The following is a 113,468-nucleotide window of genomic DNA, read 5'->3' as shown; positions in this document are numbered from 1 at the left end:
CTTCGAGATGCTGCTCTGCAGCGACACCTTCTGCTTGTCCGGGGTGTCGAAGGGCCCGATCCAGTAGTTGCTTTCGTAGCCGGGGCCGCCGGGGAGGGCGATCAGCACGGGGAAGCCGCTCTTCGCGAACTTCGGGTCGTCGGTGTACTCCTTGGGCGCCCAGACCCACACCTTGCCCTTGAACCCGGACTTCTTGCCGTCCAGCGTGACCACGCTGATCTTCGTGCCGTCGCTCTTCGTACCGGCATTGCGGAAGTCGGCGTCCGGGCCCGTGGGCATCAGGGTCCCGGAGTCGGCGGGCTTCCCGCCGTTCGCGCCGTCGGCCCGGCCGTAGCTGACGGGATCACCCTTGTCGGTGAACGGCGGGATCTCGTAGTAGCTCATCACCGGCCAGGCGATCAGCCCGAGCGCGGCGACGGACGCCACGACGACGAGCCAGCGCCGGGCACGGGACGCACGGCGGCGGCCCCGGGACCGGTAGACCCCGGTGGGTGAATTCGACATCCTGCTGCTCCTGCTCCGAAAGGCGGCGAGACGGTCAGTTCCGTCCTTCTGGATGAGCGCGCTGGTACGAGAGGTTCCGGAATCGTCCCGTGAGTCCATCTTTGTCACGGAACCCTCATACAAGGCAGCTGCGGGACGAATTCTTCGCCCGCCTCTTCGATCAGGTGGCGGCAGGGCGCCCCATGCGATAGGCAAGTCTTCACTGGCCTGCCGTATGGGCCACCCTGTCGTATGGGCCACAGAGAGCGATCGTGACCCGATGGCTCAGGCCCGAAGCACCGGAGGGCACGCCCATGAGGATTCATCTGTCCAGCGTCTTCGTCGACGACCAGGCCAAGGCCCTGGGCTTCTACACCGACGTCCTGGGTTTCGTGAAGAAGCACGACGTCCCGCTGGGCGAGGCCCGGTGGCTGACCGTGGTCTCGCCGGAAGACCCCGACGGGACCGAACTGCTGCTGGAGCCCTCCGGCCACCCCGCGGTGCAGCCGTACAAGACGGCGCTGGTCCGGGACGGCATCCCGGCCGCGTCCTTCGCCGTGGACGACGTGCGAGCGGAGTACGGCCGGCTGCGCGGGCTCGGGGTGCGCTTCACCCAGGAGCCGCTGGAGATGGGCCCGGTCACCACTGCGGTTCTGGACGACACCTGCGGCAACCTGATCCAGATCGTGCACAGCAAGTAAGGGGCCGACCCGGGCGCCCCTCGCGATTTGCCTTCCACGCTCACGCCGTCCGGGGTGCGACGGGGTGGCCCCGGACGTCCCGCCGCGCACTTCCTTCGTCGACGATCGACAACGTCGATTCCGCCCGCTGAGCGGGTGGCCGTCCGCCCAGGGGCTGCCTGCGCACAGCGAGGGGCTGGAGGGGCTGTTGCAGCCACTGGAGTCGACAACTCCCTTTATTCGCAGTCGGATTCGGCTGTCACCGGAGTGAAATCCCTAGGCTGACGGCCCGGCTGTGACTACCCTCGATCCACCGTGAAACTCTTCCCGCGGGTGCTGCCGGGGCGGCCGGGACGCCGTGGCGGCCGGGGGCCGGACATGCCGGGGGGTACGCATGTACGGGCGTGACGCTCTGCTCACGGGGCTCGTGCCCCGGCTCGTCGGGCTGACGCCGGAGCACCGGCGCGCCCGCCTGGAGTACGGCGACGACCTGCCCGTGGTGCTCCTCACCGGCGCCCGCGGGACCGGCAAGACCGCCGTGCTCGAACAGCTGCGGAACACCTACCGGGGGCACCTCCCCGTCGCCCTGATCGACTGCGAGTCGCCGGAGTTCGCCGGCCCGCCGCACGGGAGCCGTGCGCCGTGGACACCGGTGACCGAGGCGCTCTACGCCCTGGGCGAGCAGCTCGTGCCCAAGGTGCGCGGCGCCGGCGAGGTGCGCTTCCCCCGGCTGGCCGCCGGGCTGCTGGCGGCGGCCAGCAGCGGCTGGGCGCCGGACGAGGACGAGCGGATCCGGGCCGAGGCCGTGAGGCTCGGGCTGCTCCTCGCGCCCGACTCCTGGTGGGACAACCAGGGCCGCACCTGGCTGAACAAGGTGGTCACCAAGCTGAGCACCCTGGCCACCACCGGCATACCCGCCGTCGACATCGTCGTCGAGGCGACCGTGGAATCGCTCCTGGAGGAGCTGTTCAACCGCGGCCAGCGCAAGGCCGCCGACTGGTACGGGAGTTACCCCAACGCGGGCGGGAACACCGCGCGCGGGCTGGTCCTCCTCGGCCGGCACTTCCACCGGGGCGACGGACACCGGGCCGTCGCCGAACGCCATCTGGCCGGCGCCCTGCGCGCCGACCTTGCCGCGGCCTACGCCGGCGTGGGCCGCCTGCGCAGGATCGGACGCCCGCTGGTCCTGCTCGACAACGCACAGGCCGAACCCGGCCGCCGGATCCTGGAGTCCGTGCTGCACGACCGGCACGAGGGCGGCCGCGACGGGACCGTGGTGATCGCCGCGCGGCGCGGCGCGGCCACCGCGGCACCCGAGCACGCGGTGCGCCTGCGCTTCGCGGAGCTCGCCCGCCCGGGCCGCTGGGGGCGCGGCCCGGAGCCCGGATCCGGGGTCCTGGCCGCGCCGATTCCGGCGCTGGAGGCCGAGGACGTGCGCCGCATCTTCGACCGGGTGGAGGCCGCGCCCGGCGGCGGGCCCGCCGGCCTGTACCGCGCCGTGCACTGCCTCACCGGCGGCCGCCCGCTCGCCGTCCGCCTGCTGGCCGAGGCGGTGGACCGGCTGCCGGACGGCCGGGAGGCCACCCCGGGGGCCCTCCTGGACGCGCCCGCCCAGGGCACCGGGCGGACCACCGGCGCGGAACTGCTCCACCGGCTGGTGCCGGCGGACTGCCTGGAGGGCCTGGTGATCCTCGCCGCCGCCCGCGACCCCGGCTCCGCCGAGGCCCTCGCCGCGGTCCGGCTGCAGTCCCGGGGCGGCGTCAACGGCATGCACCGGGCCAAGGACCTGCTGCGCAGGGAGGGCTGGGACGAGGACCCGGACCTCTTCGTCGCCGACCTCCTGCTGCGGTCCGCGCTCCTGCACCGGCTGTACCGCCAGGACCCGGACTCCGCGAGCTGGCGGGCCGTCCACCACACCCTGCGCGACTACCACGCGAGCGGCGAGTGGCGCGGCCGCCCGCACATCCCGTCCCTGCCCCTCCGGCTGCACCACGAACTCGCCCTCGGCCGGGCCGAGTCCGCGGTGGTCCACCTCCGGGACGCCTTCCGGCGGCCCGAGGTGCCGGCCCGGCAGTGGCTCGACGAACTCCTCGCGATCACCTCGGCACCGTACTTCGCCGTCCCGGACCACCGGGGGGCCGTCGCCCTGGGGGCCACGGACCCCCGGCAGCCGCCCCCGGACCACGACGACGACCCCGTCCTCCACTTCCGGATCCAGCGGCTGCTGCACGCCGTGTGGCTGGTCCGGGACCCGCTGGCGCTCCACGACGCCAGGGTCGTCGAGAGGATGTCCCACGAACTCGCGCGCCTCTCCGACCTGCACCGGACCGGCAGTGACGTCCTGTGGCAGGCATCGAGGGAGTGGGCGCTCGGCGCCGGGCAACGGTGCACCTTCTGAAACCGGTTTCCCCGTCCGCTTCCTTCCCCGTCCGCTTCTGCATCCGGAGAGCGCTTGATGAACAGACTGGTGGACGCCTTCCGCGACCTGTTCGCCCCCAACCTCCTCACCCGGATCGTCGCCGTGACCGCCGCCGTGGCCGTCCTCGGCGGCGCGGCCTGGTTCGCCTGGGGCTTCTTCCACCCCGACACCTCCTGTGCCGACGGGGTCGGGAAGACGGGCCCGGAGCAGGAGTGCGTCGGGGTGTCCGGGGACGGATTCGTCTTCGGCAACAAGGAGTTGGGGAAGGTCGGGGAGGCCATCGCGCGCGAGAACGCCGCTCTGGAGCCGGGCACGTACGCGACCGTCGCCGTGATGATGCCGTTCCTCTCGGACGACCCCACCCGCCGCTCGACGATCCTGCACGCGGTGCAGGGGGCGTTCCTCCAGCAGTACCGGGCCAACCACGAGTCCAACGGGGAACGGCCGGCGATCCGCCTGGTCCTGGCCAACACCGGCAAGGACAGCGCCCATTGGCGGCCGGTCGTGGACCGGCTGATCGCCATGACCGAAGGGCCCGACCGGCTGCGGGCCGTGACCGGCATCGCCACCAGCGACCAGGCGACGAAGGACGCCGTGACCGCGCTGACCAGGAAGCACGTTCCCGTGGTCGGGACGACCATCACGGCCGACGACATCACCAACAACGACCGGCAGGAGCCCTTCCCGGGCCTCGCCCGCGTCGTCCCCACCAACCGCGACGAGGCACGCGCCCTGACCCACTTCGGCCGGACGGACCCCAGGAAGTCGCTGCTCGTCCACGACCGGAACCCCGACGACCGCTACGCCCGCACCCTGCGCGACGTGTTCGACCGGCTCCTGGCCGACTCCCCGTACCAGCCGCAGCCCATCGACTCCACCGACACCGGCAGCACGGCGAGCACCGCCCGGCAGATCGCGCTGTTCGTCTGCGGGGCGAAGGACGCGGAGAACGTCTTCTTCGCGGGCCGGCACGCCCAGCTCCGCGAGTTCATCAACGCGCTGAGCGCGCGCCCCTGCCAGGACCGGCCGGTGACCGTCCTGACCGGTGACGAGGGTTCGTACCTCGGCAGCGACACCGAGCTGGACAGGAACGCCGTCAAGCACAAGGTCACCGTCCGCTACACGGCCCTCGCCCACCCCGACGCCTGGCGCGACGCCTCGGCGCCCGCCGCCGGCGGCTCCCGGAGCACCTACGACACCTTCGCCCGGCTGGCCGCCAGGGGAGTGGACCTGGGGATCGGGACCCTCAAGTACGGCGACCTCACGGACGGCCAGGCCATCGTCGCCTACGACGCGATGGCCACCGCCGTGCAGGGCATCCGCACGCCGGACCCGGGCCACGTGCCCGGGCTGGTCACCGTGGCCAACGAGTGGCCCCGGCTGATGGGACCCCAGCGGGTGGAGGGCGCCGGCGGGTGGATCTGCCTGGACGTGCACGGGAACCCGTACAACAAGGCGGTGCCCGTCATGGAACTGTCCGCGGACGGCAGCCCCCGGTTCGTGAAGATCTCCTGGCCCGAGGGAAGGCCGCCCACCGACTGCATTCCGCCGAGGTGAACGGCCGGTCGTCCATGGTCGTGACGGAAGGCCGCGGTCGCCGGGGCGAGCAGGCCGGGCGCGGTGGCGGGCAGGGGGAGCCGCGGCGGCGCGGCGAACTCCCGCACCGCGCCGGGAGATCCACGAGGGCCCGCAGGCCGTGGAGAACCGGGACTCCGCGAACCGCGACCTGTTCCCTGCCCGACGGCCACGACCGCGAGGCCGCAGGGGACGACGAGTCGTACGAATGGGCCCGGCAGCCCGTTCCGGGTGCCCGGCGGCGTACGGCCGTGCCGGCGGCCGGGGCCCGCAGTCCTTCCCGCCCGCGCCATGACCGCCGCGAACGGGATATTCAGTGGCCGGCCGGGCGCCCGGCCGGCAGGCTTTACCCATGACCTCCCGGCCCAACGACATGCCGGGCCATGCCTGGCTCGGTGCCCCGATCGACGCCCGGCCCCTGTTCGTCGCCGAGCACGCGGCGCTGATGGCCGCACTGCGCGGCCTGGCGCCCGCCGACTGGGGCAAGGAGGCGGTCCCGGGCTGGACCGTGCGCGATCTGGCCGCGCACCTCCTCGGTGACTTCTACGGGCGTCTCGCCCGGGACCGTGACGGCCACCGGGAGGGTCCCGGGTTCGCGCCGGGGGAAACGCTGGAGGCGTTCATCCACCGGATCAACCAGGAATGGGTGGACGCCCACGCCCGGGTGAGTCCGGCCGCGCTCACCGACACCCTGGACCTGGTCGGCGGGCAGACCGCCCGGTTCTTCGAGACCACCGACCCCGACGCCCCTTCGCTGGGCGTGTCCTGGGCCGGTGCCGACCCGTCCCCGATGTGGCTCGACAGCGCCCGGGACTTCACCGAGTTCTGGACCCACCGCCAGCAGATCCGCCACGCGACCGGCCGGGGCACGGATCCCGACCCGCGCTTCCTGTCCGTCGTCCTGGACACCTTCATGCGGGCCCTGCCCCACACCCTGCGCGACACCACGGCGCCCGTCGGCACGCAGATCCAGTTGGTTGTCGACGGCCCGGCCGGCGGCACCTGGACCGTCACCGCCACCGGGTCCCGCTGGTCCCTGGCCGAGCCGGACGGCGGGCGGCCCGCCGCCCGGGTGTGCCTGGACGCGGAGACCGCGTGGCGCCTGTGCACGCGGGGCGTCCGGCCGGACGCCGCGTCGGCCCGGGCCCGCATCGACGGTGACCGTCGGCTGGCGGAGGCGGCCTGCCGGATCGTCTCCATCGTCCACTGACCCCACCACCCCCTTGTGCGACACCTCTCATCCCAAGGACTTCCGCTGTGAACCCATCCCCCGTGTCCGGGCCTTTGTGCACGCGTGACTCTTTGGCCGCCGATCTGCGCGCGGCCGGGGCCGGACCCGGCCGGACCCTGTTGGTGCATTCCTCCCTCGCATCGCTGGGCTGGGTGGCCGGCGGTCCGGTGGCCGTCGTCCGGGCGTTCCTCGACGTGCTCGGGCCGGAGGGAACGCTCGTCGTTCCGACGATGACGGGGGACAACTCCGATCCCGCCGAGTGGGGCAACCCGCCCGTTCCGGAGCAGTGGTGGCCGGCCATCCGCGACGTGATACCCGCTTACGACCCGCGGGTCAGCCGGTCCTTCGGCATGGGGGTGATCGCGGAGACGGTCAGGTGCTGGCCCGGGGCGGTACGCAGCGCGCATCCGCAGGCGTCCTTCGCCGCGCTCGGCCCCCGGGCCCGGGAGGTCTCCGACGGCCACGCGCCCGACAGTCTCTTCGGTGAGTCCAGCCCGCTGGCCCGCCTGGAGGAGGCCGGTGCCCACGTCCTGCTGCTCGGCGTCGGCTTCGACGTGTGCTCCTGCTTCCACCTCGCCGAGTACCGCGTCCCGCACCCGCTGGAAGACGTCTCCTTCGCCGCCCGCACCGAGGCGGGCCGAACCTGGACGACCGTACGTGTCCCGGCCACCGACGCGGACGACTTCCCCGCCCTGGGAGCCGCGTTCGAAGCCGACCGGCCCGCCGCGGTACGGCACGGCATGGTCGGTGCGGCAGTCACACGGCTGTTCCCGCTCGCGGAAGCCGTCGCCTACGCCGAGCAATGGCTGCCCGCCCACCGAACCACCCCGCACCCTCACCCGGCGTGAACCACGGCGACCGGCCATCCCCTCTGTACCGGTCCCGCCTGTACCGGCGCGGTGGACACGCACCCCCGACGAGCATCCGACGAGCCCGGACTTCCGCCCGGGCGGAGATCCGCATCGCCGCGGCCCTGCCCGAACACGCGCCCGCGCGGAGGCCGCCGCGCTGCGGCCGTCGTCGCCACCGGCTCCGTCAGCGGCGAGGGCCTGGACGTCCTGACCGCGACCGTCACCGGCACCACGGTGCTGCCCGGCCCGTCCGGCGCGGGCAAGTCCACCCCGGCCAACGCCCTGCCGGGCGAGGACCGGATGGACACCGCCCCCGTACGAGCGGCCGACGGCAAGGGCCGGCACACCACCGTCCACCGCGAACCGCCGCCCATGCCCCACGGCGACGTCCTCATCGACACCCCGGGCCTGCGCGGCACCGCCCGGCCCACCGGCGAACGCTCCGGGTTCCGCAGAACCGTCACCGGCCACCGGCGGGCCATGCGCCGCTTCGAGGGTCGGCAGCAGTAGCCGGTGCCCATGGCGTCCCGGGCCCGGGGCCCGCCGCCCCGGCTCACCCACCACCACGTCCGGCGATCCGCACCGCAGAGCACGCGGACGCCACCACGACCACAAGAACTCGTCACGAAACGGAACGTGATCTCACCATGAGCACCCGTACCCACCACTGGCACACCCGCGCCGAGACCGAGGCCGACATCCCGGCCGTCCGCGCCGTCAACCTCGCCGCCTTCGACACCCCGCTCGAGGCCGACCTCGTCGACGCCCTGCGCGCCGACCCGTCCTGGATCGACGGCCTGTCAGTCGTCACCACCACCGAAGACGACAAGGTCGTCGGACACGCGCTGCTGACCCGCTGCCACATCGACGACACCCCGGCCCTGTGCCTCGCCCCCGTCGCCGTACTCCCCGAGTACCAGAAGACCGGCGCCGGTTCCGCCGCCATCCGTCACGCACTCGACGCGGCCAAGGGCATGGGCGAACACGCCGTCACCGTCCTCGGACACCCCGCCTACTACCCGCGGTTCGGCTTCACCCGCGCCTCGACACACGGCATCGGCCTGACCATCGAGGTACCGGACGAGGCCATGATGGCCATGGGCCTGGACGAGCGCCCCCTGCCCTCCGGCACCGTCCGCTACGCCGCCCCGTTCGGCATCTGAGCCCGGCCCCCCATCCGGCGGACCTGTCGGGGCGCGGGCGCGCCCCGACAGGTCCGGCCCCCGGATCCCCTCACGAGACCGGAGCCACCGCCATGAACAACGGCACCATCACCCACACCACCTACATCAACACCACGCCCGAGCGGGTCTGGCAGGGCCTGACCGACCCCGAACTCACCAGCCAGTACTGGGGCGTACGCTTCGACACCGACTGGAAGGCCGGCTCGCCGATGACCTGGGACGAGCTCGGCGGCCACACCGCCGACCCGGAGCAGATCGTCCTGGACAGCACCCCGCACCGGCGCCTCGCCTACACCTGGCACACCTTCACACCGCAGTGGGCCGAGGCCGTCGGCGTGAGCGAAGGCCTGCGTGCCGAACTCGCCGCAGAGCCCCGCACCAAGGTCGCCTTCGACATCGAGCCGACCGGGGCCATGACCCGCCTGACCATGGCCCACGAAGGCTTCGACCCGGACGGCGTCATGATCGGCATGTGCAGCGGGGCCTGGCCCCTGATCCTGTCCAGCCTCAAGACCCTGCTGGAGACCGGCACCCCGCTCCCCGACCCCGACGCGCACGCGCACGAGGGCTGAGCCGGTCAGGGGCAGGCCGCCACCTGGCCTGCCCCGCGTGCGGCAACGCGAGGCGAAGCGGGGACGGTGTGACGTCGGCGCAGTCCCGTGCCGGGTTCTGCGGAGCCGTACCGCGCCGGTCATCGCCTGTGCCGCGGCGCCGGCCCCGGTCGCCCTCGGCGCCGTCGCAGACGGCGGGCTCGCGCCGGGCGCGCGGCTGGGCGAGGACGCCGGCGGCGGTGGTCCGTCCCGAGTCGCGGGTGCGGCTCAGTGCGGCGGCTAAGTCCCGGGCGCAGGTGGCGGGTTGGCGCAGGATGCGAGTCGCGCGGCGGGGCAAGAAGCGGATCCTCGGCGTCCGGTGGCGTCCCGCCGGCCCGGGCGTCGGGCCGGGCGAAGAGGCCGGTGAGCCGCCACCGCCGGCGAGCTCCTCATCCGCCCCGGCGGGCCGGAAGATCTTCTTGCCAAACCTCCCGGCTGCGGGCAGGCTGACGCTGTCTTCGCACGGCCCGATCGGGTCGCACCGGAATGAGAAGGCCGCGATATGACCGAGCAGGCGCAGAACGCGCTGTCCGACGTCCTGCCCCGCACCGAACGCACCCGGCACCGTCGTCTGCGCGAACAGGGCAGCGACAGCCGGGCCGACCTCGACGCCGTCCTCGCGGACGGATTCCTCTGCCACCTCGGCGTGATGGTGGACGGCGTCCCCATGGTGGTGCCCACTGTCTACGGGGCCACCCCCGACACCCTGTACTTCCACGGGTCGGTCGCCAGCCGCAGCCTGGTCGCCTCGCCAAAGGCCCCGGTCTGTCTGACCGTCACCCACGTCGAGGGCCTGGTGCTGGCCCGCTCCGTCTTCGAGCACGGCGTCAACTACCGCAGCGCCATGGTCTACGGCGTGCCCCGGCTCGTCACCGACCCGGACGAGAAGCTCGCCGGTCTGCGCTGCCTCACCGAGCACATCACCCCCGGCCAGTGGGACTACGTCCGCCGGCCCAGCGGCAAGGAGCTCGTCGCGACCTCCCTGCTCGCGCTGTCGCTGGCGGAGGCGTCGGTGAAGATCCGCACCGGGCCGCCGGACGACGGTGACGGCCCCGACGCCGAACTCGGCCTCTGGGCCGGAGTCCTGCCGCTCCACCAGCACTGGGGCGCCCTGGAACCCGACCCGGCGCTGCCCGACGGCATCGACCCGCCGGCCCACCTCGCCGACCAGGCCCACCGGCCCCTGTTCTAGGGGCCCGTCAGCCGTCTGTCCGCACACTCGGTTCCCCACCCCCGCTCAGTGGGCCAGGAGTCGTCGCGAAGGCCCTCGACACCGGCACCCCCCCCTCGACACCGGTGACGCCTTCCCGCACCGCCGGCGCGACCGCGGGTCCGCCGCGCGGACCGTAGCTGTGCCGGGACCGGACCCCGCACAGCTGGACGAGCGGCCGCTCCTGCCCCAGTGCCGGCAGCCACTCCCGCGCGGACGGCCGGGCCGAGGGATCCACCACCCCCGGCCCGAAGGCCCGGTGCGCCGGCGCCAGCAGCGGGGGAGGGGGGACCGCCGGGTCGACGACCCCCTGCGGCACGACGACGCGGTCCGGCTGGACGACATAGGAGCAGCCGGCGGCGATGTTGTCCTTGACCGTCGACTGGGAGTCGCTGTCGTGCGGCACCCGCCGAAGGGGTCGTTGCCGCCCGTCAGCATCAGGTACACCAGCACGGCCAGCGCGAAGTCGTCGCCCGCCCGGGTGGCCGGACCGCCGGTCTGGCGCTCGGGCGCGGCGTGGTCCGCGGTCTGCACCGGGCAGTCCCGTCCGGGCAGCGCTCCAGCATCAGCGGCCGGCCGCGCAGGTGCGGCAGCATGCGCCGGGCGACGGTGCGGTAGTACTCGGCGAGGTCGGCCTTGGTGAGGCCATCGCCGCCCGGGCCTGCGCCGGGGAAGAGCACCTTGTCGGGGCGGCTGATGCCGACGGTGCGGTGGCCGGTGCGGATTTTCATGGCATCGCCGCTCATGGCCGGTCCGCCTTCGCCTCTTGGCGTGCGACCTGTCGCAGGGTGCGCCCGGTGCGGGCCGAGCAGGCCCGGGCGGGGTCGGGTGTGCCGTGGGCGGAGGCGTGCCGGTCCTGCCGTTTGACCAGCAGCCACGCCTCGTCATGGCCCTCGCGCATCCTGGTGAGCGCGTAACCGCCGTGCAGTTTGTGCCCGTCCAGCCGGAACGAGACGTGCCCGCGCCGCAGCGCCTCGGCCATCGGGACCCCGCGGCCGCCGCGGCCGGTGGTCTCGTTGCGGAAGGTGCCTTCGTCCCGGACGATGACCGGGCCCGCGCCGTACTCGCCCTCCGCGATCACGCCTTCGAAGCCGAGGTAGGATAGCGGGTGGTCCTCGGTCGGCATGGCCAGCCGCTTGTCCTGGGGATCCCGGGACGGTCCTTTGGGGACGGCCCAGGACTTCAGGACGCCGTCCGCCTCCAGCCGGAAGTCGAAGTGCGTCGTGCTCGCTTCGTGGATCTGGACGACGAAGGCCGGCCGTTCCCCGTGGCCGTCCGGCTCGTCCGTCCCGCCCGGTTCGGCGGTTCGGGAGAAGTCGCGCTTGCGGCGGTAATCGGCGAGCCCGTCCGCCGGTGCCCGTGCCTTGCGGGAGGCCATGTCGTCGCTCCCTTCTTCCGGTCACCGCGTCGCTCGCCTGCCCTGGATTCCGGTGCCGGGGGCATCCGCCCGCACGGACGGCCTTCGGGGCGGGAGGGGCACCATCCACTTCTCGCGGATCCTGATTGCGCGGTGCACGGCTCGGAGCCGCTTCCCCGCGTCCTTCCGGGCGTCCCTCCCGTCACCTCCATCACACCACTCCTCGGGGTGACCCACCAGGGCCGGTCAGTCCCGTTCGGTCCGGCACGGCACCTGCGGCGGGGCACCGGGGACCAGGGGTGAGCATCCCGACACGGCGAGTGGCCGGCCGTTGCCGTCCGCAGGGAGAGCATCTCCCGCGGTGGTGCCGGAGCCCGGCGGAGCGCAGCACGTCCGGGCGGCACCGGCGCGTCCGTACACGCCATCACGCCCCCGGCGGGGTGACGGGCCCCGCGAACCCCGCCGGCATCTGTTCTCCTGAACAGGAGGACGGAAGCGAGGCCGCGAACCATGCCGGAGTGGATCTGGGAGTACACGGGCTACGACCCCGCCGCCGAGGGACTGCGCGAAGCGCTCTGCACGCTCGGCAACGGGTACTTCGCCACCCGGGGCGCGGCCCCCGAGAGCAGCGCCGGCCACGGGCACTACCCGGGTACGTACGCGGCCGGCTGCTACGACCGCCTGGTGTCGACCGTGGGCGGCCGCGAGGTCGAGAACGAGGACATCGTCAACCTCCCGAACTGGCTGCCCCTGCGCTTCCGGCCGCTGCCCGCCACCGGCCCGCCCGGGCCCTGGGCCGTCATGGACGACGGAGGGTTCCTCGACCACCGGCTCGTCCTCGGGCTGCGGAACGGGACGCTCACCCGGACCTTCCGCCACCGGGCCGCCGACGGCCGGGTGCTGGACGTCGAACAGTGCCGCCTGGTCCACATGGGCGACCCGCACCTCGGCGTCCTGCGCACCGTCTTCACCGCCCGCGGCTGGACCGGCCGGATCCAGGTCGAATCGGCCCTCGACGGAAACGTCGTCAACGACAACGTGCCCCGCTACCGGGCCCTGGACGGCCGCCACCTCACGGCGTTCCGCGCCGGCTCCACCGGCCCGGACACGGTCTGGCTGCGCTGCCGCACGAGGACCTCCGACATCGGCGTCGCACTGGCCCAGCGCACCACCGTGACCGGGGGCGCGCCGGTCTCCGCGTACCGGGAGACGACCGGCCGCCACGCCGCCCACCGCTTCGAACTCGCCGTGTCCGACGGCCGTTCCGTCACCGTGGACAAGACGGTCGCGCTGCACACCTCCCACGACCGGGCGATCAGCGACCCCTTCACCGCCGCCGTCGAACGGGTGGCGGCGGCCGCGGACTTCCCCGGGCTCCTGCGGTCGCACACCGTCGCCTGGGAACAGCTGTGGCGGCGCGCGGACGTCTGGGTGCCGGGCGACGCCGGGCGCGTCCTGCGCCTGCACGTCTTCCACCTGCTGCAGACGCTCTCCCCGCACACGACCGACCTGGACGTGGGAGTGCCCGCGCGGGGGCTGCACGGCGAGGCCTACCGGGGCCACGTCTTCTGGGACGAGCTGTTCGTCCTGCCCTATCTGAACCTGCACTTCCCGGAGGTGTCCCGGGCATTGCTGAACTACCGCCACCGCCGCCTCCCCAGGGCTCTCCGGGCCGCGCGGCAGGAGGGGCGGGCCGGTGCGCGGTACCCCTGGCAGAGCGGCAGCGACGGACGCGACGAGACCCAGACGCTGCACCTCAACCCCCGCTCCGGCCACTGGGTGCCGGACCGCTCACGGCTCCAGCATCACGTCGGCTCGGCCGTCGCGTACAACGTGTGGCAGTACTGCCAGGCGACCGGCGACGTGAAGTACCTGCACACCAAGGGCGCGGACATGCTGCTGCAGATCGCCCGCTTCTGGGCCGGCCGGGCCGTCCTCGACCCCGCGAGCGGCCGGTACCGCGTCCGCGGGGTCGTCGGTCCCGACGAGTACCACGACGCCTACCCGGAAGCCGAGCGGCCCGGCATCGACGACAACGCGTACACCAACGTCACCGCCGCCTGGGTCCTCACCCGCGCGCTGGAGCTGGTCCGGTCCCTGCCCGACCGGCGCCGCCAGGAGCTGCTCGAACGCGGCACCCTCGACGCCGGGGAACTCCCGCTGTGGGAGGAGGTCTCCCGCCGCCTGTACGTGCCCTTCCACCGCGGCGTCATCAGCCAGTTCGACGGCTACGGGGAACTGGCCGAGCTCGACTGGGACCTCTACGGCGAACGGTACGGCGACATCAGGCGGCTGGACCGCATCCTGGAGGCCGAGGGCGACTCGGTCAACCGGTACCAGGCGTCGAAGCAGGCGGATGTGCTCATGCTCGGCTACCTCTTCTCGCCGGACGAACTGTCGGCCCAGTTCCGGCGGCTGGGGTACGGACTCACCGACGAGACGTGGCACCGCACCGTCGACCACTACCTGCGGCGCACCAGCCACGGCTCCACCCTCAGCGGCCTGGTCCACGGCTGGGTGCTGGCCCGCGCCCGCCGCGCCGACGCCTGGCGGTACTGCCGGGAGGCCCTCGAGGAGGACGCCGCCGACGTCCAGGGCGGCACCACGGCCGAGGGCATCCACCTCGGCGCGATGGCCGGCACCCTGGACCTGGTGCAGCGCGGCCTCACCGGCCTGGAGACCCGGGAGGACGCCCTCTGGCTCGACCCGGTGGAACTCCCTGAGCTCTCCGAGTTCGGATTCACCGTCCGCTACCGGGGGCACTGGGGGATCGGGGTGCGCCTGAGCGACGGCCAACTGACCGTCAGCGTCCCGGAGTCGGAGGAATCGGCGCTCAGGATCGTGCTCAGGGGGCGTACGCTCACCGTTCCGCCGGGGGAGACGCGGACGCTGACGCTGACCCCGGGTCATGGCGGCCGCTGACCCGGCGGTCACCGCAACGGCCGCCGGAAGGTACCCCCGGGGGCCCGTACCCGCCCCCGCCCGGGGTCTCCACCACCAGCACGTCACCGGGCAGCACCTCGACCGACTCGCAGCCGGCCATCGGCACGGTGCTCCCGTCGGCCCGCTCCACGCGGTTCGATCCCAGGGCGCCCGGCCGGCCGCCGGCCATGCCGTAGGGCGGGACCCGCCGGTGACCGGACAGGGTGCTCACCGTCATCGGCGCACGGAAGAGCAACCGCCGCACGGCACCGTCACCGCCGCGCCAGCGTCCCTCGCCCCCGCTGCCGGTGCGCACCGCGAACTCCTGGAGCAGGACGGGCAGTCGCCACTCGAGCACCTCGGGGTCGGTGAGGCGGGAGTTGGTCATGTGGGTCTGGACGGCGGACGTGCCGTCGAAGCCCGGACCGGCGCCCGACCCTGACGCGACCGTCTCGTAGTACTGGTGGCGGTCGTCGCCGAAGGTGACGTTGTTCATCGTGCCGGACCCCTCCGCCTGGGCCCCGAGCGCCGCGTAGAGCGCGCCGACGACGGCCTGGGACGTCTCGACGTTGCCGGCGACGATGGCGGCGGGATACTCGGGGGCGAGCATCGAGCCGGGCGGGACGACGATGCGCAGGGGGCGCAGACACCCGTCGTTGAGCGGGATGTCCTCGTCGATGAGCGTCCGGAAGACGTACAGCACCGCCGCGTTCACCACGGCGGTGGGGGCGTTGAAGTTCGTCCCCAGCTGGGCGGAGGTGCCGGTGAAGTCGATGGTCGCCGACCGCTGCCGGCGGTCGGTCCGCACGCTCACGGCGATGACCGCGCCGGAGTCGGTCTCGTAGCGGTACGCGCCGTCCGAGAGGCGGCCGACCGCCCGGCGGACGGCCTCCTCCGCGTTGTCCTGGACGTGGCGCATGTAGGCATGCACCATGTCGGGACCGAAGTGGTCGATCATCCTGCCGACCTCCTCGACGCCCTTGCGGTTGGCGGCGATCTGGGCCCGGAGGTCGGCCAGGTTGGTGTCGGGACTGCGGGACGGATAGCGGGCGGACGTCAGGAGGTCCAGGGTCTCGGCCTCCCGGAACCTGCCGTCCTCGACGAGCAGCCAGGTGTCGAACAGCACGCCTTCCTCGTCGATCTCGCGGCTGTTCGCCGGCATGGAGCCGGGCGTCAGTCCGCCGATCTCCGCGTGGTGCCCCCGGGACGCGACATAGAAGAGGACCGCCGGGCCGGCCGTTCCGTTCCGCTCGTCGAAGACGGGGGTCACCACCGTGATGTCGGGAAGGTGGGTGCCGCCGTGATAGGGGTCGTTGACGGCGTAGGCGTCGCCGGGCCGCATCCTCCCGGACCGCCGGCGGAGCACCTCCCTGACGGCGGTTCCCATGGAGCCCAGGTGCACCGGGATGTGCGGGGCGTTGGCCACGAGATGGCCCTCGGGGTCGAACAACGCGCAGGAGAAGTCCAGCCGTTCCTTGATGTTGACGGACTGCGCCGTCGCCTCCAGCCGCGCCCCCATCTGCTCGGCGACGGACACGAAGAAGCTGTTGAAGATCTCCAGCAGGACCGGGTCGGCCCGGGTCTCCACCTCGGCTCCGGCCGGCGGGGCCGTGCGCTCGACGAGCAGATGGCCGGCCTCCGTCACGGCGGCCCGCCAGCCGGGCTCCACCACCGTGGTCGCGTCGGCCTCGGTGATGACGGCGGGGCCGGACACCACGGCACCGGGGCGCAGGTGTTCGCGTTCCCACAGGGGCACCTCGCGCCACGCCCCGTCCGTGTGCAACGGGACCGTACCGGTGTCGTCCGGGCCGTCTGCCGCCACCGGCCGGGCCGGGGCCAGGTCGCCGGGCCCGGGCTGCGGGGTGAGCCCGGTGGCCTCGACGGAGAGCGCCTCGACGATGACCGGCCGCTCCAGGAGGAACGAGTACATCGCCCGGTGGTTCGCCTCGAACTCCTCCGCCATGGCCCGGCGTTCGCCGAGTGCCACCGTCACGGCCGTGTCCGTGCCGTCGTAGCGCAGCCGGGCGCGGCCGGTGACCCGGACGCGCCCGGCGGGGACGTCCTGGTCCCGGAGGGCGGCGCGGGCCGCGGTCTCCAGCTCCTCGGCCACGGCGCGGATCCGCTCCATGCTCCCTTCTTCGAGGGGGAGTTCCACCGACCGCTCCAGCAGGGTGGTGGTGTCGGCCAGACCCATGCCCAGCGCGGAGAGCACCCCGGCCATGGGAGGTACGAGGACCGTGCGGATGCCGAGGGAATCGGCCACGGCGCAGGCGTGCTGGCCCCCGGCACCGCCGAACGTGGTCAGCGCGTACTCGGTGACGTCGCGGCCCTTCTGCACCGAGATGCGCTTGACGGCGGCGGCCATGTTCGCCACCGCCACCCGCAGGAACCCCTCGGCGACCTGCTCCGGGGTGCGCCGGTCGCCGGTGGCGGCGTGGATCCCGTCCGCGAGCTCGGTGAAGCGGCGGCGCACGACGCCGGGGTCCAAGGGCTGGTCGCCGTCCGGCCCGAACACCCTGGGGAAGTGTGCCGGCTGGACGCGGCCGAGCATCACATTGGCGTCGGTGACGGTCAGCGGTCCGCCGGCGCGGTAGCAGGCGGGCCCCGGACGGGCGCCCGCGGAGTCGGGGCCGACACGGTAACGGCTGCCGTCGAAGTGCAGGACGGAGCCGCCTCCGGCGGCGACGGTGTGGATGTCCAGCATGGGCGCCTGCAGCCGGACGCCCGCCACCTGGGAGGTCACCACCCGCTCGAAGGCGTCCGCGAAGTGCGACACGTCCGTCGAGGTGCCGCCCATGTCGAAACCGATGACCTTCCGGAAGCCCGCCAGCCGCGACATGCGGGCCATGCCGACGATGCCGCCCGCCGGCCCCGACAGGATGGCGTCCTTGCCCCGGAAGTGACCGGCCTCGGCGAGACCCCCGCTGGACTGCATGAACATCAGACGGACACCGGGCAGCCGGTGCGCCACCTGCTGGACGTAGCGGCGCAGAACGGGCGAGAGGTAGGCGTCGACCACGGCCGTGTCACCGCGCGGCACCAGCTTCATCAGGCGGCTGACCTCGCTCGACAGCGAGACCTGCGGGAATCCGATCCGCTCCGCCAGCCTCCCGATCGCCTCCTCGTGCGCCGGATGCAGATGACTGTGCACGCACACCACCGCCACGGCCCGGATGCCGTCGTCGTAGGCCCGGCGCAGGCCGGTGGACAGGCCGTCGAGGTCGGGCGGCACCAGGACCTCGCCGTCGGCCGTGACGCGCTCGGACACCTCGACGACCCGCTCGTACAGCACTTCCGGCAGGACGATCCGCCGGTCGAAGAGACCGGGGCGGTTCTGGTAGCCGATGCGCAGGGCGTCCCGGAACCCCTCGGTGATCACCAGCACCGTTCGCTCGCCCGTGCGCTCCAGCAGGGCGTTGGTGGCCACGGTCGTGCCCATCCGCACGACCTCGACCGTACCGGGCCGGATCTCCTGCTCCTCGCGCAGGCCGAGCAGCCGGCGGATCCCCTCGACCGCCGCGTCGTCGTAGCGGTCCGGGTCCTCCGAGAGGAGTTTGCGGGTCAGCAGCCGCCCGTCCGGGCCGCGGGCGACGATATCGGTGAAGGTGCCACCCCGGTCGACCCAGAATTGCCAGCCCTGACCGACACCGGACGCCATGTCGCCCCTTCCTCCGCCGCCCACCGCTCCTCCGCCGCCCACCACCGGCCGACGCGGGTCCTTCAGCATGGCCCGGCCGTCACGGTTTCGCGGTGCAACGCACCCGGAGCGAGATCCATACTGGGAGGCGGGACGCCTTCGAACGGAGGTCGGCCGCCGATGACGGGCCTGACGGTGGGCGTGTACAAGGAGACCGTGCCGGGCGAGCGGCGGGTGGCGCTCGTGCCGGAGTCGGTCCGGCCCCTGCAGGCCCTGGGCCTGGCCGTGGCGGTGGAATCGGGCGCCGGGGCACCGAGCCGGCGGCCCGACGACCTCTACCGGCGGGCCGGCGCCGACACGGTCACCCTCGACCGGCTCCTCGACCGCTCGGACGTCCTCGTGGGCGTACGGCCGCCCAACCTGCCGGCCGGCCGAGGGCTCCGCCGCAGACAGACGCTGATCGCCCTCCTGGACCCGCTGCGCATCCCGTTCCGCGTCCGGGACTGGGCGGACGGCGGCGTGACCTCGATCGGGCTGGACCTGGCGCCACAGGACTCGGTCCTGGCACGGCCGATGGACGCCGTCGCCTCACAGGGCCGGCTCGCCGGCTACAAGGCGGCTCTCCTGGCGGCCGACCGCCTGGACCGTCCGCTGCACGGCACCGCCGACGCCGCGCCGGAGCCCGCCCGGGCCCTGGTCCTCGGCGTGGACCCCGCCGCGGCGGAAGCGGCCGCGACCCTGCGCCGCCTCGGAGCGGAGGTGCGCGTCCATGACCGGCTCGCCGGCTCGCCGGCCGGCGTCGACGTGCTCGTCACCACGCTCCGGCCGCGCCGGGGGCGGCCGCCGCCCCGCCTGGTGGCGGCCCGGGACCTGGCGGACATGAGGGCGGGATCCGTTGTCGTCGACCTGACCGCCGGGCCCGGAGGGGGCAACGTCGACGGCGTACGCCCGGACCACACGGACGTCGTCGGGCCCGGCGTGACGCTGATCGGCGCGGGGCGGCTCGCGGAGGACATTCCGGGGGCGGCTTCCACGGCGTACGCCCGCAACGTTCAGGCACTGCTCGAGTACGTCGTGCGCGACGGCGGGCTGTGGACCGACCCGGACGATCCCGTACTGCGGGCCATGCTGGTGACCCATGACAGGCTGGTGCGCGACCCGGACGTGTGGCAGCTGATCCTCGGTCAGACGGCGGTGGCCGGGCTGCCGTGACGCGCGTCCTTCAGCCCCGCGGCGCGGTCCTCCGCAGCAGGGCGACGTGCGCGGCCACGGCGGCGGCGCGCTGGGCGCACTCGGCGTAGCAGCGGCCCAGCACCGCCACGTCCACCGCGTCCATGACACCGAGCGCGGCGCTTCCGGAGAGCAAGGTGTGGCACAGGCGTTCCTGCCGGTCCTCGACGTCCGCCAGCTGGGCATCGGTGACCGCGCCGCGGGCCGGGGAGGCGACGGAGTCGTGAGCCCGGTCGATCAGGCCCAGACAGGCTTCACCCATGTCCCGCAGGGGATCCCCGACGGACGCGGGAAGCGGTGGCTTCGACCGGCGGGCCCAGGCGATGTCACCCACCTGGCGCGCCAGCACGGCCATGCGCCCCACGTCCTCACCGACGTACATGCCGGTGATGACGGTGCGCACGTCGGCCTCCGGGGCGACGCCCGCGGCCGGGCCCGTCGAGGCGAGATCCTCCGCCGTCTCCCAGAGCTCCCCGAGGGCCCTGTCGACGGCGGCCATCCCCTTCTCGCCGCCCGCCGCGGAGCGGGCCAGGACGGCGGTGGCACCGCTCAGAGCGGTACGGGCCAGACGGAGCAGGTCGGCCGACCGCCGGGCGCCGTAATCCGTCCGATCCGGGCCCTGCTCCTGCACGTCGAGCTCCTTGCCCTGATGGGTGGCCTGTTCTCACGACTGCAGAAGCATGCCAAAGGAGCTTCGGCGGAGAAGGCCCGGCGCGCCGCCGTCCCGTAGTGGCCGAGCAGCCGGGGCTTGATGCGCTCGGGGCGCAACGGCTGCCTCGGCAGCGGGTTCGCCATCAGGTGGATCTGCCCGACGGCCAGGTAGTTCGCGGCGCGCCAGTGGGCGTCCAGGGCGCGGAGCTCCTCGTCTGTGAGACCTATGGCCGGCGTCGTGGTGACGTTCCGCATGACTGGCTCCGAAGGGGGACGGGGCCTGCCTGCATCGTCTTCCCGGACCGGCCCGCACGCGGAGGCGTCGCCAGGGCCGGTCGGGAGGGCGCCGGGGGCCGTCCGGCCCCTGAGGGCGGACGGTATCCGTGGGGTGAGCCGCGTCTCACCCACCCGGCCCCCCTTGCCTATGAAACGAGTTGCATAGAGGATCCGACGCATGGCGCTCGAGCACGCGATCCTCGTCTCCCTGCTGGAGAAGCCGGGCTCCGGCTATGAGCTCGCCCGGCGGTTCGACCGGTCCATCGGCTACTTCTGGACCGCGACCCACCAGCAGATCTACCGCGTCCTCAAGCGGATGGAGGGCGACGGCTGGGTCGCGGCGCGCGAGGTGGCGCAGCAGGGCAGGCCGGACAAGAAGCACTACTCGGTCGCGGCCGCCGGCCGAAAGGTCCTCTCCGCGTGGCTGCACGAGCCGATCGAGCCCGAGAGCGTCCGGCACGACCTCGCCGTGAAGATCCGCGGCGCGGCCTTCGACGACCCGTCCGCCCTCATGCGCGAGGTCGAGCGGTACCGCGCGGTGCACTCCGAGCGCCTCGCGCACTACCTCGCGGGGGAGATCCGCGACTTCACCGGGCCCGAGGCACCCGGAACGCCGGACGCCGGACGGGAGTTGCAGCACGTCGTGCTGCGCGGCGGCATCGCCTACGAGCGGATGACGCTCGCCTGGCTCGACGACGTGCTCGCCACCCTCCACCGGATCCGTGAGCGTCCGGGGCACTGACCCCATCCCGACCCATCGACTTCCAGCCGGAAAGGCGACCCTCCATGGCCGACCCGCTCCTCCTCAACCCGCGCACCTACGACCCGGCGCACTTCGACCCCGAGACCCGCAGGCTGCTGCGCGCGACCGTCGACTGGTTCGAGACCCGCGGCAAGCGCAGGCTGATCGAGGACTACCGCTCCCGCGCCTGGCTGGCGGACTTCCTCGAATTCTCCGCGAAGGAGGGCCTGTTCGCGACGTTCCTCACCCCCTCCGCGGATGCCTCCGGCCACCCGGACAAGCGGTGGGACACCGCCCGCATCGCCGCCCTCAACGAGATATTCGGCTTCTACGGCCTCGACTACTGGTACGCCTGGCAGGTCACCATCCTCGGCCTCGGCCCGGTCTGGCAGAGCGGCAACGCCGCCGCCCGCGCCCGCGCCGCCGAACTCCTCGACCAGGGTGAGGTGTTCGCCTTCGGCCTGTCCGAGAAGACCCACGGCGCCGACATCTACTCGACCGACATGCTGCTGGAGCCCGACGGCGAGGGCGGCTTCCGGGCCACCGGCTCCAAGTACTACATCGGCAACGGCAACGCGGCCGGCCTCGTCTCCGTCTTCGGCCGCCGCACCGACGTCGAAGGCCCCGACGGCTATGTCTTCTTCGCCGCCGACAGCCGCCACGAGGCGTACCACCTGGTCAAGAACGTGGTCGATTCGTCGAAGTACGTGAGCGAGTTCCGGCTGGAGGACTACCCGGTCGCTCCCGAGGACGTCCTGCACACCGGGCGCGCCGCGTTCGACGCCGCGCTGAACACCGTCAACGTCGGCAAGTTCAACCTGTGCACCGCCTCCATCGGCATCTGCGAGCACGCGATGTACGAGGCCGTCACCCACGCGCACAACCGCGTCCTCTACGGCCGCCCCGTCACCGCCTTCCCGCACGTGCGCCGCGAGTTGACCGACGCGTACGTCCGGCTCGCCGGCATGAAGCTCTTCAGCGACCGCGCCGTCGACTACTTCCGCACCGCCGGCCCCGACGACCGCCGTTACCTGCTCTTCAACCCCATGACGAAGATGAAGGTGACGACCGAGGGCGAGAAGGTCATCGACCTCATGTGGGACGTCATCGCGGCCAAGGGCTTCGAGAAGGACACCTACTTCGCCCAGGCCGCCTCCGAGATCCGCGGCCTGCCGAAGCTGGAGGGCACGGTCCACGTCAACCTCGCGCTCATCCTGAAGTTCCTGCGCAACCACCTGCTGGCGCCCGCCGACTACCCGTCCGTGCCGACGCGGCTGGACGCGGCCGACGACACGTTCCTCTTCGAGCAGGGCCCGGCCCGCGGCCTGGGCTCGGTGCGCTTCCACGACTGGCGGCCCGCCTACGACGCGTACGCCCACCTGCCGAACGTCGCCCGCTTCCGCGAACAGGCCGACGCGCTCTGCGAGTTCGTCACCACCGCGGCCCCCGACGAGGAGCAGAGCCGCGACCTGGACCTCCTCCTGGCCGTCGGCCAGCTCTTCGCCCTGGTCGTGCACGGCCAGCTGATCCTGGAGCAGGCGGCGTTGACGACCGGGGCCGGGGAGGACGTCCTCGACGAGCTGTTCGCCGTGCTCGTCCGCGACTTCTCCGCCCACGCCGTCGAGCTGCACGGCAAGGACTCGGCCACCGAGGAGCAGCAGACCTGGGCGCTCGGCGCAGTACGCCGCCCGGTCGTCGACGCGGCCCGCTCGGCGCGGGTGTGGGAGTGGGTCGAGGCGCTGGCGGGGGCGTACGAGATGACGCCGTAAGCGGCGCCGGAGAGCGGGCGTGTCTTTTCCGATCTTCGGAGGTTAGTGCAAGCGGACCGCGCCGGGCGGTCCGCGTCCGAAGGGACGCACCACGAGGAAGAGGGCGTTCGCATGGTTCGTGGCTCCAGGATCCTGGCTGCGCTGGCACTGTCGGCGATCACCGTGTGCGGCGGCGCGGGTGCGGCCTCCGCGAGCGGGGGCGAGGACATCACGGGCGGTGTCCTCTCCGTGCTGAGCAGTAGCAGCAGCACGGGACACGCCGATCAGTGCGGAGCGCCCATCGGCAGCGTCGGCGTGAAGGCGACCTGCCGGGTCAAGCACATCCACGGGGACGGGGAGCGGTCGGGCGGCGAGCGCGTGGACGGCGGGCTGCTGTCCCATGTCGCTTCCTGGAACGCCACGGGGCACAGCAACAACTGCGGGAACCCCAACGTCGCGGTGTTCAGCGAGACGACCTGTGTCACCGAGCATGTGCACCATGGGCGTTGAGGTCACCTGACGATACGTCAGCAAGGGGCGGCCGGCGGGGCGTGCGCGCTCCCCGGCCCGCCCGTGCGCCAACCGGTCCGGGGACGCGTGTCATCGGCCGGTCGAGGGCCTCGGCGTTTGGGAGGATCCCAGTGTCGGCGGTGGGCCGGGGGTGACCGGGGAGGGTGAGTCGTGAGTCGGATGGCCGGGTGGGTGCGGAGGTGGGGGAGCGTCGTCGTGGCGCTGGGGCTGACGGTGGCGGGGGCCACCGGAGCATCGGCACACGCGCGCGAGGAGAAGGCGGCGGTCAGCTGTGCAGGGAGCAACACGATTGACTTCTCGCCCGGGTTGAGCCTGGCGCCGCGGAAGACGCGGATCGGCGGGGAGGGCGCCTACCGCTGCACGTCCACCGTTCCCGGACTCACCTCGGCGAAGTCCGTGATCAGCGGCGGCGGGACGAACGGCTGCTTCACCTCCGAGGCCACCACGGTGGAGGAGATCACCTGGAGCACCGGCGAGAAGAGCGCGGTGACCTACCCCCTGGGGAATGTGCGGCAAATCGTCGGCCAGGCCGTGGTGTTGGTCATGGGGAAGGTGGTGTCGGGGAAGTTCGCCGGCCGGGCGGTCTTCTCGCCCGGTGTCCAGCTCACCCTCGACGTCCCGGCGTGCGCCATGGAGCGCGGGGTGCGGCGGATCACCGGCCCGTCGGTGCTGCTGATTCCCTGACCTTGTGCCTGACTGCCGCGATGGGGTCAGGGGCGCGCCAACGACGCCCCGTGGCAGACCGCTTGGTCGAGGACGTACGCGACATCGTCCCGGGTGCTGGTGGGGTTGACGGTGCACATCCGGAGCACCGTGGCGCCGTGCACCCGGGTGGTGAGCAGCAGGGCCTCGCTCTGTGCGCAGACGGCCCGGCTGATGTGTTCCTGCGCGCGGTCGGCGTCCCAGCCGGGCGGCACGTCCGCCGGGTGGTAGCGGAAGGTGAGGACGGCGAGGCCGGGCGGGGTGACCAGGCTCAGCTCGGGGTGGGCCGCGATCAGGGCGGCCGCGTGCTCCGCCAGGTCCATGCCGTGGTCGATCGCCTGCCGGAAGGCCCGCGCGCCGAAGGTCTTCAGTGACAGCCACAGCTTCAACGCGCGCAGTCCACGGCTCTGTTGGGGGCCGTGGTCGGAGAGGTTCACCTCCGCTCCCCGGGGAACGGTGGGGCCGAGGTAGTCGCTGTCCAGGGCGTGGCGGGTCAAGTCGAAGGTGGCGCGCAGCAGTTCGGGGCGGCGCAGCAGCACGCACCCGATCTCGTAGGGCTGGAAGAGCCACTTGTGCGGGTCGACGGTGAGGGAGTCGGCGCGGCGCAGCGCGGGACGCAGGCCGTGGCCCCGCGCGGTGGCGGCGGCCGCCGCGCCGTGGGCGCCGTCGACATGGAACCAGAGCCCCTCCCGGGCGCAGAGGTCGGCCAGGGCGTCGAGGGGATCGACAGCGCCGGTCCCGGTGGTGCCGAGGGTGCCGACCACGGCGAACGGCCGCAGGCCGGCGGCCCGGTCGTGGGCAATGCGCCGGGCGAGGTTCACCGGGTCCAGACGGAGGGCGTCGTCGGTCGGCACGACGGAGAGCTGGTCGCGGGTGAGGCCGACGAGGTGGGCCGCGCGGGCGACCGACGGGTGGGCCTGGGCGGAGCAGTAGAGGCGGGCACCGGTCCGGTCGTCGCCGAGCAGGTGGTCGCGGGCGACGGCCAGGGCGGTGAGGTTGGCCACGGAGCCGCCGCTGACGAAGAGGCCACCGGTCTCCCCGGGGAGTCCGAGGAGCGTCTTGAGCCAGTCCAGGGTGGTGAGTTCGAGCTGGGTGGGTCCGGCCCCGACGAGCCACGCTCCCGGTACCGACAGGTGGGCCGAGGCGAGGGCGTCGGCGAGCACGGCGGGGAAGTTGCCGGTGGCGGGGGTGAAGGCGAAGCTGCGGGGGTGGTCGAGACGGGTGGCCTCGCCGAGGGCGTCCCGGGTGACGCGGTCGAGGACGGCGCACAGGTCGTCGGTGCCGTCCTCGGGCAGGGGTTCGTCCAGGGCGGCCCGCAGGGCGTCGGGCGGGGGGACGCGCAGGGGCGGGCGGTCGCGCGCGCCCGTGAACCGGGCGACGACGAGGTCGATCGCGTGCCGGCCCGCCTCGCGCATGGGTTCCTCGGCCAGGCGGAGCGGGGGCGGAGCCGGCTCCTCGGCCCCGGTCGCGGTCCGTTCGCGGAAGGCGGCGGTCCAGACCCGGGCGCCGAGGGGGAGGCGGGGCCGGGGTTCGAGGCCGGCCACGGGGTGCGCGAACTGGAGCAGGGCGAGCTCCTGGCCGGCGGCGACCGGGCCCGGGCGGGCGATGACCCACCACAGGGACTCGTCGTCGCCGAGCCCGGCGAGGTCGGGAGGCGCGGGGAGCGGGCCGGTCGCCGTCCGGCTGTCGTGGCGGTAGCGCCCGGCCGGCGGGAGAGCGCGCACCGTGGTGTCCTCGGCGGCGTGGACGACCAGTTGGCTCGGGCGGCGGCGGCCCGGCGGCAGCGCCCGTGACGCGGACGGGGGCAGCGCGGGCAGGAGGAAGGAGAGGATGTGCAGCCCCAGGGACGGCAGCAGTCCCGCGGCGCGCTCGGCGGCCTGGACGAGTGAGACGACCGTCTGGAAGCGGGGGTTGACCTCGATGGCGAGGAGCCGTCCGCCGTCCTCGACGAGGTCCAGGCCGAAAACGCCCCGGAAACCGTGGGCGCGCAGCACCTCGCCCACGCGGCGGGCCGCGTCGCGCGCCTGCGCGTACAGCCCCTCGGGAAGGTCGCCGGGGTGCACGAGCCGGTTGCCGCAGTGCTGTCCCCAGGAGGCGGCGAGCTCCGGCAGTCCCACCAGCTGGTGGGAGACGGCCGAGACGACGGTCCTGTCCGGCCCGGCGCACGCGCTGACGGTCAGGGAGATCCCGGAGGCCCGACGGCTCAGCCGCAGGGGCTCGTCCGGCCAGGCGGACAGGCAACGGTCCAGTTCGGCGGGGGAGTTGACGGATACAGTGCCCCGGCCGATGAGATTGTTCTCCCGGCGCTGGACCACCGCCCCGGGCCACCGGTCGTCCCAGTACGCCCGCGCCGGTGCCCGCCCGGCCGCCGGGACGAGCACAAAGGACGGGGCGGGCACGCCCGCCGCCGAGAACAGCTCCAGCACACGGATCTTGTCCGCGGCCCGGGCGGTGACCCCGGGCTCCGGGGCGAGCAGCAGATAGCCGTGCGCACGGGCCCAGTCGTGGACGTTCGTGCCGTGCTCGGGCGCGAACGAGACGCAGACGCGGCGCGGGCCCGGAACGCCCGGCCGTGCGCGGGGAGTTGGCGCGGGCACGGGGTGCCAGGCGGAGACCGGTTCATGGCGGAGCCAGGGCGGTGCCGGGCCGAACGACGCGCTGACGAACGCGCAGTGGTCCAGCCACACGGCCTCGTCGAGCAACTCGTCCAGGAGCCGCAGGCCCGTCCGGGCGTCGATGCCGTCGATCTCGTCGACGGCCGGGGTGGTGACATCGTCCAGATGGTCGCTCAGCCGGTGTCGCACGCCGGATCCTCCCGGGCGAAGTGGAGTCGCAGCAGCGACGCGCCGCCCGGCACGCACCGCCGGCAGATCCGCGCATGATGACGGCGGTTGCGGCACTGGGCACCTTGCAGGGCGGCCGCTCCCCGGTGGACGGCCGCGAGGGCCGGGACGTCCGGGGGCAGGGTCCGCATGGCGCGTTCGAGGCCGCGCAGGCGACGGACCATGACGCGATGGTCCCGGTTGAATGCCCCGGAGAACCCCGGAGGCACATGGGGAGGCGTCATGGTGGGGCGGACCCCGTCCCGGTAGGCGACGGCGGGGAAATCCGCGGCGTACTCCATGGCCGCGGTGGCGGCGTCGTACAACAGGCGCAGCTGCTCCATGTCGTGGAGCAGCGACGGCCACGCGGCGGTCCGCGCGGCGGCCAGGGCGTCGTCCAGGCCGGAGTTCATGGCCGTGAGCAGCAGATGGAACACCTGGTGGCCGAGCTTCCAGCGGCGCAGCGGGCCCGGGAGGCCGTCGACGGGCTCCGCGTCGAACGGCGCGCGGGGGTGCGCGGCGGCGACGACGCGGGAGGCGAGGTGCATCCCTTCGGCGAGGACGGTGCGCTCGTCCTCGGTGAGGCCCGTGCGCGGCAGGTCGCCGATCACGGCCGCGACCACGGGCGCGGTGCGGAGCCGCCCCGGTGACTTGAGCAGGCCGAAGTACCGGTCGTACGCGGCCTCGTGGACGGTCACCGGGCCGCCTCCGCGAGCTCCTCCACGCGGTGGTGCAGGCGGTCCACGTACGGTTCGCTCTCCGGTTTCATCAGGACGCTGCGCAGGATGCGGGTGTGGCCGACGTCCGCGACGACGGAGGGGTGGCGGCCGGTGAACGCGTCGGCGCCGACGCGGGCGACGCTGAGGAAGACCGGGTTCTTCGCGTCCTCCATCCCCCGCCGCATGACCTCCTGGGACGCCGCGTCGATGCGGGACAGGGCGGCGGGCTCCGTGCGCGGCCAGTACGTCACGATGTCGAGCTCGGGGGGCTGGTAGAGCCCCAACAGGGCGGAGCCGCCGATCAGTTCGGTCCAGCGCAGGGCGGCCCGGCGCCCGGCGGCGAGCACGCCGCCCAGGCCCCGCCGGGTGAGCGGCAGGAGCCGCAGGGTCAGCCACAGGGCGGCCGCGGCCGCTCCGGAGCGGGAGCATTCGAGGCTGATCTCGCCCAGGTGCGGCCGGTCCGAGGTGAAGTAGGTGTAGGGGGAGTCGTGCCGGTGGAACCGGGCCGTGCCGGGATCGGCGAACAACACCGCGCCGCAGCCGTAGGGTTGGAGGCCGTGCTTGTGCGGGTCGATCACCACGGAGTCGCAGTCCGCGACGGCCCGCAGCGCCCGGCCCGTGGCATCGTCCATGAGCGGGTCGTCGGCGAGGAGCGTGAAGAAGCCGCCGTACGCGGCGTCCACGTGGACGCGGGCGCCGTGGCGCCGCGCCAGGGGGACGATGTCGTGCACGGGGTCGACGGCGCCCAGCGCGGTGGTCCCGGTGGTGGCGACCACCGTTCCCACGTCACCCGTGGCCAGCAGGGTCTCCAGCGCGGAGACGGCCATGCGCCCCCGGTCGTCCACCGGTACGCGGTGCACTCGGACGCCCAAGAGGTGGCACATCCGGGCGTGGGTGTAGTGGCCTTCGGCGCTGACGGCGACGGAACGGCCGGGACGGCTCTCCCGGGCGACGAACAGCGCCTCCAGGTTGGCCGTCGTGCCGCTGCTGGTGAGGTGCCCCAGATGGCCCTCCAGGCCGACCATGGCGGCGAGTTGGCACACCGCCTCCTCCTCCATCACGGAGGTGGCGGGGCCCCCGTCCAAGGCGTGGTTGTTGGAGTTCACGAGCATCGCGGCGAGGTATCCGGCGACGGCGGCGGGATGCGGCGGCTTGAGCATCTGCCCCGCGTAACACGGGTGGAAGAAGGGGTAGCTGCCGTGCAGCCGGGCGGTCAGCTCGTCGAACGCGGCGGCGCAGGCGTCCTCGTCGACCGCCATGGACGGATGGGCCGCGTACTCCTCGTACGAATCCGCCCACGCCTCGAAAGCGTCGACTCCGCGTTCCAGCCAGCGTTTCAGCTCCATGCCCGCCCCCGGCATCACGGCGCATCCGACCGCTCGACCGTAGCCGGGGCTCCTCGCCGTGTCCCGGGATCGGTTGCTTCCTCACCCGAACGGGACGCTCCATGACGAAGTCGGCGGAAACGGCGTTCGTGTGGTCCATTGCGCGTGTCGCGTCCCCACCAGGGTGGCGTTCACGAGCGGCGAACCAAGTGACAAGTAGCTCAGCGTGACATCCCCAGGGGTTGCTGAGGCTGGGAGTGAGCTCATCTGGCCGGTCTTTGGCGCTCGGCCGTGGTGTGTCCGTGCTGCCGGTTGGCGTGCTCGTCTGCGTGCCTGCGACGAGAGGACGGCCAGTGCCCGAACTCCCCATCCCCACACGATTGACGCCGATACGCGATGACCATCTGTGGTCGTTCCCGGATATCAACGGATACCGCATCCATGTGCGGCTGCGCGTGTGGCCGACGAAGGACGGCGGGCACCTGGTGGTCGCCACCGATCTGGAGCTGGGCGCCGGGCTGATCAACGCGGCAGAGAGCCTGGTGCGGGTCTGCGTGCGGGGGTTCGGCCCGCCGGTGACCGTGGTGCGGCACTTCACGCCGTACACGATGAGCGCGTTCGAGCGCGACACTTTCGACGCGCTGCCGCTGGACGAGAGGGGCGTCGCTCGGCCGAAGCGGTGCACCGAGGAGATCTTGAAGCTGCTCGGTGCGGGTGTGGTCGGCTTCCCTGGTGACGCCCCGCCCGGTTCGGCTGTCGCCGGCGCCCCGGTGGTGGCACCGGAGAGCGTCCATCCGGCCCGGCTGGTGGCCGCCGCGCTGCGGCTGACCCAGACCCGGGTCACCGAGCGGCGCCCAATGGCTACCCGGTCAAGGAAGGCCCGGTGGCCGAGCGCGGCCGCAGCCCCAGGACCTGATCAACGTGGTCGGCGAGCTCCGCGAGCGCGGCATCGGCTTCACCTCGCTGCACGAGAACCTGGACACCACCACGCCCGGCGGTCGGCTCGTCTTCCACGTCTTCGCCGCCCTGGCGGAGTTCATCCGCGAGCTGATCGTCATCGGCACCAACGAGGGCCTGGCCGCCGCCCGCGCCCGCGGCCGGGTCGGCGGACGCCCCACCGTCGCCACCGAGGAGGTCGTCCGCGGTGATCCCCGGCCTGCACCGGATGAAGGGCGGCAGCCAGTTGCTGGGCGCGGGCACGCCGGAGGAGACGGGCCCGTTCCGCCCGTAGGCGATGATGGCCCGTCCTGCACGGCGAGCGAGCCGTCAGGCGAGGACACCAACACGGGCGGCCAGCCCGCGTAGCTCGGTGGTCGTGCGCCCGGAGACCAGCAGTCCGGAGACCAGCGACTTCACCGCCGGGCGAGCGTGGGTTTCCTCGGGAGCGTGGTGCTCAGCGGCCAGGAGTGCGCGGATGCAGTCGTCCCGGTGGTTCCACCGGGCGAAGGCGGTGGCGACGTCGGTGTAGTAGCGAGCCCGGCGCTCGGTGCTCGGCAGGCTCCCGGGCGCCACCGCCTTGGCCGCCGCGAGTGCGGCGGAGGGGTCGCCGACGGAGTTCTCGGCGGAGACCAAATGGAGCTGGACGGTGGTGGGGCTGAACCCGCCGCCGTGGTCCCGCAGCACGGCGGCCGGGCCGAGCTCCCGGGCGACGGCGGCAGCCTCGCCGGTCAGCTCCCGCATCCCTGCCGCGTCGCCGGCGCGGGCGGCGGTGTAGGCGGCGGACTGGATCAGCAGACCCCGCTGGGCCGCCAGTGCCGGCTCCCCGCCGCGGAGGGCGGGGTGGTCGGCGGCCGCCAGGGCGATGGACAGTGCCTGCTCGTGCCAGTCGGCCTTACGGGCCAGAACCGCGAGCTGCCGCGCGGCCTCCGCGACCAGCAGGGGCTCGTCGGCGGCTTCGGCTGCCTGGCGGGCGCGGTCGGCGGCCATCCAGCCGAGCTGCTGCTCGTCCAGCTTGATCAGCATACGCGTGGCCAGCAGATAGCTGTGGGCCAGCAGCCCGTCTTCCTCGGCGCCCTCACCGGCGGCCCGGGCGTGGGCCGCGCAGATCAGCCGGGGCAGCCGTACGGACAGGCTCCCGTAAGCGCAGGCGTGGAAGTCGGTGAAGGCGCGGGCCAGGTCGGTGCGCAGGACCGCAGTCGGCGGCACGGCGATATCCGCGTGCAGGCCGAGCACGGCGTCCCGCACCCGCGCGACCAGGACCTCCCCAACGGCGGCATCCTCGCCAGGGGCCTTGCCCGTGGGCAGGAGGGGGGCGCCGACGGCTGCGGCGGCCGTGACCGCGAGATTCGCGAGCAACTTCCTGCGCCGCACCGGGTCCTCCCCGTCTCCTCGACGAGCCGTCTCCGCCACCCTAGGACGTGGCAGCCGCGGGTAGGCGGCGGTTGGCCCGATCATCCGCCCGTGGCGGACCTCGGGCGGGGCGGCCAGACCCAGGGCCTGCGACGGGATGCCCAGGGCGTCGGCGAAGCGCCGCAGCACGGTGACGTCGGTCAGTGGTGAGACGCCGCGCTCGTATCGGGAGACCTGGGCCGCGGAGTAGCCGGTCAGCTCTCCGAGCCGGGCCAGGGTCAGGCTCTGCTTCTTGCGCGCTTGCCGGACCAGTTCCCCGGGGCTGCCGTCCACCGCCGGTGCCGACTGTGATCTGACCGCGTCCATACCCGTCCCCCGCTCGCCGGGAGTGCGCCGCCGCACACCGTACTCGCACGCGCCGGGCCCCAACAGGGGCTTTGCACGGGATGCAAACGGCTTTGCGGCCCACGGCAACGCCCCTGCCACCGGCGACAGGGCCGCGGTGTCCTCGAAGGGCAGGCGGGCCCGGACGGCGGGCCGCCGCGCATCCGAGAGGGGATGTGAGCGATGAACGTGCCCAAGAGGGCCGCGATGGTGGGGCTCGGCGGCCAGGCCACCAACGACCACCTGCCTGGCCTCGCCCAGTGCCACCTCGCCGAGCTCGCCGGGGTCTGCGACGTCGACGCCGACCGGGTCGCCGCCGCGGCCGACGCGCACCAGGTGCCCGGCTTCACCAGCGTCGAGCGCCTGCTCCAGGAGGTCCGGCCGGACTTCGTCATCGCCGCGGTGCCGCACCACGCCGGGCAGCAGATCGTCGCCGCGTGCGCCGAGGCTGGAGTGCACGTGCTCAAGGAGAAGCCGTTCGCCACCGACCCCCATGAGGCGGCCGAGCTGGCCGGGCTGTGCGACAAGAGCGGGATCGAGCTGATGGTCACCGTCCAGCGCCGCTTCCACCCCGTCTACGCCGTCGGTCTCCAACTGCTGGAACGGATCGGCGCCCCGTATCTGGTCGAGGGCCGGTATACCTTCCACTGCCCGGACCCGGCCGCCGGGTGGCGTGGCCGCGCGAAGCTCGCCGGTGGCGGGTGCCTGGCGGACATGGGCTATCACCTGATCGACCTGCTCCTTTGGTATCTCGGGCTGCCCGACCGCGTCCTCGCGGACACCTCGACCGCCGCGGCGTCGGGCGCCGAGTACGACGCGGAGGACACCGCCCTGGTCCACCTCGCCTACGACCGCGGCCTGTACGGCTCGCTGCTGGTCTCCCGCTCCGCCGGTCCCAAGAGCGAGCGCCTGGCCATCACCGGTCCGCATGGCACGCTCACCGTCGAGCGCGGCACCGTCCGCCTCCTCGACCCCGGTGGGCAGGTGGTCGAGTCGCTGCTGCGCGAGCCGCAGCGACCCTGCTCACCCGCCGTGCAGATCGACCGCTTCTGCCGTGTCCTGGACGGCACCGCCCCCAACCCGTCCGGCCCGGCCGCGCACCTGCCGCATGCCGCGTTCCTGGCCGCCGCCTACGCCTCCGCCACCACCAACCGCCCCGCCGACCCCAAGGAGTTCCTCGTATGAATGACTCCCCGCTCGCCCTGCTCGGCGGCCGGCCCGTCGTGACGGCACCGGGCCCGCACTTCGTGTGGCCGCCGATCGAGGACGCCGACCGGCGCGCGGTCGCCGAGCAGTTGGAGACGGCCGTCTCGATCCCCGACCGCTCCGGCGTCGTCGCGGACCTGGAGGACGCGCTCGCCTCCTGCCTCGGGGTCCGGCACGTGGTGACCACCTGCACGGGAACGGCCGCGCTGCATTCGATGTACGTGGCCGCCGGGATCGGCCCCGGCGACGAGGTCATCGTCCCGGCCCTGACCTTCCACGCCACCGCCACCCCGCTCTTCCACCTCGGCGCCCACCCCGTTCTCGCCGACGTCGACGACCGCGGCCGGCTCGACCTGGAGGACACCGCCCGCCGGCTGACCGCCCGGACGAAGGCCGCCGTCGCGGTGCACCTGTGGGGGCTGCCCGAGGACAGGGACGCGCTGGTGTCCTTCGCCGACGAGCACGAGCTGATGCTGCTGGAAGACGGCTCCCACGCCCACGGCGCCACCTGGAACCACCAGATGGTCGGCACGTTCGGCACCGCCTCCGCGTTCAGCCTCAACGGCCCCAAGCCGCTCTCGGCCGGCGAGGGCGGGTTCGTCGCCACCGACGACACCGAGCTGTACTACCGGCTCCTGCTGCACGGCCAGTACAACAAGCGGTGCCGCCGCGAGATCCCCTCCGACCACCCGCTCGCGCGCTTCGCGGTGACCGGCATGGGCCTCAAACTGCGTATCCACCCCCTCGCGGCCGCGCTCGCCCGCGCCCAGCTCGCCCGTCTGGACGGCTACCTCGCCAGGCGACAAGCCATCGCGGCCCGCATGTGCGCTGCCCTGGACGGTGTGCCGGGCATCCAGGTGCCACACGTGCCGGTCTCCGCCCGGCCGTCCTGGTACGCGCTGCCGCTGCGGTACGAGCCGGCCGAGCTCGGTGGGCTGCCGCTTCACCGGTTCCTCGACGCCGTCCGCGCCGAAGGCGCCACCGAGACAGACCAGCCGGGCTCGACCTGCCCCCTGGGCACTCATCCGCTGTTCCAGGCCCCCGGGGCCCTGCTGCCTGGCTACGCTGACCGCCGGGGCCCCGCCGCCGGCGACTTCCCGGCGGCCGAGCACGTGCACGCCACCACCTTCAAGCTGCCGGTCTGGCACCCGTGAGGAGGACATCCGCCTCGCCGACGCCTACACCGCGGCCCTCGCCAAAGTCGCCTCTCATACGAAGGACTTGCTGTGAGCCCGTCTCCACCCGACACCGCTCTGCTCGACGACCTTGCCCGCGCCGCCGAGCGCGACGGCATCATCAAGACCGTCGTCGGTGCCGTCATCGCCGACGCCGACGGCAGGGTCTTGCTGCTGCACCGGCCGGCCGACGACTACCTCGGCGGGCTGTGGGAACTGCCCTCCGGCGGCGTCGACAACAGCGAGACCCTCGTCGAGGCCCTGCGGCGGGAGGTCACCGAGGAGACCGGGCTGACGGTCACCGCCATCGGGCGCTACCTCGGGCACTTCGATTACCGCTCCGGCCGCGGACGCGCCACCCGCCAGTTCAACTTCACCGCCACCGTCACGGGCGAGACGGTCACACTCACTGAGCACGACGCGCACCTGTGGGCCGACCGCACTCAGCAGAACCAGGTCTCCAGCGCCGTCCAGGCCGTTCTCGACACCTGGCGCGACCAGGCAGTCTGACCGGCTCCCGAGCCCGACCGGGCCCCGGTCGCCCTCTCCCGGAGGGGGCGACCGGGGCCCGCGGCTGTACGGGGCCGGCGCCGTGCCCGGGGCGCTGAAGCCATGGCCGGTCGAGTGCGCCGGTGCCGGGAACCGATCCGGGCGGCTGTCCGCTCGGACGCCCTCTACTGCGGCCCGGCCTGTGCGGCCAAGGCGGACGCGGCCGGTGCCGTTACGGCGACGGCGCCGCCATCGGCCTCTACATGATCCTCAACGGGCCGAACGCGATCGCCGTACGCTGCCCCGCCTGCGGCCGCCGCTTCCTCCCGGGCCGAGGACACCGCCGCGACGCCTCGTTCTGCCGGCCTGCCTGTCGCGTCGCCTCTCACCGTGCTCGCCGGGCCGGGAAGCCCCTCCGCGAAGGTGTTACATCGAACTCGCTGGTACATACCGCTCTTGGCCCGCTGACCGCACGAACGCGCTCGGGGTAGTCCTGGACGGAGGGCGCGCCACGACCAGCACCGGCGTCGACTTCCGTTCCGTCGTCGTCGACAGCACGGCACGGCTGGTCCCGCCCGAAGAGCGTTGTCATGCCTTCGAAGTCCTGGTCGACCACGTCATACCGGGCCGCTGGCACGACACTCGCAGGCCCAATCAAAAAGAGTTGGCCGGCGTCCAGGTGGTCAGCGTCGGACTCGGCGCCCCTGCCACGGTGACGGCCAAATCCCGTGTCGGTGACCAATCCGACGACAAGGACGCCGAACTCGACTACTGGGCAGGGATCGTGCCCGTCCGCCTGGCGCGGCAGGCCCCTGACCAGCCATGAAGTCATCGTCCAGAGCATCGCCGCAACCACCACCCGCACTGGCTTGACCGCTGCACGCCGAGCTCGACACCAGCCAGTACCCCACCGGCATCCATATCAGCGACCAGGTCATCGCCGCCTTGCCGATCACACGCCACCGCTTCCACGGTGACTGGAACTACACCCTTTACCCCCAATCACCCCTGAACACGGCCCCGGCCAGCCCAGCAGACCGGGCGCCTGCGAGCACACCACCTCGCCTGACGCCGGATTCACTGCAGGACCCGGAACTGACCGGAATGGCCCGCCAACAGCTCGGCGAGCTGATCGACACCCTGATCCCGCAGCTGGAACTACAGCGCGAGCGAACACTTCGCGCCCGCCGGGGTCACGAACGGCTGGTGGCCCCCGGCACAGGCGCCAAAGCCAAGCTCGCTCCAGCCGACCGGATCCTGGCCACCGTGCTCCACCAGCGCAAGCTCGCCACCATGGACCTCCTCGGCCAACTCTTCGGCGTCACTGCCATGACCATCAGCCGCGCAAACCAGGAAGTCCGCCCCCCTCCTGGAAGCGCACGGCCATCGCATCAACGCCGCCACAGCTCGCTTCCGCACACCCGCCGACATCGCGACGTTCCTGGACTCCAACCCCACCCAAAGCAAGATCAAATCGGCATGTTGATTCTCTGCGAGCCCGAGGGGCCACCAGGGTGTGGGCGCGTCTTGCCCGGAGCTGACGGAACCCGGGCCCGTCAGCCAAGGCGGAGCGCCTGTGCACTGACCTCCGTTGAGGGCGCGGCGGCCATCTCGTGCGGTCCGGCGGGGCTTGGGCTTGGGCCGGACTCGCCGTCCGGACCGCTGTACCGTGCGGGTGGTGCCTGATTGGCAGTTCGCGCGCCGGGTAGGGGACCGTCGGCGTCGGCCCGACGGGGTCCGTCGGCCGGGCGTCCGGTGAGAGGCGGGAGGTCGAACACAATGGTGGATGACGGTGGTTCAGGCGCTCTTCCTCCGGTGACGGTGTTCTGTGAGCCCTTACGGCCACACGGCATGCCCTGTCTTCAGGGGATGGCTCGCACGTTGGCCGTCAAGCTCGCTTCCGCCCTCACGGCCGTGCCCGCGTTCGGTACGGTCCAGGCGCGGACGGCGGCACTCCGGGCGGCAGCCTGCGCTGCCCATGCTCTGACCAGCGCTCTTCCCGCCACCGGTACCGTGACCGCTGCGGAGTCGCTTCCCGCCAAGTCGGCCGTTCAGAGCTACTTCCGGGTGCGCACTGCGGAACTCGGGGCCGGGCAGGCGGCTCACCAGGCGGCCGGGGTGATTCACCGAGGGCTTGTGGACTTGTGCGACGCCCCGCTGGCCGGCAGCGACATCGCCCGTGAGACCGCCGCGATGCGCCAGGTGGCGCTGGACCTCCTGGGGCAGGAAACGTTCCCGGAGGAGGCCACGAATGCCGCAGCGGAGCCCGGGACCGGGCCGGGAGAGGACCCGGTGGACGGGATCCGGCGGCCGGAGGACATGTGGCTGGCCCGCTGGATCACCGGTCATCACATCCACGTCCTGTTCAATGTCTACGCAACGTTCGCCCTGCGTGAGGCAGTACGGCGACTGCGCGAGGGACAGTGGCCCCAGTCCACCGCGCTGCTCCACCGGGCGACCGTGTACGTGCAGGGTTTTCCCGCCGCCCGTGCGCACGCGTCCGCGCTGCCTGCCGACCACTACGCGACCGCCGTACGTCCCACGATGGTCCCGACCGTAGTCCCGGTCCCGCTGAGCGGCGCCATGCACGTGGAGTACCGCGCGTACCGGGATGCCGTCGGTGAACTGATCGCCGCGCTGCCCGAGCCTGTCGAGACGCTGGCCCTGCGCGCACCGGAGCTCGCCTTCGCGCGGGAGGCCCTCCTCGAATCCGACCTGGTCGAGGCGGAACGCCATGTCTGCCTCGTCGAGCCCGTGGTGGGCAGCGCACGTTCTCTGGTCCAGCCGCCGGCGACCACGGACAACGCGGTCTCCGTGCTGCGGGCGATGCGGCACCAGCGTGCCGTCGCCATTGCGCCGTACGTCCGCTTCAAGGACAGCCTGGCCAGTGCCTTCCTCACCCGGGAACCCTCGGACACGCCCTGAGCGGGTTCGGGCCCTTGTCCGGCCTACGGTCTGGGGCATGAGCGAGACCCGCACCGAGCCCGTCGCCTCGCGGTGGCGTTGCTGGCTCCACAGGGTGGTCATGATCCTGGCGTTCGTCTTCGGCGGCTGGCTCGCGGGGGAGGTCATCGGCTGGCTCACCGGCTCCGGACGGGACCCGCTGCCGCCTCCGGGCAACCGTGTCGTCAACGTCTGCGCGGCCGTCTTCTGGTCCGGTCTGCTCTGGGCTGACTGGCGCCAGTGGCACAGGGAACGCGCCCGGTGCGGCCATGAGTGACACCGGAAGCCGCCTGCGGGCGGCGGGCAGCAGCTTCCTCGCCGTGCTCGTCACCTGGGCCGTACTGGATGTCCTCGCGTGGGTCTTCGACCTCACGCGCCTGCCCCTCCTGATCAGTATCGGGATGGGTGTGGTGTGGTCCCTTGGGTGCGCGGCGTTCGTGTGGGACCGGGCGGTCCGCCGCGAGGGCTGACCTCGGACGACGGTCAAAGGGCTCGTTCTCATGCACCCACCCGGCCGAGATCACTCGGCAAAGGGCCCTGTTCGATCAGAGCCGCCCTCGTGATCGACAGGAATACGGCTTCTCAACGAACTACCGCTACTCCAACCTGTGCCCTGCACCACCGATCCCTCAGAGCCCGGAGTTGACCCCAGTGAGAAGGGTCGAAACCCCCTGCCCCAGCGCTCCGCCGACGAGCCCGTTGCCTGTGGCCTCCTGCGGCTCCGATCCCGTGAGCCCGTAGTTGACCCCATCGAGAAAGGTCGAGACTCCCTGCCCCAGCACTCCGCCGATGAACCCGTCCTGGGCCTGCGCGGGTGCAGCCAGCACAGTTCCCCCAAAAGTGAGGAGGATGCTTGCTCCTGCGACAGCGGAGGCGCGACGGACATGAGGCATTGGCCAACTCCCAGGCTACTGAACCGGAATGTGCGTGATCGCAGATCTCTCAAGGGCAGAATCCCCCGCGTGCGGTTCGGCATCCACCCATTCACCCATGCTGGGGCAAGTGAGGAAATATGTACGATTCAAGGTGCGGGTAGGCGTCGCCAGGCACCTCCAACCAGGCTGGCGCCGGCAGCGCGTCACGGACCACGCCTACTGCGCGGCCGTCGTGTCCGACGGGTACTCCGACCCCTCTCCGGCTGATCGGCCAGGTTCCCGAACCGGTGCGCGAGGCAGTCGCTCGCCGACGGCGCCGAGTCGAACCCGAAGGACGAAACCGCGCACCACAGCACCAACAGGACCTCCAGGCACATGAGTTGGCTTAAGTAACCCTCGTGCTGCACCGGAGGCCCTGCCTTCATGCACCCACCCGACCAAAATCACCCGACCCGGCGCCCTGTTCGAAACGACTGTCCTCGTGATCGATAGAGATACGACTCCTTACGGCACCTGTTGGACAACGTCGCTCCTCTGCCGTGACCGTCCCTGGGGACCGCCGGGTGCCCGTGGTCAGTGAACGTCTTCATCCTGTGCTGTGGGGATGAACAGGTAGGTCAGCCGGTCGGTGACGCGGCAGGGCCCCTCGTCGTTGGCGTGGTGATTCCACTCATCACACCGGCGTCCGAGGGGCCCTGTTGGTTCCGTATCCTTCCAATACGGGGTGTCAGCCCGAACTGGAAGCCCTGAGAAGGCCTCCTCGGAAGGCCGGCTGTTCGATCGAGCGCAGTGGCCGTGGGACTTCGGTGGATGCTTCGTATCCTTCCGGCTCAGCGAGGCCTCAAGCATGGACTGGCACCTCTCGGTGGTCTGCGGCTGCTGCCCTCGCTCGGGTGTGGTGGGTCCGTGGGTGCCGGGTGGACGCTTCGACTACTTCCGGCTCGTGAAGCCCCTTGTAGGGACCGGCGCCTCCCGGTGCCCTCGGATCTGTCATCACCCGAACGGGTGCGTTCTCGTTGGTGCTTGTGATGCGAGCCCGCTGCACGGTGACCTCTCGAAGCTTTCGGCGCCAGACGCCTCAAGACGGACCGAGGCCCGCGCGGTGCGCTGGTGCCACGAACGGCCAGTGAGAGGGAGGGCCAGGCCTGCGGATGCGTGGGGAGAGCCCCGGTATTGGAGCGCCGCGTGGCCCGCTTGGGCTCCTGAACAGCGCAGACGAGAGGAAAGGGGGGGCAGTTGACCATCTACTGCGGGATCGACTGGGCGGAAGGGCACCACGACGTGGCCCTGGCGGACGACAGCGGGAAGCTGGCGGCCAAGCTCCGGATCGATGACACCCTGGCCGGCTACCAGCAGCTTCTTCGTCTGCTTGGAGTTCAAGGCGCCTTGCTGGGCTGACCTGCGCGGAGCACGCTGTGCCGCCGGTGACCTGGAGCAGTGGTCCGCGAATGGCCCGGATCTTGCTCTGCGGAGGAGCTGGTTTCCGTCACCCGCTGCCTCGTTGATGGCCCAGCGGGAGCGGCTCGTGGTGGTGCCAGACCAAGTACCTGTCCTCGCTCCGGAGCTCTGCCTCCCCCCACTCCAGACGGATCACACCGCGTTCCATGGAGCACGCGTACGCGAGGAGGATCAACCTGGTGCCCGGAGGGAGCCGGGTGAGATTACGGTGGACCTCTGGTTCCGGCACTTCATCCCACTCAAGATCCAGCTCTCCTTGCAGCGGCTCGGGACCGTTTAGTGCCGGATGAGGTCTGCCCGTAGGCCGGTGGCCCGGCGTAGCCGGGCTTCTGTGACGGGGACGTCGGTCTTCGCGTAGCGGAGGGGATAGAGCATGTGATCGCCGACCATCATCACGGTCCGAGACCCCAACCGCACAGGCTGAGCGGTGGGTAAGTCCTGCAGGCCGGCGAGCAGCTCCTCGTACTGCACGGCGTACAGGCCGTGGCCATACGCTTCCAAGGTCTGCGTGTGAACGCCTTGGTGGCCCTCCCTGGCCCGCTCGTGTGCACGTACCAGGCACTCTGGTATGGCCTGGGCCAGTGGGTCGACCAGCTCGCCGAAGACACGGCGTGCCCACGCTGAGTCCGGGTTTGGTCCCCTCATGAACGTCTACCTCCCCCTCTACGGCTGCTGAAGTGCAGTCCTGGCATGACCGTGAAGGAGGGCAGGTGCGTTCACAAGGGTGCATTTCGCGCATTGGCGAGTGCGCTCCTGGCCGAATCGGGCTCTTGGGCCGGAACGGGGTCTCATACGCTTGCCGGGACATCCGACGAGGGGAGTCCTGTGCCCGAACGAAGCCAGCGCGGTACCTACACACGGATCGCCGATGCACTGCGGCTCCGGCTGACCGAGGAGCCTGACCAGTCCGTGCTTCCTTCGGAAGCGGCGCTGATGCGCGAGTACGGGGTCGCTCGGACGACTGTCCGGCGGGCGCTCCGGGCTTTGGCTGCTCAGGGACTGGTCGAGGCCGTGCCGGGCGTTGGTTGGCGAGTGCGGACCGGTGGGGACACTCCGTCGCCGTTGGTGGACCGGGTGCGGTCCCTCCTTGTGGGTGAAGGCTTCGCCGTCGGGGACGCGTTCTACTCGGAGGCTGCGTTGTGCGGGCGTTATGACATCTCGCGGACGACAGTCCGGCGGGCCCTGGCGCAGCTTGAGGGTGAAGGTCTCCTAGAGGCCGTACACGGGAAAGGGCGGATCGTGAAGGCCCTCCCGCCCGAGGCCGGCACCCCGTAGGGTCCCTGCACATGGAACTCATCGCTTGGGCGCACGAACTTGCCGAGTCCCTGCTGGCCGAGCCGCTTCCGCGGCGGTGGGCGCACTCCTGCGGCGTCCAGGCGCGGGCCCGGGGGCTGGCCCCGGTCCTGGGCGACGACGCCGAGCTGCTCGAAGCGGCCGCCGTGCTCCACGACATCGGGTACTCGCCGCGACTCCGGGATACCGGCTTTCATCCCCTCGACGGTGCCCGGTTCCTGCGCGGCGTTGAGCATGCCGACGAGCGCGTCGTCCGGCTCGTCGCTCACCACACATGCGCGCTTCTGGAGGCCGAGGAGCGCGGGCTACGGGAGCAGATTGAGGATGAGTTCGCGTTGGAGCAGCCGCACCTGGTGGACGCCTTGCTGTACTGCGATATGACCACCACACCCGACGGCGATCCGACCAACCCGACCGACCGCGTCGCCGAGATCGTCGGCCGGTACGGTGCGGACAGCGTCGTCGGGCGCTTCATCCGACGGGCCGAGCCGGAGATCCTCGCGGCGAGCGAGCGCGTCAGCCGCAGGCTTGCCGCCGTCGGTGTGCCTCAGCCGATGTAGGGCTGCTCCTGCCGGCCGTCGAGGCCGTGCTCGATGCGGAGGCGCATGGACCGGTGGATGTCCAAGCCGTCCAGGTCCGTCGGCGGAACCCAGCGAACTTCCTTGGATTCGCTGCTCGTCCGCAGCTCTCCGCCGACCGGGCGGGCGCGGAAGCAGATCGAGAACTGCTGGCGGACCTCGCCGTCGTCGTAGGCCATGACGTGGCCGGGGTCGGTGTAGAGGCCGCTCACGTCCAGGACCTCGACGCGGATGCCGGTCTCCTCCTCGACCTCGCGCACCACCGTGTCCGCGATGGACTCGCCGATCTCGTGGCCGCCGCCGGGCAAGGCCCAAAGGTCATTGTCGGTCTTGTGGATCAGCAGGATGTCCCCGGCCTCGTTCCGTACGACCGCGGTGACCGACGGGACGACGGAGTTGGCCGCCGGCGCCTCGGGGTCGTGGAAATAGTCGGTCCGACTCATGCCGCCGCTCCCAGCTCGTGGGGGCTGTTGATCGTGCGGGCCCCCTGCCAAACACGTTCGATGCTCTCAGCGTACGAGTCGAAGAGTTCGCCGCCCGGCACCCGGGTCAGGTGGAGCACCGGGGCGAGGTAGGCACCCACGCCGTAGATGTGCCCGTTGGCCAGCATCTCGTCGTCGGCCCGGTAGAGCGAGTTGTACAGCGTCGTGGAGTGCAGGCGGAACTCGACGCCCGGCAACCCGAACAGCCCCGCGTAGTTCACCAACGCGTTGCGAATCTTGCCCGCCATGCCGGTGCCGATGCCCTCGTCCTCCCCGCGCTGGGCCACCGCGAGACAGCCGGGATCGCCGAGCATGAAGCGGACGGGGACGCCGTCGGCCGACTTCTCCTTCACCACCTTGAAGAACGCGGGGTCCTCGCTCAGCCAGAAGCCCGAATACACCAGGACGTCAAAGGCGCGGGTGGCCTTCGCGTAGAGGTCGGGCCAGAACTCCCTTGGTGCGACCGCACGGTGAGGGTAGAGCCGTACCAGCTCCGCCTGGCCGGCTGCGCGTACCTCGCCCGCCGTCCGCTCTTCGGGCCAGAGGTATGAGACGTCCCTCCGGAGCAGGTTCGCCAGGGCGTACTGCGACCGCCTATAGGGCTTCCTCTTCTCGTCGTTGATCCAACGCTCGACCGTCTTGGGATCGACACCGATGCGTGCAGCTACCTGATCCATGGTCATGTCGCTGGCCACGATGGCGCTGCGGAGCCGTTCGTTCGCCATGCCACGCTCCCTCAGCGGGGGACGTCCTGGGACGACTTGAACGGTACTGAGATGTCCTCCAACTCGTCCATCGCATCGGTAACTTGTCTCGATCCCGCAGGCGATGCTCGTGCCCAAGCAGACGGCAACTCTGCGGAGTTGATACCGGCGAAGGGCTTGACGGCCACGTCCGTCGCATCCACAGTGAGATACATGTAATACATGTCTCGCTCGCTGGGAGGCATGAGAAAACCCCGCCGTATCGGTCCCGGAGGTGCGGTCACACCATCCGGCCCCCGGCGGGGCTCCCCACATCAGTCCTGGCAAAGGAGCACTGATGCACAACCAGCGTACGCCCCTGCCCATTCGCGAGTCCGAGCCCGTGCCGCCGGCCTGGCGGCTCGCGGCGGTCCTGCGGAAGGTGGCGGAGTTCCTGGAGTCGCTTCCCGGTCTGCCGGCGCCGTCGGTGACGGTGGATGTCCACGGCTTCACCTTGCAGTTCGCGTACTTGCCCTCCGGCGAGGCGTTCCCGGCCGTGGCCCGGCTGGGCCAGATGCTCGGCGCCGAGCCGGAGTTCCAGCCGTTGGGCATCGACAACTGGTACTTCCAGGCGCGCGGGCGTCTGGGGGAGCTGAACGTGACGGCGTTCGCGTCCACGAGGCTGATCACCGACCCGGTCTATGTCGAGACGCGGTGGCGTTGAGATGGCCTCGCTTCGTTCCCACAACCTGCGCGGCATGCGACGGGCGTTGCTGGTGGCGGTGCAGTCGTACCCGGTCTCCGTCGTGTCCTCCGGGTCGCGTGATGATCTGTCGTGGCTGGACCTGGCGGCCTGCCGTGGTGAGGACCCGGAGATCTTCTTCGAGGCCCTCCCGGGGTTCGTGGACTCCGCCAAGCAGGTCTGCGGGCGGTGCCAGGTGGTCGAGCTCTGCCTGGAGCGGGCGATGGCCAACGGGGAGAGGTTCGGGATCTTCGGCGGGCTGACCGCCGAGGAGCGCCGGGCCCTGCGGAGGAAGGAGCTCGCGGCATGAGCACCCCGACTCCGCACGAGCCGCAGGTCACGCCGGTCTTCGACGCCTACGGGCGGCAGCTCTTCCCGCCCCCGGCCCCCGTCCAGCGTTCGGCCGGCCACCACTGCGCGGCGTGCCACTGCGACCGCTCCGGCTCCGCCGAGCGCGGTGCGGTGCGGTGGTCGCCGGGCACGGCCCTCGCGGTCGGGGCGGCCGGCGCCCTGGGCGTCGGCGTCGTCCTCGTGGCGCTGGTGCTGTCCGTCGCCGTGGTCGCGATTTCGGCCGCTGTGACCGCGCTCGCCATCGCCGTCGTCGCCGTGGTGCTGCGGTCGCTGCTCAGCGAGGGGCAGTCCGGGCGCCGCCACGGCCGCTGACCCACCCGTTCCTTTCCGTTCCTTGGCTGTCGGGCCTGGCCGGCCTGCCGTGGCTGCGTGCTGCCTGCGCGGGCCCGACAGCCCCTCCGACAGAGGAGGTTGATCCCTCTCATGTCCTATCCGAAGAAATGCCCCCCGGGGCCGGTGCGCGTCTCGGTCCCGCGTCAGAACGCGCGGCTTCGCCGCGAACTCGCCGCCGTGCAGCGGAAGTACGCGGTGCTCCTGGCCGCCGCCGTCGCGGTGGTGACCGCGTCCTGGGGCGGGGACCCGTACCCGGAGGCGGTCCTGGTGGACGCGCTCGACGAGCTCGGCGTGCTGCCGGAGTTCGCCCCGCAGCTCACCGACCAGGCCCTGGCCGTGCTCGGCCCGGCCGGCGCCCCGGTCGTGGGGAGGCGGGTCGGATGAGTGCCCTGCCCCGCTGCCGGGTGTGCGGCTGGCACCGCTCCTTCCGCAACAAGCACGCTGCCCGCCGCGCCGTCCGCACCCACACCTGCTTCCCCCGGCGCGCGGACGGAGGCATCCGGTGACCACCACCTCGTGGCCGGACGGCCGTCTGATCGCTTTCGACACCGAGACCACCGGCACCGACTGGGCGACGGACCGCATCGTCGCGGCCTGCGTCGCCCTCGTCGGCGCCGGGCGGGAACCCGAGATCGCGACGTGGCTCGTGAACCCCGGCGTGGAGATCCCGCAGGCGGCGACGGCCGTGCACGGCATCACCACCGACCAGGCCCGCGCCGACGGCCGGGACCCGGCCACCGTCCTCGGTGAGATCACCGACTGGCTCGGGCTGCAGATGGACGGGGGATGGCCGCTGGTCGTCTTCAATGCCCGCTTCGACCTGACCCTGCTGGACCGCGAGTGCCGCCGGTATGACTTGCCAACGCTCCCGGACCGGCTTCTGTCGCGGGAGTTGGCGCCGGTCATCGACCCGCTGGTCCTCGACAAGCAGGTCCAGCCCTACCGCCGCGGCTCCCGCCAGCTCCCGGATCTGTGCGCGCACTGGCAGGTCCGGCACGACAAGCAGCACGACCCGAACGCCGACGCTTTCGCCGCCGCACGCCTGGCCTGGCGCATCGGCCGCACCTACCCGCACCTCGGTGCCATGGAGCTGGACGCCCTGCACGCCCTGCAGGTCGAACGGGCCGCGCAGCAGGCGGCGAGCCTGCAGGCCTACCGGCGCCGCACCGACCCCACCGCCCACATCGAGGGCCGCTGGCCCTACGTGCCCCAGACCATCAACTCCCCGGAGGGGAAGCAATCATGACCACCCTCGACACCCCGGCCGAGCTGCTGGCCGTTCTCCTCGCCCTGGCTGCCGAGCACCAGGCGGCGGTGGACGCTGCGGACGAGCGGCTGCGCCAGGAGCGCGAGGACCGCGAGCGGCGCGAGGCCGTCATGTCGGCCCGCGACGCCGTTGGCCGCCAGTTCCGGAACACCCTGGCCAAGGTCCTGGCCCCGGAAGCCTGGCGCGGCTACCCGTCCGGCGGGGAGGGCCAGCCGCCCATGGCCGTCGCCCACCTCGGCAACGGCATCTTCCTGATCTGCGAGGTCTCCAGGCCGGTATCCGACCCCTGGGGCGGATACCACGACCGCTTGATCCTCCTGTACTCCTGCCCCTGCGGGAGCCACACGGAAGTCGAGCTCCGTGACGAGTACGTCCTGGGCTTCGAGCTGGAGACGGCCCTGAGCCCCCGCTGCGTGGGCGAGTGCACCCGTCCGTGTCCGGACGAGGAGTGAGCGCGATGACCACTCCGTTCCCGCTCGACGTCGTCGTCCTGGACCCGGTCATCCGTGCTGGCCGCTACCTGGCCGTCGGCGTGCAGACCGCTGGCTACTTCATCGCCCAGTGGCACGTGTGGGACGCCGACGGCGAGTACGCCGGCTACGCCACGGCCCCCGAGCTCGTTCCGTTGGTCATCGCCCAGCACGAGCGTCTCACCGACGACCAGTAGCCCCTGCTCCTCAGCCGCCCGCCCGGCATGCACCCGCGATTGCCGGGCGGGCCCCCACCACCGACCTCCGCCGAAAGGAGGCCCCGCGATGCGTCACGCCCTGCCCGCCGCCTGGCGGCACCGCCTCTACCGCCACCTGCGCCCCCGCGCCTACCGCCAGGGACAACTGGCCGAACAGCGCCACCAGTTCCTCGACCTCGACACGCCCCTCGCCCGCGAGGACTACCCGATCAGGATCGGGGGCGACCGGTGAACACCTGGCACCTCAACTCCGACAAGCCCGTCTACACCCGCCACCCCGAACCGCAGCGCTGGAACAGCACCTACGCGGTCCTGGACTTCCCCGACCCGGTACTGCGCCGGTTCATCGCGGTCCATGAGGCCGGCCACGCCGTGCTGTACCTCGCTTTCGGCATTCCTGTGGGCGAGGTGCACCTCTGCGACGACCTCGGCAAGGGACCCGGCGAGGGCGGCGCTGCGTGGGTGAAGGCCGGCGGCAACTTCTCCGTCCCCTATGCCCAGTTCATCGCGATGTGCGCGGCCGGGGAACGTGCCCAGAACCGATGGCTGCGTGAGCAGGGCCTGTGGACGCCTGATCGCGCCTGGGTGGTCGAGCGCCTCGCCGCCGACGACCGCGACAAGGTCACCGAGGCCCTGCGGTTCTGCAACCGCGGAGACCTCGGGTACGGGCACAGCCCTGCCGCTGGCCTGGACCTCGCCGTCGTCCACCGGGCGGCCGACGCGGCCCTGTCCCACCTGTGGGACCGCGTCCCGCGCCTGGCCGGAGCGATCGACGATCACGGACACCTCACCGGCGAGCAGGCCGCCCACTACGCCGACTTGACCCACATCGCCCTTCCCCGCGACGAGTCCATGGGAGCCGCGGCATGAACGAGCACATGGCCTTCTGGCACGAGCAGCGCCGCCAGGACCGTCTGTCCGAGCGCGAGCAGGACCGCGTGGACCGTGCCGAGCGCGCCGCCCAGCAACGGGAGGCCCGGCGCCTGGAGCGTGAGCAGGACCGCGACGACCGGGCCGCGGCCCGCGCCGAGAAGCGGCAGGACCGGGCCGATCGCCGTACCCGCCAGCGTGAGCGGCGGGCCTGGGCGGTCGACAACGGCGCCCTGATCTGCACCGCGATCGTCATGGCCTGCGCCATCGTCCCGGCCGTCGCCTCCCAGGTGATCGCACTGTCCACCGCCGGGCTCGCCCTGCTCCTGGCCGCGCTCCTGGCGGTCATGCTCGAAGGCGGGGCCTGGGCGGCGACGTTCGGCGCAGCCAAGGCCGCGCGGCAGGGGCGTCCCACCGGCCGGTACCGCGCCGCCACCTGGGGCTGTGCGGCCCTGGCCGCCGGGGTCAACTTCTGGCACGGCAGCCGCGATTACGGGCTGTGGCTCGGCGTCGTCCTGGCGCTGGCGTCGTTGTTCGCGGTGGCGATGTGGGAGCTGCACCTGCACGGCGCCCACGCCCCCGCCGGCGAAGAACGCGAACGGACCCGGCATGCCCGCCAGCGCCGGTGGCACCACCGCAAGGTGTGCCGGACAGCCGACCGGCTGATGACCGCCGCCCCCTACGGCACCCTCCCGACGGAGGACGCGTTCGCCACCGCCTGGCGCGTGCACCACGGCACCGCCCCCGGGCTCACCCCCGATCTGCTCGGCGCCCGACTCTCCGCCGAGAGCCGACTCGGACAGGTCGTCGAGACCGCCGCCGACACCGGGGCCCAGCGGATCACCGCCCGACTGTGGTCCGCCGACTGGCAGCCGATCCCGATCGTCGGCCCCACCTGCCCCGTCCCGGCCGGGCAGCAGCACCGGGCATCCATGACGGTCGAGCGGGAATCGGCGCCCGACCGGCCCGGATCGATCCCAGCATTGCCCGACTCCCCGGCCGACCGGTTGCCGGGCATGACCCTCGATCTGGCGCTGCCGCGATCGAGCCGTCCGCTCGGTGCCAGGGCACCGCGCCGACCGCCCGGGCGCCTGTCCCGATCGAGCCGCCGTCCCCCCGCCCCGCGCACCGAGGACGAACTCTTCGCCCAGGCGCGCGCCCTGACCGCCGACTGGCCGGACGACGCGCTGAGCGCGGAGGCGATCCGCAAGGCCCTGCGCATCGCCCCGTCCCGGGCCCGCGCCCTGCGCGACGCCCTCAAGGCCGAACGCGAGGCCGCCGCCCGGCTGGTCGAGCCATCCGCAGCCTGACACCCCGGGGAGCAGCCGGCCCCTTGGCGGCTCCCCCCTCCACCTCGACACCCCGAAGGAGGGTGCCCCGATGACTCCCCTGATCCAGGCCCTGCCGGTTGCCGTTCCCGTGGCGGGCTGGGCCGTGCACGCCCTGTACCTCGCGCGTCGGCTGCGCGTCGCCCGCACGGACCCGCTGACCGGGCTGATGTGCCGCGACGAGTTCACCGCCCGCGCCCGCCGCGCCGTCAAGCACCCGCACGCCGCCGTCCTCCTGCTCGACCTGGACGACTTCAAGCACACCAACGACAGCTACGGGCACGACGTCGGCGACGAGGTCCTGGCCGCCGTAGGCCAGCGTCTGGCCACCTGGTGCGAGGCCCGGCACGGGTTCGCAGCGCGCCTGGGCGGCGACGAGTTCACCGCCGTCGTCCGGCTCGCTCCCGGCACGGACGCACACGACGAACTGTCCTACCTGGGCGGGCTGGACGGCGAGCTGTCAGCCCCCGTGGACGTCGGCACTGCCCGCCTGTTCCCGCGGGCGTCGATCGGCCTGTGCCGCAGGTCCGACCGGCCCAACGCCGGGCTGTCGCAGCTGCTGCGGGGTGCGGACGAGGCGATGTACCGGGCCAAGCGCCTCGGCACCCGCTCGCAGGTCGCCATCCAGCCCGACGTCTACGCCACGGTGCGCGGCCGCCGCCAGGGCCGCCCCGGCACCGCCGTCTTCTCCCTCCCCGGCCGCGAGGGGGTGCGGTGATGGCCCCCTGGTTCGAGCGCGACATCACCACCGTCCGCATCCCCAAGCAGTCCCGCGGCGGACGGCACACCCCGCTCGTCATCGTCGTCCCCGAGCACCGCACCTGGAAGCAGCGCGCCGCCGCCGCGATCGGCCGCGCCGCCTGGAAGCGCCGCCGCGCCTTCCTCCCCTCCCTCCTGGCGCTCTTCGCCCTCCTCGGCACGGCGATCCTCCACGGGACCTCGCCCGCGATATGGCCCCTCCCCGTGCTCGCGGCCCTCGTCGGCCCGGCCTGGCTGATCTGGGCCGAGAAGCAGCGGCCGGCGTGCGCGACCCGCGTCCGCGCCTGGCGGTACGCCCTGGCCGCCGCCTGGCTGACCGCCGGGGCCTGGGCCGCCGCCGCCATCGCCTACGGGCCCCTCTCCGGACCGCTCCCGCTGCTCTGGCTGGCCCTCACGATCACCGGCCACGCCGTGCGGCGTCACCTGCACAACGCCCGCTCGCCTGAACCGACTTCGAAGGAGACCGCCTGATGCCGACCACCCCCAACGGCCAGGGCAACGGCCGCAACACAGGCGGCAACTGGAGCGGCTTCCAGCCCCCGCCGAACAACCAGCGCTCCCGCACCAGCAACCGTACCTACAACCGTCAGTACCACTTCCACATGGGCGGCGGCCCGGGCGCCAACGGCACCGGCCGCGGCAACGGACGCGGGAACGGGAACGGCACGTCGGGGTTCTTCCGCCGGGGCGACCGCCAGTCCGGCAGCATGCACAGCCCGCTCGCCGACCCGGAGTTCTTCTCCAACGTCGACGTGCGCAACTACTGCGACGCCGGACGGGGCCTGTTCCTCCAGCTCTCCTTCGAACTCGCCGCCGCCTCCGAGGTCCTGCAGTCCGTCCTCAAGGAGATCCCCGACCCCGAGGGCCACCCCTTCGGCTCCCGGATGCGCGCCCGCCGCGTCGCCAAGCGCCTGATGAAGGCCGCCGAGGAGGCCCGCGGCACCGCCAAGAACATGGCCGCCACCTACGCCGCCTTCCAGCGCGAGTTCGAACCCGAACTCGCCCCCTACCGCAGCCGCCAGCGCCCCACTGGCCGCCGCTTCGACTTCAACAGCTGATCTCGCTCCCTCCCCGCCCGCGCTGCTCAAGCCGGGCGGGGAGGCCGGCCCACCTCGCCCGACGAGCCGACACACGAACTGGAGGAACCTCCCGATGAAGTACCGCGGGCAGATGAAGACGTCGTTCCTCAACGACCGGCAGATCCGGCCGACCGAGTACGCCAAGTGGCGCGACGCCATGCGCTACTTCGACCGGCGCGACAAGGAACGGGCGAAGGTCCAGGAGCTGAAGGAGTCGATCCGCAGGCACGGACTGCACGAGCCGCTCATCCTCGGCATCAGTGACCGGTACCCGGACGTGTACGTGGCCGACGGACATCACCGGGCCGTTGCCCTTATGGAGCTGCGGACCGAACTGGAGCCGAGAGCCCGCTCCTTCCCCTTCCACTGGTACTGGATCAGCTCTTCCGCCGTCCGCATGGAGCACGAGCCGTTCCCCTACCACCTCCTGGACTGCTGAATCCGACCCGGCCGACGCCCCGCGGCCGGCACTGCCATCAAAGCAGCGTCCATCCCCCCAAGTACCGCCCGCACATGTAGGGAGGCCGAAGGCCGTGCCCCAGCACACCACCCCCGAGCAGGCCCACGAGCAACATCTGCGTACCGCATCCGGCAGTGGGGGCGTCGTCGAATACCTGCTGCACCGCGTCAAGCCGCACCTTCCCCCGTGGCTCGCGGGCGCCGGGACCGGCCTGGCCTCCCTGCCCGCCCACCACTACTGGGCCGACAGCGCCGCCGCCACCGCCGGTCTCACCCTCGCCTCCGTCGCCCTGACCGGAGTCACCTGGTGGGCGGGCAAGACCACCAGCGCCCAGCGTCGTCTCCACTCCGCGGTCACCGTCGCCGCCGCGTCCAGCTGGTTCACCACGGCGGCCATCGCCGGACCGGACGCCGGGCCGCTCGGTGGCCTGTACTTCATGGGCGCCCCGGCCCTGGCCCTGTCCTGGAACATCCGCCAGGTCCTGCGCCGCAACCCCGACGCCATCGGAGCCGCGGGCGCCGACGGCGGGCTGCTGGAGAAGGTCGGCCTGGCCAAGACCCAGATCGCCCGCAGCGAAGTCGCCCCCAACAAGGCCACCTTCGACCTGCAGCTACCGCGCGGTGAGCTCACCCAGGACGACGTGTCCAAGGCCGTCCCGTTGCTCGCCAGCGCACTCGACGTCCCCAAGAACGCCGTCCGCGTCACCGCCGACCCCGAATCCGCCTCCCGCGCGCAGTTGACGATCGTCCCGCACGACCTGCTCAAGAACACCGTGCCCTGCCCCGGGCCCAGTTCACCCGGCGGATCGATCGCCGAGCCGGTCCGCATCGGCATCTACGAGGACGGCACTGAGGCCGTCCTGTATTTCCCCGGCGATCCGGATGACCACCGCAACGCCATGCACCTCCTCGTCATGGGAATGACCGGCTCCGGCAAGTCCGAAGGCGGACTGACCGCCCTGGCCGAAGTCCTCACCCGCCGCGACGTCGTGGTGTGGGCGTCCGACCCGGCCAAGGCCGAATAGACCCTCGGCCCGCTCCTGCCCGCTATCGACTGGGCGGTCCTGGACATCGACGCGACCGCCGCCCTGCTCGAAGCCCTCAACACGGTCATCCCGATCCGTACGGCCTGGCTGGCGAAGTACGGCTACAAACAGTGGGTCCCCGAGTGCGCCGAGCCCCAGCCCGACGGTTCCCCGGGCATGCCCTACCTGATCGCCTGGTTCGAGGAGGCGGCCAAGACCCTCCGCGAGATCGACGAGGACGCCTTCACCGGCATCGCCCAGGAGGCCCGTTCCGCCGGCATCAGCCTCGTCGTCTCCCTGCAACGCGCCTCCCACACCCAGGTCTCCACCGACACCCGCGCCTCCCTCGGCTCCTCCTGGGTCTACGGCGTGCGCACCGACCGGGACGCCGGCTTCGCCCTGGACGGCGAAGTCCTCGACGCCGGAGCCGCCCCGCACCTGTGGAAGGACAAGAAGCCCGGCTACTGCTACCTCGTCGCCAACGGCATCCCCGAGACCTTCTGGCCCACCCCGGCCCGCTCCTACCTCACCCCGCGCGAATACCTCGACTGGGTCGTCCTCACCTTCGCCGCCATCCGCGCCGAACTCGACCCCGTTACCGCCGACGCCGCCGCCCAGGCTGCCGGCCCCCACTTCACCCAGCGCACCCGCTCCTCCCCGCCCGGTACCACCCACACCCATCCCACGGAGGACGTCATGAACCCCGACGACCACGAGCCCGACGAGCCTGACGAGAACGGCTACCGAGACCAGCAAGACCAGGACGAGATCGACCCCGAACGCGAACTCCCCACGGCCACCGAGGTCGTTCAACTCGCCGAGCGCTCGTCCGAGAAGCCCCGCGAGCGGATCTCCCCCGCCCAGGCCCGCCAGGCCATGGAAGAGATCCTCGACGAGTTCGAGGCCGAGGGCCGAACCGTCGTCTGCCCCGCCGACTTCATGGAGCACTGCGACCGGTACGGCCGCTCCCGCTCCTGGGTCTCAGGCCAGGTCGCCGCCTTCATCGTGGCCGGCCGCCTCGCCGAAACCCGCGAGACCGGCGAGTACCGCATCATCCGCGACGACGAAGCGGCCTGACGGCCCTGACGCGTCAGACGCGTCTGACACCCCTGACACTGTCGGCCCCCAACGCACGGGTCATACGTGCGCGCGACCCCTGTCAGACGTGTCTGACACCCCCGGCCTGACACCCCTGACACCCCGCTTCCAAGCGCCGCAGGAGACCGAACCGCATGCCCCCCGCTCCGCCCAACCACCGCTCCGGCCCGGCCAGTGCAGCGCTGGAGCACGCTCTCGCAGCCGCCGCCCAGGGCCTGGCCGTCATCCCCCTGTCGCGCACCAAGCTCCCCGCCGTCCGCTCGCCGCACCGCGCCGAGCAGCGCCGGAACCGGTGCCGCGGCGAGTGCGGTCAGCTCGGCCACGGCGTCCACGACGCCACCACCGAACCGGACGCCATCCGTGCCCTGTTCGCCGCCGCCTCTTGGGCCACCGGCTACGGCATCGCCTGCGGCCGGCCACCGCATAACCTCGTCGGGCTCGACCTGGACGTCAAGAACGAGACCGACGGCATCGCCGCCCTCGAACAGCTCGCAGCCGCCCACGGCTTCGCCACCCCGGCCACCGTTACCGTCACCACGCCCTCCGGCGGCCAACACCTATGGCTGCGCGGGCCCGCCGATGCCCGCGTCCCCAACTCGGTCGGTCGGATCGCCCCCGGCATCGACGTGCGCGGCTCCGGCGGCTACCTCGTCGGCCCCGGCTCGCTCACCACCAGGGGCCAGTACTTCCTGGCTTCGGGCGACCCATACGGCGAGATCGCCGCCGTTCCCGAGCTGCTGCTGCAGCTGCTCGCACCGCCGCCATCGTCGTTGGGCAAGCGGCCCAGTTGTCTTCCGGTCGCCGGGCGTCAGGCCGTCGGGCTGGTCGACTTCGTCCTGAGCTCAACGCCCGGCGGCAAGGACGGCACTGGGCGCAACGACCGTCTGTACTGGGCTGCCTGCCGTGCGTATGAGTCTGGCGGGCCGGACACCGAAGGCATCGTGGCCGCGCTCATCGCCGCCGCCGTCCACGTCGGTCTGCCCGAGACCGAGGCCCGCGCCACCGTCGCTTCCGCCGCCCGGAGCGCCACATGAGCACCAGCACGACCCGATCCCTCGCCGAAGCCCTGCTCGCCGAGAACGGCGTGGACCCCGACAAGAAGGGGCCCTCCCAGGCAACACAGCTCGCCGCACTCGCCCGCGAACGCTACGACCTGTTCATGTCCGACGACGGCCGCCCCTACGGCGTCACCGTCGGCGGCCCGAACATCGCCCTCCCGCTCCGCGGCAAGGCCGGCCTGCGCTCCCAGCTCGCCCGCATCTTCACCGACACCAACAACGGCACCGTCCCGTCCCAATCCGCGCTCGCCGACGCCATGACCGTCCTGGAAGGAGTCGCCGCCGTGGCCGCCCCTCGAACACCCCAACTTCGCGTCGCCCGTCACGAGGAGAACATCATCATCGACCTCGGGACCACCGACGGCCGGTGCGTGGCCGTCGGCCCGGACGGCTGGCAGCGCCTGCCCGCGTCCCCGGTCGTCTTCCGCCGCTCCGGTGCCATGAAGCCGTTGCCCGAACCCGTCCGTGACGGTGATGGCCTGGCCAAGCTCCGGGACCTGCTCAACACCACCGACGACGGCTTCCGGCTCCTGGCCGCCTGGCTGGTGGCCTCGTTCATACCCGACCTGCCCCACCCGATCCTGACCTTCCGCGGCGAGCAGGGCACCGGCAAGTCCAAGGGCGCTGCCATGGTCATCGGCATCGTGGACCCCTCCGGCGCCCCCAAACGCACCGCGCCCCGAGACCTCAAGTCCTGGGCAGTGCAGGCGTTCAACTCCTGGGGCATCTGCCTGGACAACGTATCCACCATCCCCGACTGGCTCTCCGACGCCCTGTGCCGCGCCGTCACCGGCGACGGCATCGTCGACCGCGCCCTGTACACCGACGACGACGTGGTCGTCCTGGAGTTCCGCCGGGTCCTGGCGATGACGACCATCGACGCCGGAGCCCTGGCTGGCGACCTGGCCGAGCGGCTGCTGACCATCGAGCTGCAGCTGATCCCCGACTACAAGCGCCGCGAGGAGGCCGAGCTCGACCGCGCGTACGCGGATGCCCATCCGGCCATCCTGGCCAGCCTCTTCGACCTCTTGGCCCAAGTCCTCAAGGTTCTGCCGGACATCGAGCTGACCGACCGGCCGCGCATGGCCGACTTCGCCCGTGTCCTGGCCGCCGTCGACCACGTCACCGGCTGGAACACCCTGGCCTCCTACCGGGCCACCGCAGCCGATGCCGTCGCCGACGTCCTCGACGGCGAGCCCTTCGCCCAGGCCGTCGTCGATCTCGTCGACAAGGCCGGCCCCGACGGCCTCACCCTGACCGCCGCCCAACTCCTCGAAGCAGTCGAGACCCCGGACAAGCTCCCGAAGAAGTGGCCCAAGGACCCCACCCGGGCTGGCGGACAACTCAAGCGCCTCGCCCCCGCCCTGCGGACGATCGGCATCGAGGTGGACGACTCCCAGCGGCAGCCCGACGGTAACCGTTCGCGCCTCTACCGGCTCACGGCATCCGAGAGGAGCCGTATTCCAGCACCCGGAGCACCCGCAGCACCCGAAACCCCTCCTGACCTGCACCATTCTCCGGGTGCTGAGCGCGACGCCAGCACCCGCACCAGCACCCGGAGCACCCGCACGGGCGCTGCCCCGGGTGCTGCGGGCGCTGGACCGGGTGCTGGCAATCCCGTAGCACCCGCAGACGACACCCCAACTGACCTGCACCAACAGCCCCTTCCGGGTGCTGCGGGTGCTCCGGGTGCTGCGTTGCACCCCTTCTCTGCCGACGACCCCCTCTGCAGCGTCTGCGGGTTCCCTCTGGACGACTTCCTCACCGTCACCGGCGAAACCGAGCACCCGTGCTGCGAGCCCCTTGACACAACCCGGAGCTGATCATGCGTATCCGCATCCACGGCACCGAAGCCGAGTGTCGCCGTACCGCCGACCGCCTCGCCCAGGTGCTCGACGTCCTCGACGTCAGCCGCCCGTACCCCGACCGGCCGCCGAGCCGCCTCGTCCGCCTCTACCTCACCGTCAACCCGTCTGCCGAGAAGGAGTGAGCGCCATGTCCCGCCCTCGCCGCGAACCTCACCTCAAGCTCGCCGACGTCCTGGAGGAACTCGACATGTCCCGGGCCGCCTTCTACCGCATGCGCGCCCGTGGCCGGGGGCCGAAGTGCATGAAGCTCCCGAACGGCCAGCTGCGCTTCCGCCGGGCGGACGTGGATGCCTGGTGGGCGTCCTGCGAAGAAGGGAGCCGCTGAGTGGGCATGAGCTATCGCGTGCGCTTCTGGGAGATCCGCGAACGACCCGGACGGCGGAGTTCCTTCGAGTTGCGCTGGACGGTCAACGGAAGAGAAAGCTCGGAGTCGTTCATCACCAAGGGACTCGCCGAGAGTCGGCTGTCGAAGCTGATGGCAGCGGCCCGGGACGGGGAACCGTTCGATGAGCGGACCGGTCTGCCCGCCTCCGAGCTGCGTGCGATCAGGCAGCGGGTCACGTGGTACGAGCATGCCCGCGATTACATCGAGCAGAGATGGGACCGGACCCCGGGGAACACCCGGCGGACCCTGGCGGACGCATTGGCGACGCTCACGCCCGCGCTGGTCGAGCCCCGGGCCCGCTACCCGGAACCCCGAATACTCCGACGAGCTCTCTACAGCTGGGCGTTCAACAGGAACGCCTGGGACAGCGAGCCCTCGGACGACTGGCACCGGGCGCTGACCTGGCTGGAGAAGCGCTCCCTCCCCATGAGCGCCCTGGAAGATCCGCTCGTCGTGCGCCGGGCCCTGGACGCTCTGACGCGCAAGCTCGACGGGAAGCAGGCCGCGGCCAAGACCACGCTGCGCAAGAAGGCGGCGTTCAGCGATGTGCTCGGCCTGGCCGTGGAGAAGGGGTACTTCGCGGCCAACCCCTTGTCGTCAGTGAGGTGGACCAACCCTTTGGCGACCGAGGAGGTCGACCCCGAATGCGTGCCGAACCCGAACCAAGTGGCGCGGCTCCTCGCCGCGTTACGCGAGCAGCGCGGCCGCGGCCCGCACCTGGAGGCGTTCTTCGGTTGCGTCTACTACGCGGCCATGCGGCCGGCCGAGGTGGTCCGACTGCAGCTCGATCAGTGCCATCTGCCCGAGCAGGGCTGGGGGATGCTCACGTTGCATGGCGGCGTGGTGCTCGCCGGGAAGGAGTGGACGGACGACGGCTCGGCGCACGAGGTGCACCCGCTCAAGAAGCGGGCCCTGAAAGAGAAACGGCCGGTCCCGATCCCGCCGGAGTTCGTTGCGATGCTCCGACGCCACGTCGAGCGGTACGGGACGGCTGCGGACGGGCGCCTGTTCCGCAGCGAGCGGGGGCTGTACGTCCAGACCGCCGCCTACGGCAAGACCTGGAAGAGAGCCCGGGAGGAGGCGCTCGACGAGCAGGAGCGGGCCACGCTCGTGGCCGAGCGCCCGTACGACCTCCGGCACGCCGGGATCTCCTTCTGGCTGCACTCCGGTGTCGACCCGGCGGAGTGCGCCCGCCGCGCCGGCCAGAGCATCGAGGTGATGCTCCGCGTCTACGCCAAGGTCCTGGCCGGTGGCCAGGAGCGCGCGAACCGGCGCATCGAGGCCGCGATGAAGGAGTGGAGCAGGAGCGCGGAAGACCCTGGCGGCCCGGACTTGGCCCGGGAATAGCCCGGAAACGCTGGTCAGGTCTGGTAATCGGGTGAGACAGAGTGCAACAACCCGTGCATATCGGCTGGTTGGGGGGTCCCGTGGGCGAGGGGCGGCCGGAGGGCCGATGACGCGCATCAGTGCAGCTCACCGGCCCTCCTAAAGCCCCTAGAAGAAGCCCAGCTTCTTCGCCGAGTAGCTCACCAGCAGATTCTGGAACTGCTGGCCGAGTACGGCGACAGCGAACTGTCCCCGATCCCGGTGGCCATCGAGACGGGCCGCGGCCTGCTCGTGGCCTTCCTGCGGCAGGGCAAGCGGCAGGTCTATGCGCTCAACCCGATGTCCGTGGCCCGCTATCGGGACCGCCACAGCGTCTCGCGCAAGAAGTCCGACCCCGGCGACGCCCTGGTCCTGGCCAACATCCTTCGTACCGATGCGGATATGCACCGGCCGCTTCCGAACGACTCCGAACTCGCCCAGTCAGTGGCCGTGTTGGCGCGGGCACAGCAGGACGCGACATGGAACCGGCAGCAGCTGACCAACCAGCTCAGGTCCCTGCTGCGGGACTATTACCCGGCAGCTCTGGAGGCTGTCGCGGGTTGGCAGAACGGCCTGTGCCGGCCAGAGGCTCGCGCGGTCCTGGCGGTAGCGCCCACTCCCGGCAAGGCGGCCACCATCAACCGGAAGAGACTCTGCACAGCCCTGAAGCGAGCGGGCCGGGTGCGGGGCATCGAGGCCGAGGCGGAACGCTGGCTGGAGATCCTCCAGCGGCCGCAGGCCCGTCACCCGAAGCTCGTCGAGGACGCCCTGGGCCGGCAAATGCTCGGACTGCTGCGGCAGCTCGATGCGGCCTGCCGCACGGTCGACGAACTCGCCGCAGCGACCGAGAAGGCGTTCCGGGAACACCCCGACTCCGAGGTGATGTTGAGCTTTCCGGGCCTGGGCGTCCAGCTCGGCGCCCGCATCCTCGCCGAGATCGGAGACGACCGGTCGCGATTCGACGACGCCCGGGGGCTGAAGTCATACGCGGGTGCGGCCCCCATCACCAGGGCCTCCGGCAAACACCACTACGTCGGCCGGAGACGGATCAAGAACAACCGACTGCACGACGCGGGCTTTCTCTGGGCGTTCTCCGCGTTGACGGCCTCCGGCGGCGCGAATGCCCACTACCGGCGCCGTCGGGCCCGCGGTGACTTCCACCCGGCCGCTCTCCGGCACCTGTTCAATCGCATGCTCGGCCAGCTCTTCCACTGCCTCCAGACGCGGACTCTGTTCGATGAAAAGGCAGCGTTCTCGATGCCTCTCCTCGCTGCTGCTTGACAAGTAGATGCCGTGAGAGGTCCATGCTCGACGTCCCGCACGAGCTCGTTGAGCATGTCTCGTGGCTGATCCACGCCCGCCGTCGTGAGCTGAAGTCGCCGTGGCGGAGGCCGGGTTGCTTCAAGCAAGCCCTGCCGGCGCTGTCCCACCTGCGGAAGAACGAGACGTTCGCGCAGGTCGGAGCAGGTTTCGGAGTCTCGGAGTCCACGGCCTGGCGGTACGTCGACGAGACCCTCGAGGTCCTCACGGCCTGGGCTCCGGGCCTGCGCGAGGCTCTGGTGGGTCTGGGTGAGGGTGACTTCGTCGTCGTTGACGGAACCCTGATCCCGACCGACCGGATCGCCGCGGACGAGCCGTACTACTCGCAGAAGCACAGGCGGCACGGGATGACCGTGCAGGTCGTCGCCCGCCCGGACGGGACCCCGCTGTGGTTCTCCCGCGCACTGCCCGGCCGGACCCATGACCTGACCGCCGCCCGGGCCCACGGCATCGTCCGGGCCTGCCTCACCCGCCAGATCCTCGTCCTGGCCGACCGGGCCTACCAAGGCGCCGGCGCCACCGTCCGCACGCCGTACCACGGACACCGCGAACTCCCGGACCACTACCAGCGGTTCAACCGCGTCCACGCCAGGCTGCGAGCTCCCGGCGAACGCGCCTTCGCCCGACTGAAGACCTGGCACATCCTCCGCAGAGCCCGATGCTCCACCAACCGCATCAGCCGCATCGGCCGCATCCTCCAAGCCGTCCACACCCTCCTGACCTGCCGCTATTCAGGATGAAAGAGGCTCATTGACCGTGACCTTTGTCCGGCCCAAGGGATGGTGTCCTGAGCCACCGTCCGGGCTGGGCCGGTCGGCGGCGAGGCAGGGCGGGGGGCGAGGGGTCAGGGCGTGGTGGTGAGGGTGGGCCAGAGGGTGGTGGCGGTGAGGGAGCGGGCCAGGCGGAGGGCCCAGTAGGTTTCGTCGCCGTCTTCGTCGCACCAGGACCACAGGCGGGTGGTGGCGAGGTGGAGCGGGTTGAGCTGAGTGATGCCGATGGCGCCGTGGAGTTGGTGGGCGATGCGGGCGATCTCGGCGGCCGAGGCGGACGCCTGGGCCTTGGCGGCGGCGATGGCGATGTGTGCGGCCGGGCCGCCGGGGTCCGGCGTGGCGGCGGCCTGGACGGCGGTGCGGACCAGGGCGGTCTCCTCGATCAGCCGCGCTTCTTCCTGCTTGACGGCCTGGAAGCGGCTGAGCGGGCGGCCGAATTGGGTACGGGCGGTGGTGTGGGCGACCGTCAGGTCGACGCAGCGTTCGGCGGCTCCGGCGATCAGGGCGGAGCGGGCCAGGGCCGCGCGGAGCCGGGCCTCGTCGAGCAGTTCGGGGGAGATCCGGCGGACCTGCGAGGCGGGGATCTCCAGGGCGGCGAGGTACAGGTCATCGCGGGGTTCCTCGGCGAGGTTGCCGCCGGGGGTGAGGACGGCCTGGTCGGGAGTGAGGGTGAACAAGACGGGGCCAAAGGGGGCGGTGGCCAGGACGACCACCGCGGTGGCGGCGCGGGCCCAGGGGACGCGGCGCAGGGTGCCGGAGACCAGCAGGGTGTCGTCGTCGCCCAGGCAGCCGTCCGAGCCGACAGGGGAGGCGGCCTGGTGTGCGTAGCGGATGGTGAGCTCGGGGGCGATGGCGTAGCTGAGGGGGCCGCCCGGGACGGGGAGGCCGGCGCGGAGCAGCAGGGGGCGGGCGACCAGGGCGGTCTCGGCGAGGGGGGCGGGGACGGCGCGGCGTCCTGCTTCCTGGGCGGCGGCGAGGAGTTCGGCGGTGGAGGCGTACTGGGAGGGGAGGGCCACGGCGTCGGGGGCGGTGGTGTTGGTGACGGTGGCGATGGAGTCCGTATCGGCGTAGAAGGCGGTGGTGTCGTAGTCGTCGGCGGGGATGACGGGGGCGCTGGTGTCGATCGTGTGGGTGTTCATCGGTGCTGCTCCAGACCGCGAGTGATGATGCCGCGAAGGATTTCGTTGGTGCCGCCGCGCAGGGTGTAGCCGGGGCTGTGCAGCAGGGCGAAGGCGAGCAGTTCGGGGTGGCTGCCGGGGGTGGCGTGCGGGTCGGCCGGGGTCGGCAGGATGCTGCGGACGGTGTCGACCAGCGCGACCTCGAGGCGGGTGCCGAGGTCCTTGACCAGGGCGGCCTGGGTGTCGGGGTGGGCTCCGGCGTCCAGGGCCGCGGCCACGCCGAGGGACAGTCGGCGGATGCTGTGCAGACGGGCCATCAGGATGCCGACCCGGGTGAGCTGTTCGACCGTGGCCGGGCGCTGCTCCAGTTCGCGGAGCAGGGAGACCAGCAGGGGAAAGGTGGACAGGTAGCGTTCCGGGCCGCTGCGCTCGAAGGCGAGCTCGCCGGTGACCTGCTTCCAGCCGTCGCCCCGCTGCCCGAGCAGCATGGCGCCGGGGACGTCGACACCTTCGAGGTGCAGGGCGTTGAAGCGGTGCTCGCCGCTCATCAGGTGGATCGGCTCGATGCGTACGCCGGGGGCGCGCAGGTCGACGATGAACTGGCTGAGGCCGGCGTGCTTGTCCTCGGCGTCGTCGGTGCGGGCCAGCACGATGGCGTAGTCGTTGACGTGGGCGCCGCCGGTCCACATCTTGGTGCCGGTCAACCGCCAGCCACCGGCGGTGCGTTCGGCGCGGGTGGCGACCGAGGCGAGGTCGGATCCGCTGCTCTTCTCGCTCATGCCGATGGAGAAGAAGCACCGTCCGGCGGCGATGCTCGGCAGGAAGAAGCGGCACTGCTCCTCGGTGCCGTGCTGGAGGATGGACGGGCCGGCCTGCCGGTCGGAGACCCAGTGGGCGCTGACCGGGGCGCCGGCGGCGAGCAGCTCTTCGATCACCACATAGCGCTCCAGGAAGCCGCGGCCCACGCCGCCGTACTCGGTGGGCAGGGCCATGCCGACCCAGCCGCGCTCGGCGAGGCGGCGGCTGAAGCCGGGGTCCCAGCCGGCCAGCCAGGAGTCGGGACGACCCAGCACGGTGCCGCGGGCGCGCTCCTCGTCGACAAAGGCCCGGACTTCGGTGCGGAGCCGGCGGGCCGATTCGGGCAGGGCGACATCGGGGAATGCGATCGGTGAAAGCGTCGAAGGCGACATGGTTCATTCGCTCCCAGGTTGGTGAATCAATGGACGCGTTTCTTTTCGTTACGGAAATCGGTCAGTGCGTGGGGTGCAGCAGGGAAGGGTCGAAGCCGGCTTCGCGGAGCACTTCGTCGGTGTGCTGGCCGATGGCCGGGCAGGGCCGTAGCTCCGGCTCCGGGTCGGCCGAGTAGCGGACCGGGCGGCCGATGACCCGGTAGCGGCCCTCGGTGGGGTGTTCGGCCTCGTGCAGCAGGCCGCCCTCTTGGGCGTAGGCGGTGGTGGCGGCGGACTCCAGGTCGAGCACGGGGGCGGCGGCGATGCCCGCCCGGTCGCAGAACTCCTGCCACTCGGCGCTGGTGTGCCGCGGCGTCAGCTCCGCGAGCAGTGGATAGAACGCGTTGGCGTTGCGGGCCCGGTCGGGGCCGGTGGCAAAGCGCGGGTCGGCGGCCAGTTCGGGGCAGTTGACGAAGGTGGTGAAGTCCCGCCAGTTGCGGTCGCTGTGCGGCAGGATGCACATCCAGCCGTCGGCGGTGCGCAGGGCTCGGCGCTGCGGGCTGAGCGAGCGGGCCGAGCCGAACTCTCCGTCGGCCTCCAGGGTGGCCGCTCCCAGGTGCTCGACCAGGTTGAAGGCGAGCATGGTGTCGGCCATCGGGACCTCGATGTGCTGTCCGGTGCCGCCGTGCTCCCGGTGGTGCAGCGCGGCCAGGACCGACTGGGCGATCTGCATGCCGCAGATCTTGTCCGCAAGGACCGTGGGAACGTAGTGCGGTTGGCCGGAGACCTGGTGGTTGAGCCAGACCAGGCCGCTGGCCGCCTGGATGATGTCGTCGTAGGCGGCGTGGGTGCCGTAGCGGCTGTCGCTGCGGAAGCCGTGGGCGCTCGCGTAGATCAGGCCGGGGCTGACGACCGCAACGTCGCCGTAGCCGAGGCGGAGCTTCTCCAGGGCCTGCGGGCGCAGGTTGGTGATGAAGACGTCGGCGGTGCGCAGCAGGGCGAGCAGGGCGTCACGGCCGTGCGGGGCCTTGAGGTCGATGGAGGCGCTGCGCTTGTTGCGGTTCAGGTTGAGCGCCGGGCCGCCCATGCCGGGGTGGCGCCGCGGCGGGTAATGGCGCGTCATGTCACCGGTGGGCGGCTCGACCTTGATCACATCCGCGCCCAGGTCGCCGAGTTGCTGTGCGGCGTACGGGGCCATGATCACGCTGGCCAGTTCGATGACGCGGACTCCGGCGAGGAGTCCGCGGCCGGACGGACCGCTCGGTTCATCGGACATCTTCCGGTGCCTCCTGGGGTATCGGGTGGGGCGGGCGAACGGTGGTGCGGTACGGGGCGGCGGACACGTGGTGCCGTGCCGATGGGGTCTCCCCTGCTCGAGCGAAGCCGAGAGCTTGGGGAAGGCGCGGGCCCACGAAGATCGGGGAGCCCTCCCCTAGCGCCACTGGAGCGCGGCAGACCCGAGCGGGGAACGCCGACCGGGCTGGGGGACCGTGCGCCCGCTGTACGCGAACGGTGTCGCCGGTTCGGTGAGCGGGCCGAAGTCGGTCCCGGTGGTCGACAGCGTGGCGAGTGGCACGCGCCCGGGCCGGGGCAGGTCGAGTACGTCCTCCCGCGCAAGCAGACCGAGTTCCTGAACCCAGTGACACACCCCGGCCAAGGTCACGCGGATCCGCCACGAGCCGCCCTCCGTCGCACGTCGGCGCAAGACCGTTGCCACGGCGCCGGCCCCGAGGTACGCGGCGAGGTAGTCATTGAGCAGGTACGTCGGCGGCAGCGACGGCCGGTCGGTCCACTCCTCGACGGCGAATCCGGTTGCCGAGCAGGCGAGTTGGTCGAACCCGCCGCGTTCACCCCAGGGGCCGTCGGCGCCCCAGGCGTGGTACTCGAGGGTGATGAGTCCGGGGCGGCGCCGGATAAGTTCCTCGGCCTGTGCCCCGTGCCGGGCGAGTCCCCGGTAGGCGTGCACGAAGACGTCCGTGTCCTGGAGCACGTCGTGGAAGGCCGCACGGTCGTGATCGTCGCGCAGGTCGCAGTAGGCGTTGCGCTTGCCGCCGCCGGTCATCGCGATCATCGGGATCGGGTCGGGGCGGTCCGGACGCGACAGGTGCAGCACGTCGGCGCCGAATTGGGCGAGGAGCCGCGCCCCGACGGGACCTGCGATGACATGGGTGAGATCGAGGACCCGTACGCCCGTGAGCGCCTCGTCGGCCTCGCCGATCGGCTCCAGAGGCCGGACCGGCCCGTCACCGACGCGTTCGATCTCGACGACCGGGCGCCGCGCGACGTACCGTCCCGCGGGGTGCGCGAGCCATTCGTCCCGGCCGCGCACCACGCAGGCGACGCCGCCCCGCGCGCAGATGGCCTCCTCCAGCGTGAAGGCATCCCAGCAGGCCGCGGCCCGCGCGATCCCCACCTTGTCGAGCCCGCACCTCAGCACGGAGCAGACCGCGTCCCGCAGATGCGGATAGGTGGTGATGATGAAGATCCACCGGCCGTCGCGCGCCCGGTAGAAGTCGTTGCCGCCGAGCAGCGCCGGATCGTCGAGCAGAGCGCCGAGCGGGCGCCCCGACAGCGTCGTGTGATACGTCGCCATGAGCTGGTCGATCGCGGCCCCGGCCTGCACCTCCACCCTCTGGCGCCGGTGACCGCGCATTTCACCGACCGTCGCCGTCTGCCGCCCGAAAACCCCGATCGCGGCCGACATGGCATCGGCGAGGCGGTGCACCGAGGGCACCAGGGGATCCGCCCCGACAACGGTGATGTCCTCGGCCCCCCGGGCCGGATCAGGGTCGCCGAGGGTGTGCAGCAGCCGGGAGACGATCTCTCCCGTGGACGACGGAGGCGTCGGCCCGGCCGTGGTCAGCGTGTTCGAAGTCATGCCGGGATGCTCGTTCCCGGCACTGTATGAGCGCCCGCATTCACGGATATCCGTGAATCGATGCGAACGTCACGTCCGCCCCTCCTGGATGTGCGCGAGGAGCCGGGCCGCCGCCCGGTCCAGACTCAGCCGCTCCGAGCGGCCACGGCGCCGGTGCATCAGTACAAGAGCACCCGTGACGACGGGGCCGTCGGTGACGGGGATCGCGAGCGCGCTGACCTCGGGATCGGCCAGACCCTCGCTGCGGCTGATCCGCGACGCGCGGATCGCCGGAAGAGCGCGGCGGAACTCGGCGACCGCCTCGGGGTCATGGCGGGCGAGCTCGCCGAGCAGCCCACGGCGCTCCGCCTCATCGGTGAAGGCCAGCAGCAGACGGCCCGCGGCGGTACGCAGCAGCGGCCGGGCCACGTGCTCGTCGGCGAGCGGCACGAGGCGCGGAATCTCGTCCTCGCCGCCGCGCACGAGGTGCACGGCGGCGAGCCCGACCCGGACCGTGAGCAGCACCGGGGTGCCCGCGACGCGGCTCAGCTCGTTGAGCTCGGCCTGCCCGATCCGCGGGACGACCCGGCCGGCGATGAGGTTGAGGACGTGCGGGGCGGGCCCGAGCCTGAAGCGCCCGTGCTGTTCCAGCAGAAAGCCCGTCGCGACAAGGCCGTTGACCAGATCCTGCACCGAACTCGCCGGCGCCCCGACCGTCCGCGCCACCTCGGCCACGGTCACCCCGCCCGGCGCACGCGCGGCGGCCTCCAGGATCCGTACGACCCGGTCCACCGTACGGTGACGCCGACGCCGGCCGTACTCGCTCATCCCGCCCCACCTCGTCCTTCGTGTGCGTCGCCGGCCGATCGCGCCGACACGGCCCGCCGATTTTCCCCCATCACCCCGACGAGCAAGTCGGCCCCGGCCTCCGCAGACGTCACCAGCCCGGCAGCAGAAGGTGGTTCACGCGAAGGCGGAAGGACCGTCTCCGGGGTGAAGCCGTCCGCCTTGGCGAGCTCATCGAGGTGATGGCACGTTGCGCAGTGGACTTCCCAGGCCCCGTCGAGTCCCTTGCCGAGAAACCCGCCGCCACACCCGCGTCGAGGCGGACGCCGGCAAAGGGACAAGACCGTGAGACACGTTGCCGTGGCCCCTGGATGAGACACACCGGAAACACGCAGGCCGCCATCACGGAACGGGACATTCCAATTGAGGGCCTACAACTGGTCTCCGATGCCTCGGCCCCGCGCCTGGGGACTGACCCACACCGACCTCAGCTCGCATGCGCCAGCGCCCCCGGGAAGGCCGGCGGCCATCCCGAGGGTTCGGCCGTCCAGCAACGCAACAATGTTGTGAGTGGCGGGCATCTCCAAACGTTCACGCCACCGCTCCTCCCCTCCGTTGCGCCATTCCGCGAGCCCAGCCTTGAAGGCGTGAGGTGCCTCGCTCAGTGCGGCAAGGCGAACCTCCCGCCACAACGGCCAGTCGCTTGTCGTGAGAACCCGCAGGTGCACCATGGCCACGAGTCTGCCGTGACGCTCGTGCAGCAGTCCACGGGCAGTCCACGACACCCTTGGCTCTCACGGCTCACTGACCAGGAGTTACGGGACAACCCTTGCAGCCTTGGGGTGGGCGGCACTCAACGCTCCAGCAGCTCCACCGTTCCGGATCAATTTGCCGTGTGCTTCTCCTACGTGTTGTGGATGCGTGTGTAGTTCTTCAGGTATGCCGGGACCGCAATCCCGGGCTTGAGATTCTGGGCCGGGCAAGGAGGGCCGTAGATCTGCTGGATATGCAGGACCCCGGCCCAGTATGGCTTGGAGATGTCCTTGTCCTTGTCCGTGGGGCCGTCGGCGCGGCATTTGGCCGTGATTTCAGCGGACTTGCCGAGGTCGACGCGGAGCAGCCCGGTGTGCTTCAGATCGTCCGAGTCGGGCTTGCGGCTGTCGTTCCAGCGGCCGGGGATGACGTGTTCGACCACGGTTCGGAGGCCGTTGCAGAGGTCTTCGCCCGTAACGGCAATTGCTGTGCTACGGATGACAACGGAGCGGTAGTTGATGCCGTGTTGGAAAGCGGAGCGCGCCAGGACCAGACGGTCGACGAGGGCGATGCTGAGGCATACAGGTACTCCCACCTCACCGGATTCATGGGCCAGACGTTGCAGATGTGAGCGCGGATTACCGTGTAGGTAGAGCGTCGAGCCGTCGTATCCGTAGGTCATGGGCACGGAATGGGGTTCTGCGGGAGTGGCTTTCGTGTCGCAGTAGGCGACGTGACAGACGAGGGCCTCCATGAGGATGTCCCTGATCACTTCTGGATCGGTGATGGGGGATGCTGCCGGCTTGGTCCTCTGGGTGGCGGGAGTGCCCGGGGTGGGGTCGGTGGAGCGTGGCATTGGTCCTCCCGGAATGGGTGGTTGGCTGTGCGGACCGCCGACGGTGTCGGGGACCCGGACCGTGAGAGTCGGCCTCGGGGCGCATCCTGCGCATGGTTCAGGCGGCCCAGCGGCACCGAAACCCGCGGGCGCGGTGCGTAATGGGGCGCGGCAAGTAATTCGGTGGATCGGGGGCAAGCGGCCTGGCTTTTGAATCCCCTTGAGCGTGGGCTGGGCGTCCACTGCGGTGATGCTCTCGGAGCCGCCTGAGGATATTGCTGCCGCCGTTGATCTTGACGGTTCCGTCGTCCTGAAGAACCATCATCCGCGGTCTCTTCCTCTCGCGGCGGTGTCGACGCCCTTCCGTGACGAGTCGTTGTGGCCAGCCTCTTGGGCTGGGCGCTGTATGGGCAGTCGTCGTTTTGCTTCCTGTCAGGAGTCCCGATCTGCTCCGACGCTGCCGCAGGCATGTCGGCGGCTCGCCGTGCAGCGTAATCCGATCTCCTCTCCGGGGATATTTCTGAATCAGGCCGGAGGGCTCGGCTCAGGATCTATCTGGCGTCGGGCCGGTGATCGCGGATTCGGGAATGCGATCAGGCGGGAGATGCTAGCGCCGGCACGGGCGGGCGTGTCAAGCAAAGGCTGGGATTGTGGCCTGTTTTAGGCATGGCGTGTAATGCCAAAACCTGTCGCATGAATGTGCTCCTCTCACGTGAGTGGCTGCTGCCACTCTGCCATCTGGTTTCGGGCTAAACCTTTTTGTTCTGCCCGGAGGAGCGAAAGGTCTGGGCCTGTGGGTGCGATGTCCGGGCGCGTTCCGGCAGTCCGGCCGGTTGGTTGTGTTCAGCATGGCGAGGCTGCGGCGAACGTGGTGTCCGGACGGGAGTTGATGTGCCCAGCAGTCGCCGACCCGGCTGATCCGCAATACCGATAGAGCGATCAGGCCGAACTGAGGTCGGGATAGGGCCTTGTGCGACGGTGAACTCAAGGGTTCCGGCCGTGAGATCGCGCTGTTGCACAGGACGTAACAGCGTGATGTTCGAGAGGGGTATGTGCGGTAGCGGAGGGAAAACCGCAGACAGGTGGATTCCCGGCCTGATATGGATTCGAACGTGTTGCTGGCGGGATGACAGCTCTGCCGCTCGGTAACCGAAGGCGTATCGTCACGCCGGTCGCCGCCTGCAGTCGGCCGAAGGAGCGGGTGCTCATGGTCATGCGCAGAGCTTCATGTCCCTCATCGGGTCAGGTCCAGGAAGAGCCCGAAGGCTGAACCACGATCCCGTGTGTCCTCAACGCAGGCTTCAGGGGCATCTCCTCGTCGGCGAACCACAACCTCGAAGGCGAAGACAAAGGCCACGTCGGGAGACGAAATGAACCCAGCAGGGAACGGATCCGACATCGAGCAAGGACTCAGGGCTCTCGCGCAGCAGGCCGAGGACGACCTCAAGGCCCTCGTCAGTATCGAATCGGTGTACCGCAACGACAATGAAAAGAAGATCGGAGAGGCCGCGAACAAATGCGCCGAGCTGCTGCGTGGCGCCGGGATGGACGTAGAGGTCATCCACCCCCAGCAGAATTCACCGAACGGTCGGCAGGGGCCGGCGCCGGCACCCATCGTCTACGCGTCCCGTCCCTGTGGCGACGTGACCGCACCCACCGTGCTGCTCTACGCCCACTACGACGTGGTGCCCGGAAGCTGGAAGGACGCCTTCAAGCCGCAGGTCGACCAGGGCCGGATGAAGGGGCGGGGGGCCGCGGACGACAAGTCGGGCGTCATGATGCACGTCACCACGTGCCGGTTCTTCCAGCGCTACGGACATCTCCCGGTGAACGTGAAGATCGTTTTGGAAGGTGAGGAGGAGGCGGGCACAGACACCCTGGAAAGGTACATGCACGACTACCCGGATCGGTTCAAAGCGGATGTCGTCTCGCTGGCCGACGGCGGCAATGTCGGGTTGGGCAAGCCGACCCTGGCCACCTCATTGCGCGGCTTCGTGATGGCCGATGTCTCGGTCAGCACCCTCAACGGCGACGTGCACAGTGGTATGTACGGCGGCCCGGTCCCGGACGCCTACATGGCCCTCACCAAGATCCTGGCCACGCTCCACGACGACGAAGGCAACGTCGCGGTGCCCGGGCTGAAGCAGAAGGAGTGGCAGGGGTACCAGCCCGACCGGGTCGCCCTCCGCAAGGGCGCCAAGATCAAGGACGGTGTGCCGCTCATCGGCACAGGTTCGCTGGGATCGCAGTTGTACACCAAGCCGTCCGTCACTGTGGTCGGGCTGGATCGGCTGCCCGCCGGGGAGCCGCTCCCTGGTACCAAGGGCTTCCGCAACGCCCTGCTGGCCGGGGTCAGGGCACGGCTCACCATGCGGATCGCCCCCGGCGATACCCCGGAGAACGCCTTCACCTGCCTCAAGAACCACCTGCTGCGCCGCGACGTTAACCCTTGGAGGGCCGAGGCGTCGGTCTCCTACGTCTCCGGCGCTCCCGGCTTCGAGGTCCGGGCGGAAGGCGGGCCGGGCTACCAGGCCGCCGAGAAGGCTCTGCTGACGGTCTATCAGGCCGAACAGGTCCACCACGCCGGCCAGGGCGGGTCGATCCCGCTGACCAACACGCTCGGCGCCATCAACCCGCACGCCGACATCCTGATCTGGGGGTGCGAGGAGCCGGCCACCAACATCCACGCCGACCACGAGAGCGTGAGCCTGAACGAGCTCCACTCGATGACCTGTGCCCAGGTTCTGCTCATCCTGGCCCTTGCCGGGAAGCAGGAGCCCCTCTCCGCCCACTTCGGCGCGACGGCTTCCGCCGGCTCCGCCTTCTGAACCGTCGCCGACGCCACGCCGTACAACAACACTCGAACACTTCAGGAGGAGTCATGTCCCAGCACCCCCGCGACCTTCCCCCCAAGTACACCGAAGCGTTCAAACGGCTCGGGCCCGAATACGACCTGAGCACGGCCGAGGGCACCACCGAGCTCGCCGCATGGTTCCTCGGCCCCCGGGGTGAGAACGGCACGGTCTTCAAGGACCTGATCGGGGCTGCGTTGGCCTCCCACCTGGACGACCGGTACCAGGTCTACCCGAACGACCCCGTCTATGTCACCGACGAGATGAAACAGACCGATGCGTACGACCGGTCGGTCCAGAAGATGAAGGCCGAACTGGGGCAGCTGCTCGACCAACTGCGCGGCTCGGTCCCCCAGTTCAGCTATCGTCATCAGGGCCACATGCTCTGGGACATGACGCTCCCCGGTATGGCCGGCTACTTCGCAGCGATGCTGTACAACCAGAATAACGTCGCCGCCGAAGCCTCCCCGGTGACCACCATGCTGGAGGCCAAGGTCGGGCAAAGCCTCTGCGGACTCGCAGGCTACGACACGGAGACCTCATGGGGACACATCACTTGTGACGGGACCATCGCCAACCTCGAAGCGATGTGGTCGGCGCGGAACCTCAAGTACTACCCGATCGCTCTCGCCCGCGCCATCGCCAACGAGGGTGCGCTGGCGGCGGCCAGGGACATCACGGTCCTCGACGGCGCCGGGAGTCAGGGCAAACTCCTGGAGCTCACCGACTGGTCGCTGATCAACCTGCCCGCCGAGGTCGTGCTGAGCGTCCCCCGGAGGATGAAACACGACCTCGGGATCGACGACCCGGCCCTGGAAACGATCAACGCGTACACGATCCAGGAACTCGGCTTCGACCGGTTCTACCGGGACATGCTGGACCAGCGGCTCGGCCCGCCGGCGGTGCTCGCCCCGGCCACCATGCACTACTCGTGGCCGAAGGTCGCGTCGATTCTCGCCATCGGAGAGGACAACCTCCTCACCATCCAGGTGGACCTCCAGGCCCGGGCCAAGCTCTCCCACCGCAAGGAGATCCTGGCACGCTGCAAGAAGGAGCTGCGGCCAGTCATCATGGACGTCGCGGTGCTCGGCAGCACGGAGCTGAGTGCCGTCGATCCGCTCGCCGCCATCCTGGGTCTGCGTGATGTGCACGCAAAGGAGAACTTCTTCTATCCCGTGCACGTCGACGCCGCCTGGGGCGGGTACTTCGCGTCCCTTCTCAGGGAGCCGAACGGACCAGCCCCCACCGACAGGATCATCCGCGCCACCACCACACCCGAGCTGATGATGAGCACCTACGTGAACAAGCAGTACGAGGCCTTACCGAAGGCCGACTCGATCACCATCGACCCGCACAAGGCCGGTTTCATCCCGTATCCGGCCGGCGCGCTGTGCTACCGCAACAAGGCCCAGCGGGAGATGGTCGCCTTCACGCTCCGATACCTCGTCCACAGTGACAAGGACCCGAGCATCGGCATCTACAGCGCCGAAGGCTCCAAACCGGGTGCTTCGGCAGCGGGCGTCTACCTGAGCCACAAGGTCATCACTCCCGACCGGAACGGCTACGGCAGGATCCTCGGACAGTGCCTGTTCAACAGCAAGCGGCTCTACTCCGGGCTGGTCGCCATGAACCGCAGCGCCCAACAGGAGGGCGGCGAGCGGGCCTATAAGGCCGTGCCGGTCCAGTGGCTCCCCGCGGAGAAGGACGGTGGAAACGTCCAGGCACAGATCGACGATATCTACCGGCTGATCGTCAGCAAGACCAACGAGCAAGTGGTCGACTCCAAAGAGGCGATGGACCTCCTCCATGAACTCGGCGCGGACCAGGTCATCATCGGGTACGCGTTCAACCCCTACTTCAACGGCAACCTCAACACCGACCCCGTCCAGGCGAACCAACTCAACCAGCGGATCTACGAAAAACTCCGTGTCAACCCCGTCAAGGCCGCCTCCAAGGACTATGCGGCGAAAAAGCCCCCCGAGCTGATCCTCATGGCCTCAAGCTTCACCGAGCAGACATATGGCCGGGACTTCATGGCCGGCTTCGCCCGCCGGATGGGCCTGGACGTCCCCGACGAGACAAGCCTGAACAGCCTCCCGGACATCGCCTTCCTGATCTCCACCACCATGGACCCCTGGATGAGCGACACCGCCGCCGGCGACTTCACCCCGGAAGTGATTAAACACCTGGACCGGACCGTACGCGATGCCATCGAGGAACTCTGGCCGAGCAACACCGCTACCACGGGCACCGACTCATGACAGGGCTCGGACCCCCTCCTGTACCCGTCCCGAAGCCGACGGCATCCGCGGGCAACACCCCGTCCAGGAAAGGCCGGCTCCTGCCATGAGCCCAGCAATCCAGCCCTACCCATCCGCACCCTTCGGCTCGTGGCGCTCCCCGATCGACGCCACGCTCGCCGCCGGCCACGGTGCCACCCCCACCTGGCCCACCTACGTCGGGACCGACGAGATCTGGTGGACGGAGGCGAAGCCGGAGCGCGACGGCCGTACCGTTCTGATGCGTTCCGTCGGCGACGGGCCGCCCCGGGAAGTACTGCCCCCGGAGGGCGAGTGGAACGTCCGCAGCCGCGTGATCGAGTACGGCGGCCGCGCCTGGCTCGTGGTGGTACCGGACCGGAGTGACGCGTCGCCGACGGTGGTGTTTTCCCACTACAACGACCAGCGCCTGTACGCCTACTCTCCCGGCGGCCCGGCGCCCAAGGTGCTGACCCCGGCACCCCGGAAGCCGAAGTCCCTGCGGTACCTCCTGCCCGTCCTTGCCCCGGACGGCGGTTCGGTCTGGTGCCTGCGCGAAGACCTGGCCGACGAGCAGAAGCCCACCGACGTCATCCGTTCCTTCGTCTCCGTACCGCTGGACGGCTCGGCCGCCACCGATCCCGACAAGGTGACCAGGCTCTTCTCCAAGCCGGATACGCAGCACTTCCTCTCCGGACCGGTCCTGTCTCCCGGCAGGAGCAGTGCTGCCTGGTTCAGCTGGAACCACCCCGACATGCCGTGGGACCGTACCGAGCTGCATGTCGCCCCGATCGTGATGGGCAACGAGTTCGAGCCCGTCACCGTCCTGGTCGAATCCTCCGTGGTCCAGGTGGAGTGGATGGATGACGACAACCTCCTCGTCGTCAGTGACTACCTCGAGGGCGCGGTCGGCGATCAGGGCCGCTGGTGGAAGCTGTACCGGATAACCCGGCACGAGGACGGCACCTGGGGCGAGCCCGTGATGCTGCCGGGCCAGCCCGAGAACGAGGAGTTCGGAGGCTACCTGTGGGGGCTCGGCTCCCGCTGGTGCGCCCCCCTGCCCGCCGGCCAGGTCGCGGTACTCCACGGCAAGGGCGCGCAGCAACTCGGTACGCTCGATCCGGACAGCGGAAAGCTGATCCCCTGGGCATCCGAGTACACCGAGTGGGCCGGATCCCTCGACGTCCGAGGAGAGTGCGTCCTCGGGGTCGCCGGCAGCCCCGAGAAGGCCGACGCGGTGGTCGAGGTGCACCTCGGCAGTGGCCGAACCCGTCGGATCAGCGATGGCCCTACCTATGAGGACATCGCCCAGTACCTGCCGGTGCCGAAAGACCAGGTTTTCACCAACCGGGATGGCAAGGAGATCTACGCCACGGTCTACCCACCGTGCAACCCCCGCTATCCCGTACAGCCACCCGGAGCGCGCCCGCCATACGTGATGTTCATCCACGGCGGACCCACCGCTCGCGCCGGCCGAAGCCTGGACTTGATGGTGGCGTACTTCACCAGCCGGGGCATCGGCGTCGCTCAGGTCGACTACGGCGGCTCCACCGGCTACGGGCGCGAGTACCGCAACCGGCTCAGGGAGCAGTGGGGAGTGGTCGACGTCCACGACGCCGAGGACATCGCCCGGGACCTCGCCCAGCGTTCGCTCGCACATTCTCGGCATCTGGCGATCCGAGGCGGTAGCGCGGGTGGCTTCACCAGCGCCGTCGCGATCACCTCCGAGCGGCAGCCCGTAGAGCGGGTGTTCGGGGCCGCCACGGTGATGTACCCCGTCCTCGACCTGTGCGCCTTCGCCAAAGGCGATACCCACGACTTCGAGTCCCACTACGTGGAGCGGCTGGTCGGCGACATCAAACAGCACAAGGACAGGTACACGGAACGCTCCCCGATCACCAACACCCGCAATATCAACGTCCCATTCGTGATCCTCCAGGGCCTGGAAGACCCCATCTGCCCGCCACATCAGTGCTATGAATTCCTCGCCAAGCTGGGCGAACGGTCCGGTCACAGGGGAGAGCCCCCGAGCCATTCCTATGTCGGATTCCACGGCGAAACCCACGGATTCCGCAAGCAGAAGAACATCGTCATCGCACTGGAGGCCGAACTCTCCCTCTACGGAGAAGCATTCGGCTTCGTCCCGGCCAAGGACGCGTACCCCGACGGGAAGGACCTCGGCGGCACCACCACGTAGGGCTCGGGGGAGAGGGACCGTCGGAAGGCCACAGCCTCCGGCGGACCCTCTGCGGTCATCTCTCTGGTTGGCGCAGGCCAGGGCGGAGATGTCTCGCGGCGTCTCCGCCATCGTTCGCTCGGCGCGCCGAGGGTGGGGAAGCAGCGTGAGCAGGTCTGTCCCAGCCCTGAGCAGGGGGTGGGGAATTTCAAAGAGCCCCGTCACCGCTGCATGACGAGATCATCCGTGAGACCTGCTATGGCCGTTCGGCACATATCCGCCTGCTCTTGCACTTTGCCATGCCCCTGGCAGACCTGCCCGTGGACGAGGAGTTCATGGGCCTGGCCCGGCACGTCTTCGCCCGGGACGAGATCGTCGCCGACTGTGTCGGATACGACGAGGACGTAGCCGACGATTCCTTCAACACTCTCCGCCTGCACTCACGGTTGTACGGATCACAGAAGGCGGCGGACGCGCAACGGGATCTCGCCGAGCACATCCTGCGCGATCTGCGTACCGGCCTCGCCCACGCCGGCCGGCCCGCACTCGTGCGCTTCGGCAACGCCTTTCTTCCCCGCCCGGCCACTGCCGGCGTCCGCCGCTACGGGCCCGACTCCCGTATGCCGCTCATCCGCCGTCTCGCGCCGCTGCCCGCCCTCCGGCGCTACTCGTGCGCGCAAGCCGCCCGCACCGGCCGTCTCACCATGGTCTCCGTCCCCACCCCACGCGCCGAAACGACGGCGGGGCCGGGTGGCGGATGACGGTGGCTCCGTGCCTGGGGACGGGAGGCCGAGGACGCAGGTACGGGGCTACGAGGGCCGGGTGCGGTTCGCGGCGGGCAGTCTGCACGGCCTGCGTCTCCGACATGAACCCGGCGCTTCCCCCTGATAGGTGAACATCCTGAACACTGGGCTGTGAGGTCCAGAGGAAGAGATGTTCCCGATGGTGATGAAGGTGTACCCGGCGGAGTTCAAGCAGGACGCCGTCGCGCTGTACCTGTCGGACCCGGGCCACACGCTGGAGGGCGTGTCGGCGGACCTCGGCATCAGCAGGGAGACGCTGCGTAACTGGGTGCGGGCCGAGCGGGCCCGCCGCAGTGCGGCGGGCGAGAACGTGAGGGACGCGAAGGTGAGCGAGGCCGCGAAGACGCGGGAGGACCTGGAGGCCGAGATAGCGGCCCTGCGCACGGAGCTGAAGACGGTGCGCAAGGAGAACGCGACGCTCGCCCAGGAGAGGGACATCCTGCGGAAGGCGACGAAGCTTTTCGCCTCGGAGATGAGCTGGTGAGCAGCCGCTGCCAGTTCATCGAGGATCATCGCGAGACCTTCATGGTCCAGCGGCTGTGTCAGGTGCTCGAGGTCGCCCGCTCCAGTTACTACAAGTGGCGGGACGGGCGTGAGGCCCGCGCCGCGCGGGAGTGCGCGGACGAGGCGCTGGCCGAGAGGATCGCCGTCATCCACGCGGAGTCCGGCGGGACGTATGGCTCGCCACGTGTCACCGCCGAGCTCCGCGACGAGTACGGCATGCGGATCAGCGAGAAGAAGGTCGCACGGGTGATGCGCAAGTTCCATATCGCCGGCTTCCGGCTGCGCAAGCGGGTGCGGACCGCGATCCCCGAGCCCTCGGCGACGCCCGTGCCGGACCTGTTCAAGCGGGCCTTCACCGCGCCGAACCTCAAGTACATGGGCGATGTGACCTATCTCCCCGTCGGGGACGTAGAGTTCCGCTATCCCGCCACGGTCCTCGACTGCTTCTCCCGCCGGGTGGTGGGCTGGTCGATCGCTTCTCACATGCGCACGGACCTGGTCGCCGACACGCTGAAGATGGCCACCGTCACCCGCGGCAGCCTCGCTGGCGCCATCTTCCACAGCGATCACGGAGCGCAATATCAGTCTCGTCAATTCGCCGAGCTGTGCGCCGCGTTGGGCGTCACACAGTACATGGGCGCCGTCGGCACGAGCGCGGACAATGCCGCCTGCGAGAGCTTTCACGCGTCTTTGAAACGGGAGACCCTCAAGGGTGCCCGCCGCTGGGACGGGCCCGGTACCTGCCGGCGCGCGGTCTTCCGCTGGCTCGCGCGCTACAACACCTGGCGCCGGCATTCGGCGAACGGGCACCTCAGCCCCCTCGCCTACGAGATGTCACATAACATGGCACTCGCGGCATAACCGTATCGATCGCTGTCCACCCTTCGGGGGGAAGGCCCCCCGGCCGATCCCGCCCGCTCCGCCGTCGAGGGCATGCTTCTGAGGTCCGGTCCCCGGTGGTGGCCGTGGTCGCCGAAGGAGGGGACTCTGTCCACGTTCATTCGCGCCGGACTCGACGGTACGAAGTGCCCATCAATGCAGTGAACGACGGCTGATCGCCATGGTGCCCGTATCGGTGAACACGATCCGGCCGCCGTACGCCGTCGCGGTGCTCTTACCCCCGGCCAGACCTCCTGGCGGCAAGACGCTGGTAGACGGGTCGAGACATGCAGCGGGGGCCTCCGCGTCCTTTGACCAGTTCGTCTCCGGCGATGGTGATGACGGTCAGGCCCGCATCGCGCATGCGGTGGACGACGTCGTCGGCCATGTTGTAGCCGATCACGGTCCGGTTTCCCAGGCAGAGGTAGTTGCAGGCTTGCTGGAGCCAGGACTGGTCCCGGCTGACGTCAATGATCGTGATCTCCTGCTCGCGCAGCATGCCGAACAGGTCGACGGGCCGACTGCCGGTGGTGTCGAGTAGGAGGGCGGACAGCACGCTGGGCGAATGGGCGACCACCACGTCCTCGGCGACGGGCAGGAAGCCTCCGTCGAGGTTCATCCGCCAGGGGGCGAGCTCGATGGCCACGATCTCGTCGGCCAAAGCGGGGATCAGTGCCTCGCCCAGACGGTACACGGCGCTCAGGGTGGTACGCCGGGCGTAGCCGACGAGCAGGCAGCGGTGCCTGCCTCGGGCGAAAGGGACGGCGTCACCGCCCTCCAGACAGTCGTCTTCCCTCCCGCCCCACTCCACTCGCCTCAAGCCGAGTCGCTCCAGCACCAAGGACATGACGGCGGTTTCGGAGCGTCGGATCGGCTTGGCCATCCGGGAAGGCAGGTAGACGCCGGGGGCCCAGGGCAGGGTGATCGCTGCATCCCGGGTGAACATCAAGTTCGGCCCCCGCAAGGCCTGCAGGATCACAGGTGTGTCCTCCACGAGGTCGGATACCTGGACGCATGCGATGCCCGCGGCTGTGACGGCTTCTGCGAAGGCCTGATACTCAGAAGCGAAGCGCGGGATGTCAGGGTGGTCCCGGAAGAGGAACCGGTCCGTGAGTTGCTCCACGGCCACGGCCTTCAGACGGTCCAGCGCACCGAAACGCACCGGGTCGTGGACCACGACCGCGGTCGGCCGCCGGGAGTACTCCGCCTCAGGGTTGCCCGTCATCCCCGCCTTCGCCCCCGCAGCCCGTCCTGTCCCAGGGCTTCATCCCTTCACCGTCCCCCCTCAGCCCTTCCCCGAGGACGAGCCGCACCGTCATCGTTGCCGTTGGAGGTAGCGTCCGAGGGCGGTGAGGGGGAAGACGGTGCGGTACAGGTGGTAGTTCATGGGGAGGTCGCGGGGGAAGCCGGTCCCGGTGAAGTGCGGCTCGTCCCAGGAGCCGTTCTCCAGCTGGGTGTCGGTGAGCCAGCGCACTCCGCGCTCGACCGCGTCGCTATCGGCTTCGTCGGCGGCGAGCAGCGCCATCAGTGCCCAGGCGGTCTGCGAGGCAGTGGAGTCCCCCCGGCCGGCGCATTGGGGGTCGGAGTAGGAGCGTAGGTCCTCGCCCCAGCCGCCGTCGGGGTTCTGTACCGAGGCCAGCCAGCCGGCGGCGCGGCGGACGGCCGGGTGGGCGGCGGGCAGGCCGGCCGCGACCAGTGCGGGGACGACGGCCCCCGTGCCGTAGAGGTAGTTGACTCCCCAGCGGCCGTACCAGGCGCCGTTGTCCTCCTGTTCGGCCAGGAGCCAGTCGATGGCGTGCCGGGTGACGGCGGTGTGCTGCGGGCCGAGGGCGGCGAGGGCCTCGATGACGTGGGCGGTGACGTCGGCGGAGGGAGGGTCGGTGACTTTGCCGAAGTCACAGAAGGGCAGCCGGCTCGGGAAGGGACTGGTGTTGTCGGCGTCGAAGGCACCCCAGGCGCCGTTCTTCGAGCGCATGCCGACGAGCCAGCGGGCCCCCCTGTTCACCGCGGCGTCGATGCGGCTCCTGTCGGGATGGCCGGTGCGGAGGAGGGCGAGGACGGCCTGGGAGGTGTCGTCGGTGTCGGGGTAGTTGTCGTTGTGGAACTCGAAGGTCCAGCCGCCCGGGGCCAGCCGGGGCCTGCGTACGGACCAGTCGCCGGGCCGCGTGATCTGCTTGCTCAGCATCCAGTCCGCGGCTTTCACCAGTTGCGGATGGCCGGCGGGCACCCCGGCGTCGGCGAGCGCGATGGTGGCGAGGCAGGTGTCCCAGACCGGCGACTGACAGGCCTCGATCATCCGCGCCCCGTCCTCGTGCCACACGGCGTACCGGTCGAGCGACTCCAGGCCCGCCTTCAGGACCGGGTGGTCCAGGTCGTAGCCGAGCAAGTGCAGCGCGATGATCGAGTACACGGCCGGGGGCTGGATGCCGCCCCAGCTGCCGTCGTTCTCCTGCCGCTCGATGATCCAGCGCGCGGCGCTGTTCATCGCTGCCTCGCGCAGGCGGCGCGGCGCGGCCTTGTGGTAGGCGTGCAGCGCCTTGTCGAGCCGCTGGAAGACGCCGTCCCAACTCGCCACCGACGCGGGGAGCTTGACCGGATTCGGTACGGCGGCGTCGGTGTGCAGCTCGTCGAGCGCGAACGGCGCGGGCCGCACCGGGCGCTTCGCTGACACGATGGTGAGCGGCACGATGGTCTGGCGGGCCCAGCAGGAGAAGTCGTAGATGTTGAGCGGGAACCACTTCGGGAAGTAGATGAGCTCCGGCGGCAGTTCGGGCAGGTCGTCCCACTTCCACCAGCCGAACAGGGCCATCCATATACGGGTGAAGACCCGGCTGGCGGCGATGCCCCCCTGATCGCGCACCCACGCCGCGGCCGACGCCATGTGCGGCGCGTCCGGGGCGTCCCCGGCCAGGCGGAGCCCCACGTAGGCCTCGATGGTGGTGGAGAGGTCTCCGAGTTCGCCGTGGGAGGTGGGCCACGCGCCGTCCTCGCGCTGCTGCGCGCGGATCCAGCGGCCGGTCGCAGTGGTGAGGCGCTCGTCCTGGATGCCGAGGAACTGCCGGAACATCAAGTCCTCGGCATCCATGGTGACGTTGGTCTCCAGAGGGGCTTTCCACCACCCTTCATCATCCTGCGCCGCCAGGAGGTGATCGGCGGCACGCCGCACGGCACGCTCCGCCGCCCCGAAGCCGCCGGAGGCGGCAAGGGCCGGGCCGGGTCCACTCTCGGCAGGCAGTGACGCGGGCGCAGAATCGGGCCCAGAGCCACGTAAGACGCCGTCGCTCGTCTCGGTCATCGTTTTCCTCCGCCTTCGACCGGGGAAGCCGGGTCGGTCTGATACCACCAGGGCAAGCGAACCGGCTTCACGCATCGGCCTCCCGCCTCCCACCTAACGACCAGTCGGACAGCTACAGGACGCTACCCACCCCGCCCCGCCCGGGAAACGGGGTCGTTCCGCGGACAGGGGGTTTCGGACGGCTCGGGCAGCACGCCTGCGCGTGCGCTTTGAAAGCACGTGGTCAGCCTCAAGTCCGGGATTTTGTCAGGGACTTGGAGATCCGAGATCACTATTCCCGGCGCCACCAGGAGGTGACGTTCACGTCCTGCGGGGGCGGTCGTCGCGTACCACGGTCTGCATACGCAGGCCTTGGGGCCGCAGCGTGGCCCGGACTTGGGTGCGGGCACGGGCGCCGGGGGTGGGGCGCAGTTGCCAGTGGGCGGCTATGTGGGCCAGAGCGAGGGTGGCTTCGGTGAGGGCGAAGGCGTCCCCGATGCACTTGCGGGCTCCGCCGCCGAAGGGGAGGTAGGCGTCCCTGCGTGAGGAAGGTGTCCGCCAGCGGTCGGGGTCGAAACGTTCGGGATCGGGATACAGGCCGGGATGACGCTGGATGAGGTACGGACTGAAGGCGATGGTGGTGCCGGCCGGGATCAGGTGCTCGGCGAGGTGGGTGTCGGCGGTGGCTGTTCGGTTGAGCAGCCAGGCGGGGGGATACAGACGGAGGGTCTCGGTGAGGATCCAGCCGGTCAGCTCCAGGCGGGGCAGGTCCTGGGGTGCGGGCGGCCGACCGGCCAGCACGGTGTCGACCTCGGTGTGCAGGCGGTGTTCGATGTCGGGGTGTTGGGCTAATAGGTGCAGGGTCCAGGCCAGGTGTGCGGCGGTGGTCTCGATCCCGCCGAGGAAGAAGGTGACGGTCTCGTCGGCCAGTTCCACGGCGGTCAGCCCTCGGCCGTCGGTCCCGGTGTCCCGGGCGGCCAGGAGCATTGACAGCAGGTTGCTGTCGTGTTCCGTGCCGTCCTGGCGGCGGCCGGCAGGGGGCGTGTCGTGGGTGCGGTGCTCGGCGACGAGGGTGGCGACGGTGGCCCGGAGCCGGGCATTGGCACGGTGGAAGCGGCGGTTGACGGGATGGGGCAGCCGCCTCAGCCAGGCCGGCTGGAGTACGCGCTTGTACAGCCCGGAGAAGAGGACCGTGAAGTCGTCCATGGCCTGGGCGGTCTGCGCCGCGCCGAGTGCGGTGCCGAACATCGTCGTCAGCATGACCCGGGAGGTCAACGCGACCATCTGGGACAGCACGTCGATGCTCTGACCATTCCTCCAGGCGTCGGTGACGGAGCTGATCCGTTCGGTCATGACAGGGGCGTAGGCCGTGAGACGAGTGGGGTGGAAGGCAGGCTGGATCATCCGCCGCTGGCCCCGGTGCCGGGCGTGCGGGCAAGTAACGAGACCGTCGCCAAGGATTTCCCTCGCCTGGTCGAAGAGCGGGCCACTCTTGTCGAAGGTGCGGTCGTCGAGCAGGATCTGACGGATCAGTTCAGGTGAGAACGCCATGACCACCCGTTGAGGGCCGATGCCGATCTGTACCAGTTCACCCCGGGCCGGCAGGGACGCGAGGAAGCCCAGAGGGTCGCGCAGCAGCGGGAGGGCGTGGCCGAGCAGGGGCAGCGCCCCTGGTGCCGTGGGGATCGGGTCGTGCTGTTTCACCGTCGTCATCTGCGGAACCTGTCTGTAGGAGAGGCTGGGTCAGCGCAGTCGGTTCATGGGATGCCGTGCGAGCTGCCGGCGCTCGTGCCGGGACGAGCTGTCCGGGCCGGCCGGAGCGTACCGCGCAGCGCCGACGCGAGCGCCCCTTTCCGGCCGGAGCGGTCCTTGCCCGTTCACGGCCTGGGCCTCTCGGGCAGCGGGTTGCCGATGGGTATCCGAACGGACTGTGAGTCAAGAGGGGACAGCCGATCACCGCTAGTCTGCCGTGGTGCCGTTCGTGAAGGTGGGATGGTCGCGAGACGCTCGCCAACGACGTCGTACTACTGGCGTTCTCCGGCCCGGTCGCGGAGTCCGGCAGCGTCCGGTTCGCGATGCTCGCCACCAATGATCCCACGCCGGGTTCGGCGCTGACGTGACCGGCTGAGGCCTCACCAAGAACAATGGCAGAACCCTCGCCGTCAACCTCCAGGCACTCCAGGAGACCGTGGAGACCCCCGCTTCCTGCCGGGCGTTCTTCGGCGGCCTGAACCTCAAAATCGGCGGCACCGAGGGCGGCCCGCTGGAAGGCCTCGCCCCGGCGCTGAACACCGGAAGCATGTCCTGCGGCAAGCCACTCAAGACCAACCAGGGCATCTGCCGCGGCGACAGCGGCGGCCCCGCGGTCATCAACGGCGTCCTCGTCGGCATCCCCTCCCGGGGGACAGACACCTGCGGAGATGGCGCCGACGATGTCTGCACCAGCGTCGCCCACTACCGTCCGTTCCTCACAGGGGCGGTCTGACACCATCATCGGAGGCGCACCCGCGCCACCGAGGAGCCCCCGCACAGTCCCCGCTCACGCGGTCACGATTCCACCTGAGCGGTTGCGAGAACTCACCGGACCGGTCAGTGTTGTTGTCGGCGAGCAGCAGAAGTGATGACCGCGTCAGCGGTGTTACGGAGGGCGTGTTCGCCGGGTACAGGGTCGGCGGCGCCCATGCCCCTGCCTGGTTGCAGGCTGGGGGCAGCATTGACTTCCAGCAGGTAGGGGGTGCCGCTCGGGGTGAGCCGGAAGTCCGCCCGTGCCATGTCGCAGCAGCCCAGCGCCCCGATGGCAGTCATCGCTGCGCGCCGGATCGCTGCGCTGACCGTATCGTCGATTTGTGCATGGATCCGGCCCACCGGGGCATTCTCTTCACCGTTCTTCAGCCGGTAGTCGAGCACGGCAAATGCGTGGTCGGCGGGCGACCGAGGGTAGATGTACTCAATGGGAGCGAGCACGCCGCCGTAGCTGTTTTCCACCGCCTCCAGATAGCCGACGGAAAGATCCTTCCCGGCGATGAACTCCTCTATGAGGATCCCGTCCGGGAACCGGGTCAGAAGGTATCTGACCTTCCGGAACGCCTCCTGCGGCGAGAACACGACCGAGTCCTGAGTGATTCCTGTGGACCAGCCTTCGAAGTTGGGCTTGATGATGGCCGGCAGTGCCAGTGAAGCCATGTCTATTTCGTCGACATGCCGTACGAACTGCCACGGGGGCGTCAAAACCCCATGGCGGCAGAGCAGCAGCTTCGTCAGGTTCTTGTCCAGGGAGGTCGCCAGCACCTGGGCCGGCGATCCTGTGAACGGCAGTCCGAGATCGTCGAACAGGGCCGGATAGAGAGCCTGACGCCATCCTGATCGCGGGCCTTCGGCGACGCTGAAGACCAAGCTGGGCCGGCATCTCGTCAAGTGCTCAGCGACTTGGCCAACCGGTCCGGAGACCTCCACGGGAATCACATCGTGCCCAAGTTTCCGGATGGTGCGGAAAAGCGACTCGGCATGCTCCTGGGACAGGAATCCCGGCTCAGGCGCTGACTCCTTCCGGAGCTCGTTGTAAGCCACAGCAATGCGCATGCGGTTCCCCCTTTCACGGTGCTCATCCGGCGGCGCATACATCGGTGACCTCCGTCAGTCGTCGGGCGTCCAACGGTAGGGCGAGAGAGGCAGCGGCCTCAGTCCAGCGCGCGGAGCTGCTGGCGGAGAGGAGGACGACGTCCAGACTCGGGGTTGACGCGGCCGCCAGCAGGCACGCGGCAGCCGACGAGAGGCCGGGGCGGATGAACTCCACCAGCTCAGGGGCCACCAGACCGATCAGCTCGCCGCCGTGCAGCGGTGACGAGGCGAACGTGGTCAGCCCGGCGGCGTGGGCCTGGACGAGCGGTCCGCGGCCGTCGAGCGCCTGGCGGATCGGGCGGTCCATGGCCAGGCTGACCGGTTGCTGCACCGCGATCAGGTGGTGGGTATCGCCGCCGGCCGCCTGCCGGGCGAGGGCGAGCAGGTCGGGGACGGTGAAGGCGTCGGCTTCGAACCCGGACCAGGTGGCGATGCCATACCCGGCGATCCGGCCCGCGTCGGCGAACTCCTCCAGCACGGCGAATGCCTCCCGGACCCGCGCATGGATCTGGGGCCGGTGGCGGGCAGCTTGCTCAGGGTTGTGGAGGAACACCACGTCGGCTCGCCCGAGGTCGTGGTCCCTGCGGTGGGAACCTCTCGGCGCGGGCGAGGACCGGGCGGAGCGGCAGCGAGGGGACGGGCTACTAGAAGTCTTCTGTGCTGCCCGGGAGCCCCGCTGACGTGTGCGTGCGTTAAGTGGGGCCTCCCCCGGGCGGTTTCGTGCGCGCATGACAGAATCCGGGCGTGCGCACGCAGCGAAGGCGAGCCCCTGCCGGGGTGGTTGTGGTGACCGGGAGTTCGGGCCGGGTCGGGTCTGCCCTGGCGGCGGCTTTCGGCGCGGCCGGGTGGGCCGTTCGCGGCGTGGACCGGGTGCCCGGCTGTCGGACGGGTGTCGTCGGAGATCTGCGCGACCGGCGCGTGCGGCGGGTCGCACTGGAGTCGGCCGATGTCCTCGTCCATGCCGCCGCGCTGCATGCCCCGCACGTCGGGCGCCTGCCCGATGAGGAGTTCCGCGCCGTGAACGTCGGCGTGACCGCGGAACTGCTCGACGACGCCGCCCACTTCGACGTCCGGCGTGTTCTCTACATCAGCAGCACGAGCGTCTACGGACATGCCCTCGTGCCCACCGACCGCGCGGTCTGGGTGGACGAGCGGCTCAAGCCGCTTCCCCGGGACATCTACGACGAGACAAAACTGGCTGCCGAGGAGCTGGTCGCCGCCTGCGGCGTCCCCTACGTCACGCTGCGCATAGCGCGCTGCTTTCCGGAGCCGCTGCCCGTGCGGGCCCGCCACCTCCTGCACCGGGCGGTCGACGTGGCCGACGTCGCCGACGCGGGGGTCCTGGCCGCGGCACACGCCACCGTGAACGGCACGTTCAACATCTCCGGACCGCACCCGTTCCACCGGGAGGACTGCCTCGCCCTCCACCGTGACGCGGGTGCGGTCCTCGCCGGCCGTGCCCCGGATGTCCTCAAGGCGTTCCGCGACCGCGGGTGGCCCGTGCCCGACCGCCTGGACCGGGTGTACGACTCGACCGCCGCCGCGAACGCCTTCGGATACCGCCCTGTTCGCGGAGTGCGGCACCTACTGGACGTTGCCGATTGAGCGGCAGCCTGCGCGCACCGCGCGCGGGACGCCGATAAACAATTGCTGAACGACCGCCGTGCCTATCGGGCCGCGAAGAGAATCCGGACGACCTCCGGCCGGTTATCCGGGCGCGGTCCCTCGCGAGGGCATTCCATCACGTGGTGCGCGGTAATGGTCATACCGGACGATTCGCCCGGCAAGCGAACCCGGTCTGTGGTTCGCCTCACGGAGGGATCAGGACCGGAATCGCGCGCGCCGAGCAGGGGATAAACGAGTCCTCCGGCGGATTCCCGAAGGGTGTTGCGGGCGGAGCAAGGGCAGGTGGACGCCGGAACCCCCGCCTGTCCAGCTGATCAACGAAGCGTTCACAACGGGCGGATCACGTCAAGAGCGTCTGTCCGGCCGCTGCCCGATAAACGGCGAGAAATACAGGAGTTGGCGTCGCGTGTTCCCGCAGACCAAAAAATCAAGCCGCGCTCCGGAGGTCGTCAATACTTCTGCTGTCCGGCCGGTCGGGGTGCCTTGTATCTCCCGGTCCTGCTGCGCTCCCCGTGGACGCCGTTCGCTGCGGTGCCTGTGGGGAACGTTGTGATCGGTGCGACAGGAGAGGTGGTTGAAGGCCGGTGCTTCGCTCGCCATGCTCCGCCGTCCCGGCCGGACGCGTCCGCTCCAGCCGCGTCCGGCCGTTGGCCGAGATCGCCTTCCACATGATTGATGCCCCGTCAGGAGCCGTATTTGAATTGCCGCTCGTCTCCCCGGCCGGGGTCTGTCATCACCCTTCCGAACCCGTGTAGCGCACAACTGGCAACGCCGCGGCGGCAATCCGGGCGGATATTCCGGGGATACGTATGCGCGGCGAATTGGACGGCCAGTTCCACGCCCCCTTCAGCGAAGAGGAGACGAATCCGCATGAGCGAGTCCGACACCTTGGTCATACTTTCCGACGCCGCGGTCCCGGACCCGGAATGGGCCGGTATCCGCACCCTCGGGTACGCCAACCGGTTCGCCACCTGGGACAGCGAGTTCCGCTACGACGGCCGCATCCGCGTCCCGATGGGCGTGAAGATCAAGGAGGTTCGCTACTCCTACACCGGCGATGGCCAGGCGGGCGTCAACGCCGCCGAGGTCAAGCGCGGCCGCGGCGGCATAGACCAGGAGTTCGAGGTCATCGATCTCACCTTCCTCGACGACGCCGACCTCATCACCTTCACCCTCCGCGGCGACCTCAACGTCGACGCCGATCCCCGGCCCGCCTACGGACGTACGTACCGGATCCGCGTCGACGTCATCCTCGACAGCGGGGACGTCCGCACGGCCGAACCGGAGATCGAGGTGCTCGCCGGCGCCTGGAACAAGAACGACCCGGAGAAGGTCGGCCGGCCGTTCGTGCGGCTGCCCTACGACAACAACTGGGGCGGCTCTCCCAACAGTCAGGCCGGATTCGGATACGTCTCGGACAACGGCCGTATTCCCGGCGACAAGTTCGTCATCGACCTCGTCAATCTGCGTCAGGGCGAGCAGGGTGTGGCGGGCAACAACAGCGACCACGTGTACTACCAGCTCGTCCACGAGGACGGCACGCCGTCCCACTACACCCCCGAGCCGCAGCTGCAGAAGGCCGAGGGCCACCGCGACTCCGGCACGGGCCGCAAGGTGACCCTGCCCGCCCTGGACCTGCGGCAGTTCGGTGACAAGCCGGGCTACTACCGCTTCCTGGTGTGGCCCCAGGCCCTCAACCCGGATGGCTCGCCCAGCGCCCTCGGCTGGGACCCCGCCAAGCACGAGGACGCCTTCCAGATCGGCAGCGTCTACTACCGCTACACCGCGCCCCGCAGCATCGACACCAGTCTGCGCGCCACCGTGAAGACCGCGCGGCTGGAGGTGACCGCCGGGCAGGACCGCTGGGTCTACCCGCCGTTCGTCGTCCGCAACACTGGGCAGCGCGTCATCGGCACGGTCAAGGCCGTCTTCACCGCACCCGAGGGCACGCACTTCACCGAGGACCACGTCGCCTTCACCCGCTGGACGGACGAGAGCCAGGAGATCGTCGCGCAGGGCGTGCTGTCGGCCGACCACCGCACCCTCACCTGCCCGGCCGTCCCGCTGAACCTGGAGCCGAGCGGCCCCGGCAAGGACGCCTGGGTGTCGCTCTACCCGGCCCTGCGGATCGAGGACACCGCCCACGGCCAGGTACAGGTCGGCATCCAACTGGGCGAGCCGGTCTTCGCGTCGGCCCACGACACGATCGTCGTCCACCCCGCCGAGTGACCGGCCCGGCGGCCGGACGAGCGGAGTGACAGGGGTGCGGCACCCGCGTGCCGCACCCCCCCCCCCCCTCGTCGGCCGCCGGCCCCCCGCCAGCATCGCGCCCCCCCGGCAGGAGTTCACCCTCATGCGAAGGCCGCGCATCACCCGCAGAGCGCCCCCCGCAACGGGGCGCGGGGGGGGCCGGCCCCCGGGGGCGCGGGGCCACCCCCCCCGCGGGCTAAACACCCCCCCCGGGGGGGGGGGGGTTCCCCGGGGGGTGTCCCCGGGGGCCGCGGGGGGGGACCCCCCCCGGGCGGCCCCGGTCGTTTTTGTGCCGGCACCGGAACCGGCAGGGGGACGACGCGTTGCCATGTCCCCCGGCAGGCCACGGCCACGGCGCAGCCCGCCGCGCAGCAGCCGGCCGCCAGCAGGAAGCCGGCGCCCGGGTCCGGCCCCGGGCCCGCCACCGCCCCCGCGGCGGCCGCGCCGGCCGACGAGCCCGCCGCGCCCAGGGAGTTGAGCCAGCCGAACGCCTCCGTCAGCGCCTCGCGCGGCGCGACCTCGTCCAGCGTGCGGAACTGCGCCGTCACCGCCGCATTGAGCAACAGCCCGGCCGGCACGAGGAGGCCGCCCAGCTGCCAGAGGCCGCGACAGGCCGCCAGCGCCGCCCAGCCCGCCGCGAGCGCCGCCAGCAGGACCGTCAGCCGCCGGGCGGGCGCCCCTGTCTTCCGCCGTCCGCCCTGGCAGAGGCCGCCGAGCACGCCGCCCGCCGCCAGTGCCGCGATCAGCGGTCCCGCGGCGTCGCGCCGGTCCGCCCCGTCCGCGTACGCCACCAGCGACACCTCCGCCGCACTGACGCTGCCCAGCAGCAGGAACCCGATCGGCAGCACGCCCAGCACCGCCGGGCGGCGCAGCGGTCCCGGCTCGTTCCGGCCGACGCCGTTCGGGCGGGCGGCCGCTCCGACGCGGGAGCTCGCGGCGGTGGCGAGACAGCCCGTGGCGGTGGCGACCGCCGCGCACAGCAGCGCCAGCGAGGGTCCGCCGAGCGCGGCCAGGCCGGCGACCAGGGACGGCCCGAGGACGAACGCGACGTCCACCACGACGGATTCGTACGCGAACGCCGCGGCCTTGGCGCCGGGGTCGTCCGCCAGCGTCCTCGACCACAGGGCCCGCATGATCGCCCCGAGCGGTGGCGGCAGCACGCCGCTCGCGGCCGCGAGCGCGACGAGCGCGAGTCTGTTCTCCGTCCTGGCGGCCAGGACGGCGACCGCCGTCAGGACCAGTGCCTGGCCCGTGCCCGTCACCAGGAGGACGGCGCGCGGGCCCGCGCGGTCCGCGGCGCGGCTCCACAGGGGGCCGGAGACGGCGGCGGTCAGCGTGTGGAGGCCGGCCGCCGCGCCGCCCGCCGCGCACGAGCCGGTCTCCTCCAGGAGGACGAGGACGAAGGCGAGGCCCAGCATGCCGTTGGGCAGGCGGCCCAGCAGGGCGGCGGCCGCCAGTTGTGCCGTGCCGGGGCGGCGGAACAACGCGCGGTAGCCGCTGGTCACTTGGGCCTCCTCGCGGCCGGGTCCGTGGTGCCGGTCTGCGGTGCCGGGGGGAGTTTGCCCCCGCCCCGCCCTTTCACCGTTTCCGCAGGGGCTGCGCCCCTTCGTAACCCCGCTGCGCGGGGCGGGGAGCGGGGCGCTGCGCGGTGCGCGCGGGGTCCGCGCTCCGCGCGGTGGGCGGGGGCTCCGCCCCCTGCGCCCCTGCTGGGGCTCCGCCCCTGGCCCCCGCAACCGCGCTCCGCGCGGTTGTCCTCAAACGCCGGACGGGCTGGTTTCGGGGCTCCGTCCGGCCCCCCGCAAAGCGGCTTCGCCGTTTTGTCCTCAAGAGCCGGACCGGCTGGTTCCGGGGCTCTGCCCCGGAACCCGAATCGCGGCTCCGCCGCTCGTCCTCAAACGCCGGACGGGCTGGGTCGGGGGCTCCGCCCCGGAACTCCGCAGCGTGGCTGCGTCGCGTTCGTGCTCAAGTGCGGGAATGGAATGGCTGGATCGGGCGCACTGTTCAGCTCGTCCGGGGGTCCGCCCCCTCCGGGGAGTTCGAGGACAGCGCCCGAAGGGCACTTCGGGGGCCCATGGCGCGTCCCGCCCATGGCGCGTCCCGCCCATGGCGCGTCCCGCCCATGGCGCGTCCCGCGCAGCGGGGTCGCGAAGGGGCGCAGCCCCTGCGGAAACGGTGAAAGGGCGGGGCCGGGGCAAGCCCCCTCCACCCCCCACCACCAGCTACGATCGACCGTTCGAGCACAGCACTCACGGGGGCACCACACAGCCATGCACGGCACGTACCGCATCCGCAACGTCCACAGCGGCCTCCTCCTCGAAGTCGCCGACGGCCGCAAGGGCAGCGGCGCCAACGTCCAGCAGGGCAAGGACGCCGACACCCCCGCCCAGCTCTGGCACGTGACCCCCGTGCACCCCGGCAGCGGTCTGCACCACGTGGTGAACGTCAACAGCGGAAAGCGTCTGGACGTCGCCGGCGCCTCCGTCGAGAACGGCGCCAACGTCCAGCAGTGGAAGGCCAACGGCTACGGCGCCCAGGAGTGGCTCGTCGAGCGGCTGCTGGACCCGGAGGGCGCGGTCGCGCTCGTCGCGCACATCAGCGGCCTGCTGCTGGAGGTCGCGGACGCGTCCACGGACGACGGCGCCAACGTCCGGCAGGGCGAGGACCTCGACAGTCCCGCCCAGTGGTGGCACCTGGAACAGGTTCACGCGGGCGCCGCGGCGTAGCAGTCCACCACCTCGGCGGTCCCCGCGCGGGGCATGGTCTTCGGGACGGCCGGGGCGCTTCCGGAGCTTGGTGAGCGGATGGGCGGCCCGGCCGCCGTGCGTCAGCTGCGCGAAGATCACGCCACCCGCCGCCGGCGGTCGGTCCGGCGCGGCGATGAAGGGCAGGGCCGCTCATGGGAGCCATGACGATGCGGTCTTGAGGCGGAGCGTGCCCATGGTGAAGGGGGTGGGCAGAGGGGAGGACGTGTCGTGTGTCATGGGGGGACCGTAAGATCTGACATCGGCGTCAGGTTCGAGTCGGGGACGCCGCGCAAGGAACGACCCCGGGGGAAGAGACCGTGCGGATCGGGGAGTTGTCCCGCAGGGCCAACGTCGGCGAGCGCGCCCTGCGCTACTACGAGCAGCAGGGCCTGCTGACGGCGGAGCGCACGGCGGGCGGGCACCGGTACTTCGGCGAGGCGGCCGTGGACCGCGTCATGTGCATCCAGGAACTGTTCGCGGCCGGTCTGTGCAGCAACAAGATCGCCCAGGTGCTGCCCTGCATGCCCGGCCACGGCGGGCACGAGACGGCCTCGCCGGAGCTGGTGGGGAACCTGCTGGGCGAGCGGGACCGGCTCGACCGGGAGATCAAGGACCTGCACCGGTCCCGCGCGGTGCTCGACGACGTGATCCGCGAGGTGACGGGGGAGCGGCCGTAGAGCGGTGAACTCCGCCTACCGGCCCGGCTGTTCGGCGAAGCCGGCCAGCAGTGCCTCCACCGCGAACGCGAACCGCTCCGCGTCGTCCGTCCCCGCCCCGCTCCGCGCCGCCTCCGTGACCAGGGGGTAGCGCTCGGCCTCCAGCGTGCGCAGCCAGGCCGCCGAGCCGGTGCCGTCGGAGGTGCCGACGGCGCGCTCGGCCGCCGTGTGGGCGATCACCAGCAGGGACAGCGTGTTGAGCGCGTGCACCGCCCGTCCCAGCGGGAACCCGGCCGCCGTCAGTACCTCCAGCCCCCGCTCCACCGCGTCCAGCGTCGCGGGGGTGACGGCGGGGCGTGACGCCGCCAGCGGCAGGACGCCGGGGTGGCGCAGCAGCGTAGCGCGCAGCGCCCCGGCGTAGGCGCGCAGCCAGTCGCGCCAGCCGGTGTCCCCGGCGGCCACCGGGAGGGCCCGGCCGAAGACCCGTTCCACCAGGCCGTCCAGCAGCGCGTCCTTGTTCGGTACGTGGTGGTAGAGCGTCATCGCCTCCACCCCCAGGGCGGCGCCGAGCCTGCGCATGGTGAGGCCCTTGACGCCCTCCCGGTCCACCAGGTCCAGGGCCGCGTCCAGGATCTGGTCCCGGGTCAGCCCGGCCCGCTCGCCCCGCGTCCGCTTCGCCGTCACTTCGCTCTCCCGCCGCACTTGACTTTCTTACATTGTAAGGCGAGGGTGAGGGAGTTCGAAACTTACGTAGTAAGAGATGGGGAGTGGTCATGGGTGGCAAGCGGGTCGTCGAGGGTTTCCTTCGTGCCGTGAATGAGCGCCGGGTCGAGGACCTGCCGCGCCATCTGGCGCCGGACGTGGTCGACCACAACAAGATCATCTTCGGTGAGCCGGACGAACCCGGCGCCGCCTTCGAGGGGATCCGCCAACAGCTCGCCGCCTTCGGCGAGTTCCGGATGCGGGCGGACGTGCTCGTCGCCGAGGGCGACACGGTCGTGGCCCGTGTGACGGCTCCGGCACGCACACCGGGACCCATCCGCGGATGCCCCGGCCCACCGGCCGGTCCTTCGAGGTGGAGCAGATCTGGTTCTTCACCGTGAAGGGGGAGCGGATTTCCGGGATCCGCGCCGTCAGCGACCGCCTCGGAATGTTCCTCCAGCTCGGCTGGGACTGGCCGACGGCCGTCTGACCTGGCGGGAGATGGAATGCGAATTTCCCCGGAGAAAGCGTCTATCGGTCGTGCCGGGTGGTGAACCGGGCCACTTCACGGGGGCTTTACCCGGATTTGGTGTCCCGGTGCGGCCTTGGCCGCGCAATGTGGGCCGGGCGGAAAAGGAACCGCACATTCCGGACCGGTTGAAAGGTCACAGGTGTTACTCATGGCGAACATCCTGATGAGAAGGAGCGGGCGCGCCCTGCTCGTCGGCGCGGCCGCCGCCGTGGCGCTGGGCGCCGCCGCGCTCCCGGCCTCCGCGGACAGCGAGCCGACCACCGACCAGCTGATGGCCGACTGCGCCAGCGGCGTCGGCAAATGCACGTTCAACGACCCGCAGGTCGGCAAGGCGTACCTGGGGAATTACCACCAGGTGTCCAACACCCTCTACAACTGCAGCACATCGGACGCCACTCAGGGCCTGAACTGGTCCGACAAGGTCGGCTCCACCGATTCGCTGGATGTTTCCATCACCGCAGGCGGAAAGATCGCCGGAATAGTCGACCTCAGCGTCACCGCGAAATACGGGCACACGTGGACCACCGAGCATTCCGACGGCGGAAGCATGGGCATGACCGTCAAGCCCGGCGAAGTCGGCTGGATTTCCCGGGCCCAGGTCATGCGGGAGGTCGACGGGCGGTGGCAGACCCACTACGACGACCCGCACTGGGGCCACTACTACTGGTTCTGGGACGACACCATCACCAGCCCGGCCCCCAACGACACCGACGGCGTCAAGAACACCGTGATCGTCAAGACCCGTCCCATGACCGCCGAGGAGAAGGCGTCGTGCGGCGGACACAACGGCAAGACGTTCCTCTCCAAGACCAAGGTCGAGGTCCCGAAGAACGACAAGGCGCCCCGCAAGGCCCCGGGCAAGCCCACCCCGGGCCAGGACGACAAGCCGCCGGCCCGGGAGGAGAAGACCGACAAGAAGCAGTGAGGGCCGCCCGAACCCGCCCGTGCCGTCAGCGCTCCGCCACGGCACGGGCGCGCTCGATGTCCGGCCCGCGGTAGAGGCGTTCGGGAATGCTCGCCAGCGTCGAGTGGTGCACCCGCGGGCCCAGTCCGTAGAAGTGCTGGAAGCTCATGATCAACGGGCGCCAGGCGTCCGGGTCGATGCGGTCGGGCGTCCCCGCCGCCCGGATCTCCTCGTGCACGCGCACCCGTTGCACCCGCACCTCCAGGGCCACGATCGAGCCGCGCTGCCGCTCGTCGTCCTCACCGACCGGACGCACGGCCTCCAGCACCGCCTCCATGGCGACGGGACACTCGGCGACCCGCGGCGGCGCCACCGTCTCCGAGTCCACCGGAGTCAGACCGGCCCGGCCGAACTTGTCGGGCTCGTACCGGTATCCGCGCTCCCGCTTGCGCTCCGGCACCGGGTCCGTGCCCGTGGTCAGCGCCAGCCGGTCGACGGCCGGGGCCATCGCGTCCGACGGCAGGTTGAGCACGCACTCCCCGGTGCGCCTCAGGTTCCGCGCGGTCTGCGAGCGCGCCGAGAGCCCGAGCACGCCCCGCCAGCCCAGCCAGAACGCCGAGGACATGGGCGCCAGATTGGCCGTCCCGTCCTCGTTGCGGGTGGAGATGAGCACCACCGGGGTGCCGAAGTACAGGATGCCGGGTTCGACGCGTGTGTGCGTCGGGGTCTTCGTGGCGTTCGTGGTCACCCGGCCAGCTTCGCCCGGGTCGACCGGGACGACCGGCGGTCATCGGACGTCGTGTTCGGCGCCGGGAACGGTCGCAAGCGGTCGGGAACGGTCAGTGGGCGGGCGGCGGCGAAATGCAGCCGGTCTCCAGGTAGCGGCCGTTGGCCTCGGCCCACACGCGGGCCTTGGACACGGCCCCCGTGACGCAGGCGGTCCCGCCGATCCAGATCCCGTAGTCGGCGCCCGCCACCTTCTCCTGCCGGGTGCCCACCAGCAGGTCCCCCACGACGAAGCGCGAGGAACCGGCCAGCCGCCGGATCACCGGCCGTACGTCCGCCGGGTCGACCGTCCCGCGCCGGCGCAGCTCCTCCAGGGCGCGCCCGGCCTCGGCGGCCTTCGCCCGGGCGAGCTTCTCGTCCCGCGGGCTCATGGCGCCCGGACGCCGGGGCCGGCTGTTGTCGGAGTAGCCGGGCGGCCCGTCCCCCTGCGGCACGGGCCGGACGGACGGGGAGGCCACCGGGGAGCGGGACGGCTCCTTGCCGTTCATGTCGCGGAACAGGTCGTCCTCGAACTGCCGGCTGCAACCTGCCAAAGTAACGACGGCCAGGGCGACGGCGACAAGAGGGCTCTTCCGGACGGTCATGCGCTGATCATCCCGCCCGTGGCCGTGGGGCGCATGAGTACGGGTACTCAGCCCGCCGCCCGCGCTCGTGCGACGCTGGTGACATCCGTGACCAGGGAGGGGACAGCGATGAACCACCAGGAACTCCAGGAGCGCTTCGGCACCTTGACCACCGCCCACGTGGCCGACGCCTGCGTCCGGGCCGGCGTTCCGGTCCGCTGCGGCCCGGCCGCCCTGACCGCCGTGGAACCCGGCGGCCGGCTGGCGGGACGGGTGCGTCCGGCCCGGCACGTCGGCAGCGTCGACGTCTTCCTGGAGGCGTACGAGGCGGCCGGGCCCGGTGAGGTCCTCGTGGTGGACAACGGGGGCCGCCTCGACGAGGCGTGCGTCGGCGACCTCGCCGTCCTGGAGGCGCAGGCGGCCGGGCTCCAGGGACTGGTCGTATGGGGCCTGCACCGCGACACCGCCGACGTCCGTGCCATCGGCCTCCCGGTCTTCAGCCTGGGTGCGGTCCCCACCGGCCCCCTCCACCTCGGCGAACGCCCCGACGACGCGCTGACCTCGGCCCGCGTGGGCGAATGGACGGTCTCCGCGGACGACGTGGTGCTCGGCGACGACGACGGCGTCCTCTTCGTCCCCGCCGACCGGACCGCCGAACTCCTCGCCCTGGCCGCGTCGATCCGCGACACGGAACACCGCCAGGCCGAACTCATCCGCTCCGGCCGCACCCTTCGCGACCAGGTGGACTTCGCCGGCTACCTCGCCCGCCGCCGCGAGACGCCGTCCCTGACCTTCCGCGAGCACCTGCGGTCGGTGGGCGGGGCGATCGAGGAGTGACCGGGGCCGCCGGAACCGGCCTGTGCCCGGGGGCCGCGGTCCACGAGGTTCCGCCGGTACCGGCCACCGCCGCGGCGAGGAGACGCGTTCATGCGACCGGTGCGCAGGGGAAGAACGGCGGCGCTCGCCGCCGCGCCGGCCGTCCCGGGTGCACCCTGTGGACCAGCGACCGCTCGGGGGCCGGTCATGTATGGGCCTCAGTCCTTGCGGTAGCACTGGATGTAGGCGTCACCGCTGGTGCCGTGCGTGTACGTGGTGGTGTCGTACGCCGTGAACGGGTGTCGCTCGACGCGGATGCTGCGGAAGTGCGGCACGTACTGCCAGCGCAGCTCCGGCCGGGTGCTGAAGAACGGGACGAACACCCCGCCCGGGCGCAGCACCCGCACCACCTCCGGCATCGTCCGCTCCCACAGTGCCCGGTCCGTCCAGACCTCCATGTCCAGGGCGGGGTCGAAGAACATGCCGTCGATGCTCTCCGACGGCAGCTCGAAGATCCGCCGGAAGAAGTCGCCGCGCTCGATGGAGAGGTTGTCCGGCAGGTCGGGGTGCCGGGCGCGGAACAAGTCCTCCACCTCGTCGAAGAGTTCGAGGACGGTGTGCCGGCGGGTGGCCGGGTTCCGCGCGATGCGCAGCGCCGACAGGCCCAGCCCGAGCCCCACTTCGTAGAACTCGCCGCCGTTCTCGCCGCCGTACTCGCACAGCATGTCGGCGCTCGCCCACATCAGGTCCCGCTCCCAGGCCTGCATGGCCTGCTCGCCGCCGATGCTCAGAGTCAACTCGCCGTTCTTCTCGACGAGTTCGATGGCGGGCGCGGATCCGGTCCGTTGCTCCATGGTCGCCGTCCTTCCGTTGTGGTCAGGTGCGGTGGGGTACGACTCCGAAGTGCCGCCGGGCTGTCGATACGGCCAGGTCCTGCACGGCGAAGACGGTGAAGTAGTACGCCTGGGGCGCGGTGTCCGGCGCGAAGCGCACCCGGAAGACGGCCTCCTCCGTCCGTCCGCCCGGGGCCCGCACGCGGGTCGTGGCCGGTTCGACGGTGGTGTCCTCGCGCAGGTAGGCGGGGACGAACAGGCCCAGCCGCACCGGCCCCCGGCGCGCGGGCGTCAGCGCGGCGCGGACCTCCAGCACCCCGCCCTGTGCGACCTCGTCGTCCGCGTACGCCAGCAGGCGCGGCGCGTCGGGGACGCGGAACGTCACGTCGCCGCAGCGCATGCAGACCGCGCACGTGGTGTCCAGCACGTACGGGACCAGCCCCCGGCGGGTGAACTCCTGGGCCGGGCGGCCGCAGTGGCAGGTGACCTCGCGGACCTCGGCGTCGAGGCGGCTGCGGTCGCCGAAGTGGGCCGGATAGTTCATGAGCTCGTTCTCGGGGTTCGCCGCGACCTGCCCCGCGATCGCGTGGTCCAGGGACTGGAGGTCGGCGGTGAGCGAGGCGCGGATCTCCTCGGCCGACTGGTCGGCCAGGTGCGTGGGGCGTGCCGCCCACAGGTCCGTCTTGCGGGCGAGCTTCGTCAGCCGGGGGCGCAGCGGGTGCCGCTCGGGCAGCAGTCCCGAGGACAGCAGCGCGGTGAGCCTGTGGGCGGTGGTGAGGACGAGTGGGTCGGGGGCGTGGTCGGACGGGGTGGTGGGCGTGGGGGTGGCACGTGGTACGCCGAAGCGCATGAACGCCGGGTACGGGTGGGAGCCCGCCAGGCTGGAGTTGAGCGCGTCCACCGAGTCCTCGCCGGTGAGCGCGGCCCGCATCCACGCCACGTTCTCCGGGCGGTCGGAGTCGTGGACGGAGACCGCGGAGACGACCGTGCGGGCGGGGCCGTCCAGGGCGTTGAGGAGCAGCTGGTACTTGGGGTCGTACAGGGCCAGGTCGGCCAGCGGCCCGCTGTTGCAGGCGCTGAGCACCAGCTCGGCGGCGGCCACCCGGTGCAGCGGGACGAGCTTGTCCTCGGGCTTGTAGCAGGGCAGGCCGTAGGCGCAGCGGGGGCCGAGCAGGCCGGGGCGGGCGGGCGCGGCCGGGCTCAGGCCGCAGATCGTGAACTCGCCGAGGTTGACGCTGTCGTCCTTGCCGTGGCCCTGGAAGACGACGCGCCGCCAGTCGGTGCCGAGGATCTCGGCCTGGATGTCGGTGCGTTCGAAGTCGCGGTCGTCGAAGACGCGGACGCCGGGGGGGTGGGGTGGCCGGTCGGTGTCGGTGAACAGGCCGATGGCGTTTGTGGAGTTGTTCGGTACGGCGTACTGCTTGGCGACGTTCCAGGCGACGGAGGGGCCGTCGCGGCCGCTGAGGAAGCTGAGCGCGTGCGGCGCGCCGCGGTGGGAGCGGAGGAGGAGGGGGCGGAGGGGATCGAGGGTGAGGCGGTCGTAGCGGCCGATGAGGAGGAGGCGGGTGGGGTGGTCGATGACTCGGCCGGCCAGCTCCTCCTCGTCGATCCACTCGCGCGCGAGGGGGCGTGCGAGGGCTGCGACGCCGTCGGGGAGGTCCTCGGGGCCGAGGACGACGCCGGTGTCCAAGGGCTCGGGCGGGCGGATGCCGGAGTAGAGCCGGGAGGCGAGGTGGAGGGCGGCGGTGAGGTCTTCACGGCCTTCGACGGGGACGGGGATGGGGGTTCTGTGGTGAGGGTCGTCGAGGAATCCCTTTACGAGGGAGGGGAGTTGACGGAGTGTCGTGGGGAGGAACGGGGTGGGGTGTGAGGGGGGTTGTCGGGGGGTGGTGGTGTTCATGGTGGGTGACCTCAGGTTCTTGCGATGAGTTGGCGGGTGGGGAGGGGGCGGGGGGAGGGGGCTTGAGAGGGGAATATGCCCCGGTCCCTCCCCCGGAGGGGGCACCCCCGTTTCACCGTTTCTTCCGGGGCAAGCCCCAGCCCCGAACCGCCCTTCGGGCGGTGGCGGGGGCTTTGCCCCCTGCACCCCGACCGGGGCTTCGCCCCTGGCCTTCGGTGGGGCTGCGCCCCCGTATCCCCATCGGACTCGGCCCCATCGGGGCCGCGTCCTCGGCCCTCGGCGGGGCTGCGCTCCCGGCCCCCAGCGGGGCTCCGCCCCTGACCCGCGACCGAGGCTTTGCCCCTGGTCTCCGACGGGGCTGTACCCCCAGCTCCCATCGGGGCTCCGCCCCTGCACCCTGACGGGGCTGCGCCCTTGGCCCCCGCGGAGCCCCGCTCCGGGGCTCGGGCCGATTCAGCCCGTCCGGCGTTTGAGGACAATGCGGCGAAGCCGCATTGCGGGGTCCGGGGCGGAGCCCCGAAAGGGGCGCGGGGGGCGGAGCCCCCGCAGCCGCGCGGCGGAGCCGTACCCGCGCCCCGGAGGCGGAGCCCCCGCCGGCGCCCGAAGGGCGGTTCGGGCCCGGGGCCCGCCCCGGAAGGGGCGGTGAAACGGGGGTACCCCCTCTGAGGGAGGGACCGGGGCACAACCCTCACCGGCCCGCCCCCACCGGCACCGCCCCCGCTCCCCGCCCCAGCAACCCCCCGCACCCGAACGCCACCCCCGCCGCCCCCAGCGCCACTCCGAACGCCACCGCGAACACCCCCTCCGGGCCGAGCCGGTCCACCAGCAGCCCCCCGGCCTGCTGGCCCAGCGCGTCCCCGGCGACCGTCGCCAGTGACGCCCACGTGAACGCCTCCGTCAGCAGGCGGCTGTCCGCGATCCGGCCCACCAGGGTCATCTCGCTCGCCGACACCAGGGCGATGGGCGCGCCGCCCACCGCCAGGGCCGCCGCCAGCGTCAGCTCGTCCGTGGCGGCCAACGGCAGCGCCGCGCCCAGCGCGTAGGCCAGGACGAGCCGGGGGAAGCGGCGGTGCGCCGGGACCCGCGACGAGGACCGGCCCAGCCACAGCGCCCCCACCGCACTGCCCACGCCCCAGCAGGCGTAGACCGCCCCGGTGCCCCCCGGGCTGCCGTGGGCGTCGACGAACGCCGGGACGGCCAGCGTCGTCAGACCGATCGGCACGGCACAGGCCGCCATCACCCCGAGCAGCACCGCCATCGCGGGGGACCGCAGAGGTCCCAGCGGATGGCGCCCGGCGTTCGCCGACGCCCGCTCCGCCGGGGCCCGTACGGACGCCAGCCCCAGCGCCCCCGCGCCCCCGACCGCGGAGACCACCGTCAGCGCGAGCCCGGCGGAACCGGCCAGCATCAGCGCGGCCAGCAGCAACGGCGCGCCGATGACCAGGACTTCGGTGAGCAGCGCCTCCCACAGGAAGGCCGTGTCCCGCTCCGCCTCCTCCAGCGGCAGCCGCGCCCACAGCGAGCGCATGACCGCGTTCGCCGGCGGCAGCGAGACCCCGGTGAGGACGGCCGCGGCCGGCTGGAGCCAGCCGTCCGGGCGGGCGGCCCACACCAGGACGGCGACCGACGCCGGGCAGACGACCGCGGTGACGGCCAGGACGACGCGCCGCCCGTGCCGGTCCACGCGGCGGGCGACCAGCGGCCCGCCGGCCGCCAGCCCGAGGGTGTACAGGGCGGCTACCAGGCCGGCCCGCGCGTACCCGCCGCCCTGTTCGCGGACCACCAGGATCAGGGCCAGCGACATCACGTACACGGGCAGCCGGGCGACCACGCTCCACCAGGCCGCCCCCGCCACGTGACGGCGGGTGAGCAGGGCCAGGAAGCGGCGGGGCGGGCCGTTCGTCCCACTCGTCAATTCGTTGCCTCCGACGGGACGGCCGGAGCCAGCTCGATGGCGAACGCGGACAGGACCTCGCGCATGCGACCCTCCACCTCACCGATCGACGCTCCCGCCACATGGACGTATCCGGACGCGTTGTGCGAGGCGCGGCGGGCCGAGACGACGTCACCGGCGCCCACCTTGAGAACGGCGTCGAGGACCCCGGGGATGCGCAGCAGCTCCTCCCGGGAGGTGATCCGGCGGACCGTCCCCGACCCGGGCAGCGGCAGCAGCAGGTCGCCCGCGCACCGCCGCTCGCGGTAGTCGAGCGCGGGGCGGCGGCCCAGGTGGACGTCGAGCGTGGCGCCGAAGACGTCGAACCCGTAGGCGTGGCCGTGGTTGGCGGGGATCTCGCACCCCGCCAGCCGCACGCCGATCTCGCTCGCGTACACCACGTCGTCCACCAGGAAGAACTCCATGTGCGCGTACCCGTGGTCGACGCCCATCCCGGTGACGATCCGCTGGAGCATCCCGCGCAGGTCCACCGGCGGGCCCTCGCCGCTGCCGACGCTGATGTTGGCGTTCATCGCGCCGTCGACGATGTCCAGCGGACGGCAGGGCATCGCGCTGGGCCAGGCGTCCAGCACCCGCCCGGCGTGGATCAGCGCGCACACCTCCCACTCCGTCCCGCCGATGTGCTCCTCGGCCAGCCACTCCCGGCCCTCCATGCGGACGTGCGCGGGAGGGGCGGTCAGCCGGTGGGTGTCCACGCAGGCGAAGGAGTCGACCGGCTTGAGGACGACGGGCCAGCCGTGCCGCGCCGCGAACCGCCCGACGTCCCCGGGGGTGCGCACCCGCGCCCAGCGGGCGGTGCGCAGCCCCAGCTCCCGGAAGCGCTCCTTCATCGCGGCCTTGTCCCGCACCCAGCGGACCTGCCGGCGCGTCAGGTGCGGCAGCCCGGCCAGTCCGGCGAACCGCTGGGCGACGGCCTGGCGCGGCTCGGACGGGTTGCAGAACCGCGACGGCGGCCGCGGCAGCCGGGCCGCCCACTCCCGGTAGCGCCGCGCCTCGTCCCGCAGCGGCACCCCGTCGCGCACCCAGAACGCCGGCAGGTGCGCGGTGGCGTCCAGGTGCTCCGGCGACAGGTCCCGGCGCAGGGCCGCGAACCGCAGCAGCACCAGCCGGCCGTCGAGCGCCCGGGCGGCGTACCGGGCGAACGTCGAGGGCCGGTCGTCGACCATCAGCAGCACGGGGTCGTCCGGCAGCAGCACGGGATCGTCGCTCACACCCCCTCCAGCGCCTGGCGCACGGCCTTGACGGCGAGGACCTGGTCGGCCTCCGGGAGCTCCGGCGACAGCGGGACGCACAGGGTGCGGTCCAGCAGGTCCCTGGTGCGGGCGAATCCGTCGCGGCTGAGCGCCAGCGGACGGTCGGGGGCGTGGTTCCACGGAAAGCCGTCGGCGTACAGCGAGCGGCGGCCGGTGAGCACCGGATGGTCGGGCAACAGGTATTTGTTCAGCGTCCAGTTGGCGATGCCCCGGGACGTCAGGCAGGCCACCGCCGCGTCGCGCAGCTCGCGGGACTCCCACCGGAAGCGCAGGCTGACCTTGACGTCGCCCGCCGGGCGCGGCAGCAGCCGGAGGCCGGTGCGCGAGGGCAGTTCGGCCAGGGCGACGGCGTACATCCGCTCCAGCCCGGCGAGCAGCCCGTCCAGGTGCCGGAACTGCTGGCACTGGACCGCCGCCACCTCCTCGCTGGTGACCATGTTCTCGCCGAAGTGCGCGTCCGCGTCCCACGTCGGATAGCGCCCGGGCACCCGGGCCGAGCCGTGGTCGTGGTAGCGGCGCATCGTCGCCCACGCCCCGGCGTCGCCGGTGACGAGCAGGCCGCCCTCGCCCGAGGTGAGCACCTTGTTGTGGTGGAAGCTGAACGTCCCCGCCCAGCCGGCCGTCCCGGCGTGCCGCCCGTCCGGCAGCCGTGCGCCGAGCGCCTGCGCGCAGTCCTCGATGACGTACGGCACGCCGTACGGCACGGGTGCCACCGTGCCCTCCATGTGGGCCACGACGACCCGCTCCGCGTCCGCCGGCAGGAGGGTCGGGTCGAGGGAGAGGGACTCGTCGGCGTCCACCAGCACCGGGACCAGCCCGCTGGAGAGCACCGCCCCGGCCACCGCGACGAAGGTCACGGCCGGGACGTACACAAGGTCGCCCACCCTCGGCCGGGTGGAGATCAGCGCCAGCCGCAGCGCCTCCGTGCCGTTGTGCACGGCCAACGCGTGGGCCGCGCCGAGGCGTTGGGCGGCCAGGCGCTCCAGCCGGGAGGCCATGCTCTCGCCCTCCGTCTGGTAGCGGAACAGCACCCGGTGCCCGATCACCTCCTCCAGCTCGGTCATGTCGGACCAGTCGAGGTAGTTCGCTCCGTAGGGCAGGAAGCGCTGCCCGAGCCGCTTGCCGAGGGTCATCGGACGTCCGCCTCCGTGATCGGGTGCACCGCCCGGTCGACGACCATCTCCCGGCCTTCGTGGTTGCGCAGCAGCAGGCCGTCGGGGACGTGGCGGAAGTACGGCGGTGCGACGGGGATCTTGCCGAGCCGGGTCGTCAGGACGTACTGCGGCACCCCGAACCCGGTGATGTGGCCCTGCAGGCCCTCCATGATCTCCCAGCCCTTCTCCACCGAGGTCATGAAGTGCGAGACGCCGGTCACGTTGTCGCAGTGATAGAGGTAGTACGGCCGCACCCGGATCCCGAGCAGCCCCGTCATCAGCGAACGCATCGTGGCGACATCGTCGTTGACGCCGCGCAGCAGGACGGTCTGGTTGCCCACGGGGATGCCGTGCCGCAGCAGGCGGTCGACCGCGGCGGCCGCCTCGTCGGTGAGCTCCTTGGGGTGGTTGAAGTGGGTGTTCAGCCACACCGGGTGGTACCGGGCGAGCATCGCGCACAGCCCGTCCGTGACGCGCTGCGGCAGCAGCACCGGGAAGCGCGTGCCGATGCGGATGATCTCCACGCTCGGGATCGCGCGCAGCGCCGAGACGATCTCCTCCAGCCGGCCGTCGGGATAGGAGAGCGGGTCGCCTCCGGTGAGCAACACGTCCCGGATCTCGGGGTGTTCGGCGATGTAGCGCAGGTCCTCGTCGTAGGGACCGCCCTCGTCGTCGCGGAAGTACGTGCCGTCGAGGTCGGTGGTGTGGAACTTGCGGGTGCAGTGCCGGCAGTAGACCGGGCACGCCTCGGTGACCAGCATGATCACCCGGTCCGGGTACTTGTGCACGATGCGGTTGGTCCTGCGGTAGTGCATGTCGCCGACCGGGTCCACCTCCGAGCCCGGACGAGGGGCGAGCTCGGCGGGCGAGGGCACGGCCTGGAGGCGCACGGGGCAGGACGGGTCGTCGGGGTCCATGAGCGAGGCGTAGTACGGGGTGACGCTCCAGCGGTACTTGCCGGCCGTCCCGGCGACGGCCTTCTCCTCCTCGGGGGTGAGCCGGATCCACTGGCGGGCCTTGTCGAGGCTGGTGATGCGCTTGCGCATGTGCCAGCGCCAGTCGTTCCACTGCTCGGGCGGGATGCGGGGGCGGAACGGGACTTCGGGGCTCGTGCTGCCGGGCATGACGGCTCCAGGGGCTGGCCGGAACTGGAACTACCGGGTGGAACTACCAGGGTGCGAAGGCGAGTTGCCGCAGGGTGCGGGCGACGCGCTGGGCGCCGCGCAGGTCGTCCAGGGCGGGGTCGAGACGGGCCCAGGGGCTGCCGTAGGGCGGCCGCCAGGCGTCGGGGTCGTGTGCCGAGGGCAGCGGGAGGACCTCCAACATGCTTTTGGCGAGGGCGCGTTGGGTTTCGCCGAGCGGCGGAAGCAGGGCGACGGACGAGCGGCGGGCGTGGGCGAGCGCCAGGGCGCCCAGGGTGGGCGAGGCGAGGAGGACGGCGCAGGAGGCGTGCAGGGCGTCCACGTCCGTCTCCGTGGCGTGCAGTGCGTCGTCCAGTCGGGCATCGGACACCACCGTGCAGCTCCCGGTCCGGCGGGACGCCTCCCGTACGAGCGCGGGCAGCGGGCCCGAGACGAAGGCGTCGGCCTCGTCGCCGGGGACGCCCCAGAGGGAGAGCAGGAGCAGGGTTCCCGCGCGGGAGCGGTGGTGGGCCGGGCGGGCGGGCGCGAGGGCGCCGGTGGGGCGGCCGGTGGCGGCGGTCGCGGACGCGGGGAGCCAGCCCGGCCGGTGCGTCCAGGCCAACGCGCCTGCGGGCGACGGAGGTTCGTCTGCTCCCGGGTGGCCGGAACGGAGGTGGACGACCGGGACGCCCGCCGTCAGGAGCCGGCGGGTCGCGGCGGTGTCGTCGCAGACCAGGGCGGCGTCGGGGGACGCGTCGTCGGCGGTGCCGAGGTCCCCGAGGTGTGCGGCGATCCGGCGCAGGGCGAGTACGGAGTCCAGCTCGTCCTCGCGCGCGAGCAGCACGACCCGCCGGCGGGCGGGGTTCAGTACCGCCACGGCGCCACCGTTCCGAGCCGGGCGACATCGTCGCTGTAACCGGCGGCGGTGGTGGAACAGCCGGAGCACAGGTCGGGGCCGTGGTCGCGGAAGAAGCCCGCGTGGGCCCGGAACGCCGGGGTGTCCAGCCGGACGGTGTCGTTCTCGCGCAGCGGCGCCCCGCCCCCGTCCCGGTGCGGAAGGCAGCTGCACGCGTACATCCGCCCGTACTTGCCGTCGACGTAGATGACGTCGTCGACGACGTGGCACAGCGGACGCGAGGCCCGGGGCGTCTCGGACCGGGTGAAATAGCGTTCCTGCTCCTCGGGCGTGTCCCCGTAGAACCGCTTGCCCAGCGGGACCAGCAGCCGGTCCCGATCGGCGCCGTAGACCCGGTCGCCCACCGCGCGGACGTCGTCGGGGTCGGGGTAGGTGATGGCCCGCTCCAGCTTGAGGGCGGACAGCTCCCACTGCCGGACTCCGGCTTCGGTGAGCACCTCCTGAAGCTGTGGCATCTCGGCGTAATTGTGCGGTCCCACCACGGTGTTGACCCGGGGGAGCACGCCGAGTTCGGCGGCCGCGCGCAGCCCGCGCAGGGCGTTGTCGAACATGCCGGGGGAGCGCCGGTAGAGGTCGTGGGTGGCGGCCGAGGCCCCGTCGACGCTGACGATCACCTGGGCGAGCCCGGCGTCGGCGAGGCGGTCGGCCGTCCTCGGCAGCAACGTCCCGTTGGTGATCAGCGACATCCGCATCCCGGCGTCCGTGCCGACGCGGACCAGCTCCACGACGTCCCGGTGCATCAGCGGCTCGCCGCCGGTGAACCGGACGTAACCGACGCCGGCCCGGCGGGCCTCGGGGAGGAGCTCGGTGAACTCCTCGACCGAGAAGCGGAAGGTGTCGCGGGAGAGGGCGAACTCGCACATGAAGCAGTCGGCGTTGCAGGCTTCCAGGATCCGGATGAAGAGGTAGCGTTCACGCTTGGTCATGGACGGGTGAGACCCTCCGGGCCGCTCGCTCGTGGGAAGTTGACGCTTGTTCAGCTGTTTCTGGGAGTTTCAGCTGTGGAGCAACGCCAGCAGCTCGTCGGCGACCTGGGCCGCGCCGCCGGTGCCGACGGCGGAGGCGAGGGCGCCCCAGTCGGCGCCGGCGGACGCGTGGCGCAGGGCCTCCCGGATCGCTTCGGCGAGCCCCTCGCCCCGGGCCCGGACGATCCCGCCGTAGATCAGCTCCAGCGCGCGGCCCTCGCCGTGCGCGCGCAGCCGCAGGGCGTCCTCCTCGCGGAAGACGCCGTCGGGCCAGGTGACGCGGACGGCGGCGCCGACGGCCCGGCGGTGGAAGCGGCCGTTGAAGATCTGGCTGAGGTTCTGCGGGGGCAGGCAGACGGTGGGGACGCCGAGGGAGCCGGCTTCGAGGAGGGTGGTGAGGCCGGGGGAGGCGAGGAGGACGTCGCAGTCGGCGAGGCGCTTGAGGAACTCGTCGTGGGGAAGGGCGCCGACGGTCGTCCGGACCGGCATGTCGTCCCACCAAGTCGCCGCCCCCGCAGGGAGGTTGCCCGCCACGTGCACGTCCTCCACCCCGTGCTCCGCGAGGGCCGAGAGCGCGGCGGGCACGACGAGCCGCGGATAGCGCGTCCAGTCGCCGAGCCCGGGCGCCTTGAGCCCGCCGAGGCTGACGAGGGCGGTACGGAACGCGGCGGCGGGCCGCCCGCCACCCTCCGCCTTCCCGACGACCGCCTCGACCCACCGCAGACTGCGCACGGAATCGAGTACGCCGAGGCTCTCGGCGGGCAGTTCCACACACCGCTGGGCGCAGTAGACGCTGGCCTCCAGCGGCAGCGCGGGCCGGTCGCCGTCGGTCCAGAGGAAGGGCAGGCTGTCGACGAAGACGGTGGGCACCCCGGCGCTCTCCAGGGCCCGCGCGGCCGCCCCGTCGAGCACGACCAGCGCGGCACCCACCCGCTCCCGCACCTCGGCGTCCGAGTCGTACCACCGCTCGACGGGCTGGTCCGCCAACAGCGGCCGCCCCAGCCCGGATCCGATCCCGACGAACCGCACCGGCACGCCCGCCCGCTCCCGCACCGCCTCCATCACGGCCCGCAACTTCCCCGAACTGCCCCAGCCGAACTCGGCGCCCGCGACGGCGACGGTCACGGGTGCGCGGCATGGGCTGACTTCGGCCCGCGGGCCGGGAACGGAACGCATGCGTCAACGGTCACGTGTGCCGCGTGGCTGGCACAAGGCCGGTGCCGATGGATTCCGGCCGTTGGCTAACAGCCTACGATCCGACAGGTCGGGAGGGATGGGTTGGCGGGGTGGAGTGGTGGCTGCTGGGGTCGCCCAACGGGGCGAGTCCGGGGGCGCGTTGACGGTCGGAACGCAACGTGCTGGCCTGAAAGGGCAGTTGTTCGCCGGTGGGGGGTGGTCAGGGCTGAGGGGCCGACGATCTGCATATTCCGGCCATCATCGGATGATCTGTCTAATCGTGAAGTAATTGCCATGCGGTCCTCCGGTCTTCGATGCTGGTGATCCTCGACGGCCCAGTTGTGATCCCCGGAGGAGGAATCCGCATGCAGTGGCGCGTGGAAGAAGGCGACCCTCGGTACGAGACGCTCAGCCAGGGATTCAATCAGCGGTGGGTCAGCAAGCCCAGCTATATCCAGCTGATTCACGACGACGCGTCGGCTCTCGCGGCCGTGCGCGAGGCCGTCGGGAACGGCCTCCGGCCCACCGTCCGCAGCGGCGGGCACTGTTACGAGGACTTCGTGGCCAATACGGACGGGGCCGTTCTCGATCTGAGCCTGATGAACGACGTCCGGAAAGGCACCGACAAGCTGGGGCAGCCCGCCCACATCGTCGAGGCCGGGGCCACCAACTGGGATGTGATCACCACCCTCTTCCGCCGGTTCGGCAAGGCGGTCCCGGGCGGGTCCTGCTATTCGGTCGGGTCGGGCGGTCACATCGCGGGCGGCGGCTTCGGGTTCCTCTCCCGGCGGCACGGGCTGGTGGTGGACCACCTGGTGCAGGTGGACGTGGTCACGGTGGGGGACGGGCCCGTGGTCGAGTTGACCAGCGCCCACCGCTCCGACCGCGGTCCCGAGGGCGACCTCTTCTGGGCCCACACGGGCGGCGGGGGCGGGAATTTCGGGGTCGTCCTGCGCTACTACTTCGCGGACGACATTCCCGAACCCCCGGCGCACGTCTGGCTCAGCAGCATTGCCTGGCCGTGGAAGGGCGGTCTCCTGGACCACCCGGAGGACTTCGGCACGCTGGTCGGGAACTTCGGCGAATTCTTCGCCGCCCACAGCTCGAAACACGAAGACGTCTACCAAGGGCTCTTCAGCATTCTCAAACTCACGCACAAGGACAACGGGAACGTCGTCCTGCTGAGCCAATGGGACCAGGAGGACCCGGGGCCGCTCGACGCCTACATCCGTGCCATCGAGGCAGGTGTGACGACGGAATCGACGGCGCAGTTGTTCGGCGTCGGCGGTGTCTCCGTGCATCTGCCGGAGAAGCGCCGCCGGATGCCGTGGTTCCAGGCCACCCAGACGCTGAACGGCTCCGGCGAGAACCAGCGGGGCAAATACAAGTCCGCCTATCACCGGCGCCCTTTCGAGCCGGAACAGATCGGCACCCTCTACCACTGGCTTACCAAGGAGGTCCCCGGCGCGGACATGTCGAAGACCCTTGTCCAGGCGGACTCCTACGGCTGCCGGATCAACGTCCCGGAGCCCGGTGACACGGCCATCCCCCAACGGGATTCCATCTTCAAGCTCCAGTATCAGTCCTACTGGACCGACCCCGGCGAGGACGGTCTTCACACGGACTACATGCGGCGCTGGTACGCGGAGATGTACCGGACGACCGGCGGCGTCCCGGAAATCACCGACGAGAAGCACGACCGCGCCACCGACGGCGCGTACGTGAACTACCCCGACACCGACCTCGGCGTCGCCGGCGACGGGACCCCCGCCTACCCGCGGCTGTACTACAAGGGCAACTACGGCCGCCTGCAGGACACGAAGCGCTACTGGGACCCTCGGGACGTCTTCCACCACAAGCAGTCCATTCGGCTGACGTAGCGCCCAACTCCACGTTTTTCACGGTCCGTTGGGGCCCGGTCCGCGATCCGGACCGGGCTCCGGCGGGTTCCCGCCACCTCCTCGCGCGGGGTGCAAGACGTTGCATGAGCCGCCGTACGTTTCCGCTTCAGTTGCGGCCCGCCGATCGCCACGCGGTCGTGCAACTCAAGGGCGCCGGCGAACAGTCCGGGGCCTGTGGTCAGCCCCGTTTCGGGGCGAAGGACGGGAACAGGTTCGGGTGCCGGGCGATGTACGGGAAGAGTTCGCCTATGGCCGTCGCGCCCTGGCCCACCGCGGAGCTCACGCCGTACTGGGCGCCCGACTGCACGTCACCGGCCGCGTAGATGCCGGGTACGCTCGTCGCCGTCGAGGCGGGGCGGGCCTTGAGGACGGCCTGCTCGACGTACTTCTCCAGGGCCCGGCCCGTCAGGCCCAGCTTCTCGCCCTCCTCACGGGCCTGTTCCTCGGCCTTCACCAGCGCCTGTGTCCGGCCGGGGACGCTCGTCCCGGTCAGCACGGCGCCGGTCACGGCCGAGAGGCCGATGCGGTCGAGAGCCGCGGGGCCGGCCCAGGTGAGGTCCGGCTCGCCGCCGATGAGGACGTAGAGCCAGCGGGCGTCCAGGCGCCGGACCTCGTGCGTATCCGAGTTGGTGATCTCTATGCCCGCGAGTTCGTCGCGTGAGTCCGCCGCGCAGCCGGTGACGTCGGAATTCGTCAGGATGTGGATGCGTTCCTCCGGCTTGTTGAACTCCTCGATGAGATCGACGAGATAGGCGGCCATCTTCTCCCTGAGGCTGCCGGCACGGACGATCATGGTGACGTCCTCGGCGTACTGGGCGAAGAACAGCGCGGCATGACCGGCCGAGTTGCCCCCGCCGACGACGGCGACATGGTCCCCCTGCGTCCGCGGCGCGTCCACCGGGAGCGCGCTGTAGTAGACGCCGCGCCCGACAAGGGGCTTCAGTCCCGGTACGTCGTCGAGCCGCCGCCAGACGAGGCCGCTGGCGATGATGAGGGCGCCGGCCTTGTAGGTGCGGTCCGCCATGCCGTCGACGACGACCTCGTGCGGCGTCCGGTCGTCCCCGATGCGCAGGTCCGTGGCGTGGTGGGCGGGCTGCCAGGCCACCTGGTACTCGCGGGCCTGCTTCAGGGCCCGCCGTGCGAGGGCGTAGCCCGAGATCCCGTCCGGGAATCCGAAGCAGTTGGCGATGTCGGGGTTGGTGGTCACCTGGCCGCCGGGGACGCGGTCCTCGACGACCAGCGTCCTGAGCCCCTGCGTGCCCGCATAGATGGCGGCCGACAGCCCGGCCGGGCCGCCGCCGATGACGATGACGTCGAACCACGTCTCCGTGGGCCGGTCCACCAGGTGCAGGGCGTCGGCCAGCGCCGCGAGCGAGGGGTTCGGGGGCAGTTCCGTGTCGCCGACCAGGACGTGGACGTCGGGGTCGCCGGGCGGCTCCGGGTCCCTCCAGAGGAAGACGGCGCCGCTGCCCGCCAGGAAGGAGCGGATCTCGAACGCCTCGGGGGAGCGGTAGGGGGCTCGCACGGTCACCGGGACGAATCCCGCGCGCTGTTCCGGCGTGGCCCGCTGCCACCACTCCTCGACGGCGCCGTCCAGGACGCGCGGGTCGAGGTCCGCGGGATCCTCGGCGGCGGGCGCCAGCCGCAGCCGTCCGGTCCCGGGGACGGGCACGGGCTCGTCGTCCACGGCCGCGACGAGCACGACGTGCGTGCCCTGCCGCGCCAGGTCGTCCAGCGTCCGCGCGGTGTCCTCGGGGCGGGCCGTCGGCACCAGGAGGAACTGGTCGCCGTACCAGCGGGTGAAACCCTCCTGGAGTTGTGACCTGCGTATCGGGTCGGGATCCGCCAGGACGACGGCGTGCCGGGCCGGGACTCGCGTCATCGGTGGTCCCCCTCCGGCAGCGCGCGGAGGGCCTCGCCGATCCGCGTGGCCGCGTCGGCGACCTGCTTCGCCTCGAAGGCGGTGAAGCACAGCCGGAAGTAGCCGGGGTCGGGACAGGAGAGGGTCTGCCCGGGCAGGAGTTGCACTTTGGCCGTCGCTTCCAGATAGGCGCGGAGGCGCTCCTCGCGGGGGTCGATCTCCGGGAAGAGGACCGGGGAGGCGGAGTCGGGGGCCCGGTCGAGGAAGTCGCGCAGGTCGAGGAAGAAGAACTGGGCGGAGTTCCCCGTGTCGACGTACGGGACGCCCCCGTCGAGGAGCGCCCTCTGCACCGCCTGGTGACTGTCGGTCAGCACCTCGGGATACACCTCGTGCATCAACCGCTCGGGATACCAGGAGGGTTCACCCGGCCGGTGCTCGAACAGCTTCCCGACGACGACGTTCTTGAGGGAGTCGAGCGGGGTGAACCACGACATCGTCTTCCGCTCGTGGCTGCCCTCCATCGCGGCGCGGACGATGCCGGAGCGGGAGACGACGAAGCCGACGCGGAAGCCGGAGATGCCGAAGTCCTTGCCCAGGCCCCACACCACGTGGACGCGGTCGGGGTGCCGCGCGGTGGCGTTGAGCGCGAGGGCGCCGGTGAAGCGGGGAGCCGCTCCGATGAGCTGGCTATGCGCATAGATCTCGTCGGAGATCACGTGCATGGGGGTCTCTTCGAGCGCCCAGGTGTAGATCTCCTCCAGCAGGGCCCGGTCGTAGTTGGTCCCCAAGGGGTTGTTGGGGTTCGTCAGGACCAGCAGCTTCGGCGGCGAGTAGGAGGTGTGGTAGGCGTTCTGGAGGTCGCGGAGGGTGAGCTCGAACGCGTCACCGTGCTCGCGCAGCGGCGCGAACACGCATTTGAGGCCCGGGCGTTGGCCGAAGGACCACCTGAAGCCCTGCCAGGACGGGGCCGGAAGGAGGACCCGGTCGCCGGGCGCCAGTTCGCCGGCCTCCTCCAGGGTGAAGGCCAGGCACTCCAGGGCGGAGGAGACCCCGGCGGTGGCGTACACGTCGGTGGGCCGGACGGTGTGCGACATCGTCCGGCTCAGCAACTCGGCGACACGGGCGCGCAGTTCGGCGACCCCGTACGGCGTCTTGTAGCGGATGTCGTTCTCGTCGATCTCCGTGTGCCGGAAGACGTGTTCGTTCAGCGAGTCGTAGAGGAGCACGTTCTCGGCGACGGAGAGGTCCAGCGGGGGTTCGGCCAGGCCCGCGTGGTAGGCGGCGAGGCGTTCCTCCGGGTCGGCGATCCCGTAGAGCGCGTGGAACGCGCCGTTCGGCTCGGTTTCCATCGGGGTGAGGGTCCCTTCGGGGCGAAGTCCTGGGCGGCAGTGCGTCGTTCCGGGGTGCATCGGTGTTCTATCGGCGCCTCGCGTCCCGGGTGAAGACAGAAATCAGCCGACATATACGGGTGAAAAGGAGAAAGTGGAACGATCCTCGGAGGTGCGGCGGCCCGCGCGGGACGCATGAGACATTGCCCGGGCGCAGTCGTCGTAAGTCTCGTAAGTCCTCGGGAAAGGACGGTCCTCGTGTCGGCCCACCGGACTCATCGGTCCAACGGACTCCACCGGCCCCACCAGCCCCTGCTCGCCGCCGTCATCGCCGCCGCGCTCTGCGGGAGCGTACTCGGGGCGCCGGCCGCGACCGCCGTTTCCGGCCGCGATCCCGCCCACACCGATGTCCTGTTCGTCGGCGCCCACCCCGACGACGAGTTCCAGTCACTGGCCACCTTCGGGCAGTGGAAGGAACGGCGGGGGATCAGCACCGGGGTCGTCACGATCACCCGGGGGGAGGGCGGCGGGAACGCCGTCGGGCCGGAGGAGGGGCCGCCGCTCGGGGCGATCCGGGAGGGCGAGGAGCGGTCGGCCGTCTCGCTCGCCGGGATCCGCAACGTCTTCTACCTGGACAAGCCGGACTTCTGGTACACGCTGTCGGCCCCGCTGACCGGCCGGGCGTGGAACAGACCCCCGCAGCGGGCCGACGACACCCTGGAGCGGCTCGTCCGGATCATCCGCGCGACCACCCCGCGCACCGTGGTGACCATGGACCCGCGCCCCTTCGGCCAGCACGGCGGCCACCAGCAGGCCGGCCGGCTGGCCGTCGACGCGTTCCGGCTGGCGGCCGATCCCGGGGCGTTCCCCCGGCAGATCACCGTCGAGAAGTACAAGCCCTGGAAGCCGGACCGGTTGTTGGCGCAGAACTGGGGGTTCCGGGGGCCGGCCGGCCGGCAGTGCGCGGCCCGTCCGGCGAAGGACCCGCGCACCGGGCTGCCGGTCCTCGGCGTCTGGCCGGGCGCGCGCTCCCGCGCCTCCGGCAGGACCTGGGCGCAGACCGAGCGGGACGCGGCCCGGCGCTACATCACCCAGGGCTTCGGCTCGCTGCCCGCGAAGGTCACCACGCCGCCGCACCGCATGCCGTGCGAGTGGTTCACCATCCTGGCGCGCGGCGGGAAACCGGTCCCGGCGCCCGTCCGCGGGCAGGGCGAACTGCGGCCGCTGTACGCCGAGTTCCGCGACTGGTCCCGCCGGGCGGGCATGCCCTGGCTCGCGAACGACGCGCAGCCCGCCTACCCCGCCCGCCCCTCCGCGACCGTCCCCGGGACCGCGAAGGCGCCCGTGGTGGACGGCACGGCGGGGCCGGGAGAGTACCCGGGCCCGGAGCTGAGGCTCGGCCACTGGGAGGGGGCGAAGTGCGGCCCCGCCGACTGCTCCGCCACCGCGCGGATCAGCCGCCACCGCGACGACCTCCACGTCCTCGTCCGGGTGACCGATGACCGGCGGGGCGCCGCGCTCGACGCGCGCGACGACTGCAAACGGCACTGGCGCACCGACGCCGTCGAGATCGCCCTCGACCCGCGCGGGCGCTCCGACGACACCTCGGCCGCCTTCAAGGCCGGGATCCTGCCCTTCACCGCGCGCAACGGCGGCGCCTGCGCGGCGCGCGACGCCGACAACCACCAGGGACCGGCCCGGGCCACCGCACCCGGCATGGCCGTCGCCTCCACGGTGACCCGGCCGTACACCGGCTACACGGTCGAGGCGAGGATCCCGCTCGCGCTGCTCCCGGCGGCGGCCGATCCGGAGCGGCTGACCGCCAACATCCTGGTCTACGACTCCGATACACCGGACAAGACGGGCAAGTCCCGCCTGGCATGGGCCTCGTACGCCGGCGCGCAGGCCGATCCGTACGTGTGGGGCGCCGTGCGCCTGCCCGGGTACGTGCCGCCCTCCGGGCGTCCGCCGCGCTCCGCGACGCTTCCGCTGGACGCGGCGCGGAGCGCGGACTCCCGGGCCGCCCGCGGGCCCGCCCCCCCCCCCCGGGGGGCCCGCGCCCGGGGGCCCCCGGGCGGGCCCCGGGGGGGGCGGGCGCGGGGGGGGCCCCGGGGCCCGCCCCCCCCCCCCGGGGCCCCCC

At 71.5% G+C, this 113,468-nt stretch carries 104 protein-coding genes and 5 pseudogenes (1 of these 109 cut by a window edge); 68 read left to right on the top strand and 41 right to left on the bottom strand.

Going from position 1 to position 113,468, the window contains the following annotated elements; genetic code table 11:
* On the bottom strand, positions 1–504 hold the 5' portion of the coding sequence (locus I5Q34_RS08390; RefSeq protein ID WP_199891559.1) for an esterase family protein. It extends 606 nt beyond the left edge of the window; only the first 504 of its 1,110 coding nucleotides appear in the window; it begins with the start codon at positions 502–504; its stop codon lies off the left edge, out of view.
* 293 nt (positions 505–797) lie between these two features.
* On the opposite strand from I5Q34_RS08390, the gene I5Q34_RS08385 reads away from it, so the two are divergent.
* From I5Q34_RS08385 to I5Q34_RS08345, 9 genes are all read left to right on the top strand, one after another.
* The gene (locus I5Q34_RS08385) at positions 798–1,184 is read left to right on the top strand and encodes a VOC family protein (RefSeq protein ID WP_199891558.1); all 387 of its coding nucleotides are present in this window, start codon (positions 798–800) and stop codon (positions 1,182–1,184) included.
* A gap of 373 nt (positions 1,185–1,557) precedes the next feature.
* Positions 1,558–3,561, top strand: coding sequence for a hypothetical protein (locus I5Q34_RS08380; RefSeq protein ID WP_199891557.1), 2,004 nt, complete (start codon positions 1,558–1,560; stop codon positions 3,559–3,561).
* A gap of 57 nt (positions 3,562–3,618) precedes the next feature.
* Positions 3,619–5,139: an ABC transporter substrate-binding protein gene (locus tag I5Q34_RS08375; RefSeq protein WP_199891556.1), complete on the top strand. Its 1,521-nt coding sequence runs from the start codon at positions 3,619–3,621 to the stop codon at positions 5,137–5,139.
* 370 nt (positions 5,140–5,509) lie between these two features.
* Entirely contained in the window at positions 5,510–6,367 is an 858-nt protein-coding gene (locus I5Q34_RS08370; RefSeq protein WP_199891555.1) for a maleylpyruvate isomerase family mycothiol-dependent enzyme, read from the top strand.
* 47 nt (positions 6,368–6,414) lie between these two features.
* Positions 6,415–7,236 (top strand): aminoglycoside N(3)-acetyltransferase, encoded by an 822-nt coding sequence (locus tag I5Q34_RS08365; protein ID WP_199891554.1) that lies wholly within the window; start codon positions 6,415–6,417, stop codon positions 7,234–7,236.
* A gap of 51 nt (positions 7,237–7,287) precedes the next feature.
* A complete protein-coding gene (gene rsgA / locus I5Q34_RS35745) occupies positions 7,288–7,749 on the top strand; it encodes a GTPase RsgA (RefSeq protein WP_199891553.1) in 462 nt (153 codons plus the stop codon).
* Between the two features lie 137 nt (positions 7,750–7,886).
* Complete coding sequence (locus tag I5Q34_RS08355; protein ID WP_199891552.1) at positions 7,887–8,402, top strand: GNAT family N-acetyltransferase; 516 nt, start codon at positions 7,887–7,889, stop codon at positions 8,400–8,402.
* A gap of 92 nt (positions 8,403–8,494) precedes the next feature.
* A complete protein-coding gene (locus I5Q34_RS08350; protein WP_199891551.1) occupies positions 8,495–8,995 on the top strand; it encodes an SRPBCC family protein in 501 nt (166 codons plus the stop codon).
* Positions 8,996–9,515: 520 nt separating this feature from the next.
* Positions 9,516–10,205 (top strand): pyridoxamine 5'-phosphate oxidase family protein, encoded by a 690-nt coding sequence (locus I5Q34_RS08345; RefSeq protein ID WP_199891550.1) that lies wholly within the window; start codon positions 9,516–9,518, stop codon positions 10,203–10,205.
* Positions 10,206–10,212: 7 nt separating this feature from the next.
* Here I5Q34_RS08345 and I5Q34_RS08340 read toward each other — a convergent pair whose 3' ends face one another.
* The 3 genes and pseudogenes from I5Q34_RS08340 to I5Q34_RS08330 form a co-directional block, all read right to left on the bottom strand.
* The gene (locus I5Q34_RS08340; RefSeq protein WP_199891549.1) at positions 10,213–10,629 is read right to left on the bottom strand and encodes a hypothetical protein; all 417 of its coding nucleotides are present in this window, start codon (positions 10,627–10,629) and stop codon (positions 10,213–10,215) included.
* Between the two features lie 136 nt (positions 10,630–10,765).
* Positions 10,766–10,969 (bottom strand): annotated as a pseudogene (locus I5Q34_RS08335) (ATP-dependent DNA ligase); the annotation flags it as partial.
* A complete protein-coding gene (locus tag I5Q34_RS08330) occupies positions 10,966–11,601 on the bottom strand; it encodes a DNA polymerase ligase N-terminal domain-containing protein (RefSeq protein WP_199891548.1) in 636 nt (211 codons plus the stop codon). The pseudogene I5Q34_RS08335 and the gene I5Q34_RS08330, both read right to left, overlap by 4 nt.
* Before the next feature lie 489 nt (positions 11,602–12,090).
* Between I5Q34_RS08330 and I5Q34_RS08325 the strand changes: the two genes are divergently transcribed.
* Positions 12,091–14,502 carry a glycoside hydrolase family 65 protein gene (locus tag I5Q34_RS08325; RefSeq protein ID WP_199891547.1) on the top strand — a complete coding sequence of 804 codons (2,412 nt, stop codon included), beginning with the start codon at positions 12,091–12,093 and terminating at the stop codon, positions 14,500–14,502.
* Here I5Q34_RS08325 and I5Q34_RS08320 read toward each other — a convergent pair.
* A complete protein-coding gene (locus I5Q34_RS08320) occupies positions 14,441–18,160 on the bottom strand; it encodes a hydantoinase B/oxoprolinase family protein (protein ID WP_199891546.1) in 3,720 nt (1,239 codons plus the stop codon). The genes I5Q34_RS08325 and I5Q34_RS08320 overlap by 62 nt on opposite strands.
* Positions 18,161–18,319: 159 nt before the next feature.
* Here I5Q34_RS08320 and I5Q34_RS08315 point away from each other — a divergent pair, with 159 nt between their 5' ends.
* Positions 18,320–19,351 carry an NAD(P) transhydrogenase subunit alpha gene (locus I5Q34_RS08315; RefSeq protein WP_199891545.1) on the top strand — a complete coding sequence of 344 codons (1,032 nt, stop codon included), beginning with the start codon at positions 18,320–18,322 and terminating at the stop codon, positions 19,349–19,351.
* Positions 19,352–19,361: 10 nt separating this feature from the next.
* Here the strand turns inward: I5Q34_RS08315 and I5Q34_RS08310 are convergent, their stop codons facing one another.
* A complete protein-coding gene (locus tag I5Q34_RS08310; protein ID WP_199891544.1) occupies positions 19,362–20,000 on the bottom strand; it encodes a hypothetical protein in 639 nt (212 codons plus the stop codon).
* 86 nt (positions 20,001–20,086) lie between these two features.
* Positions 20,087–20,275 (bottom strand): annotated as a pseudogene (locus I5Q34_RS08305) (hypothetical protein); the annotation flags it as partial.
* 199 nt (positions 20,276–20,474) lie between these two features.
* Here I5Q34_RS08305 and I5Q34_RS08300 point away from each other — a divergent pair.
* The 4 genes from I5Q34_RS08300 (at position 20,475) to I5Q34_RS08285 (ending at position 24,001) form a co-directional block, all read left to right on the top strand.
* Positions 20,475–21,038, top strand: coding sequence for a PadR family transcriptional regulator (locus I5Q34_RS08300; RefSeq protein WP_199891543.1), 564 nt, complete (start codon positions 20,475–20,477; stop codon positions 21,036–21,038).
* Positions 21,039–21,082: 44 nt separating this feature from the next.
* Positions 21,083–22,807 (top strand): acyl-CoA dehydrogenase family protein, encoded by a 1,725-nt coding sequence (locus I5Q34_RS08295; protein ID WP_199891542.1) that lies wholly within the window; start codon positions 21,083–21,085, stop codon positions 22,805–22,807.
* A 111-nt stretch (positions 22,808–22,918) separates the two neighbouring features.
* Complete coding sequence (locus I5Q34_RS08290; RefSeq protein WP_234428611.1) at positions 22,919–23,296, top strand: hypothetical protein; 378 nt, start codon at positions 22,919–22,921, stop codon at positions 23,294–23,296.
* 171 nt (positions 23,297–23,467) lie between these two features.
* Entirely contained in the window at positions 23,468–24,001 is a 534-nt protein-coding gene (locus tag I5Q34_RS08285) for a hypothetical protein (RefSeq protein WP_199891541.1), read from the top strand.
* Positions 24,002–24,027: 26 nt separating this feature from the next.
* Here the strand turns inward: I5Q34_RS08285 and I5Q34_RS08280 are convergent, their stop codons facing one another.
* From I5Q34_RS08280 to I5Q34_RS08270, 3 genes are read right to left on the bottom strand one after another with little or no spacing between them, the layout of a single operon-like run.
* Positions 24,028–26,823, bottom strand: a complete 2,796-nt coding sequence (locus I5Q34_RS08280; RefSeq protein ID WP_199891540.1) for a pyridoxal-dependent decarboxylase — start codon at positions 26,821–26,823, stop codon at positions 24,028–24,030.
* A complete protein-coding gene (locus I5Q34_RS08275) occupies positions 26,808–27,539 on the bottom strand; it encodes a hypothetical protein (RefSeq protein ID WP_199891539.1) in 732 nt (243 codons plus the stop codon). Before I5Q34_RS08275 ends, I5Q34_RS08280 begins: the two co-directional genes overlap by 16 nt.
* Positions 27,536–28,906, bottom strand: a complete 1,371-nt coding sequence (locus I5Q34_RS08270) for an aminotransferase class V-fold PLP-dependent enzyme (protein ID WP_199891538.1) — start codon at positions 28,904–28,906, stop codon at positions 27,536–27,538. The genes I5Q34_RS08275 and I5Q34_RS08270 overlap by 4 nt, the downstream gene beginning before the upstream one ends.
* 885 nt (positions 28,907–29,791) lie before the next feature.
* On the opposite strand from I5Q34_RS08270, the pseudogene I5Q34_RS08265 reads away from it, so the two are divergent.
* Positions 29,792–30,190: pseudogene (locus tag I5Q34_RS08265) on the top strand (recombinase family protein); the annotation flags it as partial.
* Here I5Q34_RS08265 and I5Q34_RS08260 read toward each other — a convergent pair.
* Entirely contained in the window at positions 30,152–31,540 is a 1,389-nt protein-coding gene (locus I5Q34_RS08260; protein ID WP_199891537.1) for a helix-turn-helix domain-containing protein, read from the bottom strand. The pseudogene I5Q34_RS08265 and the gene I5Q34_RS08260 sit on opposite strands and share 39 nt — an antisense overlap.
* Before the next feature lie 201 nt (positions 31,541–31,741).
* On the opposite strand from I5Q34_RS08260, the gene I5Q34_RS08255 reads away from it, so the two are divergent.
* From I5Q34_RS08255 to I5Q34_RS08200, 12 genes and pseudogenes are all read left to right on the top strand, one after another.
* Positions 31,742–32,743, top strand: coding sequence for a Gfo/Idh/MocA family protein (locus I5Q34_RS08255; RefSeq protein WP_199891536.1), 1,002 nt, complete (start codon positions 31,742–31,744; stop codon positions 32,741–32,743).
* A complete protein-coding gene (locus I5Q34_RS08250; RefSeq protein WP_199891535.1) occupies positions 32,740–33,918 on the top strand; it encodes a DegT/DnrJ/EryC1/StrS aminotransferase family protein in 1,179 nt (392 codons plus the stop codon). Before I5Q34_RS08255 ends, I5Q34_RS08250 begins: the two co-directional genes overlap by 4 nt.
* A 72-nt stretch (positions 33,919–33,990) precedes the next feature.
* Positions 33,991–34,449, top strand: a complete 459-nt coding sequence (locus I5Q34_RS08245) for an NUDIX hydrolase (protein WP_199891534.1) — start codon at positions 33,991–33,993, stop codon at positions 34,447–34,449.
* An 82-nt stretch (positions 34,450–34,531) separates the two neighbouring features.
* A complete protein-coding gene (locus I5Q34_RS35985; RefSeq protein ID WP_374192989.1) occupies positions 34,532–35,254 on the top strand; it encodes a pyridoxamine 5'-phosphate oxidase family protein in 723 nt (240 codons plus the stop codon).
* Entirely contained in the window at positions 35,157–35,405 is a 249-nt protein-coding gene (locus tag I5Q34_RS35740) for a hypothetical protein (protein ID WP_307811657.1), read from the top strand. The genes I5Q34_RS35985 and I5Q34_RS35740 overlap by 98 nt, the downstream gene beginning before the upstream one ends.
* Positions 35,305–36,114, top strand: coding sequence for a hypothetical protein (locus I5Q34_RS08230; protein ID WP_199891758.1), 810 nt, complete (start codon positions 35,305–35,307; stop codon positions 36,112–36,114). Before I5Q34_RS35740 ends, I5Q34_RS08230 begins: the two co-directional genes overlap by 101 nt.
* A gap of 183 nt (positions 36,115–36,297) precedes the next feature.
* On the top strand, positions 36,298–37,353 hold the full coding sequence (locus tag I5Q34_RS08225; RefSeq protein ID WP_199891531.1) for a hypothetical protein: 1,056 nt from the start codon (positions 36,298–36,300) through the stop codon (positions 37,351–37,353).
* A 37-nt stretch (positions 37,354–37,390) separates the two neighbouring features.
* Positions 37,391–37,648, top strand: a complete 258-nt coding sequence (locus I5Q34_RS08220) for a hypothetical protein (protein WP_199891530.1) — start codon at positions 37,391–37,393, stop codon at positions 37,646–37,648.
* Complete coding sequence (locus I5Q34_RS08215; RefSeq protein WP_199891529.1) at positions 37,641–37,841, top strand: hypothetical protein; 201 nt, start codon at positions 37,641–37,643, stop codon at positions 37,839–37,841. Before I5Q34_RS08220 ends, I5Q34_RS08215 begins: the two co-directional genes overlap by 8 nt.
* 1,641 nt (positions 37,842–39,482) lie before the next feature.
* Positions 39,483–39,629 (top strand): annotated as a pseudogene (locus I5Q34_RS08210) (transposase); the annotation flags it as partial.
* A gap of 765 nt (positions 39,630–40,394) precedes the next feature.
* Positions 40,395–40,979 carry a winged helix-turn-helix domain-containing protein gene (locus tag I5Q34_RS08205; RefSeq protein WP_307811656.1) on the top strand — a complete coding sequence of 195 codons (585 nt, stop codon included), beginning with the start codon at positions 40,395–40,397 and terminating at the stop codon, positions 40,977–40,979.
* Positions 40,980–40,990: 11 nt separating this feature from the next.
* Positions 40,991–41,557 (top strand): HD domain-containing protein, encoded by a 567-nt coding sequence (locus I5Q34_RS08200; protein WP_199891526.1) that lies wholly within the window; start codon positions 40,991–40,993, stop codon positions 41,555–41,557.
* Here the strand turns inward: I5Q34_RS08200 and I5Q34_RS08195 are convergent.
* Together I5Q34_RS08195 and I5Q34_RS08190 are read right to left on the bottom strand one after the other, a co-directional pair.
* Positions 41,545–42,018, bottom strand: coding sequence for an NUDIX domain-containing protein (locus I5Q34_RS08195; protein ID WP_199891525.1), 474 nt, complete (start codon positions 42,016–42,018; stop codon positions 41,545–41,547). The two genes, I5Q34_RS08200 and I5Q34_RS08195, sit on opposite strands and share 13 nt — an antisense overlap.
* Positions 42,015–42,782 (bottom strand): helix-turn-helix domain-containing protein, encoded by a 768-nt coding sequence (locus tag I5Q34_RS08190; protein WP_199891524.1) that lies wholly within the window; start codon positions 42,780–42,782, stop codon positions 42,015–42,017. Before I5Q34_RS08190 ends, I5Q34_RS08195 begins: the two co-directional genes overlap by 4 nt.
* 316 nt (positions 42,783–43,098) lie before the next feature.
* Between I5Q34_RS08190 and I5Q34_RS08185 the strand changes: the two genes are divergently transcribed.
* The 24 genes from I5Q34_RS08185 to I5Q34_RS08080 all read left to right on the top strand — a co-directional run bounded on the left by I5Q34_RS08185 (position 43,099) and on the right by I5Q34_RS08080 (position 59,475).
* Positions 43,099–43,464, top strand: coding sequence for a hypothetical protein (locus I5Q34_RS08185; RefSeq protein ID WP_199891523.1), 366 nt, complete (start codon positions 43,099–43,101; stop codon positions 43,462–43,464).
* 34 nt (positions 43,465–43,498) lie between these two features.
* Positions 43,499–43,792, top strand: a complete 294-nt coding sequence (locus I5Q34_RS08180; RefSeq protein WP_199891757.1) for a WhiB family transcriptional regulator — start codon at positions 43,499–43,501, stop codon at positions 43,790–43,792.
* Positions 43,789–44,145: a hypothetical protein gene (locus I5Q34_RS08175; protein WP_199891522.1), complete on the top strand. Its 357-nt coding sequence runs from the start codon at positions 43,789–43,791 to the stop codon at positions 44,143–44,145. Before I5Q34_RS08180 ends, I5Q34_RS08175 begins: the two co-directional genes overlap by 4 nt.
* A gap of 111 nt (positions 44,146–44,256) precedes the next feature.
* Complete coding sequence (locus I5Q34_RS08170; protein ID WP_199891521.1) at positions 44,257–44,550, top strand: hypothetical protein; 294 nt, start codon at positions 44,257–44,259, stop codon at positions 44,548–44,550.
* Positions 44,547–44,672 carry a hypothetical protein gene (locus tag I5Q34_RS35470; RefSeq protein ID WP_267911932.1) on the top strand — a complete coding sequence of 42 codons (126 nt, stop codon included), beginning with the start codon at positions 44,547–44,549 and terminating at the stop codon, positions 44,670–44,672. Before I5Q34_RS08170 ends, I5Q34_RS35470 begins: the two co-directional genes overlap by 4 nt.
* Complete coding sequence (locus tag I5Q34_RS08165; RefSeq protein WP_199891520.1) at positions 44,669–45,412, top strand: exonuclease domain-containing protein; 744 nt, start codon at positions 44,669–44,671, stop codon at positions 45,410–45,412. The genes I5Q34_RS35470 and I5Q34_RS08165 overlap by 4 nt, the downstream gene beginning before the upstream one ends.
* Positions 45,409–45,885: a hypothetical protein gene (locus I5Q34_RS08160; RefSeq protein ID WP_199891519.1), complete on the top strand. Its 477-nt coding sequence runs from the start codon at positions 45,409–45,411 to the stop codon at positions 45,883–45,885. Before I5Q34_RS08165 ends, I5Q34_RS08160 begins: the two co-directional genes overlap by 4 nt.
* 5 nt (positions 45,886–45,890) lie before the next feature.
* Positions 45,891–46,100, top strand: a complete 210-nt coding sequence (locus tag I5Q34_RS08155; protein WP_199891518.1) for a hypothetical protein — start codon at positions 45,891–45,893, stop codon at positions 46,098–46,100.
* Between the two features lie 88 nt (positions 46,101–46,188).
* On the top strand, positions 46,189–46,353 hold the full coding sequence (locus tag I5Q34_RS08150; RefSeq protein ID WP_199891517.1) for a hypothetical protein: 165 nt from the start codon (positions 46,189–46,191) through the stop codon (positions 46,351–46,353).
* Entirely contained in the window at positions 46,350–46,991 is a 642-nt protein-coding gene (locus I5Q34_RS08145; protein WP_199891516.1) for a hypothetical protein, read from the top strand. Before I5Q34_RS08150 ends, I5Q34_RS08145 begins: the two co-directional genes overlap by 4 nt.
* Complete coding sequence (locus I5Q34_RS08140) at positions 46,988–48,301, top strand: DUF2637 domain-containing protein (RefSeq protein ID WP_199891515.1); 1,314 nt, start codon at positions 46,988–46,990, stop codon at positions 48,299–48,301. The genes I5Q34_RS08145 and I5Q34_RS08140 overlap by 4 nt, the downstream gene beginning before the upstream one ends.
* A gap of 70 nt (positions 48,302–48,371) precedes the next feature.
* The gene (locus tag I5Q34_RS08135) at positions 48,372–49,037 is read left to right on the top strand and encodes a GGDEF domain-containing protein (RefSeq protein WP_199891514.1); all 666 of its coding nucleotides are present in this window, start codon (positions 48,372–48,374) and stop codon (positions 49,035–49,037) included.
* Entirely contained in the window at positions 49,037–49,549 is a 513-nt protein-coding gene (locus tag I5Q34_RS08130) for a hypothetical protein (RefSeq protein ID WP_199891513.1), read from the top strand. Before I5Q34_RS08135 ends, I5Q34_RS08130 begins: the two co-directional genes overlap by 1 nt.
* Positions 49,549–50,136, top strand: coding sequence for a plasmid transfer protein TraA (traA, locus tag I5Q34_RS08125; RefSeq protein WP_199891512.1), 588 nt, complete (start codon positions 49,549–49,551; stop codon positions 50,134–50,136). Before I5Q34_RS08130 ends, traA begins: the two co-directional genes overlap by 1 nt.
* Positions 50,137–50,230: 94 nt before the next feature.
* Positions 50,231–50,596 carry a ParB/Srx family N-terminal domain-containing protein gene (locus I5Q34_RS08120; RefSeq protein ID WP_199891511.1) on the top strand — a complete coding sequence of 122 codons (366 nt, stop codon included), beginning with the start codon at positions 50,231–50,233 and terminating at the stop codon, positions 50,594–50,596.
* 94 nt (positions 50,597–50,690) lie between these two features.
* The gene (locus I5Q34_RS34485; protein ID WP_234428610.1) at positions 50,691–51,641 is read left to right on the top strand and encodes a hypothetical protein; all 951 of its coding nucleotides are present in this window, start codon (positions 50,691–50,693) and stop codon (positions 51,639–51,641) included.
* A 177-nt stretch (positions 51,642–51,818) separates the two neighbouring features.
* Positions 51,819–52,718: a hypothetical protein gene (locus I5Q34_RS34480; protein WP_234428609.1), complete on the top strand. Its 900-nt coding sequence runs from the start codon at positions 51,819–51,821 to the stop codon at positions 52,716–52,718.
* Positions 52,719–52,873: 155 nt separating this feature from the next.
* Complete coding sequence (locus tag I5Q34_RS08110; protein WP_199891510.1) at positions 52,874–53,773, top strand: bifunctional DNA primase/polymerase; 900 nt, start codon at positions 52,874–52,876, stop codon at positions 53,771–53,773.
* A complete protein-coding gene (locus I5Q34_RS08105; protein ID WP_199891509.1) occupies positions 53,770–55,620 on the top strand; it encodes an ATP-binding protein in 1,851 nt (616 codons plus the stop codon). Before I5Q34_RS08110 ends, I5Q34_RS08105 begins: the two co-directional genes overlap by 4 nt.
* Before the next feature lie 2 nt (positions 55,621–55,622).
* Complete coding sequence (locus I5Q34_RS08100; RefSeq protein ID WP_199891508.1) at positions 55,623–55,787, top strand: hypothetical protein; 165 nt, start codon at positions 55,623–55,625, stop codon at positions 55,785–55,787.
* 5 nt (positions 55,788–55,792) lie between these two features.
* Entirely contained in the window at positions 55,793–55,990 is a 198-nt protein-coding gene (locus tag I5Q34_RS08095; protein WP_199891507.1) for an AlpA family transcriptional regulator, read from the top strand.
* On the top strand, positions 55,991–57,397 hold the full coding sequence (locus tag I5Q34_RS08090; protein WP_374192988.1) for a tyrosine-type recombinase/integrase: 1,407 nt from the start codon (positions 55,991–55,993) through the stop codon (positions 57,395–57,397). It begins immediately after the preceding gene.
* Positions 57,398–57,454: 57 nt separating this feature from the next.
* Complete coding sequence (locus tag I5Q34_RS08085) at positions 57,455–58,696, top strand: IS110 family transposase (RefSeq protein ID WP_374192991.1); 1,242 nt, start codon at positions 57,455–57,457, stop codon at positions 58,694–58,696.
* 23 nt (positions 58,697–58,719) lie between these two features.
* Positions 58,720–59,475: a transposase family protein gene (locus I5Q34_RS08080; protein ID WP_199891505.1), complete on the top strand. Its 756-nt coding sequence runs from the start codon at positions 58,720–58,722 to the stop codon at positions 59,473–59,475.
* Positions 59,476–59,579: 104 nt separating this feature from the next.
* Here the strand turns inward: I5Q34_RS08080 and I5Q34_RS08075 are convergent, their stop codons facing one another.
* The 7 genes and pseudogenes from I5Q34_RS08075 to I5Q34_RS08045 all read right to left on the bottom strand — a co-directional run bounded on the left by I5Q34_RS08075 (position 59,580) and on the right by I5Q34_RS08045 (position 67,044).
* Positions 59,580–60,644 (bottom strand): acyl-CoA dehydrogenase family protein, encoded by a 1,065-nt coding sequence (locus I5Q34_RS08075; RefSeq protein ID WP_199891504.1) that lies wholly within the window; start codon positions 60,642–60,644, stop codon positions 59,580–59,582.
* Positions 60,641–61,813, bottom strand: a complete 1,173-nt coding sequence (locus I5Q34_RS08070) for an acyl-CoA dehydrogenase family protein (protein ID WP_199891503.1) — start codon at positions 61,811–61,813, stop codon at positions 60,641–60,643. The genes I5Q34_RS08075 and I5Q34_RS08070 overlap by 4 nt, the downstream gene beginning before the upstream one ends.
* Positions 61,814–61,874: 61 nt before the next feature.
* Complete coding sequence (locus tag I5Q34_RS08065) at positions 61,875–63,068, bottom strand: CaiB/BaiF CoA-transferase family protein (protein ID WP_199891502.1); 1,194 nt, start codon at positions 63,066–63,068, stop codon at positions 61,875–61,877.
* A 156-nt stretch (positions 63,069–63,224) separates the two neighbouring features.
* On the bottom strand, positions 63,225–64,670 hold the full coding sequence (locus tag I5Q34_RS08060; protein ID WP_199891501.1) for a CoA transferase: 1,446 nt from the start codon (positions 64,668–64,670) through the stop codon (positions 63,225–63,227).
* Positions 64,671–64,739: 69 nt separating this feature from the next.
* A complete protein-coding gene (locus I5Q34_RS08055; RefSeq protein WP_199891500.1) occupies positions 64,740–65,477 on the bottom strand; it encodes a helix-turn-helix domain-containing protein in 738 nt (245 codons plus the stop codon).
* Positions 65,478–65,869: 392 nt separating this feature from the next.
* A pseudogene (locus I5Q34_RS08050) lies at positions 65,870–66,166 on the bottom strand (GNAT family N-acetyltransferase); the annotation flags it as partial.
* A 173-nt stretch (positions 66,167–66,339) separates the two neighbouring features.
* The gene (locus tag I5Q34_RS08045; RefSeq protein ID WP_267911931.1) at positions 66,340–67,044 is read right to left on the bottom strand and encodes a pyridoxamine 5'-phosphate oxidase family protein; all 705 of its coding nucleotides are present in this window, start codon (positions 67,042–67,044) and stop codon (positions 66,340–66,342) included.
* 1,349 nt (positions 67,045–68,393) lie between these two features.
* Here I5Q34_RS08045 and I5Q34_RS08040 point away from each other — a divergent pair.
* From I5Q34_RS08040 to I5Q34_RS08020, 5 genes are all read left to right on the top strand, one after another.
* A complete protein-coding gene (locus tag I5Q34_RS08040) occupies positions 68,394–69,851 on the top strand; it encodes a M20/M25/M40 family metallo-hydrolase (protein WP_199891497.1) in 1,458 nt (485 codons plus the stop codon).
* A 53-nt stretch (positions 69,852–69,904) separates the two neighbouring features.
* Positions 69,905–72,136 carry a pyridoxal-dependent decarboxylase gene (locus I5Q34_RS08035; RefSeq protein WP_199891496.1) on the top strand — a complete coding sequence of 744 codons (2,232 nt, stop codon included), beginning with the start codon at positions 69,905–69,907 and terminating at the stop codon, positions 72,134–72,136.
* 85 nt (positions 72,137–72,221) lie between these two features.
* Positions 72,222–74,330: a prolyl oligopeptidase family serine peptidase gene (locus I5Q34_RS08030; RefSeq protein ID WP_199891495.1), complete on the top strand. Its 2,109-nt coding sequence runs from the start codon at positions 72,222–72,224 to the stop codon at positions 74,328–74,330.
* A 278-nt stretch (positions 74,331–74,608) separates the two neighbouring features.
* The gene (locus I5Q34_RS08025) at positions 74,609–75,070 is read left to right on the top strand and encodes a hypothetical protein (protein WP_199891494.1); all 462 of its coding nucleotides are present in this window, start codon (positions 74,609–74,611) and stop codon (positions 75,068–75,070) included.
* A 181-nt stretch (positions 75,071–75,251) separates the two neighbouring features.
* A protein-coding gene (locus tag I5Q34_RS08020) for an IS3 family transposase (protein WP_199891493.1) occupies positions 75,252–76,477 on the top strand; the annotation gives its coding sequence in 2 pieces (ribosomal slippage) (positions 75,252–75,570 and positions 75,570–76,477; 1,227 coding nt in all).
* Between the two features lie 253 nt (positions 76,478–76,730).
* Here I5Q34_RS08020 and I5Q34_RS08015 read toward each other — a convergent pair.
* The 3 genes from I5Q34_RS08015 to I5Q34_RS08005 form a co-directional block, all read right to left on the bottom strand.
* Positions 76,731–77,720 (bottom strand): dimethylarginine dimethylaminohydrolase family protein, encoded by a 990-nt coding sequence (locus tag I5Q34_RS08015; protein WP_199891492.1) that lies wholly within the window; start codon positions 77,718–77,720, stop codon positions 76,731–76,733.
* Between the two features lie 90 nt (positions 77,721–77,810).
* Complete coding sequence (gene shc, locus I5Q34_RS08010) at positions 77,811–79,790, bottom strand: squalene--hopene cyclase (protein ID WP_199891491.1); 1,980 nt, start codon at positions 79,788–79,790, stop codon at positions 77,811–77,813.
* A 300-nt stretch (positions 79,791–80,090) separates the two neighbouring features.
* A complete protein-coding gene (locus I5Q34_RS08005) occupies positions 80,091–81,482 on the bottom strand; it encodes a cytochrome P450 (RefSeq protein WP_199891490.1) in 1,392 nt (463 codons plus the stop codon).
* A gap of 475 nt (positions 81,483–81,957) precedes the next feature.
* Between I5Q34_RS08005 and I5Q34_RS35735 the strand changes: the two genes are divergently transcribed.
* A complete protein-coding gene (locus I5Q34_RS35735; RefSeq protein ID WP_277965420.1) occupies positions 81,958–82,254 on the top strand; it encodes a trypsin-like serine protease in 297 nt (98 codons plus the stop codon).
* Positions 82,255–82,358: 104 nt separating this feature from the next.
* Here the strand turns inward: I5Q34_RS35735 and I5Q34_RS07995 are convergent, their stop codons facing one another.
* Together I5Q34_RS07995 and I5Q34_RS07990 are read right to left on the bottom strand one after the other, a co-directional pair.
* A complete protein-coding gene (locus I5Q34_RS07995) occupies positions 82,359–83,348 on the bottom strand; it encodes a hypothetical protein (RefSeq protein WP_199891489.1) in 990 nt (329 codons plus the stop codon).
* 22 nt (positions 83,349–83,370) lie between these two features.
* Positions 83,371–83,865, bottom strand: a complete 495-nt coding sequence (locus I5Q34_RS07990; protein WP_277965421.1) for a hypothetical protein — start codon at positions 83,863–83,865, stop codon at positions 83,371–83,373.
* Positions 83,866–84,173: 308 nt separating this feature from the next.
* On the opposite strand from I5Q34_RS07990, the gene I5Q34_RS07985 reads away from it, so the two are divergent.
* Positions 84,174–84,992 (top strand): NAD(P)-dependent oxidoreductase, encoded by an 819-nt coding sequence (locus I5Q34_RS07985; RefSeq protein WP_199891487.1) that lies wholly within the window; start codon positions 84,174–84,176, stop codon positions 84,990–84,992.
* Between the two features lie 891 nt (positions 84,993–85,883).
* Positions 85,884–87,242: a hypothetical protein gene (locus I5Q34_RS07980; protein WP_199891486.1), complete on the top strand. Its 1,359-nt coding sequence runs from the start codon at positions 85,884–85,886 to the stop codon at positions 87,240–87,242.
* A gap of 140 nt (positions 87,243–87,382) precedes the next feature.
* Here I5Q34_RS07980 and I5Q34_RS07975 read toward each other — a convergent pair whose 3' ends face one another.
* Positions 87,383–88,768 carry an MFS transporter gene (locus tag I5Q34_RS07975; protein ID WP_199891485.1) on the bottom strand — a complete coding sequence of 462 codons (1,386 nt, stop codon included), beginning with the start codon at positions 88,766–88,768 and terminating at the stop codon, positions 87,383–87,385.
* Between the two features lie 762 nt (positions 88,769–89,530).
* On the opposite strand from I5Q34_RS07975, the gene I5Q34_RS07970 reads away from it, so the two are divergent.
* Positions 89,531–89,986 carry an RICIN domain-containing protein gene (locus I5Q34_RS07970; protein WP_199891484.1) on the top strand — a complete coding sequence of 152 codons (456 nt, stop codon included), beginning with the start codon at positions 89,531–89,533 and terminating at the stop codon, positions 89,984–89,986.
* Between the two features lie 338 nt (positions 89,987–90,324).
* On the top strand, positions 90,325–90,684 hold the full coding sequence (locus tag I5Q34_RS07965) for a MerR family transcriptional regulator (RefSeq protein WP_199891483.1): 360 nt from the start codon (positions 90,325–90,327) through the stop codon (positions 90,682–90,684).
* Between the two features lie 15 nt (positions 90,685–90,699).
* Here the strand turns inward: I5Q34_RS07965 and I5Q34_RS07960 are convergent, their stop codons facing one another.
* Both I5Q34_RS07960 and I5Q34_RS34475 read right to left on the bottom strand, forming a co-directional pair.
* A complete protein-coding gene (locus I5Q34_RS07960; protein ID WP_277965731.1) occupies positions 90,700–91,347 on the bottom strand; it encodes a TetR/AcrR family transcriptional regulator C-terminal domain-containing protein in 648 nt (215 codons plus the stop codon).
* A gap of 62 nt (positions 91,348–91,409) precedes the next feature.
* Positions 91,410–91,595: a hypothetical protein gene (locus I5Q34_RS34475; protein ID WP_234428693.1), complete on the bottom strand. Its 186-nt coding sequence runs from the start codon at positions 91,593–91,595 to the stop codon at positions 91,410–91,412.
* Here I5Q34_RS34475 and I5Q34_RS34470 point away from each other — a divergent pair.
* From I5Q34_RS34470 to I5Q34_RS07950, 3 genes are all read left to right on the top strand, one after another.
* On the top strand, positions 91,512–91,766 hold the full coding sequence (locus I5Q34_RS34470; RefSeq protein ID WP_234428640.1) for an ester cyclase: 255 nt from the start codon (positions 91,512–91,514) through the stop codon (positions 91,764–91,766). The two genes, I5Q34_RS34475 and I5Q34_RS34470, sit on opposite strands and share 84 nt — an antisense overlap.
* Complete coding sequence (locus tag I5Q34_RS34465) at positions 91,709–91,855, top strand: ester cyclase (protein ID WP_234428608.1); 147 nt, start codon at positions 91,709–91,711, stop codon at positions 91,853–91,855. The genes I5Q34_RS34470 and I5Q34_RS34465 overlap by 58 nt, the downstream gene beginning before the upstream one ends.
* Before the next feature lie 190 nt (positions 91,856–92,045).
* Complete coding sequence (locus I5Q34_RS07950) at positions 92,046–92,822, top strand: hypothetical protein (RefSeq protein WP_234428607.1); 777 nt, start codon at positions 92,046–92,048, stop codon at positions 92,820–92,822.
* Positions 92,823–92,847: 25 nt separating this feature from the next.
* On the opposite strand, the gene I5Q34_RS07945 is transcribed toward I5Q34_RS07950, so the two are convergent.
* Positions 92,848–93,549 carry a flavin reductase family protein gene (locus I5Q34_RS07945; protein WP_199891481.1) on the bottom strand — a complete coding sequence of 234 codons (702 nt, stop codon included), beginning with the start codon at positions 93,547–93,549 and terminating at the stop codon, positions 92,848–92,850.
* A 91-nt stretch (positions 93,550–93,640) separates the two neighbouring features.
* Complete coding sequence (locus tag I5Q34_RS07940; protein WP_199891480.1) at positions 93,641–94,171, bottom strand: hypothetical protein; 531 nt, start codon at positions 94,169–94,171, stop codon at positions 93,641–93,643.
* Between the two features lie 108 nt (positions 94,172–94,279).
* Here I5Q34_RS07940 and I5Q34_RS07935 point away from each other — a divergent pair, with 108 nt between their 5' ends.
* Positions 94,280–94,987 (top strand): RraA family protein, encoded by a 708-nt coding sequence (locus I5Q34_RS07935; RefSeq protein ID WP_199891479.1) that lies wholly within the window; start codon positions 94,280–94,282, stop codon positions 94,985–94,987.
* A gap of 197 nt (positions 94,988–95,184) precedes the next feature.
* Here I5Q34_RS07935 and I5Q34_RS07930 read toward each other — a convergent pair whose 3' ends face one another.
* From I5Q34_RS07930 to I5Q34_RS07890, 9 genes are all read right to left on the bottom strand, one after another.
* Positions 95,185–95,820 (bottom strand): class I SAM-dependent methyltransferase, encoded by a 636-nt coding sequence (locus I5Q34_RS07930; protein WP_199891478.1) that lies wholly within the window; start codon positions 95,818–95,820, stop codon positions 95,185–95,187.
* Between the two features lie 22 nt (positions 95,821–95,842).
* On the bottom strand, positions 95,843–97,699 hold the full coding sequence (locus I5Q34_RS07925) for a hypothetical protein (RefSeq protein WP_199891477.1): 1,857 nt from the start codon (positions 97,697–97,699) through the stop codon (positions 95,843–95,845).
* A gap of 688 nt (positions 97,700–98,387) precedes the next feature.
* Positions 98,388–99,614 carry an MFS transporter gene (locus I5Q34_RS07920; RefSeq protein WP_199891476.1) on the bottom strand — a complete coding sequence of 409 codons (1,227 nt, stop codon included), beginning with the start codon at positions 99,612–99,614 and terminating at the stop codon, positions 98,388–98,390.
* A complete protein-coding gene (locus I5Q34_RS07915; RefSeq protein WP_277965730.1) occupies positions 99,611–100,864 on the bottom strand; it encodes an ATP-dependent carboxylate-amine ligase in 1,254 nt (417 codons plus the stop codon). Before I5Q34_RS07915 ends, I5Q34_RS07920 begins: the two co-directional genes overlap by 4 nt.
* Positions 100,861–102,039 carry a DegT/DnrJ/EryC1/StrS family aminotransferase gene (locus I5Q34_RS07910; protein ID WP_199891475.1) on the bottom strand — a complete coding sequence of 393 codons (1,179 nt, stop codon included), beginning with the start codon at positions 102,037–102,039 and terminating at the stop codon, positions 100,861–100,863. Before I5Q34_RS07910 ends, I5Q34_RS07915 begins: the two co-directional genes overlap by 4 nt.
* On the bottom strand, positions 102,036–103,184 hold the full coding sequence (blsG, locus tag I5Q34_RS07905) for an arginine 2,3-aminomutase (RefSeq protein WP_199891474.1): 1,149 nt from the start codon (positions 103,182–103,184) through the stop codon (positions 102,036–102,038). Before blsG ends, I5Q34_RS07910 begins: the two co-directional genes overlap by 4 nt.
* Before the next feature lie 43 nt (positions 103,185–103,227).
* Positions 103,228–104,058: a CGA synthase-related protein gene (gene blsF, locus I5Q34_RS07900; protein ID WP_277965729.1), complete on the bottom strand. Its 831-nt coding sequence runs from the start codon at positions 104,056–104,058 to the stop codon at positions 103,228–103,230.
* Positions 104,046–105,023 carry a cytosylglucuronate decarboxylase gene (gene blsE, locus I5Q34_RS07895; RefSeq protein WP_199891473.1) on the bottom strand — a complete coding sequence of 326 codons (978 nt, stop codon included), beginning with the start codon at positions 105,021–105,023 and terminating at the stop codon, positions 104,046–104,048. Before blsE ends, blsF begins: the two co-directional genes overlap by 13 nt.
* A gap of 69 nt (positions 105,024–105,092) precedes the next feature.
* Positions 105,093–106,238, bottom strand: a complete 1,146-nt coding sequence (locus tag I5Q34_RS07890) for a hydroxymethylcytosylglucuronate/cytosylglucuronate synthase (protein ID WP_199891472.1) — start codon at positions 106,236–106,238, stop codon at positions 105,093–105,095.
* Positions 106,239–106,603: 365 nt separating this feature from the next.
* Here I5Q34_RS07890 and I5Q34_RS07885 point away from each other — a divergent pair, with 365 nt between their 5' ends.
* Entirely contained in the window at positions 106,604–108,118 is a 1,515-nt protein-coding gene (locus I5Q34_RS07885; protein WP_199891471.1) for an FAD-dependent oxidoreductase, read from the top strand.
* Between the two features lie 199 nt (positions 108,119–108,317).
* On the opposite strand, the gene I5Q34_RS07880 is transcribed toward I5Q34_RS07885, so the two are convergent.
* Entirely contained in the window at positions 108,318–110,021 is a 1,704-nt protein-coding gene (locus I5Q34_RS07880) for an NAD(P)/FAD-dependent oxidoreductase (protein ID WP_199891470.1), read from the bottom strand.
* Positions 110,018–111,349: a pyridoxal phosphate-dependent aminotransferase gene (locus I5Q34_RS07875; protein ID WP_199891469.1), complete on the bottom strand. Its 1,332-nt coding sequence runs from the start codon at positions 111,347–111,349 to the stop codon at positions 110,018–110,020. Before I5Q34_RS07875 ends, I5Q34_RS07880 begins: the two co-directional genes overlap by 4 nt.
* 237 nt (positions 111,350–111,586) lie before the next feature.
* Here I5Q34_RS07875 and I5Q34_RS07870 point away from each other — a divergent pair.
* Positions 111,587–113,468 (top strand): sugar-binding protein (locus I5Q34_RS07870; protein ID WP_307811654.1); only part of this gene is annotated, 1,882 nt, incomplete at its 3' end.

The organism is Streptomyces sp. AV19 (assembly GCF_015999245.1).
GTDB lineage: Bacteria > Actinomycetota > Actinomycetes > Streptomycetales > Streptomycetaceae > Streptomyces.
The sequence above is the reverse complement of the archived record's forward strand: the minus strand, read 5'-3'. Positions and strand labels throughout refer to the sequence as shown.

Bases quoted from the DNA above. Each gene is read 5' to 3' on its own strand.
- I5Q34_RS08385 (WP_199891558.1), top strand. From the start codon at position 798: ATGAGGATTCATCTGTCCAGCGTCTTCGTCGACGACCAGGCCAAGGCC.
- I5Q34_RS08380 (WP_199891557.1), top strand. From the start codon at position 1,558: ATGTACGGGCGTGACGCTCTGCTCACGGGGCTCGTGCCCCGGCTCGTC.
- I5Q34_RS08375 (WP_199891556.1), top strand. From the start codon at position 3,619: ATGAACAGACTGGTGGACGCCTTCCGCGACCTGTTCGCCCCCAACCTC.
- I5Q34_RS08370 (WP_199891555.1), top strand. From the start codon at position 5,510: ATGACCTCCCGGCCCAACGACATGCCGGGCCATGCCTGGCTCGGTGCC.
- I5Q34_RS08355 (WP_199891552.1), top strand. From the start codon at position 7,887: ATGAGCACCCGTACCCACCACTGGCACACCCGCGCCGAGACCGAGGCC.
- I5Q34_RS08350 (WP_199891551.1), top strand. From the start codon at position 8,495: ATGAACAACGGCACCATCACCCACACCACCTACATCAACACCACGCCC.
- I5Q34_RS08345 (WP_199891550.1), top strand. From the start codon at position 9,516: ATGACCGAGCAGGCGCAGAACGCGCTGTCCGACGTCCTGCCCCGCACC.
- I5Q34_RS08330 (WP_199891548.1), bottom strand. From the start codon at position 11,601: ATGGCCTCCCGCAAGGCACGGGCACCGGCGGACGGGCTCGCCGATTAC.
- I5Q34_RS08325 (WP_199891547.1), top strand. From the start codon at position 12,091: ATGCCGGAGTGGATCTGGGAGTACACGGGCTACGACCCCGCCGCCGAG.
- I5Q34_RS08320 (WP_199891546.1), bottom strand. From the start codon at position 18,160: ATGGCGTCCGGTGTCGGTCAGGGCTGGCAATTCTGGGTCGACCGGGGT.
- I5Q34_RS08315 (WP_199891545.1), top strand. From the start codon at position 18,320: ATGACGGGCCTGACGGTGGGCGTGTACAAGGAGACCGTGCCGGGCGAG.
- I5Q34_RS08300 (WP_199891543.1), top strand. From the start codon at position 20,475: ATGGCGCTCGAGCACGCGATCCTCGTCTCCCTGCTGGAGAAGCCGGGC.
- I5Q34_RS08295 (WP_199891542.1), top strand. From the start codon at position 21,083: ATGGCCGACCCGCTCCTCCTCAACCCGCGCACCTACGACCCGGCGCAC.
- I5Q34_RS08290 (WP_234428611.1), top strand. From the start codon at position 22,919: ATGGTTCGTGGCTCCAGGATCCTGGCTGCGCTGGCACTGTCGGCGATC.
- I5Q34_RS08270 (WP_199891538.1), bottom strand. From the start codon at position 28,906: ATGGAGCTGAAACGCTGGCTGGAACGCGGAGTCGACGCTTTCGAGGCG.
- I5Q34_RS08260 (WP_199891537.1), bottom strand. From the start codon at position 31,540: ATGGACGCGGTCAGATCACAGTCGGCACCGGCGGTGGACGGCAGCCCC.
- I5Q34_RS08255 (WP_199891536.1), top strand. From the start codon at position 31,742: ATGAACGTGCCCAAGAGGGCCGCGATGGTGGGGCTCGGCGGCCAGGCC.
- I5Q34_RS08250 (WP_199891535.1), top strand. From the start codon at position 32,740: ATGAATGACTCCCCGCTCGCCCTGCTCGGCGGCCGGCCCGTCGTGACG.
- I5Q34_RS08225 (WP_199891531.1), top strand. From the start codon at position 36,298: ATGGCTCGCACGTTGGCCGTCAAGCTCGCTTCCGCCCTCACGGCCGTG.
- I5Q34_RS08220 (WP_199891530.1), top strand. From the start codon at position 37,391: ATGAGCGAGACCCGCACCGAGCCCGTCGCCTCGCGGTGGCGTTGCTGG.
- I5Q34_RS08215 (WP_199891529.1), top strand. From the start codon at position 37,641: ATGAGTGACACCGGAAGCCGCCTGCGGGCGGCGGGCAGCAGCTTCCTC.
- I5Q34_RS08205 (WP_307811656.1), top strand. From the start codon at position 40,395: ATGACCGTGAAGGAGGGCAGGTGCGTTCACAAGGGTGCATTTCGCGCA.
- I5Q34_RS08200 (WP_199891526.1), top strand. From the start codon at position 40,991: ATGGAACTCATCGCTTGGGCGCACGAACTTGCCGAGTCCCTGCTGGCC.
- I5Q34_RS08195 (WP_199891525.1), bottom strand. From the start codon at position 42,018: ATGAGTCGGACCGACTATTTCCACGACCCCGAGGCGCCGGCGGCCAAC.
- I5Q34_RS08190 (WP_199891524.1), bottom strand. From the start codon at position 42,782: ATGGCGAACGAACGGCTCCGCAGCGCCATCGTGGCCAGCGACATGACC.
- I5Q34_RS08185 (WP_199891523.1), top strand. From the start codon at position 43,099: ATGCACAACCAGCGTACGCCCCTGCCCATTCGCGAGTCCGAGCCCGTG.
- I5Q34_RS08180 (WP_199891757.1), top strand. From the start codon at position 43,499: ATGCGACGGGCGTTGCTGGTGGCGGTGCAGTCGTACCCGGTCTCCGTC.
- I5Q34_RS08175 (WP_199891522.1), top strand. From the start codon at position 43,789: ATGAGCACCCCGACTCCGCACGAGCCGCAGGTCACGCCGGTCTTCGAC.
- I5Q34_RS08170 (WP_199891521.1), top strand. From the start codon at position 44,257: ATGTCCTATCCGAAGAAATGCCCCCCGGGGCCGGTGCGCGTCTCGGTC.
- I5Q34_RS35470 (WP_267911932.1), top strand. From the start codon at position 44,547: ATGAGTGCCCTGCCCCGCTGCCGGGTGTGCGGCTGGCACCGCTCCTTC.
- I5Q34_RS08160 (WP_199891519.1), top strand. From the start codon at position 45,409: ATGACCACCCTCGACACCCCGGCCGAGCTGCTGGCCGTTCTCCTCGCC.
- I5Q34_RS08155 (WP_199891518.1), top strand. From the start codon at position 45,891: ATGACCACTCCGTTCCCGCTCGACGTCGTCGTCCTGGACCCGGTCATC.
- I5Q34_RS08150 (WP_199891517.1), top strand. From the start codon at position 46,189: ATGCGTCACGCCCTGCCCGCCGCCTGGCGGCACCGCCTCTACCGCCAC.
- I5Q34_RS08140 (WP_199891515.1), top strand. From the start codon at position 46,988: ATGAACGAGCACATGGCCTTCTGGCACGAGCAGCGCCGCCAGGACCGT.
- I5Q34_RS08135 (WP_199891514.1), top strand. From the start codon at position 48,372: ATGACTCCCCTGATCCAGGCCCTGCCGGTTGCCGTTCCCGTGGCGGGC.
- I5Q34_RS08130 (WP_199891513.1), top strand. From the start codon at position 49,037: ATGGCCCCCTGGTTCGAGCGCGACATCACCACCGTCCGCATCCCCAAG.
- traA (WP_199891512.1), top strand. From the start codon at position 49,549: ATGCCGACCACCCCCAACGGCCAGGGCAACGGCCGCAACACAGGCGGC.
- I5Q34_RS08120 (WP_199891511.1), top strand. From the start codon at position 50,231: ATGAAGTACCGCGGGCAGATGAAGACGTCGTTCCTCAACGACCGGCAG.
- I5Q34_RS34480 (WP_234428609.1), top strand. From the start codon at position 51,819: ATGCCCTACCTGATCGCCTGGTTCGAGGAGGCGGCCAAGACCCTCCGC.
- I5Q34_RS08110 (WP_199891510.1), top strand. From the start codon at position 52,874: ATGCCCCCCGCTCCGCCCAACCACCGCTCCGGCCCGGCCAGTGCAGCG.
- I5Q34_RS08105 (WP_199891509.1), top strand. From the start codon at position 53,770: ATGAGCACCAGCACGACCCGATCCCTCGCCGAAGCCCTGCTCGCCGAG.
- I5Q34_RS08100 (WP_199891508.1), top strand. From the start codon at position 55,623: ATGCGTATCCGCATCCACGGCACCGAAGCCGAGTGTCGCCGTACCGCC.
- I5Q34_RS08095 (WP_199891507.1), top strand. From the start codon at position 55,793: ATGTCCCGCCCTCGCCGCGAACCTCACCTCAAGCTCGCCGACGTCCTG.
- I5Q34_RS08080 (WP_199891505.1), top strand. From the start codon at position 58,720: ATGCTCGACGTCCCGCACGAGCTCGTTGAGCATGTCTCGTGGCTGATC.
- I5Q34_RS08075 (WP_199891504.1), bottom strand. From the start codon at position 60,644: ATGAACACCCACACGATCGACACCAGCGCCCCCGTCATCCCCGCCGAC.
- I5Q34_RS08070 (WP_199891503.1), bottom strand. From the start codon at position 61,813: ATGTCGCCTTCGACGCTTTCACCGATCGCATTCCCCGATGTCGCCCTG.
- I5Q34_RS08065 (WP_199891502.1), bottom strand. From the start codon at position 63,068: ATGTCCGATGAACCGAGCGGTCCGTCCGGCCGCGGACTCCTCGCCGGA.
- I5Q34_RS08060 (WP_199891501.1), bottom strand. From the start codon at position 64,670: ATGACTTCGAACACGCTGACCACGGCCGGGCCGACGCCTCCGTCGTCC.
- I5Q34_RS08055 (WP_199891500.1), bottom strand. From the start codon at position 65,477: ATGAGCGAGTACGGCCGGCGTCGGCGTCACCGTACGGTGGACCGGGTC.
- I5Q34_RS08045 (WP_267911931.1), bottom strand. From the start codon at position 67,044: ATGCCACGCTCCACCGACCCCACCCCGGGCACTCCCGCCACCCAGAGG.
- I5Q34_RS08040 (WP_199891497.1), top strand. From the start codon at position 68,394: ATGAACCCAGCAGGGAACGGATCCGACATCGAGCAAGGACTCAGGGCT.
- I5Q34_RS08035 (WP_199891496.1), top strand. From the start codon at position 69,905: ATGTCCCAGCACCCCCGCGACCTTCCCCCCAAGTACACCGAAGCGTTC.
- I5Q34_RS08030 (WP_199891495.1), top strand. From the start codon at position 72,222: ATGAGCCCAGCAATCCAGCCCTACCCATCCGCACCCTTCGGCTCGTGG.
- I5Q34_RS08025 (WP_199891494.1), top strand. From the start codon at position 74,609: ATGCCCCTGGCAGACCTGCCCGTGGACGAGGAGTTCATGGGCCTGGCC.
- I5Q34_RS08015 (WP_199891492.1), bottom strand. From the start codon at position 77,720: ATGACGGGCAACCCTGAGGCGGAGTACTCCCGGCGGCCGACCGCGGTC.
- shc (WP_199891491.1), bottom strand. From the start codon at position 79,790: ATGACCGAGACGAGCGACGGCGTCTTACGTGGCTCTGGGCCCGATTCT.
- I5Q34_RS08005 (WP_199891490.1), bottom strand. From the start codon at position 81,482: ATGACGACGGTGAAACAGCACGACCCGATCCCCACGGCACCAGGGGCG.
- I5Q34_RS07995 (WP_199891489.1), bottom strand. From the start codon at position 83,348: ATGCGCATTGCTGTGGCTTACAACGAGCTCCGGAAGGAGTCAGCGCCT.
- I5Q34_RS07980 (WP_199891486.1), top strand. From the start codon at position 85,884: ATGAGCGAGTCCGACACCTTGGTCATACTTTCCGACGCCGCGGTCCCG.
- I5Q34_RS07970 (WP_199891484.1), top strand. From the start codon at position 89,531: ATGCACGGCACGTACCGCATCCGCAACGTCCACAGCGGCCTCCTCCTC.
- I5Q34_RS34465 (WP_234428608.1), top strand. From the start codon at position 91,709: ATGCCCCGGCCCACCGGCCGGTCCTTCGAGGTGGAGCAGATCTGGTTC.
- I5Q34_RS07950 (WP_234428607.1), top strand. From the start codon at position 92,046: ATGGCGAACATCCTGATGAGAAGGAGCGGGCGCGCCCTGCTCGTCGGC.
- I5Q34_RS07940 (WP_199891480.1), bottom strand. From the start codon at position 94,171: ATGACCGTCCGGAAGAGCCCTCTTGTCGCCGTCGCCCTGGCCGTCGTT.
- I5Q34_RS07935 (WP_199891479.1), top strand. From the start codon at position 94,280: ATGAACCACCAGGAACTCCAGGAGCGCTTCGGCACCTTGACCACCGCC.
- I5Q34_RS07930 (WP_199891478.1), bottom strand. From the start codon at position 95,820: ATGGAGCAACGGACCGGATCCGCGCCCGCCATCGAACTCGTCGAGAAG.
- I5Q34_RS07925 (WP_199891477.1), bottom strand. From the start codon at position 97,699: ATGAACACCACCACCCCCCGACAACCCCCCTCACACCCCACCCCGTTC.
- I5Q34_RS07910 (WP_199891475.1), bottom strand. From the start codon at position 102,039: ATGACCCTCGGCAAGCGGCTCGGGCAGCGCTTCCTGCCCTACGGAGCG.
- blsG (WP_199891474.1), bottom strand. From the start codon at position 103,184: ATGCCCGGCAGCACGAGCCCCGAAGTCCCGTTCCGCCCCCGCATCCCG.
- blsE (WP_199891473.1), bottom strand. From the start codon at position 105,023: ATGACCAAGCGTGAACGCTACCTCTTCATCCGGATCCTGGAAGCCTGC.
- I5Q34_RS07890 (WP_199891472.1), bottom strand. From the start codon at position 106,238: ATGCGTTCCGTTCCCGGCCCGCGGGCCGAAGTCAGCCCATGCCGCGCA.
- I5Q34_RS07885 (WP_199891471.1), top strand. From the start codon at position 106,604: ATGCAGTGGCGCGTGGAAGAAGGCGACCCTCGGTACGAGACGCTCAGC.
- I5Q34_RS07880 (WP_199891470.1), bottom strand. From the start codon at position 110,021: ATGACGCGAGTCCCGGCCCGGCACGCCGTCGTCCTGGCGGATCCCGAC.
- I5Q34_RS07875 (WP_199891469.1), bottom strand. From the start codon at position 111,349: ATGGAAACCGAGCCGAACGGCGCGTTCCACGCGCTCTACGGGATCGCC.